Source organism: Flavobacterium lacisediminis (assembly GCF_025909975.1).
In the GTDB taxonomy this organism is placed as follows: Bacteria; Bacteroidota; Bacteroidia; order Flavobacteriales; family Flavobacteriaceae; genus Flavobacterium; species Flavobacterium lacisediminis.
This window is the reverse complement of the sequence record NZ_JAPCIO010000004.1, coordinates 115,343-230,685: the sequence shown is the minus strand read 5'-3', so window position 1 is coordinate 230,685 and position 115,343 is coordinate 115,343. Positions and strand designations below refer to the sequence as shown.

Below are 115,343 nucleotides of genomic sequence, written 5' to 3'. Positions count from 1 at the left end.
CCATGTGTTTTTCTGGATAACCTGCAACTCCGATGCAAAAATCAGTTTTTGTAGAATTTTGTAAATCTTCATCCAAATAAATTCCTTTATTCAAATTACTGATTTGTGTTACCAATTCGGAAGCATAGGCATGACCTTCTTTTTCAGGTTTGAAGTAAATTTCACTTTTTACGGCATCACCACGAAGCGCCACTACATTGTCAATACCTAAGAAATCCAGATCAATTAACAAGTTCTCCGTATCTTCTTTGGTAAAACCACCACATAAAATATGTGGAATAGCATCTACTTGATATTTATTCTGAATTCCGGCACAAATTCCAACCGTTCCCGGACGTTTTTTAACCACTTTTTTCTGAAGTAAGCCGTTTGCTAATTCTTTGAATTCATATTCCTCACGATGATAGGTTACATCAATAAAGGGCGGATTGAATTCCATCAATGGATCAATGCTATCAAAAATAGATTGAATATTTTGTCCTTTTAAAGGCGGTAAAATTTCGAAGGAGAACAAAGGTTTTCCGTTGGCGTTTTGTATATGTTCAGTTACTTTCATTTTAATCTGCTAAGTTTGGTGAGAGCCATTTTTCGGCTTGCTCAATACTAATATTTCTTCTTTTGGCGTAATCTTCTAATTGGTCTTTTTTAATTTTTCCTAAACCAAAATATTTACTTTCCGGATTCGCAAAATAATAACCTGAAACCGAAGCTGCTGGCCACATTGCCATACTTTCGGTTAACTTTACTCCTATTTCTTGTTCTACATTTAATAATTTCCAAATTGTTGGTTTTTCTAAATGGTCAGGACAAGCTGGATAACCTGGCGCAGGACGAATTCCTTTGTATTGTTCTTTGATTAATTCGTCATTTGATAACACCTCATCGGAAGCATAACCCCAAATTTCTTTTCGTACTTTCAAATGCAAATATTCTGCGAAAGCCTCTGCTAATCTGTCTCCCAAAGCTTTAACTAAAATCGAATTGTAATCATCTAATTGCTTTTCAAATTCCGAAGCTTTTTCATCTACTCCAAAACCGGTTGTGACGCAGAAACATCCAATATAATCTTGTTTACCAATTTCTTTTGGAGCAATAAAATCCGCCAATGCGATATTTGGAGCTCCAACCGTTTTTTGTGATTGTTGGCGAAGCGTCAAAAATTTCTCAACTTCGTTTGAAGCGACAACTTCAACATCGTCATCATTAATAGTATTGGCTGGAAAAATTCCTAAAATTCCTTTTGCGGTGAACCATTTTTCAGTAACAATTTGAGAAAGCATTTTTTGTGCATCTTCAAACAAATGAGTCGCTTGCTCGCCTACAATTCCATCAGTTAAAATCGCTGGATATTTTCCGTATAATTCCCAAGATTGAAAAAATGGTGTCCAATCGATGAAATCTACTAATTCTGAAAGTTCAACTTCAATTGTTTTTGTTCCTATGAAATTTGGCTTGACAGGCTCAAACGTATCCCAATCGATTTTGAATTTATTTTTACGTGCTTCTTGAATCGATAAGAAATTTTTCTCTCGACTTCTATTCAAATAGCCTTCGCGAAGTGAATCATATTCCTCACGAAGCGATTTTGCATAAGTAATTTTAGTATCGGGTTGCAATAAATTGGTTGCTACTGTTACCGCACGAGAAGCATCGTTCACATGAACAACGGTTTCTTTATATTCTGGAGCAATTTTCACAGCCGTATGCGCACGAGAAGTTGTAGCACCACCAATCATTACTGGAATTTTGATGTTCAATTTATCCATTTCTTTGGCCAAATACACCATTTCGTCCAGCGAAGGCGTAATCAAACCACTCAAACCGATAATATCTACATTTTCTTTAACCGCAACTTCAATGATTTTTTCTGGCGGAACCATCACACCTAAATCAATAATTTCGAAATTATTACACGCTAAAACTACTGAAACTATGTTTTTTCCAATATCATGCACATCGCCTTTTACAGTCGCCATCAATACTTTTCCAGCATTTGACGAAGTAGAACCATCTTTTGAAGCTTCGATATAAGGAAGCAAATAAGCCACTGCTTTTTTCATCACACGAGCGGATTTAACAACTTGTGGCAAGAACATTTTTCCGCTTCCAAACAAATCTCCCACCACGTTCATTCCGGCCATCAAATTGATTTCGATCACTTCGATAGGTTTTTTGGCCAACTGACGCGCTTCTTCGATATCAATTTCGATAAATTCGTCAATTCCTTTTACTAATGAATGCGTTAATCGCTCTTGAACCGAACCATTTCGCCATTCGGCAATCGCTTTTTCATTCGATTTTACATCACCTTTGAAACTTTCGGCTAAATCTAGTAAACGCTCTGTGGCATCTTCTCTTCTATTTAATAAAACGTCTTCAACGTGTTCTAACAAAATAGGATCAATTTCATCGTAAATTTCCAACATTTCAGGATTCACAATTCCCATCGTCATTCCGTTATGGATGGCATGATACAAGAACGCAGAATGCATCGCTTCACGAACTTTATCGTTTCCACGGAAAGAAAAAGACACGTTGCTCACACCACCAGAAATATTAGCATATGGAAGATTTTCGCGAATCCATTTGGTCGCTCGGAAGAAATCTAATGCATTTAATTTATGCTCTTCCATTCCGGTTGCAACTGGAAAAATATTGGGATCAAAAATGATATCTTCAGCAGGAAAACCAACTTGATTAACCAAAATATCATAACTTCTTTTACAGATTTCGATACGTCTTTCGTAAGTATCCGCTTGACCATTTTCGTCAAAAGCCATAACAATTACCGCAGCGCCGTATCGTTTGATTAATTTGGCATGATGAATAAAAGTAGCTTCTCCTTCTTTTAAAGAAATGGAGTTTACCACACCTTTTCCTTGAATTACTTTTAAACCTGCTTCGATAATTTCCCATTTGGAACTATCAATCATAACAGGAACTCTTGCAATATCTGGTTCGGCTGCGATTAGATTAAGGAATTTAGTCATAGCATAAACGCCATCCAACATTCCTTCATCCATGTTGACATCGATGATTTGTGCACCACCTTCTACTTGAGCGCGCGCGATATCTAAGGCTTCATCATATTTTTCTTCTTTGATTAAACGAAGAAATTTTCTAGAACCGGTTACATTTGTTCGTTCTCCAACGTTTACAAAATTCGTTTCTGGAGTTACAATCAAAGGTTCTAAACCTGATAATTTTAAATATTTATCGGAATTATAACTCATTACTTATTCTTTTATAATGTTTTGCAACAGACTTCCAAAAGACTTTACTATCACTAACATATTGGCAAACCCAACATCGTTGTGAATTTAAAAATGATTCGAAATTTATTTTTATTGTTCTGTTTTTCATTGTATTTCTTTGCTTAAACCAAAACGCTTTCTCTTGGTTTGAATTCTTTTGCTACCTCAGCAATTAATTTGATGTGTTCTGGTGTAGTTCCGCAACAGCCACCTATTATATTTACTAAATTTTCTTGTAAATATTCCCGAATTAATTGTTGCATTTCCTCAGGCGTTTGGTCGTATTGTCCAAAGGCATTGGGTAAACCAGCATTTGGATGTGCTGAAATATTTAACGAGGTATTATTTCCTAATGTTTTTAAATACGGTTTTAATTGGTCAGCACCTAAAGCGCAATTAAATCCAACGCTTAACAATGGAATATGTGAAATCGAAATCAAAAAAGCTTCTACCGTTTGACCAGAAAGTGTTCTTCCAGAAGCATCGGTAATTGTTCCGGAAACCATTACTGGAATATCGATATTGCGTTCTTCTTTTACTTCTTCAATAGCAAACAATGCGGCTTTTGCATTTAAGGTATCGAAAATTGTTTCTACCAAAAGTAAATCGCAACCACCATCAATTAAAGCTTCTACTTGTTGTTTGTAAGCGATTTTTAAATCATCAAAATTCACTGCTCTGAAACCTGGATCATTAACATCAGGTGACATTGATGCTGTTCTGTTCGTCGGACCGATGGAACCTGCTACAAATCTTGGCTTATCTGTAAATTCATCTGCCACTTCACGAGCGATTTTTGCTGATTGAAAATTCAGTTCGTAAACTAAATCTTCTAAATAATAATCCGCCATTCCGATAGTCGTTCCCGAAAAAGTATTAGTTTCTACAATATCAGCACCTGCTTCAAAATAAGCGCGATGTACTGATTTTACAGCTTCTGGTTGGGTAATGGAAAGCAAATCGTTGTTTCCTTTTAATGGATGTGGAAAATCTTTGAAGCGTTCGCCTCTGAAATCTTCTTCTTCAAATTTATAACGTTGCAACATCGTTCCCATAGCTCCATCGAGCACGAGAATTCGGTTTTTGATTTGTTCTTGAATTTTTGACATTGTATTCTCTCTCAAAGGCTAATTGCCTATTTTTCTTGATTAACTTAATTTGTTACCGTAGAAAGTTGGAGAGCAATTCTAACGTTATCTGCTTCCGATAAATATCGGAATAGAATGTAGCACCTTTCCACTAGCGCGGGAGGTTGCTAAGCTTTCGCAGGGTCTATTCCCTCCAGCTTTCGTGATAACAAACACTATAATTATGAACATTGCAAATGTAGTGACAAAATTGAAATTATGAAATATTTTCTAAAATTTCATTAAAAATATATTTTTTATAGATTTATATTCCTATTTTAATCTTAAATTAAGAATATAAATCTATAAAATAATTTAAAAAGTTTTATTCTAACGCTTGTTTTAAGTCATTAATTACATCTTGAACGGTTTCCAAACCAACAGAAACGCGGACCAAACCATCAGTAATACTTACTGCCAAACGTTCCTCTTCCGTCAATTTACTATGTGTAGTAGAAGCTGGATGTGTTACAATCGAACGCGTGTCACCTAAATTCGCAGACAACGAACATAATTTGATTTTGTCTAAAAATTTCCTTCCTGCTTCAATTCCTCCTTTAATTTCAAACGCTACAATATTTCCACCTAATTTCATTTGCTTTTTAGCGACTTCATATTGCGGATGCGATTTCAAAAATGGATATTTCACCGAAGCGACATTTGGATTATTTTCTAAAAATTCAGCGACTTTTAAAGCATTTTCGCAATGTTTTTCAATACGAACTGGCAAGGTTTCTAAACTTTTAGACAATACCCAAGCATTGAAAGGCGACAAAGCTGGTCCGGTATTACGAGAAAACAAATAAATCTCTCGAATTAAATCCGAACGACCAACGGTTACTCCGCCTAAAACACGGCCTTGCCCATCGATTAATTTGGTGGCAGAATGAATCACTAAATCGGCTCCAAATTGAATTGGATTTTGAATGTAAGGAGTCGCAAAACAGTTATCGATGATTAAAATCAGATTATGCTTTTTAGCAATTTTCCCCAACAATTCTAAATCTAAAATATCAACTGCTGGATTAGTTGGTGATTCTGCGTAAAGTATTTTTGTATTTGGTTGAATGAAATTTTCAATTGTTTCTGGTTTGTTGACATCGAAATAACTCGTCGTAATATTCCATTTTGGAAAATATTTAGTAAACAACGTATGCGTCGAACCAAAAACACTACTTGCCGAAACAATATGATCTCCCGAATTCAACAAAGCAGCAAAAGTAGAATATACCGCCGCCATTCCTGTTGCGAAAGCGTAGCCGTCTTCTGCTCCTTCCATCAAACAAATTTTTTCTACGAATTCTGATGTATTGGGATTGGAAAATCGACTGTAAATATTGCGTTCTTTTTCCTCCGCAAATGAAGCGCGCATGTCTTCAGCATCTTCAAAAATAAAACTTGATGTTAAATATAACGGAACAGAATGTTCTAAATATTGAGTGCGCTCTAATTGCGTTCTGATAGCTTGGGTTTCTAATCCTAAATTTTGGTTACTCATGGTTTTGTTTGTTGAATTGTTTAATCGTTGAACTTTTAAAGTTTAAAACCTACAAGACTTTTACATCTTGCAGGTTTTGAGTTTGGGTGGTTATAATTTTTTTTCGGATAAGCGTAAAATGTCACCAAAAACACCTCTTGCGGTTACGGATGCACCAGCTCCAGCGCCTTGAATTACGATAGGTTGCTCTCCATAAGATTCGGTATAAATTTCGAAAATAGAATCAGAACCTTTTAAAGAACCTAAAGCAGAATTGGCTGGAACGGATATTAATTTTACTTCTAATTTTCCTTTGTCTTGTTGCAAATCACCTGATAATTCTCCGATGTAACGCAAGACTTCATTTGGTCCTTGAGCATCTTTGATGTTTTGGTAAATTCCATCTAATTCTGATATACGATTTAGAAAATCGGTTGCACTTCCTTCACGCAAAGCTTCTGGAATTAAATTTTGAATTTGGATTTCTTCGAATTCGTTTTGTAAATCTAATTCGCGTGCTAAGATTAATAATTTTCGTCCAACGTCGTTTCCGTTTAAATCTTCTCTTGGATCAGGTTCTGTAAAACCTTTGTCGATGGCTTCTTGTAATACTTCGCTGAATTTCTTTTCTTCCACTGAAAAATTATTGAACAAATAACTTAAAGTTCCTGAAAAAACGCCTTTAATTTTCGTAATATTTTCACCTGATAAATGCAATAATTTTATTGTATCAATTAAAGGCAATCCGGCACCCACATTGGTTTCGTACAAATATTCTTTTTGATTGTCTTTTAATACTTTTCGCAGTTTTTTGTAGAAATCAAAACTTACTGTATTTGCGACTTTATTGGAAGAAATCAAATCAAAACTATTTTCAGCCAAGGAAATGTAATTTTCAATGAAAGTAGTACTTGCCGTGTTGTCAATGGCGATTAAATTTTCTAAATGATGTTCTTTGGCATAAGCGATTATGTCTTCTACTTTATAATCTTGCCCTTTATCTTCTAATGTAGCTTTCCAATTTTCGCTAATTCCGAATTTATTCAACAAGACTTTCTTTGAATTCGCGATAGCAAACACATTCAACTTGATTCCTTTTCTCTTTTCGATGTTTTTTGTTGATTCTAAAATTTGGGAAATCAAAGTTCCTCCAACTGTTCCGTGACCGAAAATGGCAATGTTGATTTTTTTTGCTACACCAAAAATTTCGCCGTGAATTACATTTAAAGCACGTTTGAATTCATCTTGACTGATCACCAAACTGATATTTCTTCCTGTAACGGTATTATTCAACAAAATTGGCGTGATTTTATTTCGGATTAAAGCAGTGTATGGTTTGTGGAAATTCGTTAAATCTTGCCCAATAATCGAAATCACCGCTATATTATCGTTTACCGAAATTTTATTGACATCTTTCGTATAAAAATCGGTTTCAAATTCTTTTTCTAAACCTACCAAAGCTTTGGAAGCTTTATCAGAACTCACCACCAAACCAATTCCTCTTTCCGAAGAACCTTGTGAAATGATACTCACACTAATATCATTTTCAGCCATCACACGGAAAATTCTTGCATCAACACCCGTTTTTCCTAACAAACCTCTTCCTTCTAAATTAATCAGCGAAACATTCGTTAAAACCGAAAGCGATTTAATACCTTCATTCGTTTGCTCGGCAGTGATTAAAGTTCCTTCATTTTCAGGATTGAAAGTATTTAAAATACGTAACGGAATATTTTTTTCCACCAAAGGAATAATGGTTTTGGCATGTAAAATTTGCGCTCCAAAATTTGCCAACTCATTCGCTTCATTGAAAGACAATCGCTCAATTTTTTTTGCATCAGCTACTAAATCGGGATTAGCGGTAAAAATTCCGTCAACGTGAGTATAATTTTGAAATTCTTCTGCATTCAGATAATTAGCTAATAAAGAAGCCGTGTAATTACTTCCGTTTCTTCCTAAAGTAGTGGTTTCGTTATGTAAAGTTGAACCAATAAAACCCGTAACAATATTCACTTTATCCGAATTTTTTTCGAAATAATCTAAGACATTTCGCTTTGAAACAGCGTCAATTGGTTGCGCATTTCCGAAATTAGTATCGGTTTTTATTAATTGACGAGAATCGGTGAATTGTGCTTTGATGCTATTTTCGTTTAAAACATAAGCGACATATTTTGCCGATAGAATTTCGCCATACGCAATGACTTGGTCTTTGATTTTTTCGCTGTAATCTCCTAAAAGCGAGACACCTTCTAGTAATTTCTGTAAAACCGAAAATTCTTCTTCGAAGATGTTTTCTTTCAAACCTTCCAATTGGTATTTTTTAAATTGCTCAAAATCCGCTTGAAAATTGATGTTGGCTTGCGCTTTTTTTAGTAAAATTACCAATTCGTCAGTGGCGTTACCTCTTGCCGAAACTACGACTGCGATGGGTTCGTTATTGAAATATTTTTGAGCAATTGTTTGAATTACTTTTTGTAATCCTTCTCCGTTTGCTAATGATTTTCCTCCAAATTTTAATATTTTCATTTGTTTTCTAATTAAATATAGGTTTAAGTATGTTGTTTAGTTGTTCAAATTCTATCAAGAAAGCATCATGCCCGTGAATGGATTTGATTTCGTGATAAAATGTATTGTTTTTGTAGTTTTTGACTTCCTGAAAAGCTATTTTGATTTCGTTTGCTGTAAAAAAATAATCGGTGTTCACACTGATTAAATGAATGTTCGATGTGATGCTTTTTATGACTTCCGATTTACTGTTATTTTTAAAAACATCGGTAGTTTTCAATAAATGATTCATGAGTTTGTAAGCCGAAAGCTGAAATCGATTTTGCAATTTTTCTCCGTGATGCAACAACCAACTTTCCACTTGAAACAATCTTTCTGAGTTTTGCAATTTAGTATTGAATTTTTCTTGGAGTGATTCAGGTGTTCGATACAATAACATGGCGTGAATTCTGGCATCGTGAATTGGATTGTTAGAATTATTCAAAATCAAATCTTGAATTAATACATTTCCAATCAACCAATCAGAAGCTTTCCAACTTGTTGCTACCGGAATTAAATTCGCAATCGCTTTTGGTCGAATTGCAGCCATTTCCCACGCAATTGCTCCGCCTAAACTTCCACCAATTACCGCAAAAACTTGATTCACTTTAAACGAATCGATTCCTTTCCAAAATAAATTAGCCACATCGTAAGTAGTGAAATCTTGATAGTTCTCAATTAAATTTTCTTCATCCTGGTAACCGTTTCCAGGAATATTGAAGGCTAAAACCGCATATTTTTTGGTGTCAATAATTTTATCATCACCAATTAACGATTGCCACCAACCGTTTTCACCAATTACTTGCGAATTTCCAGTTAAAGCATGATTCACCACTACCAAAGGCGCAGAACCAACTGGTTGCCCAAACAGTTGATAGGACAAAATCACTTTTGCTTGATCTACTCCATTTTGTAATGGTACATTTTGGAATACTATTTTTTGAATTTTACTCATCTTTCTTTTTAAAAAAAGGCTGCCATTAGGTAGGTCTATCGGCAGCCTTCAAACAAACAAAAACCTAAACTAAATTTTGAACTGGCAATTTTTCGAAAACACTTTGTAAATCGGCTTTCAAGTCTTCAATATCTTCTAAACCAACGGATAAACGAATTAAATCTTTCGTTACTCCGGTTGTGATTTGTTGTTCTTCTGACAATTGTTGGTGCGTTGTACTTGCTGGATGAATGATTAATGATTTCGTGTCACCAATATTCGCTAACAATGAGAAAAATTGAGTCTCATCTGCTACTTTTTTAGCTGATTCATAACCACCTTTTAATCCAAAAGTTACAATCCCGCTTTGTCCTTCTGGTAAATATTGTTGCGCTAAATCATAATATTTTGAAGAAATTAATCCAGGATAATTTACCCAAGCTACTTCTGGACGTTTTTGCAACCATTTCGCTAATTCCAAGGCATTTTCACTGTGTTTTTTGATTCGAATTGCTAAAGTTTCTAATCCTTGAATAATTTGAAATGCATTAAATGGGCTTAACGAAGCTCCTAAATCGCGTAAACCTTCGATTCTAACTTTTGCGATGAAAGAAACTGCACCTAATACTTCATAATATTTTAATCCGTGATAACCTGCTGAAGGTTCTGTGAATTCAGGGAATTTTCCGTTGCTCCAATCGAAATTTCCCGCATCAATGATAACCCCTCCAAGCGAAGTTCCATTCCCACCGATGTATTTGGTTAAGGAATGAATTACGATGTTTGCTCCGTGTTCGATTGGGTTCAGCAAAAATGGAGTTGCCACTGTGTTATCCACAATAAAAGGCACTTTGTAGGTTTGTGCGGCTTTTGAAATGGCTTTTAAATCGAGTACATCTAATTTTGGATTTCCTAAACTTTCGGCGAAAAACACTCGGGTGTTTTCTTGTGCTGCGTTTAAGAAATTTTCAGGATTTGATGGATCTACGAAGGTCGTTGTGATGCCTAATCTAGGCAAAGTCACGTTTAATAAATTGTACGTTCCACCGTATAAACTGTTAGAAGCCACGATGTGGTCGCCAGCTTTTAACAACGTTAATAAAGCAGTTGAGATGGCTGCAGTTCCTGATGCAGTTACGACAGCTCCAATTCCGCCTTCTAATTTAGCCAAACGTTGTTCTAAGATGTCGTTTGTCGGGTTGTTTAATCTTGTATAAATAAAACCAGCTTCGGCTAAACCAAAAAGATTGGCAGCGTGGTCTGAGTTATTGAAAACGTATGATGTGGTTTGGTAAATTGGCACGGCTCTTGTTCCTGCGTTTTTAGTGGTATCGTGTCCTGCGTGTAATGCGTTTGTTGCAAATTTATTTGTGCTCATGATATTTTTATTTTTGATGTTATTGAGTTTTTTAAATGTATTTTATTGATTTTACTGAGTTTGATTCAGCTACACATTCGACAACATCGTCTTGGATTGTAAATTGCTATTTTCATGTTCATTTTAATTTTAATTTTATAGAAATAAAAAACCTCTGCTTTCGACAGAGGTTATATTGAATTAATTTACTTTTAAAATTATGCAATAGGTTTCCTCTGCGGATTGTTCCACATCATCATACACATATTGCACATTGTAAAGTTCATTTTCTATTTCTTTAAGTTTTACAGGGCAAAATTAGATTTATTTTCTACAATAAAAAAATAAATAGATTATTTTTCTAAATTTTGTTATTTAAATCTATTATTATAGAAAAATTATCTTATTGAAAACAAAATAAAAGTTTATAAATCTAAATTATTTCAAAATCTCAAACAATTTTTAAAAACACCCTAACACTAAACACTATAACTAAGAAAGATACAAATAACAAAGCTGCTTTCTGAGGCAATTTTCCTGCTAATTTTGCCGCAATTGGCGAGGCAATAACCCCACCTAGAATAAGCCCTAAAACAATATACCAATGACTCACTCCTAAAGAGGTAAAAAACACTATGGAAGCAGCAAGTGTTACAAAAAACTCAGCCAAACTAACTGTTCCTACCACATATTTAGACTTTCTTCCTTTTGCTAATAATGTTGATGTGACTATTGGTCCCCAACCTCCTCCTCCAAAAGCATCCATAAATCCTCCTGTGAATCCTAACGCGCCTAAAAATTTAATTTTCTTTTTGAACTGAAACTTTTTAAAAGCAATCACGATTAATCGGATACCAATAACAAAAGTATATGCAGATAAAATCAAGTAGGCTAATTTTTCATATTCATTCCCTAAATACACTAAAAATAAAGCGCCTAAAACCGCACCAATTACTCCAAAAGAAGCCAACCAAAAAAGTAATTTCTTGTTTACATTTCCAAATTTGTAATGAGAGAAACCACTTATGGCACTAGAAAACATTTCTGCAGTATGGATACTTCCACTTATGGCGGGCAACTTAACACCTAAAATCATCATACTCGTAGCACAAGTAACCCCATAACCTAAACCCACTGCTCCATCGATCAATTGGGCAACAAAACCAATCAAAAGCATATAATAAAACTCATTTGGCACCTGACTTAGTCCATTTTGAATATCAGAAAGTGAAACTAAAGTAGAACAACCATACCCAATAAAAAACATCAGAAAAGAAGTCGCCAATGTAAAGGCCAAACGTTTATACTTCTTGGTTTCTCTGCTTTTTTGAAAACATTCTGTCAACTTATTTAAATCGGCTAATTTTTGACTAAAATCGCCTTTATGCTTGCTTCTAAAATCGTTTAAAATCGTTAAACTATCCTCAATATTATCGGGAATTACTTCTGTAAAATATTCTCGCATTCGCTTTGCAAGAACTGGCGATTTTCCGTTGGTTGAAATAGCTATTTTTAAACTTCCTTTATTTACAATCGAGCCCAAATAAAAATCACATAAAGCCGGTTGGTCGGCCGCATTTACTTTTATTCCTTTAGATTTGGCTAATCCACGTACTGCCAAATTCACCTCTGGTTTATCTGTTGTGATGATAACAAAATCTTTATTTAACAAATCGATTTCTTCAAACGGTCTTTCGTAAAAAGTAATATTTTGATGCTTGTTCCCAATTTCAACTAATTTTGGATGAAAATAGGTAGCAACAACTGTAATTCTAATTTCAGGATTTTGCCTGAGTAACGTTTCGGTTTTTTCCAAACCAACATTTCCACCACCAACAATTAGAAAATGAGCGGTTTCGGTTTTTAGAAAAACTGGAAAAAGTGTATTCGTCATAATTAGTTCTGTTTAAGAAATGAAGTGAAAAATTGAAAATCGAATTATGTTTCTATCATAATAATCCGTTCCACTTTTTTGTTGCTGAAACCAATTCATATAACCCACTTCAAAAGCTAAATTTGGAGTAACTACATAATTCAAACCCAAATAAATCCTGTTTTGATCAAAGGTGTTTTTTAATATTTGATTCCCAATGTTTAACATTACTTCATCTTTTATTTTTAGTATAATTTTATCTGATTCACCAACTCTTAGCAATGGATAATCGAAACCCAGTTGATATCGGAAACGGAAATTTGAAAAAGCATATCCCGAAGTCAATTCTCCATCTACTTGATTGTGAAAAAAGCGGGCTTCCAACTGATATTTGTGGTTCATTTTTAATAAACCAAAACCTTCAAAATTTACAAAACCAACACTTGGCCGAAGTTCTGGAACCATTAAATTTGATGCCGAATTTGGATCTTGTGGACTTTGTAAAAACAAAGTCATTCCTATTAATGTCGACCAATTATTTACTAGTCTCCTTTCGATATTAGCTCTAAAAACCAATTGATGTTGCGCAACTGGATTGATAAAATGACGCTCTTGTATTTCTGAATGGAGTCTCCAATTTGGATTCAATTGCAGCGTATTATAATAGCCATACCAAATCAATTTTTGATGTTGTATCTTTTTCTGACCATAACTATTTTGAAAAAGTAGCACTGATAAAACCAATGCTACTTTTAAATGGTTTTTAATCTTTAAAAAAGGTTCTAAAAGCAAAATCTCCAAATGTTTCATCAATTGTTTTGTTAGCTACATAATTTGAAAACAAACTATCTACTTCTTCTAAAATTTGACTTTCTGTTTGTTTTTCTTTGTACAGAAAATTCAATCTTTCACCATATCTATCGCCTCCCAACATAAAATTATATTGTCCAGCACCAGTTCCAATAAAACCAAGCTCTGCTACATAAGGGCGACCACAACCGTTTGGACAACCTGTCATTCGTATTGAAATTTCATCCTCAGTTAAACCATGTTTTTCTAATAAAGGTTCAATTTTAGTTACTAATTCTGGTAAATAGCGTTGCGCTTCTGCCAAGGCTAACGGACATGTTGGTAAAGCCACACAAGCCATGGAACTTTTCCGAAGTGCGCTTACTTGTTTTTCAATATCGTGAGCAACCAATAAAGCTTCAACTTTTGACTTATCGTCATCATTAATTTCTCCTAAAATTAAGTTTTGATTACCCGAAAAAATAAAGTTTGAAATCTTTAATTGTGCTAATTCATATAAAAATTGTTTTTGATAAGGCTTCACTACTCCATGCTCTACAAACAATGTATAAAACCATTTACCTTGATGATTTTGTTCCCAACCGAAACGATCGTTTCTTTCGGAAAATTTAAATGGTTGGGCTGGCAACAAATCAAATCCAATTCTACTTTCTAATTCTTTTTTAAATCCTTCTACCGTTAATTTATCAACTGTATATTTTAGTCGAGACAATTTTCTATCCACGCGATTTCCAAAATCTCGTTGTACAGTAAGAATTTCATAGACTGCTTTCAGTGTTTTTTCTTCCGTATCGGTAAACCCAATAATACTTCCCAAACGCGCATAGGTATTCGGATTTCCATGTGTTGTTGCTAATCCGCCACCAATTGCAATATTGAATCCTTTCAATACATCATTTTCAATTACAGCAATCAATCCAATATCATTTGCAAAAACATCTACATCATTGCTTGGCGGAATAGCAATAGCAATTTTAAATTTTCTTGGTAAATATCTATCTTCATACAAAGGATCGGCTTCTGCAGAACGTTCATAAATTTTTTCACCATCGATAAAAACCTCATAATAAGATTGGGTCTTTGGCAATAATAACGTCGAGATTTTATCCGCATATTCGTAAATCTGTTGATGTATTTGAGAAATTTGCGGATGCGAACTCACAATTACATTTCTGTTGACATCGCCACAAGCAGCAATTGAATCCAATTTTGCGGTATTGAAAGCTTGAATCGTTGGTCTTAATTGATGTTTTAACAATCCGTGTAATTGTACCGTTTGCCTTGTTGTAATTTTCAACGTTCCCGTTCCGAATTGTTCCGAAATTTCATGAGTGACTAACCATTGTTCTGCAGAAATTACTCCGCCTGGAATTCGTAACCGAATCATAAATGAATACAATTTATCTAGTTTTTTGGCGGCTCTTTCTGCTCTTCGGTCACGGTCATCTTGTACGTACATACCGTGAAATTTCACTAAAGTTTCGTCGTCTGGACGTACATTTCCTGTATGATTGTCTAAATCGATACTTTCTTTTAAAGTTCCTCTAAGACCATCGCTTTTGGTCTTGATATATTCTACTGCTGATAATTTTTCGCTCATTTTATTTTGCTTTAGGCATTACGCATTAAGCTTTAGGCATATTGCTTACAGCTTATAGCATATTGCTATTTAATACACGTCTTTTTGATATTTTCCTTGATTTTCTAAGTCTTCTAAAATTTGTTTGGCTTGTTCTTCTGAGATATTTCTCTCTTGAGCAATTACGTCAACAATGGCTTGTTCCACATCTTGACTCATTGGATTTTTTTGACCGCAGATATAAATACTTGCTCCATTTTCTAACCAAGAATTAAATTCAGTTGCTTTTTCACGAATTCTGTCTTGTACATAAATTTTGCGTTCTTGGTCACGAGAAAAAGCTGTATCTAATTTGGTCAGCACCCCTGTGGTTAGCCATTCTTGAATTTCGGTTTGATAATAAAAATCGAGTACAAAATGTTGTTCCCCAAAAAACAACCAGTTTTTACCTTCGGCGCCAGTAACATCTCTTTCTGCTAAGAAGCTTCTGAAAGGTGCGATTCCAGTTCCTGGTCCAATCATAATGATATCTGTTTCTTCACTTGGTAGTCGGAAATTTTGATTTTTATGAATGTAGAATTCTAGTGATTCATCTATAGGAAAATCGGCTAAAAACTCTGATGCTAAACCTGATTTTATTTCCTCATCTACTTTAAATTTATTCAGATTTACAGTCAAATGTACTTGTCCGTCATGCGCTTCCGAAGACGAAGAAATGGAATACAATCTTGGGGCAATTGGCAAAAGCAAAGCAATTACTTCTTCTAATTTTACTTTTTTAGGTTGGTATTTATGAATCACATCTAACAAATTAGCTTTCTCTTCATTGATTTCAATTTCAAACAACTTTGAAAAAGCTTCTAGTGATTTTTTAGACAGACCTCGAATATTTTTATCCGCAAGAATTGAATTATTTTCTTCATTAAAATACATTGCAATTGCTTTAATTTCTTCTTCTTTATTTTTCGGAACAATTCCCAAAGCATCGCCAGGTTCATAACTAATTTCGTCATCCGATTCAATTTCAATATGATAGGTTTCTTTGTTAGAACCTGTATCATTCAATACTATCTTATGACTGATTTTTCCTAAATAATTTTTCTTACCAGAAGAAACTATTGAACTTGTTGGTTTGACTTCATTCGTAACATTTGAACCAAAATTTTGAAGCACTTTTTGTAAATCTGATTCCCAAATTGAAACCGTTTCAGCAAAATCAACATCCGCTTTTACCAAGGGCAATAAACGATTTGCTCCTTTCTCTACCAGAACTTCATCTAACAAAACTCCTGCATTACAAAATAGCGGATAAGAAGAATCTCCAAGTCCTAAAACAGCAAAAGAAACTTTGCTTAAATTCGCATTTGTAGCTTTTAAATTCTCATAAAACGCAACGGCATTCTGAGGAAATTCGCCTTCACCTTGCGTACTCATCACAAACAACACTAGAGTTTCTTTCTCAAGTTTGTTAATGTCAAATTGGAACACATCAATCGCTTTAGCTTGAATTTTATTCTTTTTGAAATTCGCCAATAAACTAGAAGCTACTTTTTTAGAATTTCCTGTTTCAGTTCCGTAAATAATTAATGGTTTTACAGTAACTGCTATTGGGTTTTCAATAGTTGGAACCGCATTTTTAATCAGATTTTTATCTAAAAACCCAGCTAAATAGCCTTTTGTCCAAATAATTTCTTCTGTTGATGCACTTTGCACCAATTGTTGTAATAGTGATAGTTTAGTTTCAGATAGCATTTTGGTAAATATTTTTATGATTATCGAAATAGGATTCAGATGAATTTTTCTCGGCAAACCAAGCAAAATCATGATGCAAATTCACTACTTTACCGATGATTAATAAGGTGGGAACATATTCGAATTCTGGTAAAGATTTACTTTGTATTTCTTCAAAAGAAAACACACTTGTTTTTTGATTTGGAGTGGTCGCTTGTTGCACTACAGCAATTCCTTTGGATGTATCAATTCCGAAATTTAAAAGCTGTTTTGTCAGCACATCTAATCGTTGACCGCTCATATAAAAAACCAAAGTATCTTCAGTTGTTGCCCAATCTTGCCATTGATTTTGATTCACAGCGTTTAAATCATACAATGTTAAAAAACGCACCCCTCTTGAATATCCTCTAGCTGTTAAAGGAATTCCTGTGTAAGAAGCCGCACCAAAAGCAGCTGAAATTCCCGGGATAATTTCATACGGAATATTATTGCTTTTTACTGCATGTAATTCATCTAATACATTAGAAAAGAGAGTAGCATCACCTCCTTTTAACCTTAACACTAGTTTATCTTGCAATGCAAACTCAACAATAAGTTCGTTAATATCTTTTTGAGGTGTCCAAATTCCTTTCGAACATTGTTTGCCAACATAAATTACTTCAGCATCTTTACGCGCATACTCTTCAATTAATTCAGGCGAAACCAATCTATCGGTTAAAACTACATCTGCTGTTTGCAAATATTTTAGTGCTTTCAGACTTATTAAATCGGGATCCCCTGGACCTGCTCCTGCTAAAATCACCTTTCCTTTTTTTGCTATTTGTATCATTGTATTTTTTTGAAATTAGGCATAGAAATGGCTGCTCCGTATTTAAATCGGAGTGAAATCTCTACAATAAATTACTGATTTTTAGAACAATCCTTCTATGGAAAGATATCGTTCTCCGGTATCGTAATTAAAGGTTAACACTACAGCATCATCAGGTAATGAGGCTACTTTTTTTGCTACTGCTGCCAATGAAGCACCCGTTGAAATTCCTACTAAAATCCCTTCTTGTTTGGCAATATTTCTGGTATATTCAAAGGCTTCATCTTTTGAAACTTGAATCACCTCATCGATTAAATTTTCGTGATAATTTTCTGGAATAAAACCAGCACCAATTCCTTGAAGCGGATGTGGCGAAGGACTTCCTCCACTCAAAACCGGTGATAATTCTGGCTCCACTGCAATTACTTTTACATTTGGAAATTTAGTCTTAACAACTGCAGCTACTCCTGATATATGTCCACCTGTTCCTACACCTGTAATAATATAATCTAATCCATTTGGAAAATCAGTTAAAATTTCTTGAGCAGTTGTTTTTTGATGTACTTCAACATTTGCTGGGTTTTTAAACTGTGAAGGCGACCATGCATTTGGTGTTTGAGAAACTAATTCAGCAGCTCTTTCAATGGCACCTTTCATACCTTTTTCACGAGGTGTTAAATCGAATTCGGCACCGTAAATTTCCATTAATTTTCTACGTTCTACACTCATCGATTCTGGCATTACTAAAATTACTTTATAGCCTTTCACAGCTGCTACTAATGCCAATCCAATTCCGGTGTTTCCAGAAGTTGGTTCAATAATCACGCTATTTGAATTTAGTAATCCTTTTGATTCAGCATCTTCAATCATTGCTAAGGCAATTCTATCTTTTATACTGTTTCCTGGATTCGTGCGTTCTAATTTTATAAATACATTTTTATTAGCTCCGAAAAGCTTATTTATTTTTACAACTGGCGTATTTCCAATGGTTTCTAAGATATTATTTACTTTCATCTTACTAAGTTTTATTTTTTTAAATACTAAAATCGATAATGTTGTTGTACTCTATTTTTGTTTTCACGATGATTTCGCTTTTATGATACACTAGCGATTGTGCAGGAATGGATTCGGTTATCCATACATTTCCGCCAATTATAGCTCCTTTTCCAATAGTTGTATTTCCTCCTAAAATTGTGGCATTGGCATAAATTATTACATCATCTTCAATCGTAGGATGTCTTTTTTCTTTTGCTTTCTCTTTACTAACACTTAATGCTCCAAGCGTTACACCTTGATAAATTTTAACATTGCTTCCTATTTTTGCTGTCTCACCAATTACAATTCCAGTTCCATGATCGATAAAGAAACTCTTTCCAATATTGGCTCCAGGATGAATATCAATACCTGTTTTACTGTGTGCCAATTCTGAAAGTACTCTTGGCAAAATATTCACTTTATGCACCCATAAATAATTTGCAATTCGATAAACGAAAATGGCAAAAAAACCAGGATAAGCTAGAAGCACTTCGGCTCTTGATTTTGCAGCTGGATCAAAATCTAAAATAGCTTCTAAATCAGACAACAAATCGGAATGAATTGCAACTAAACTCTCGAAAAAACTGGTTGTAAAATCTATTTCCGAAACAACTTCTGATTGCTTTAACAATATTTGTAACTCATTTCTTAAAATCAATTCCTTTTCTTGAAACGAATCATAGTCCAAACATTCTTCTTGAGTGCAAAACAACCATGCAAATAGATTTTGCAACCAATTTTCTGCTTTGGTTTTATCAAGAAAGTTTCGCTTTTCTTTTAAATTTCTTTGGAATAACAGTTCGCTATTGAAATTGGATTGATTCATATTCTTTTTAATTTTCTAAAAACATTAAAGCGCCTACCGTATTAAATGTGGTTTCATCAATTAGAATAGCATTTCCAGATTTTGCATTTTTATCAAAAGGATCAAAAAACAAGGGTTGATTAGTTTTTAAAGTTATCTGAGCAATATCGTTTAATTTGATTTCTTCTGTTGGTGTAAATTGCCATTCATTAATATTCCATTTTTGATTAATCGATTGAATTTTTACTCTTACATTTTTAAATCGATGCTGTAGCAAATAGGTTTTCCCTAATTGAAGTTGGGCATTATCTAACCAAGAAATCCAAGTATTAATTTGATTGGATTCAGTTGGTAATTGATTTGATAATACAATTGTATCACCTCGGCTGACATCAATATTATTCTCAAAATGCAACACCACGTTATCTCCTGCTTTTGCTACATCGATTGTTTCTAAATTGTTTTCGATTTTTACAATTTTAGTTGTTATTCTTGCGGGTAAAATGGTTATCTCATCACCTACTTTGTAACTTCCGCTTAAAACTAAACCGGCATAACCTCGATAATCGTGATTTACTTCATCTTTTGGACGAATGACCCATTGCACCTGAAAACGAGATTCTAGATTCACTGTGGTTTCAACTTCTATATCTTCTAATGTTTCTAACAATGCTTTTCCTTGGTACCAAGGCGTATTTTCAGATTTTGTTACGATATTATCCCCAACCAAAGCACTAACTGGTATGTAACTAATTTCGTTATAATTTAACTCTGATTTAATGGCCTCAAAATCAGCTTTAATTTGATTGAAAACCGCTTCAGAGTAGTTTAGTAAATCAATTTTATTCACTGCAATAATTACTTTTTTAAGTCCCATTAACGAGCCAATACTTGCATGTCGCTTGGTTTGTTCTGTAATCCCTTTTCTGGCGTCGACAAGAATAATAATCAAATCAGAATTGGAAGCTCCCGTAATCATATTTCGTGTGTATTGTTCATGTCCTGGAGCATCCGCTATAATGAATTTTCTCTTTTTAGTAGAAAAGTATTTGTAAGCCACGTCAATTGTAATCCCTTGTTCACGTTCGGCACGAAGTCCATCGGTAATTAATGACAAATCGATATCAACACCTTCTTGTTTCGTTTGTTTTTGTAAAACCCCTAATTGATCCGTATGAATACTATCAGAATCATATAAAAGACGTCCGATTAAAGTACTTTTGCCATCGTCTACATTTCCTGCTGTTATAAATCTTAATGTGTTCATTTGCTTTTTGTTTCAAGTTTAAAAATATCCTTGTTTTTTTCTGTCTTCCATAGCTGCTTCTGAGAGTTGATCATCTAAACGAGTTTGTCCTCTTTCACTTATTCTGGTTTGAATGATATCATCAATAATGTCTTGAATAGTTGCTGCTTCAGAAGGTACTGCTGCCGTACAAGTCATATCACCAACGGTTCTATATCGTACTTTTTCAATCACCACCTCATCATCTTCTAAAGGTTGAATAAATTTGGATGTTGCTACCAATTTATCTTGATGAACAATACATTCTCTATCATGTGCAAAGTATAGACTTGGTAATTCAATGTTATATTTTTGAATGTAATTCCAAACATCTAATTCGGTCCAATTACTTATTGGAAAAACCCGAACATTATGCCCTTTTTGCACTTTTCCGTTTAAAATATCCCATAATTCGGGGCGCTGTAATTTTGGATCCCATTGTCCAAAATCATCCCTAACCGAAAAAATACGTTCTTTGGCTCTTGCTTTTTCTTCATCTCTTCTTGCTCCACCAATACATGCATCAAATTGATTTTCTTCAATGGCATCCAAAAGAGCATAGGTTTGTAATGCATTTCTCGATGGAAAACGACCTGCCGTTTCTTGCAAATTGTATTTTTTAATACTATCTTCTACCGAAGCAACAATTAGTTTTTCACCAATTTTATTTGCTAAGTAATCTCTAAATTCAATCGCTTCAGGAAAATTATGTCCGGTATCAATATGCACTAAAGGAAACGGAAATTTTCCTGGTCGAAATGCTTTTAATGCTAAGTGCACCAATACAATGGAATCTTTACCTCCAGAAAACAGTAATGCTGGTTTTTCAAATTGCGCCGCAGTTTCTCTAAGTATATAAATCGCTTCGTTTTCTAATTGTTCTAAATATTGATTTGTTATTGCCATTTTATTATTTTTCGGTTAGTAATTTATCTGTGTAAGCCGCATTCTTTTTTTGTTTTATCTTCCCACCACCAACGTCCTGCTCTAAAATCTTCCCCTGGTTTTAAAGCTCTGGTACATGGAGCACAACCAATACTTACAAAGTTTTCATCGTGAAGCGTGTTGTATGGAACTCCAAATTTTTTTAAATACGTTACCACATCTTCTGTTGACCAATTGAGTAATGGATTGTATTTGTACAACTGCCTTTCTTCATCCCATTCTATTTTTTTTAAAGTATTTCTATTTTCCGATTGTTCTGCTCGTAAACCTGTGATCCAAATCTTAGCGCCTTTTAAAGCTCTTCCCAACGGCGCTACTTTTCTAATAAAACAACACTCTTTTCTTAATTCTATAGTATTATAAAAGGCATTAATTCCATTTTCATTTACGTATTTTTCTACTTTTTCAGTATTGGGATAATAGGCTTTTATTTTTTTATTGTATTGAAGTAATGTTTTATCCCAAACCGCATAGGTTTCCGCAAAAAATCGTCCCGTGTCTAATGTAAATACTTCTATATTGTTTAAATTTTGAGAAAAAATTTCATGCGATATTACTTGATCTTCTATCCCAAAACTGGTCGAAAAAACTATCTTTTCATTAAAATTGTTAGCTAAAAAATCAAGTTCAAGCTCTAGATTATTAGTGGTTTCTAAAAACTGTATAAGCTTTGTATTCATAAATTTATTTTGAGATTAGACATAAAAAAACCTCTGCTTTCGACAGAGGTTATATTGAATTAATTTACTTTTAAAATTATGCAATAGGTTTCCTCTGCGGATTATTCCACATCATCATACACATATTGCACATTGTAAAGTTCATTTCTATTTCTTTTAATTTGACAGGGCAAAATTAGATTTATTTTCTACAATAAAAAAATAAATAGATTATTTTTCTAAATTTTGTGGTTTAAAATAAATAAAATAGATTTATTTTCATTAAAAATGAATTATTAATGGAAAAATAATCTATAAAAAAGACGGTTTCATAATTCTTCAATTAATAAACTATAAAAAAAAGTGAACAACTATTTGGAATTCAATTTCATTTCATACATTTGCAAACGAAAACAAAGAGGAAAAATTTGAACTGATTGCAACCTCATTAAAAAAATGCTAAAGCAGTATTACTACTCCTTTACGCAATCTCTGCAATTATTTTTCCTCGCTAAATTTTAAAAATAATTTATTATGGCTTATTTATTTACGTCAGAATCAGTGAGTGAAGGACATCCTGACAAAGTTGCGGATCAAATTTCAGACGCATTAATTGATAACTTTTTAGCATTTGACCCTGAGTCAAAAGTAGCTTGTGAAACATTAGTTACAACAGGTCAGGTAATTTTAGCTGGAGAAGTAAAATCAAACACTTATTTAGATGTACAAACTATCGCAAGAGATGTAATCAAGAAAATTGGTTACACGAAAAGCGAATATATGTTCGAAGCAAATTCTTGTGGAGTTTTATCTGCTATTCACGAACAATCTGCCGATATTAATCAAGGAGTTGACAGAGCAAGTAAAGAAGAGCAAGGCGCTGGTGACCAAGGAATGATGTTTGGTTATGCTACAAATGAAACTGCTGAGTTCATGCCGTTAGCTTTGAAATTATCTCATCAATTATTACAAGATTTAGCAGATTTAAGAAGAGAAAACAACGAAATCACTTATTTACGTCCAGACGCTAAATCTCAAGTTACTTTAGAATATTCTGATGATAACAAGCCTGTTCGTATTGATGCTATTGTAGTTTCAACTCAACACGATGATTTTGCTGATGAACCAACAATGTTAGCGAAAATCAAAAAAGACATTATTGAAATTTTGATTCCAAGAGTAATCGCTAAAAATCCTCAATACGCTCATTTATTTAATGATGCTATTAAATACCACATTAACCCAACAGGAAAATTCGTAATTGGAGGACCTCACGGAGATACTGGTTTAACTGGAAGAAAAATTATCGTAGATACTTATGGCGGAAAAGGTGCTCACGGTGGTGGTGCTTTCTCAGGAAAAGACCCATCTAAAGTAGACCGTTCTGCTGCTTATGCTACACGTCATATTGCTAAAAATTTAGTTGCTGCTGGTGTAGCTGATGAAATTTTAGTACAAGTTTCTTACGCAATTGGAGTTGCTGAACCAACATCTATCAACGTAAACACTTACGGAACTGCAAAAGTAAGCTTAACTGATGGAGAAATCAGCAAAGTAGTAGAAAGCATTTTTGATATGCGTCCTTACTTTATTGAACAACGTTTAAAATTAAGAAATCCAATTTATAGTGAAACTGCTGCTTACGGACACATGGGAAGAACTCCTGAAACCGTAACTAAAACATTTACCGCTCCAGGAGGAGAATCTAAAACGTTAACAGTTGAATTATTCACTTGGGAAAAATTAGATTTCGTAGACAAAGTAAAAGCAGCTTTTAATATCTAAGAATCTGCTGAATACAAAATAGTTAAACCCATTTATTTTCGAATAAATGGGTTTTTTAATTACGGATTTTATACTTTAGCAAAAAATTCATTTTTAATGAAAACCTTTATACAAATATTCTTTTTTGTGACTTTATTTAATAGTTTCAAAGTTTTTTCACAAATTGGAATTAACACTACAAATCCAAAATCCACATTAGATATTGTAGCAACTGATAGTAACTCACCATCAAATTCGGATGGAATTCTAATTCCAAGAGTTAATAATTTTCCAGTTATTAATCCAACAAGCGATCAAAATGGTTTATTAATTTATCTTACAACAACTGCAGGAAATAATGCACCTGGTTTTTATTATTGGGACAACAATACTACTTCATGGAATTCTGTAACAAACACAAAAAATGTTTGGCTGATAAATGGAAACACGAATACCAATCCAAACAACAATTACATTGGAACGAAAGATAATACGGACTTCGTTTTTAGAAGAAATAACAACCATTCTGGAATTATAGCTATCAACAATACTTCTTTTGGAAACAATTCGTATAAGCCAATCGGGAGTAGCTCTAACAATACTGCTTTTGGTAGTTTTTCATTAAGTAGTACCACTAATGGAAATTCAAATACAGCTATTGGATTTAACACCTTGAAAAACAATACTACGGGTTATTCTAACAGTGCAATGGGCGCTCAAGCCATGACGAATAATACAGTTGGAAACTCCAACACAGCATTAGGAATATATTCTTTAAACAATAATACTACGGGAAACTCCAACACTTCAATTGGATCAAATTCATTATTGATGAATATTTCAGGAAATGAAAATTCTACCCTAGGAACTAATAGCTTATATAATAACACTAATGGAAATTATAATGTAGCCATTGGAACTTACTCACTTTATAGTAACACTAGCGGAAACAATAATACTGGACTAGGTTCTTACACTTTAACAGCTAATTCAACCGGAAACAATAACGTTGGAATTGGTTTAGCTTCCTTAAGTTTCAACACTACAGGATCTCAAAACACTTCAATTGGTAATAATTCTTTAAATAACAACACCATAGGTTTTCAGAATACTGCTGTTGGTTCTTTTTCTTTGTATAAATCAAAAACAGGGAATCAGAATACTGGAATAGGAAGCTACACATTATATAACAACAATTCTGGCTCAAACAATACAGCTATTGGTTTCAATAGTTTGTATAATAATATATCAGGGAATAACAATAGTGCTTTTGGGAACAATGCTTTGTTCAGTTCAACCGCTGGAATAGGAAATTCAGCTTTTGGAAACCAATCTTTATTTGCAAATACTGGAAATAACAATAGTGCTTTTGGAGAATTCACTTTAAAATCAAACACTACTGGAAATAATAATGTAGCTGTTGGAGCAAATTCATTGGAAAATAATACAACTGGAAGTTTCAATACTAGCATAGGGAACAATGCTTCTAAAAACAACAATACAGGAGAAAACAATGTGAGTTTGGGCTACAATTCTTTGTTAAATACTACTTCAGGAAACCAAAATGTTTCTTTGGGAAACAATTCCTTATTTAACAACATTAATGGCTCTTTTAACACAAGCATTGGAAACAACGGATTAATTTCAAATAATACTGGAAATCACAATACCGCCATTGGCTACAATGCTTACAATTCTGGAGATTACAACAATTCAACTGCAATTGGATTTAACGCTTATATTTCGGGAGACAATCAAATTAGACTTGGTAATTTTGATATTACAAGTATTGGCGGGGCTGTTGGATGGTCTAATTTATCAGATGGACGCCTGAAAGAAAACATACAAAATAATGTTGTAGGATTAGATTTTATTTTAAATCTAAAACCTGTCACTTATAATTATAATTTCAAAGCTATTGATCCAAAAAGCCAAAACAACACTATAAGATATTCTGGATTTATTGCACAAGATGTTGAAGAAACAGCTAAAAAAGCAAACTACGATTTTAGTGGCGTAGATGTACCTAAAAACAAAAATGATTTTTACAGTTTACGTTATGCTGAATTTGTAGTTCCAATTGTAAAATCAATACAAGAACAGCAAAAAACAATTGAAGCATTAAAACTAGAATTAGAACTTCAAAAACAAAAAAACGAAGCTTTAGAAAAAAGGCTTAAAGCAATTGAAGAAAAACTTAATTAAATAAAAAGTCCCGAAATATTTCGGGACTTTTTATTTCAATTACAATCTATATTTTAAACTCAGAATTACAAATCTTGGTTGCACTCTATAACTAGAAAATGTACTAGTTCCACCAAGCTGACTAAAACTGTTCGTGTCTAATGATTTTGTATCTAACAAGTTAGTTCCTGAAAGTTTCCATTCCCACTTGCTATCTTTCTTTTGATACATCAAACTTGCCGTTAAGAAATCATACTCACTGTTAATTGTTTCAGATTTATTTCTATTGTGAAAATAAGAATATTCCGAAACAAATGAAAATGCCTCAAGAAAATAATATTCTAATGTAACCGTTGGACTATCTACATAAATCACATCTGAAAAGTTATCATTAATTGTAAAGTTATATCCTAATGTTAAGTTTGGTAATGTTTTGTAATTTGTAGAAAAACTTAAACCATAATTTTGCGAAACAGATTCAGTTGTTTGAATTTCTGTTGGATTGTTATTAGGATCAGAATCCGAATCAGGAAAAACACGAATGTTATTAAACTTAGACCAGTTTACTCCGGCTCTTGCATTAGCTTTATAATATTTTGCAAACGAACGACCATAATTTCCGTTTGCAGATAAAGTTTCATCTGCAAAAGCTGAGTTAATATTAACTGCTGACGAAATTTGATTTACTCCTACTAACAATGCTCTGTTCTTGATAGCTTCTAATTGTTTTGTATATGAAATGTTAGCAAAAATATTTTCGAAGTTAAACATGTTATACTTAAAATAACGCAAAGAATGCACTTGTGAAGTCGAATTCTCCAAGAATCTATTTCCACTAAACAAACTGTTGTAATTTGAAAACACATAGCCTTGAGCCAACTTATTAATATCCGTAAAATTATTAGAAAGCGAATAATTATAAGTTAAGGTCTCCGATTTTTTAATTTGCCATAACGCATATACATCTGGCAAAATTCGATTAAAAGATTGTTTGTTTGATGTTCCAAGTTGCACATCATTTGTGTTGTATTGATGCACACTAAATCCAGGATTAAAAGTAAATTTACCTGTCATAAATTTATAATGTAGTCCTAAAAACACATCATTAAATGCATAGTTAACATCATTAACAGTAGTTGGATCTGTTAGATTATTCTGAGTGCCATTATTCAAAATCTGGAAAATTGATGAATCAAAGTTTTGATACGAATAGGTATTCCCTAGAGTTAAGTTGATATTACTTTTTGGTGTTACCATATAATAATAATCAAACTTTGTATCTACTTTATTGGTTTGCACAAAACGTTTCTGAGTGACATCATCTCTTACTCCGGCTCCTTCATTTACATAACCTGTTAACAAAGGCGCAAAAGGCAAGGTTTCAAGGTTAGCATTGTAAAATGGGTCTTCATTTTGATACAAATGTTGCATTTCAAAACCAAAAACATGCTTATCATTCAAAGTGTAATAATAATTTATATTCTGATTTATCGAAAATGGATTTTGCTTTTTTGCAGAATAGATATCGGACAATAAACTAGAAAAAACGCTTGTGTTTTCTTTTTGGTCAGAAATCTTAATCAAGGCATCATAATCGAAATGTTTTTTTTCAGAAGGTACATAACTTGAACTCAACTTAAACAAAACTTGATTACTCTTTTGTCTTGTAAAATCCTCACGTGTTTCTGTGATGGTTTGAGAAGAACCATCTGGCAAATTATCTACACGATTAGAAACGGTACTGTTTTCAATTTCAGTTTTATTTCCTAACAAAATACCGAAACCACTTAATGTCCAAGCTTTTGAAGGATTAAAACTAAAGTTCGCTGCTCCAAAAGTTGATTCAATATTCGCTGCTTGATTGTTACGAAGTCCCATAATTCCTAAATCATTAGACACCACATTAAAAGAAGAACCTCCTTTTCTCATCATGTTTTTGAAACCACCAGTAAATTTGAAATAATCTTGAGCAGTTAAAGGTAATTCTCCAATATTATTAACATTACCTATCACATTCAAACTGTACTTAGGATTATAATAAAACAACTTAGGATTTACTATATACCTTGCATCTTCCATTCCTACACCTATTCCAGCCGTCATATCACCAAACCAAAAATTCTTTTTCCCTTCTTTCAATTTGATGTTCAAAGCGATGCTTTCTTCATTATTTTCTAATCCTTTCAAATTAGAAACTTCGTTATAATTTCGTAAAACTTGGATTTTATCTAAAGCGTCTGCTGGAATATTTTTGGTAGCCAATTTCGTATCACCATCAAAGAAATCCTTACCTTCAACCATTACTTTTTGGACTTTTTTCCCTTCAACTTCAATTTCTCCGTCTTTGTTTACTTCAACACCTGGAAGCTTTTTCAATACATCTTCCAACTTTCTTTCAGTACCATTAGTAAACGAATCCGAATTATAAATAATAGTATCTCCTGAAACACTTACTGGCATTTCATGAACAATTTCGACTTCGTTCAACTGAGTACCTTCTTTTAAAACAACAGGATAATTCATTGTTGTTGTTCCGGTTGTAACCGATTTTTCAAAAGTTTGAAAACCAATATAACTTACTTTAAGTGTGTAAGCCGTATTAGGTTTTAAATTTAAGATAAATTTACCAGCATCGTTAGTAATCGCATAAGCATCCATTGCCTTAGTTTGCTGATTTACAGCCATAATATTAGCCATTTCCAAACCAACACCGGTTGTATCTTTAACAGTACCTTCGAAACGTATATTTTGAGAAAAGGCACTTGAAGTAAGTGCCATTATTAGGATAAAAAATATTTTTTTCATAATTCTTTTATAGAAAATTAACGTGCTCCACCCATTCTAAATCCACCACCTTGGCCTCCACGACCTGAATTCATTTCACGCATTTCTTCCATTTTCTTTTTCACAATCTCATCAAATTCTTTTTGCGTTACCTCTTTACCTTTAGAAACAGGCTTAATTTCAACTTTTTCTTTAGAATTTAAAACTAATTTAGAACACAAAATCACTGTTTTTCCATCATTAACTTCTAAGATTAAACCTGGTAATCCCCAATAATTCTCTGGCCCTTGATTCACAGGGATTTCTGGACAATACCAAGCAGTAATTACATTTTCTTTTGGCATTTCCCAATCGTCAGTGAAGTTGGTTTTTTTAGCTTTAGTAGTATCTTTTACTGTTTCCGCTTTTTTCTCCTCTTCTTTTGCTTTGTTATTGTTTCTAAATCTGAAATTTCTAAAATCAGACTCACTTACTTTAACTACTGCAGTCGCTTTGAAACAAGTATAATTACCAATTTGTTTTGACTCTCCTTCTAATTTCCATTCGTATTTTGGCAACGAATCTTTAATTAAAAATTCTTTTCCAAAAAACTCTTTATCCACCACATATTGCTTGTCTTTTGCGTTTTTGTAGTGTGTTCCACCACCACCCATCATAGACATCATCATCCTTCCACCTTGTTGCTGACCTCCAGGAGCATCCAATTTTTCTTCTTCTTTATAAATAGAAGCTGTTTTGTCGAAATTTAAAACAAATGTTCTTTCAAACATTTTTTTCATACGTTCCTCTATTTGTTTTTGCATTTCAGGAGTCATATCTCTATTCCCACTCATGCCTTTCATAAAATCGGCAGTACTTGTTTTAGATTCATAAACGGCCATACCTTGGAAATTCTGAGCATTTAATAACCCAGAAATCATAAAAATCGAAGCAATAATAATTTTTTTCATTCTTTTCAGATGTTTTAGCTATATGTATAGACTACAAATAGTGCATTTTGTTACACAATTTAACTACTATTTTTGTGTTAAAGTAGTATATTAGACTTTTAATTCTTGAAATAGTTTAACGAATGCTATTAAAAAAATTACTTTTTATACTATTTTTTAATCTTTGTTGCTTTCAAATGAGCAGTCAAAATATAATTCCTGCAACAAAAATAGAATCCGGAAACCTAGAATGCGACATATTTTTAGGGATTGACAATCAGCAAAATAGTTACTTTTTAAAAGGAAATGTATTGATTAAAAATAGCGCTTCAAAAAATTACCAATACAATAATGTAAGCTTAGGAAAAATAGCAAAAGTTGACTTTCAAAATCCACTAGAGATTGTTGTTTTTTATAAAAACTTCAACACAGTTGTGCTTTTAGATAATCAATTGAATGAAATCAAAAAAATAGATTTCAATTTATTTCCAATTCCACTTAATTTAGAAGCTGTTGCATTATCTTCCCAAAACCAAATTTGGATTTACGACAGTATTTCTTCTAAAATTGGTTTAATCAATGTAAACACGGATTCTATCAAATGGATTTCTACGATGCTTGAAAATCCGATATTACACTATGAATCCGATTACACGCATTTTTATTGGACCGATATTAATTTGAGTTTATATCGCATTTCTATTTATGGAACTATTGAAAAATTAGGAATTCTTCCAAAATTTGAAGCTATTCAACTAACAAAAAGCAAAAATTTAATTTATCAAATAGAACATCAATTGTTTTATTATGACTTAACTTCTATGAGTAGCAGCAAAATAGCAATTGATGAAAAAATCATTTCAAAATTTTTCTTTAGAGATGGAATTTTGTCTATTTTTACCCAAAATGAAATTACTAATTACAAAATTTTTAATTAGTTTTTTTTCTTGTAGAAATAATAAAGAGAACCAATTATTGGAAAATACAGAATAAAAAAAACCCACCTTCTTTTTTCATTTGTATTTAAATTACGAGAAATATTAACATCTTTTATAGATGAGTATGATAATATCACTACTAAAGTAGCAATAATTGATAGAACAATCTGGAATAGTAAAGACATGTAATTAAATTTTTAAAACCCTAAAATTTCTATTTGTTTTTGATTAGCAATTACATCAAATTCCTTTTGAGTTACTCTTTTACCAGAATTTGGTTTTTTTATATTTTGCTTATCAAAAATAATGCTTTCACACTTATATGATAAATTTCCAGCATCTAATTCTAAAATAAGACCAGGCAAACCACAATAATTATCTGGCCCAAAGCCTAAACTAATCTCTTCAGAAAACCATGCTACAACTTTAAACTCTTTCCCATTAACTTTATTTGTACATGTAGCTTTATAAGTCTTTTTATCCAAAATAAATTTCTCTTGACTCCTGTCAATTACCCAAGACAATTGATTAATTTTGTCAGAAATTAAAAAATTCTTGCCATATAAATCTACTTGATTAATATATGTGAAATTTTTAATGTTAACATACAACTTATCGTTATTAGATTTCCCATATAAATTAGAATTACCAGAATCATACTTTAATTCAGATTTTTCAACAAATAGAGAAGTAGAATCATTATAAAATAATTCAAAATTTTTTTCTATTGATTTTTTTAAAATTGCTGTAAAAAAATTAGCGATTTCTTTTTTATCTTCACTTTGTATAGTATCACTTTTCGTAATATTTCCCTTATTAACAATAACTTTATAAGAAACAACACCAGAACTATTTTGAGAAAAAATAAAATTCATTGAAACTAAAAAAATAACTAAAACACTTTTATTCATCTTCTGAAAAATTAAATTTAGAACTCAAAATCTTACCTTTATTTACTTTTAATGAATATGGATAAACTAATTTATTATATTTCAAAGGTAATTTTCCATCTAAAAAATAAAATTTAGATTTAACAGAATCACCTTCTATTTTACAATTTTTATCATTTAAAATAAAATATGTTTTATACTTTACTTTATTAGATTTTGATTTTTTCGCAAACTTTTGAGAATAAATAAAAAAATCATCGTTGCAATCAACAAAACACAAAATTAAGGTGTCTTCATCTTTCAAATTAACTGAAATTTGTTGTTCACTTTTAATTTTTTTTAATTTAATTAACGAATCTGTTAATTGTTGTTTATTTTCCAAATTTTCTAAATCAACAAAAACTTTACCAATTTTAGGGGACAAATTTACATATGTAATAATAAAATTTGTCAAAATATAAATTACAAAACAAACAAACAAAAACACAAAAACAAATCTTATCTTTTTCATATTTTAAAAATAAGGGATTTATTTTATTAAAACAAATCCCTTTTTGATATTTAATAGTATCTTACAAATTACAACTTGCAGCACAAGCAGTAGCTATAGCAGCAGGACAATATGCCCCCGCAATCGCACAATAAAATGCGCATTCGCCATCTGATGCACATGCAGACATAGACAACTTAATACATCCAAAAGTTGAACCTCCAGGGCATTTTTTTAATGCAAAGCCATATTTTGAGTCATTTTTTTCAATATAGTTGTAACTAACAACTTTTCCATTATCAAGACCTACCGTTAATACTTCTTTCCTGTTATTTATATCTTTATATGTGAATCCATTACTATTACTTTGATAGAATGCAACTGGTGTTAATTCAGAACTATCCTTATCTTCATAAGCAATTAATAAATCATTTGAATTTTGCATTGTAAAAACATACATTTTCAAGCCTAACTCATGATTCCATATCTCTTCAACATTACTATCGTAATTAATTTCTGAAGAAAAATTAAAATCTTTTACTTTAACCTTACCTAGGTTGTTTGAAAAGGCACTAGATACTGTTAACAGCAACATCACAACAATTGTCAAAAATTTTGTTTTCATAAATATTTGTTTTAATTTGTTAATATTCCTACAATAATAAAATTCTTTTCATAAATAGATTATCACTTATAGTTATAATTTATTACTTTTGGTTATTATCAAACTAAATAATAATGAACAACATTAGCAATAAAATAAAATTAAGAAGAGAGCAATTAAATTTTTCTCAAGAATACATAGCCGAACACCTTGGTATTTCTCAACCTGCATATGTAAAAATCGAAAAAGGAGTAACAAAATTAGATTTTGAAAGATTATTAAAGATTTCTGAAATTTTAGAAATTGATATCAATGAATTATTAGAAAAACAATATATTGTTAATAATTTTAAAAATTCAGATTCATCTACTGCAATTGGTATGGTAGAAAACCTACATCAAGAAAATCAAAAAACAAATGAGCTTCTAATTCAGACTTTATTTTCACAAATTTCAGATTTAAAAGAAGAAAACAAAAGATTAATTTCAATTTTGGAAAAACTTTCATCAAATAAATAGTAATTTACTTTGTGCTATCTGATTAAAATATTTACTTTTGATTTATCATTAATGAAATAATTTTACCATAATGCACATAGCAGTAGCAGGAAATATTGGAGCAGGAAAAACAACGTTAACTCGATTATTAGCCAAACATTTTAAATGGGAACCGCACTTTGAAGACGTTGTGGATAATCCGTATTTGGATGATTTTTATCATCAAATGGAACGTTGGAGTTTTAACCTTCAAATTTATTTCTTAAACAGTCGTTTTCGTCAAGTATTGCAAATTCGCGAAAGTGGTAAAAACATTATTCAAGACAGAACCATTTATGAAGATGCGCATATTTTCGCACCTAATCTTCACGCAATGGGATTAATGTCGAACCGAGATTTTAATAATTACACTTCACTTTTCGAATTGATGGAAAGTTTAGTAGGTTCGCCAGACTTATTGATTTATTTGAGAAGTTCGATTCCAAATTTAGTAAGCCAAATTCACAAAAGAGGAAGAGATTACGAAAACTCGATTTCGATTGATTATTTAAGTCGTTTGAACGAAAGATACGAAGCTTGGATTCAAACGTATGATAAAGGTAAATTAGTAATTATTGATGTAGATAATTTTGATTTTGTAAACAATCCTGAAGATTTAGGGACCATCATTAATAGAATTGATGCCGAATTAAACGGATTATTTTAGATATATGAAACGCCTCAATTGAGGCGTTTTTTTTTATTTCATTGTGTCAAACAGCGATTTAACTTTTATATTTTGCACTGGTTTCGACAATTTGATGATTCGTTTTTCATTTGATAATAAATCAAAATAATTGTCTTCAAAAAAAGTATCATTTTCTGATGACAGAAAAACATCTTTTGCTAAAACATCTGAAGAAATTTCAATGGTTTCTTCATTAATAATTTTGATTTGGATGTTTGGTTTTGTGATTTGCAAGTCTTTAGGTTTAAAGAAATAATGACGCGTATAAATTTGTTCTAAAGGAGGAAATGAAACTGACAATACCGCTTGTTTTAAATTATAAGCTAAGAAATCCTTCTTTGGAATTTCAAAATGTATCTTACTTGAATTCTCCGAAGCAATGAAAATTATCTTTTTATTCCATAATTTAGTTCCGCTGAAATCAATTAAATCAATAACTAATTCACCCGAATACTGTTTTAAATCATCGTTGACAATGCAAATTCTATAACTATCATTTCCTTCTTCAATCGAAAATAACAAATTCTCAAAACTTCGTTTCGCTTGATAATGAACCGCTTTCCAATTTCCGTAATAATCTAACGAACTCCAAGACGTAACCGGCCAACAATCATTGAATTGCCAATATAACGTTCCCATGCAATAGGGTTTAGCTCTTCGATGGGCTTCTATTGCTGTTTTCATTCCACGAGCTTGTAATAATTGGGAAACATAAGCATAATCTTCAAAATCTTTTGGCACCACAAAATCGCGTTCCATATATTCGTTTATGGTTTCGTAACCTGTTGGGTGTTTTTGATGATTTTTAAAAGCTTCGGAAGTAAAATTCAAATCTTCTTTACGTATTACTTTTTGCAAGGTTTCTAAATTTGGCATGCCTTGAAAACCGTATTCGCTCATAAAACGACCTACTTTTTTCTCATAAATTTCAAACGGTTCTTTTCCCCACCAAACGCCCCAATAATGTGAATCGCCTTGCAGCAAACTTTCCTTTCTTCCCCAACCAATTGATGGCGAAGACGACCAATAAATATTTTTTTCTTTCGGAAGTAAACTATCTAAAGTTTTCGGAATCATTTCATGAAATACTTTTTTATAATCATTCCAAATTTGAGTCGAATCGGCTTTGGTATACTTAAACTGTTTTTGCCAACCCCAATTGTGCCAACCTTCGTCGTTTTCATTATTGCCACACCAAATCGCAATACTCGGATGATTTTGCAAACGATTTACGTTATCAATTACTTCTTGTTTTACATTTTGCACAAATTTTTCATCGCCAGGATACATCGAACAAGCAAACATAAAATCTTGCCACACTAATATTCCGTTAGCATCGCAAGCTTCATAAAACGCATCTTCAAAATAGACTCCTCCACCCCAAACACGTAGCATGTTCATGTTCGCTTTTTTAGCATTTTCAACTAAAGAAAAATAAGTAGAATCGGAAACTCGAGGTAAAAAACTGTCTGGCGGAACCATATTGGCTCCTTTCATAAAAACAGATTTTCCGTTTAATTTAAAGTAAAAACTTTTACCAGCTTGGTCTTTTTCCTGAATTAATTCGATAGTTCTCAAGCCAATATTTAATTTTTTTGCATCTAAAAGCTGATTTTTTTGTTGGATTTCGATAGTAAAAGGATATAAGTTAGCATCACCTAATCCGTTACACCACCACAATTTTGGATTCGCAATTTCATATTGCATTTTGATTTTGTTCTTTCCTTTTTTAAGATTGAATGTTTCCGATTTTTTATTGATTTTTAACTGAATTGTTTTTACTTCAGCAACATAAATTTCGGTTGTGAATTCTAAAATCGCTTTTTTGTCATTCAGTTCTATTTGACTGTATTTTATGCTTTCGATTTTAGCCGAATTCCAAAATTTCAATTGGACTTTTTTCCAAATTCCAGCCGTTACAAATCGTGGGCCCCAATCCCAACCAAATTGACATTGTGCTTTTCTAACAAAAACACGTTCTTTTTCGGGTAAGGTATAAGATATTTTTTTCGCTTCCTCTTTTCCTTTTTGAACCGCGGATTGAAAAACAACTTTTAAATGATTGGTTCCAATTTTCAAATGTGATTTGGCAGAAATTGTCCATTTTCGGAACATATTATCCGCTTCTAAAACTACTTTCCCGTTCAAAAAAATGGTTGCATACGTGTCCAAACCCTCAAATTCCAAATCGATATTTTGATTTTTAAGTTCGGATTCTGATAAAGTAAAATATGTTTCGTACTCCCAATTCTCATTTTCAATCCACTGCAATTTTTTCTCGTTGGCTCCAAAAAACGGATCAGGAATTAATTGGTTTTGAAATAAATCGGTGTGAACGGTTCCGGGAATAGTTGCTTTATGTTTTTTTGCTTCGTTTTGCTTGTTGAATGTCCAGTTTTCGGATGACAAATTGCGATAGAAAGTTTGTCCAAAAATGAAAAAACCATTTAGACATAATATAAAAACGAAGATTTTTTTAAACATATAAGGCATGTAAGTTCATTTAAGATTGCAACTTTTTCTTCAATTGAACAATTTCTTCTAGACTAGCAATTTCACTTCCATCGGTAATGGCAGAAGAATGATACCAATTCGCATTAACCATTTCGTCTAATTCTGAAATATTGGTCGAACGCAATCCGCCACCGGGCATGATTTCGATGCGATTATTGGCTTGAATTACTAATTGTTTCAAAACTTCTTTTCCTTCCATGACATTTGGAAAAGTTCCAGAAGTTAGAATGGTTGAAAATCCACAAGAAATAACATCTTCTAGAGCTTGTTTATAATTTGAAACTTCATCAAAAGCACGATGAAACGTACAAGAAAAAGGTTTTGCTAATTCCACTAAAGCTGAATTTTGTTCGATATTAATTGTTTTATCCTCATTTAAAATTCCAAAAACAAATCCGTTAACTCTAAGTTTTTTAATGGTCACGATTTCCGATTTCATTTGTTCAAATTCTGCTTCTGAGTAAACAAAATTTCCTCCTCTTGGGCGAATCATCACATATAAATCGATAGTCAAATGTTCGAGAGCTTTTTGAATCTTTTCGATTTTTGGAGTTGTTCCACCAACCGACATATCAGCGCATAATTCTACTCTATCAGCTCCAGCCTTTTGAGCTATTAGAGCAGATTCAAGGTTAAAACAAGCGATTTCGATTTTTTTCATTATTTCAAAAAGTAATTCGCATCGATTAATTTATTTCCAGTTGCATCATGAACGGCATAATTGAAACCACCTTGTACACAATACGAACCGTATTCTCCTTTTTTATTCAAAGCGATGAATCCAACTTGGATATCTTTTAGATTTTTCCCTCGATTTTGAGTCAGTTTTACAATTCGCATTACGGCTTCTTCACAAGCTTTTTGTGGTGATTTTCCTTGACGCATCAATTCTACTACTAAATGACAACCCGTAATTCGAATTACTTCTTCGCCATGACCTGTTGCGGTTGCGGCTCCAATTTCGTTATCCACATACAAACCTGCACCGATAATTGGGGAATCGCCCACTCTTCCATGCATTTTGAACGCCATACCGCTTGTAGTACACGCACCCGATAAATTGCCATGCGCATCTAACGCAATCATTCCGATGGTGTCGTGGTTCTCGATGTTTGCTTTTGGTAAATATTCACTTGTTTTTAGCCATTCTTTCCATTCTTTTTCGGAAGCTTCAACTAACAAATTTTCTTTTTTGAATCCTTGAGCGATGGCAAACTGCAAAGCACCTTCACCAACCAACATCACATGAGGCGTTTTTTCCATCACCATTCTTGCTACTGAAATAGGATGTTTGATATGTTCCAAACAAGCTACCGAACCTATATTTGAATATTCATCCATAATACAAGCGTCTAAGGTAACACGACCATCTCTATCTGGGCGACCGCCATAACCAACACTTCTCTCATTTGGATCGCCTTCTGGAATTTTCACTCCTGCTTCAACGGCATCTAGAGCGCGGCCCTTATTTTTAAGCACTTCCCAAGCGGCTTGATTGGCTTGTAAACCAAAATTCCAAGTAGAAAGTACAATTGGTTTATTCACTTTTCCTGAACTAACATCGATTTCAGCTTCTTCAGATTTTCCATTGAAAGCCTGAAATGCTACGCCAGCAGTTGCTAATGCGGTTGTTTTTAAAAAAATTCTTCTGTTTGTCATTATTCTACACTTATTTCGTCTACAAATAACCAACTATTGGAACCAGCGCCAGGTTTTCCATCTACAATGATTCCGTTGTTTTCTGCAATGACTTTTATAAATTGAACATTTTGTTTATCGAATTCAACTATGATTTTTCCTTTATTTTCATGAATTTCTTTGGAAGAAACAATCGCAATAGAATAGTAATTTTTACCATCTTTGGAAACAAAAATTCCGATGCTTTTTGGATAATAAATCCAACTTCCTTCTGATGAAAGTGTATTGATACTGATTTTCGAAATCGTTTCAGTTTTTCCTAAATCGATAGTAGCATTCATATCTTTTCCCCAGAAACCTAACCAATCTCTACCGAATTTAGAAGTATTTCCTTTCATTCCATCGACCAAAGTAAAACTTCCACCGATGCCATAATTTTCGTGAGGTTGATGTACCAATTCTATCTTTTTACCTGTTGATTTTGTAATGAAAAATGGTTGCTCGATGGTGGCACTTTTAGCTTTACCGTTTTCAAAATAAGCCGCTTTTATAGTTTGGTTCTTTGTAACTAGAATTGGTTTTTCATACAAAAACGAATTTGAATTTGGCTCTGAACCATCGATTGTGTATTTGATTCCGTTTGGATTGACAGATTTTAATTCGAAAGCTACTCCATTTTCTGCTGGATGCACTTTCGAAGTTACTTCAAAAATGGCTTTGCTGTAGTTGATTCCTTTTTTATCATAGATTTCAAAATGTGAAATCAATCTTTTTTCGAATTCTTTGTATTCTTTCGGATTGGATGTTCCCCAAACCACTTCGGAAAGCGCAGCTATTCTTGGAAAAACCATATATTCAACATGTTCTGGTGTATTGATATATTCCGTCCAAAGATTGGCTTGAGCGCCTAGAATATATTTCGATTCTTCTGGTGAAAGTTCCTTTGGAATTGGATTAAAAGAATACACTTTTTCCACATTTGTATAACCTCCAAAAGCAATCGGTTCGTTTTTGGGTTCGCCTTGGTAGTGGTCGAAATAACAATGTGAACCTGGTGACATGACTACGAAATGTTTTTGTTTAGCAGCTGCAATTCCGCCTTCGGTGCCACGCCAACTCATTACTGCTGCGTTTGGTGCTAATCCGCCTTCTAAAATTTCGTCCCAACCGATGATTTTTCGCCCTTTACTGTTGACAAATTTTTCGATTCGTTGAATGAAATAACTTTGTAATTTGTGTTCGTCTTTTAGATTTTCGTCTTTGATTCTTTTTTGACAATGTGGGCAACTTTTCCAGCGTACTTTTGGACATTCATCACCACCGATGTGAATGTATTCAGAAGGGAATAATGTCATAACTTCTGTCAAAATATTTTCTAAAAAAGTAAACGTTTCGTCTTTTGGACAAAAAACATCTTCTAAAACGCCCCAAGTTTTCCCTACTTCAAAAGGTCCGCCTGTACAAGAAAATTCAGGATACGAAGCTAAGGCTGCTAAAGCGTGACCAGGCATTTCAATTTCAGGAACAATGGTGATGTGACGTTCTTTGGCGTAAGCTACAATTTCTTTAATTTCTTCTTGTGTGTAAAATCCGCCATAGCGAATTTCGTCAAAAGTTTGATCGGTGTAATGTCCAATCATGGAACCGTTACGCCATGCGCCGACTTCGGTTAATTTTGGATATTTTTTGATTTCGATTCGCCAACCTTGATCATCAGTCAAATGCCAATGAAAGGTATTCATTTTGTACATCGCTAAATAATCAATGTATTTTTTGATGAAATCTTTTGGGAAGAAATGACGAGAAACGTCTAAATGCATACCGCGCCATTGAAATTTGGGTTGGTCGAAAATAGAAACTTCATTTAATCTAATCTCTCTTAATTTTGAATAAGGAATCATTTGTAATAAAGTTTGAATCCCATAAAATATACCTTTATTTGAAAAGGCAGAAATATGAATTTTGCTTTTCCAAATATTTAAATTGTAATATTCTCTATCAAAATTTGTTGTATCTGGAATTTTAATTCCAAATTGAATACAATTCTTAGACTTAAATTTTGATGAAATTTTTAAATCTAATCCTGTTTGATTTTTTATTTGTTCTTTTAAATATTTTGCTTCAAAAGAATTTTCATCAGCTAAGATTACAGTTTCTTTATTTAAAACAAAATGTCCTTTTTTTATTTCGACTGAATTCGGCTTCGGTATTAAATTAAGAGTTTGTTGTGCAGAGCTAATTACAGAAAAGAGCAACAACAAAGTCAGTATTTTGTATTTCATTGGAGTTGTGTTTGTTTGGCTAAAATTAAATAAAAAAACCGCACATTACTGTGCGGTTTTCATTATTTATGTCGAAAAAGATTATTTTCCTAGTTCAGCAATTTTTGCTTCTACTTCTAAATCGTCTCCTTCGAAAACTTTTTCTTCTGTAGTTTCTTTACCATCTACTTTTTTAGTGATGGTAACTGTTGCTTTTACTTTTCCGTTATCGTCTTTTACTTTTTTTACATCCATTTTGATGATTTCCTCATGCTTTCCATGGTTGCAATTTTCGTCATGAACATGTCCAGCATCGCCGATGAATTTTCCGTTTTCATCATACATTGCCATACATTTTTCTTTACATTCTTCAGAACAACCGTTCTCTTCACACATTTTAGCGCATTCCTCTTTTGTCATGTCAGCACATTTAGACATATCGCATTTTCCTGTATCGCAACACATCATTTCTGTTTTTGCACAACAAGCACCTTTTTCAGTTGTAGCACCATGACCTCCTAAGATTGGAGCGATTACTAAACCAATTAAACACGTTAATTTAATTAAGATATTCATTGATGGTCCAGAAGTATCTTTAAATGGATCTCCAACTGTATCTCCAGTTACCGCAGCTTTGTGAGCATCAGAACCTTTGTATGTCATTTCACCGTTAATCATAACTCCAGCTTCGAACGATTTTTTAGCGTTATCCCAAGCTCCACCAGCGTTATTTTGGAACACTGCCCAAAGCACACCTGAAACCGTAACTCCAGCCATATAACCACCTAACATTTCAGCGATTAATTGGTTGTTATCTGCATAAACTAATTTACCTAATAATACAATTGCAATTGGGAAACCGATTGTTAAGATTCCAGGCAACATCATTTCGCGTAAAGCGGCTTTTGTAGAAATTTCAACACATTTTCCGTATTCTGGTTTTCCAGTTCCTTCCATAATTCCTGGAATTTCTTTGAACTGACGACGTACTTCGTACACCATATCCATTGCTGCTTTTCCTACTGAATTCATTGCTAATGCAGAGAAAACTACAGGAATCATACCTCCAATGAATAACATTGCTAATACCGGCGCTTTGAAGATATTAATTCCGTCAATTCCAGTAAATGTTACATAAGCAGCAAATAAAGCTAACGAAGTCAATGCTGCAGAAGCGATTGCGAAACCTTTTCCAGTTGCAGCTGTTGTGTTACCAACTGAATCTAAAATATCTGTACGAGTACGAACTTCTTTTGGTAATTCACTCATTTCAGCGATTCCACCAGCATTATCAGAGATTGGTCCGAAAGCATCAATAGCTAACTGCATAGCTGTTGTAGCCATCATTGCAGAAGCTGCTAAAGCTACTCCATAAAATCCTGCTAAAGCATAAGTTGACCAGATTGCAGCAGCAAATAAAATTACTGTTGGGAAAGTTGAAATCATACCCGTTGCTAAACCAGCGATTACGTTTGTTCCTGCTCCAGTTGATGATTTTTGCACGATTGCCAATACTGGTTTTGTACCTAATCCAGTGTAATATTCCGTTACAGATGAAATTGCTCCACCTACAAATAATCCGATTAAAGTTGCGTAGAAAACACGCATTGCTGAAATTTCTTGCGCTCCTTCACCGTAGAATTCCATTGTCATTACTTCTGGCAACATAAATTGCACTAAGAAGAAACAAGAAACAGCAGTTAAAATGATAGAAACCCAGTTTCCTTTATTTAATGCCCCTTGAACTTGTGCTTCTTTAGCATCGTCGCTTGAAATTTTAACTAACATTGTTCCAATGATAGAAAATAAAATTCCAAAACCTGCGATTGCCATTGGTAATAAAATTGGTCCAATTCCGCCAAAAGCGTCATCGATTTTACCACCCATATCTTTAATTACATAATTTCCTAAAACCATTGCCGCTAATACGGTTGCTACATACGAACCGAATAAATCGGCACCCATTCCGGCAACGTCTCCAACGTTATCTCCAACGTTATCTGCAATTGTAGCAGGATTACGTGGATCGTCTTCTGGAATACCCGCTTCTACTTTTCCTACTAAGTCAGCACCTACATCGGCAGCTTTTGTATAAATACCTCCACCAACACGAGCAAACAAAGCGATAGATTCTGCTCCAAGAGAAAATCCTGCTAAAGTTTCAAGAACGATAGTCATGTCATCTGTTGATGTCCATTCTCCGTTCATAAAAAATCTAAAGAATATGATAAAGAATCCTGTTAATCCTAAAACAGCTAAACCAGCAACACCTAATCCCATTACTGTTCCACCACCAAAAGAAACTTTTAATGCTTGTGGTAAACTTGTACGAGCCGCTTGCGTAGTTCTAACATTAGTTTTAGTTGCGATTTTCATCCCAATATTACCTGCATAAGCTGAAAATATAGCTCCGAAAATAAATGCAATTACGATTAACCAATGTGTTGTTGGAACAATAAATGAAATTCCCGCAAGAACCACACTCGCTCCAAGAACGAAAAACGTTAATAATTTGTATTCTGCTTTTAAAAATGCTAAGGCTCCTTCGTAGATGTAATCTGAAATTTCTTTCATTTTTCCATCTCCAGCATCTTGCTTAAGAACCCAAGCGCGTTTGACAGCCATAAATGCTAATCCTAATAGTGCCATGACTATTGGCACGTAAATCATCATTGATTCCATAAAATATAATTTAGTTTTGGTGTTTGTTAATTTTATGGTAATATTAAGAAAATAAAACAAAAAAGGCAATATTTTTAGAAAAATACTGCCTTTTTATTTATTAAGAACCTATAAATTATTTAATACTAAACAATCCTTCTGGTTTATTTTCGATTTCGTTGAAACGATTCGTACATTTTGTCAAAATTTCTTTTGCTTCATTAACGTCTCCCCAACCTTCAACATCTACTTTTTTATTTTCTAAATCTTTATACACTTGGAAGAAGTGTTCGATTTCTTTGATTAAGTGAGGATTTACATCACTTAAATCGTTTAATTTATTCCAAATTGGGTCAGAAACCGGTACACAAATCACTTTCTCATCTGGTCCTTTGTCGTCTGCCATATGGAAAACACCGATTGGCTTTACTTCCATTACACAACCTGGAAAAGTTGGCTCGTTTACTAAAACCAAAACATCTAATGGATCACCATCTAATGCTAACGTTTCTGGAATAAATCCGTAATCTGCTGGATACATCATTGACGAAAATAACATTCTGTCAAAACGCATTCTTTTTAATTCAAAATCGTATTCGTATTTGTTTCTACTTCCTCTTGGAATCTCAATCAATACATCAAATGTAGTAATTTTATCTGCTGTCATTTTATCTTTTATTTTTAAAGCGGGTGCAAAGGTACCACTATAAAATATGAGAAACAAAAGAGTTTTGCAAAAAAAGTATAGATTTTACAAAGATTTAATACGTGATTTTTCTCCCTCTTTTTTCAAGATAATAATGCCAAAGAAAATAAGTAGCTACCGAGCGATAGGGTTTCCATTTTTGAGCATAGAGTTCCATTTCTTCTTTCGTATGAATATCTAAAAGTTCTTTCATGGTATTTACTACTGCAATATCTCCAAGCGGAATTATATCTAATGAATTCAGGCAAAACATTAAATAAATATCAATAGTCCAATTACCAATGCCTTTTATTTTGATAAGTTCTTCACGAACAACTTCAGAATCTTTGAAAGCCAAACTCTCTAAATCCAATTCTTTTGACAAAATAGCTTCAGCAAGTGCTTTTATGTATTTCGTTTTTTGACGACTTACCCCACAAGCTCGAAAATTTTCTTCTGAAAAACTAAATAGATTTTCAACTGAAAAATCAGGAATTGCTGATTTTAATTTGATAAAAGTAGCCTTTGCGGAATCCACCGAAACTTGCTGTTCCAAAATTAGCAACACTAAAGTTTGAAAACCTTGAGGTCTTTTAGGCTGAACAGGAACTCCGTATTGTTGTTTTATTTGTTCAAAAATATTGTCTTTTTTATATAAATATGCAATTGCCTCTTCCATTAGAAATAGAAACCAAATGAAGCTCTTATAGCAAATTTTCTAGCATCTGGCATTTCTAAGTAACTTCCTCTCCAAGCAAAATCGACACGCAATACTTTAAAAATATTTCCAACACCTGCATGATATTCCCAGTAAACATCTTCTGGTGCAATATACGTTAAACCTGACGCATTTAACATCACATTTTCATTAGAAACTCTTCCGTAAACACCTTTTATTCCGATGATTTCACGTAAATTTAATTTTCTTAAAAGCGGAACTCTTGAAAACAATCTTCCGTTAAAATGATGTTCAAAATGTAAAGAAGCGTATTCATCTGCTACAAAATCGTAGTAATCTAATAAGTTATAAGTGTTTTCAATTACAAACCAAGATTGATTTCCAGGAATAACCCCCATTAAACCAAGTGGCACTTCTCCGAAAATTTTTCCAGTTTCGAAAGTAGTAAACAAACGACCAAAACCTCCAATCAAAGCTGGTTGACGATAATAAAGTTGTAATTTTTGATAATTAAAATCACTATTTAACACTCCTTTTAAGCCGTTGCTATAGCTTAGGAAAACTCGAGCATAATTAAAATCCACATCCATACGATCAACGCCATAACCTACGGTTTTACGCTTTGGAGTATATTCTGCAACAAAGTTAATTTCCGATTGTTTTACTTCACTTTTAATTTCTGTTTGAGTCAAATCAGTGTAATAATCCAAACTAAATTCGCTTGATGCCGATTTTAATGTTCTGTAAGTTAAATTCGTTTGAAGAGTAAAATTCTTTGCTGGTTCTATTTCAAATCCTAAAGTTGTAAGATTCACAGACGTCAATTGGTTATTAACACCACTTGCAAAAAGTGCCGACGAAGCAAAACTTCTCCCTAAAACATCATTAGAAGTTGTTAAACTTACTCCCATTTGTTCTACATCACGTCGATTTCCTATGGATAAAATCAATCTTTTATTTGGATTCACCATCCATCTACCCGAAATTCCATATTTGAATTGGTTGTCTCTAAATCCGTAAGCCGTGTAACCTTGAATTCGCCACTTATCATTTGAACCAAAATAAGTTCTACCACCAGCTCTTAATCTTTGCCCTTCAACATCGTTATATCCAAAAGTTGAAAAAATAGGCCCGTAGTCCATTTTCCATTTTGGAATTTCAATATAACCACTTCCTAAAATTGAGGCAAGACTGTAAATTCGTTTAAAACGCGGCACTTCTTTTAAAGTATCTAGCATTTTATAAATTCCAGCTTCGTTTTTATTTAAAGCTTCAAATCGATTGGCTTCCCAATATTCGTCGGGTTTGTTGAAAACAGCATTATCATAGAAATTGACTTCTTGTTTATAGAATTTATCGTCTTTCTTAATGTTGAATTTATGATTTTTAGCAAGCGTTGTTCTTTTTCCGTAAACTCCTTTCGATTCTTCTTTTTTAGAAAAACTAAAATCAGACATCATGTAATCTCTTGTCAATAAAAAAACAGAATCATTTAAAACCTCATATTCTTGTTCAATGTAAATTTCTTTTACCCAGTTGATGTTAGCACTTTTACTGGCTTCTAAATTAATTTTCTTAATGGCAAAAGTGGTGTCGTTTACCCAAAAATCACCTTTAAACGTCAATTCATTTTTACGTCTTGGATAGTATACAATATTATAACACCATTTGTTATCGATATACATACTATCATTTAAAACGTAATTATAAACATTGATTCCTGTTCTTGACAATGGACTCACGAAATCTTTATCGAAAAACTTTAAGTAATTGTCATAGATATCAAAATCAGCATATAAATCTTTTATGAATGTATTTACTCCATCACCAGAACCAAATCCTGAATTTTTATTGGCTTTTGTAATTTCTTTTGTTTTTTTCGCTTCATTGTCACCATAAACTTCACTAAGTGTTTCATTGATGAAAATTGGCAAAAATGTTTTTCCGGAAATACTTGAAGTATCAATTTGATCAAAAACAAATTCCATTCCTTTAAACATTTTACTTTTCATAAAAGCGGAATCGATGGTATTTAAGTCAAATTCAACTTTTTCATACTTATCGTATTCGTATTGTTTAAACATTTTGAGTCCGTTCTTTCTTCTACGTTCCCAAATTTTTCGCAATATATCGATAGCTGGATTGTTCTTTTTTGACGTTTTTCCAGTGTAGATTACTACTTCTTTTAAAGTAGTACCTGACTGAAGTTGTATTTTTAATCCTGAGTTTAATCCAGGCTTTAAATTAATTTCTTTCTTTTCGAATCCCACATAAGAAACCACTAAAGTGGCATAGTTTTCTTTAGATTCAAAATAGAAATTTCCATTTTCGTCGGTAATTACTCCTTCTTTCGAGTTTTTAAATATAACATTTGCAAAAGCTACTGGATCACCAAACTCGTCAGTTACTTTTCCACCAACCTTGGTTTGCCCAATAACTATTGAGCTTAGAAATAAAAAGAATAATACAATTTTTGTCTTCATAGGAAAAAAAAACTTCATCAGAAAGTTACTGATGAAGTTCCAAATATAATAAGTTAATTATTATTTATACATAACTTTTTTCACAGCCTTAATTACATCTTGTGAATTAGGCAACCATTCTTTTAATAAAGTTGGTGAGTATGGCGCTGGAGTATCAGCAGTTGTAATTCTTTGAACTGGAGCATCTAAGTAATCAAATGCTTTTTCTTGTACCATATAAGTTATCTCAGAAGCAACTGAAGCAAATGGCCAAGCTTCTTCTAAAACTACTAATCTGTTTGTTTTTTTAACCGAATTCAAAATCGCATCGTAATCCATAGGACGAACCGTTCTTAAATCGATAATTTCACAAGAAATATTTTCTTTTGCTAATTCATCAGCTGCAGCGTAAGCTTCTTTAATGATTTTACCAAATGAAACAATTGTAACATCTGTACCCTCTCTTTTGATATCAGCAACTCCTAATGGAATAGTGTATTCTCCTTCTGGCACTTCACCTTTATCTCCATACATTTGTTCTGATTCCATGAAAATAACTGGATCATTATCACGAATAGCTGATTTTAATAAACCTTTAGCATCGTAAACTGAAGAAGGAACTACTACTTTTAAACCTGGAGTGTTTGCAAACCAGTTTTCAAAAGCTTGTGAATGTGTTGCACCTAACTGACCTGCAGAAGCTGTTGGACCTCTAAACACCATTGGCATCGGAAATTGTCCAGCAGACATTTGACGCATTTTTGCTGCGTTGTTGATAATTTGGTCAATTCCTACTAATGAGAAGTTGAACGTCATGAACTCTACAATAGGACGATTCCCATTCATAGCCGAACCTACAGCAATTCCTGCAAATCCTAACTCTGCGATAGGAGTATCAATTACACGTTTTGGTCCAAATTCATCTAGCATTCCTTTTGAAGCTTTGTAAGCTCCATTATATTCTGCTACTTCTTCACCCATTAAATATATTGATTCGTCGCGACGCATTTCTTCGCTCATCGCTTCACAAATAGCTTCTCTAAATTGTATCGTTCTCATGAAATTAATTTCTTTGAATTATGATTGGCAAAAGTAAGAAAAATATAATTATTCTAATTCGTTATTAAAAAAAATGGCAACACTTTCTACTAAAACGTTTTAGCGTTAAAAATATTCAATCAAAACACAAAACACAACTCTACAATTAAACTATTCCTAAAAAAAAGCTAATTTATCTAAGAAAAACACATTTATTATGCGCGCATAGTTTTTATTTAGAAATTAATTTGTATTTTTGGGACAGAAAATATTCACTAACAAAATACATAAAAATGAAAATATTAGTTTGCATCAGTCACGTACCTGATACTACTTCAAAGATTAATTTTGTCAATGGTGACAGTGAGTTTGACACTAACGGTGTTCAATTTGTAATTAATCCTAATGATGAATTTGGTTTAACTAGAGCCATTTGGTTTAAAGAGCAACAAGGAGCAAATGTTACCGTTGTAAATGTTGGTGGAGCTGACGCTGAAGCAACTTTAAGAAAAGCATTAGCAATTGGAGCAGACGAAGCAATTCGTATTAATGCAAACCCAACAGACGGAATGTTTGTTGCAAAACAATTAGCTGAAGTTGTTAAAAACGGAGGTTATGATTTAGTAATTGCTGGAAAAGAATCGTTAGACTATAATGGTGGAATGGTTCCAGGAATGGTTGCTGGATTATTAGGTTTCAATTTCGTAAACGCTTGTGTTGGTATCGACGTAAATGGAAACAAAGCAAAAGTAACTAGAGAAATTGACGGTGGAAAAGAAACTATTTCTGCAGGTTTACCATTAATTATTGGTGGTCAAAAAGGTTTAGTAGAAGAAAAAGATTTACGTATTCCAAACATGAGAGGAATCATGATGGCAAGAACTAAAGCTTTAACTTTGGTAGAACCAACAGGCGACGCAACTGCAACTAAAGCTGTTAAATTTGAAAAACCAGCTGCTAAATCAGCAGTTAAATTAGTAAATGCTGACAACTTAGATGAGTTAATTAACTTATTACACAACGAAGCGAAAGTTATCTAATTTCAAACCTAAAAATTAAAGAATCATGTCGATATTAATATATGCTGAATCAGCAGAAGGAAAAATTAAAAAAGTAGCATTCGAATTAGCTTCTTACGCAAAAAAAGTAGCTGCTTCAATGGGAACAACAGTTACCGCTGTAACTATTAACAACTCTGACAACAGTGCTTTAGCTGCTTACGGAGTAGACAAAGTTTTAAACGTTTCTAACGACAAATTAAACAACTTTAGCGCAAAAGCATATGCTGATGTAATTGCTCAAGCGGCTAAAAAAGAAGGAACTCAAATTGTATTGGTTTCTTCAACTACAGATAGTTTGTATTTAGCTCCACTAGTAGCGGTAGCTTTAGAAGCTGGTTATGCTTCAAATGTTGTAGCGTTACCAGAAAGCACTTCACCTTTCCAAGTAAAAAGAACTGCTTTCTCAAACAAAGCATTCAACATTACTGAAATTTCAACTCCAGTAAAAGTATTAGGAATTGCTAAAAATTCTTTCGGATTAGTAGAAAATGCTGCTGCTATGACTGAAGAAAGCTTCGCACCATCATTAAACGATGCTGATTTCGGAATCAAAGTTGAAAACGTAGAAAAAGTAACTGGAAAAGTAACTATCGCTGATGCTGAAATCGTAGTTTCTGCTGGTCGTGGAATGAAAGGTCCAGAAAACTGGGGAATGATTGAAGAATTAGCTTCTGTTTTAGGTGCAGCAACTGCATGTTCTAAACCAGTTTCTGACATCGGATGGAGACCTCACAGTGAGCACGTTGGACAAACTGGAAAACCAGTAGCTTCTAACTTGTACATTGCAGTTGGAATCTCTGGAGCAATTCAACATATTGCAGGTATTAACTCATCAAAAGTAAAAGTAGTTATCAACACAGATCCAGAAGCACCTTTCTTTAAAGTAGCTGATTATGGTGTTGTAGGTGATGCTTTCACTGTAGTGCCTCAATTAATTGAAAAATTAAAAGCATTTAAAGCAAGCAACTCGTAACAAAATAGTTGTTTAAAAAATATATTAAATTAAAATTAGAGTTATCTTTGTTTAGATAGCTCTTTTTTTTATTTTTGGAGCGAATGGCTAACCGTTTTTCTGTTAGCCATTTTCTGACTTTGTGATGGTGTTTAAAAATCCAAATCAGGCATCAAAGAAATGATAATTAACAATTTGAAATGAGTTTAGTAAAATTAACTATAAAAGGTATTTCCTATAGCCAAACGCAAAACGGAGCTTATGCCTTAATCTTAAATGAAGTGGATGGTGATCGAAAACTACCTATCGTTATCGGTGCTTTTGAAGCTCAATCTATTGCTATTGCTTTAGAAAAAGAAATCAAGCCACCTCGCCCACTTACACACGATTTATTTAAAAGTTTTGCCGACCGATTTGACATTGTGGTAAAGCAAGTTATTATTCATAAGTTAGTTGATGGTGTTTTCTATTCGAGTATTATTTGCGAAAGAGACAAAATCGAAGAAATTATCGATGCTAGAACTTCTGATGCGATTGCCTTAGCTTTACGCTTTAATGCTCCTATTTTTACTTACAAAAACATTTTAGACAAAGCCGGAATTTACCTTAGCATTAATCCTTCTGAAAATGCAGAAAACCAGGAAAACGATGACATTCTTTCTACTCCAGAAACTTTTGGACAAGAAGATGTAGTTGTTCCTGCTGATAGTTATTCAGGATATTCGCTAAAAGAATTATACGAAAAATTAGACGAAGCTGTTCAAAACGAAGACTACGAAAAAGCAGCAAAAATTAGAGATGAAATCTCAAAAAAAGAATCTTAATACTTTAACTATAACAGTATGAATGTAAAATTCAGATTAACGATAATGAACTTTTTCCAGTTCTTCGTTTGGGGAGCTTGGCTTATCACAGTAGCAAATTATTGGTTTGGAACTAAAAATTGGGATGGAGCACAATTTGGAGCTATTTTTTCTACTATGGGAATTGCTTCGATTTTTATGCCAACCCTTTGCGGAATTGTTGCCGACCGATGGATAAACGCTGAAAAATTATATGGAGCTCTTCATATTTTGGGAGGTTTAACACTTTTATATGTTCCACAAGTTAGCAATCCATCTGATTTCTTTTGGGTAATTTTAGTGGCGATGATTTTCTATATGCCAACTATTGCTCTTTCAAATTCAGTTGCTTACAATGCCTTGAAAAAAGGAGGTTTAGATGTAGTGAAAGATTTTCCACCTATTCGCGTTTGGGGAACTATTGGTTTTATTGTAGCCATGTGGATTACCAACTTAACCGGAAACAAAGCTTCTGAAAATCAATTTTACATTGCTGCAATTGCCGCTATTTTCTTAGGATTGTATTCCTTTACATTACCAAAATGTGAACCAGAAGGAAATACTACAGAAAACAAATCATTTATGGAACTTATGGGATTAAGTTCGTTTAAATTGTTTGCCGATTATAAATTAGCCTTATTCTTTGTATTCAGTATGTTCCTTGGAGCTGCTTTACAATTAACCAACGCTTACGGTGATGTATTTTTAGATGATTTCAAACACGATCCAACATATGCTAATTCATTAGTAGTAAAATATTCGACTTTAATTATGTCGATTTCTCAAATATCTGAAACCTTATTCATCTTAGCAATTCCGTTTTTCTTAAGACGTTTCGGAATCAAACAAGTAATGTTGTTTAGTATGATTGCATGGGTTTTACGTTTCGGATTATTCGCTTACGGAAATCCTGGTGAAGGATTATGGATGATTATTTTATCATGTGTGGTTTACGGAATGGCATTTGATTTCTTTAACATTTCAGGTTCATTATTCGTAGAAACCTCAACTGATTCTAAGATTCGTTCTTCGGCTCAAGGTTTATTTATGATGATGACTAACGGATTTGGAGCAGTTTTAGGAAGCGTTACAAGTGGATTTGTCATTGATAAATTTTTTACTGATAAATATTATAACTTAAATGAATTTTTAACCAAATTCAACTTAACTACAGATAACGAATGGGTTAAATCTTTATTAAAAGATAAAGTTGTTACTGATAACGTTCTTAACAAACCAATTGGAATAATTCAATGGGAACCAGTTTGGTTAACATTTGCAATATATGCCGCTATTATCGCAATCGCATTTGCAATTCTATTCAAACATAAACATAATCCAAAAGACGTTTCGAACATTTCACATTAATTTTATTAATGAAATAAGTTGTTGAAGATTTCAAAAACTTCTGACTTCTAACTTCTAACTTCTGACTTAAAATGCAACAATATCACGATTTAGTAAAACACGTATTAGAAAACGGCAACCAAAAAGGCGACCGTACAGGAACTGGAACCTTAAGTGTTTTTGGTTACCAAATGCGTTTTGATTTAAGCGAAGGTTTCCCAATGGTAACCACTAAGAAACTACACTTAAAATCGATTATTTACGAATTGTTGTGGTTTTTAAATGGCGATACCAATATCAAATATTTACAAGAAAACGGTGTGAAAATTTGGGACGAATGGGCCGATGAAAATGGCGATTTAGGTCCGGTTTACGGACACCAATGGCGTAATTGGAACAGCGAAGAAATCGACCAAATTACCGAATTAATCGAAACGCTAAAAACCAATCCAAACAGCAGAAGAATGTTAGTTTCTGCTTGGAATCCTAGTGTTTTACCAGATACTTCGGTTTCGTTTGCAGAAAACGTTGCCAATGGAAAAGCCGCTTTACCTCCATGTCATGCCTTTTTTCAGTTTTATGTTGCCGATGGAAAATTAAGTTGCCAGTTGTACCAACGTAGTGCTGATATTTTCTTAGGCGTTCCGTTTAATATTGCGTCTTATGCTTTGTTTACCATGATGATTGCGCAAGTTTGCGATTTACAAGTAGGTGAATTCATTCACACTTTTGGTGATGCGCACATTTACAACAACCACATGGAGCAGTTAGAGTTACAACTATCTCGCGAGTGTCGACCTTTACCAACGATGAAATTAAACCCAGAAATTAAAAATATTTTCGATTTCACGTTTGAAGATTTTACGTTAGAAGGGTATGACCCGCATCCGCATATTAAAGGTATTGTGGCGGTTTAAACTAACTTTTGTCAGACATATATATCCAAAATTGGGTAAGATAAACATGATTTCATCATGCTTATAAACGAGTTGTCTATAATTTTAAAAATATATTATGAAAATCAAACTTTTAATTTTTTTCTTCTTTGTAATTACATCAAAAACTTTTTCTCAAAACCCTCCTTCGATGGCTATGCCTTCTGGAGATAAAGAAGTTTTAATAGAAAAACTAATCGAAGTTTGCGACTATGAAGCTTTTCTAAAAACATATTGTTACAAAAAGATAGATAAAAATGCCCAGCAAAATAATTGGAGCGCGGAGTATGTAAAAAAATTAAAAGAATCTGTACAATTAAAATATTTCAAAAGCACAATTTTAAACACTTTGTCTTTCTATAGTACTGAAGAACTAAATGATTTAATAAAAGTTTACACCAAAATAAATAATAGCAAAAAAAATAATAAGCAATTAATCATTAATGATATAATTTTAAGCAACCTCGAAAATTTCTCGGGGTCAATAATGTTGGGAAAGTACATTTTATAAAAAACTATAAGTAACAGCGACTTTATGAAATGACGGAGTTTGGTGTGTAATTGGATACGTTTGGGATTTTTCCGATATATTTGTTTCCGTCCGTGAGTGTGATTTCAGCCACTTCATAAAGCTCCTAAACGGTAATATTAAACCAATGCCAGAACAATATCATTCAAAAGTTCATGAAAATGTAGCCAAGTTTGGTTTTCACATTACCTATGTAATGGAAGATGAAAATGGTCCGTCGTTTTGTTATTCAACTGGTTTGTATAAAAGTTATCAAATCCCAGAGGTTTTTTTATCAGGTTTACCACAAAGTCTTTCTTTTTCATTAGTTGCTGATTATGCTAAAAAATACAAGGAAAACATTTTAAAGGTTAACAAAAAAATAAATTCTTTTTCAGAAGATTTTGAATTTCCGGTTTACTTCATTGAAGTCGAAAAAGAAAAACTTAATGACTATGATTACGCGAGTCAGCATTTTTATGGAAATGAAAATTACAAATGCGTGCAATTAATTTATCCCGACACAACAGGTAAATTTCCAAATGAGACAGGATATTTATACAATCAAGAAATAATTGGAAAGTTAATTTCGTAATTTTATTTCATACTTTTTGACGTATTTTAAATGTTAGCATTAAAAATAATTCCTCACAAAATTACTACCTTAGCGTTTTGATTGGATTCCTAAACTTTCATCATGAAAACATTGATACAGAAAAAAAACTTTGTCACTCGAGAATTGCGTATTTCCGAGGCAAAATTGTTCTGTAAAGTTTCTAAGTTTGGCAACACGAATGAAATTGATATGCCGTTTGAGAATATTGATGGCGAGAAAGTTTCGTTTAAATCTTCCAATAATGTTTTGCTATTAGTTTCAATGGGTCTAAATCTATTGAGTATTATCAATTTGTTTTTAGATTTTGGTAAATGGATTTCACTTCTTGGCTTTGCAATTGCTACGATTTTGTTTGTGATTTATTGGCTAAGCATTGGCGATTTTTGGCAAGTAAAACTCATGGATGGTAACAGCATTTTAATACTAAAAGACATTCCAGATGCTAAAACCGTAGATGATTTTATCGATGAAATCATCAAAGCTCGAAATGTATATTTAAGAGAAAACTTTGCAAGTATCGATGAAAATCTAGATTACGAAAGTCAGTTGAATAATTTCAAATGGTTAAAAGCCATCAAAGCAATCACCAAAGAAGAATTTGAAACCAAACACGAAGAACTAAAAAAAATCTTTTTCCACTCCGATTTGAATATTGGATTTAATAAATAATAATTTTTAATGATGAAGAAAATACTTTTTACTTTATTTATAATTACTCAGTCATTCTTAGTATTCAGTCAGGAATCTGTAAAAGATTCAACAGAAATTGCATTTATTGATTTAGAAACTTATCCAGTTTACGAAGGTTGTAATGAAAACACTAATGATGCAAGTTGTTTTGATAAAAAGATTGCAAATCATGTCAAAAAAAATTTAAAATATCCTGAAAAAGCTCTTAATAAAGGAATACAAGGAACTGTAAAAGTGGATTTTGTAATTGACTTCGACGGCTCTATTACAAATATAACAACAAGTGGAGCTGACAAAATTTTACAAAAAGAAGCGGTTAGAATTGTAAACCTTTTGCCTAAATTTAAACCTGGCATGCAAAAAGGGAAACCTGTTAAAGTGCATTATTCTTTCCCTGTCACCTTCAAACTTCAATAACATGCTTACCATAATCGCAGCCGCATCCGAAAACAACGCTTTAGGAAAAGACAATCAATTGGTTTGGCATTTGCCAGATGATTTTAAGCGTTTTAAAACCATTACTTCCGGTCATTATATTGTGATGGGGAGAAAAACTTTCGAAAGTTTTCCGAAACCGTTACCAAACCGAACACACATTATCATTACGCGACAAAAAGATTACGAAGCTCCAGAAGGTTGTTTAGTAGCGAGTAGTTTGCAAAAAGCGATTGCTTTGTGTCCAAAAGAGGAAGAAGTTTTCATCATTGGTGGAGGCGAAATCTATAAGCAATCCATCGAAATTGCGGATAAAATCGATTTAACGCGTGTGCATACTACCATTGAAGCGGACACTTTTTTCCCAGAAATTGATACTGATAAATGGGAATTAGTTTTTGAAGAATTCCACACTAAAGACGAAAAACACGATTACGATTTTACTTTTTTAACGTATGTTAAAAGGTAATTTTTTTAAGTTCTTGATTATTAATCGTACTTTTGTGTTCCAAAATTAATAAAATGTCAAAAAATATAACGCCATACAAAGATTCAGAATTAGGTAAAAAAGAACAAGTTGCTCAAATGTTTGACAACATTTCTGGCAACTATGATGGTCTTAATAAAGTAATTTCTTTTGGCACCGATGCAAAATGGAAGCAAAAAATCTTGAAAATGGTAGCGGCAAGTCAGCCAAAATCTATTTTAGATATTGCAACTGGCACGGGTGATTTGGCTATTTTATTTGCAACAACTTCTGCTACTGAAATCATTGGTTTAGACATCTCACAAGGGATGTTAGACATTGGAAAGAAAAAAATTGAAGCGCAAAAATTAGACTCAAAAATTCAAATGGTTTTAGGTGATGGCGAAAACATTCCTTATCCTGATAATTATTTTGATGTTATTACCGTGGCTTATGGCGTTCGTAATTTTGAAAATCTTGAAAAAGGCTTGTCTGAAATCTTAAGAACATTAAAACCTAACGGACAATTTATCATTTTAGAAACTTCGGTTCCTACTAAATTTCCATTCAAACAAGGTTATGCTTTTCATTCAAAAGTAATTCTTCCGTTAGTAGGAAAATTGTTTTCAAAAGATCAATCCGCTTACACTTACTTATCAAATTCTGCTAACGAATTTCCGTTTGGAGAAGTATTGAACAATATTTTGAGAAAAATTGGGTTTATAGATGTAAAGCATCTACCTCAGACTTTTGGAGTAGCGACTATTTACCAAGCATCTAAAAAATAATATGAAAAAGTTTCTGTTTTTATTACTTTTTTCACCTATCCTTTTTGCTCAGGAAGGCATGTTTAGCAAAGACCCAATTATCAATAAAGAAAATTGGAACAAACAACGTGTTCATTGGGGATATTACCTTGGATTTAATAGCTTAGATTTTAAATTCGATTATTTATCGGTTACCCAAGATATTGAAGTGCAATCTACAACAGGTTTTAATGTAGGACTTATTGGTAATTTAAGGTTAACTGAATATTTAGATTTCCGATTTGAACCGGGATTATTTATTACACAAAGAAACCTTATTTATCCTAACATAACGGATCCAGTTAACCGATTACGTGAAGTAAAATCAACCTATATTTTCTTTCCTTTCTTGTTGAAATACTCAGCATTGCGTACAGGAAATGTTCGTCCTTATCTTGTAGGAGGTATATCTACTGCCTTAAATTTAGGAAGTAACGCAGAAGCTCCAGACGACAACTACAATAATAGATTCCGTATGACTAAATGGTCTAATTTCTATGAAGTAGGATTTGGGATTGATTTGTATTTTGAATATTTCGTTTTCTCTCCATCAATTAGAGGAGTTTTCAGTATGAAAGATGAATTAATTCGAGACAACAACCCAGCTAGTCCTTGGACAGGAAACGTGCAAGAAATGAAAACACGTGGTTTTTTCGTGAACTTTACATTCCACTAAAATTTATTTTCGCTTAAATTCGCTTAGAATAATTGCTGTTGCAGTAGCCACATTAAGGCTTTCTGTAACTTGTAAATTCCCAAATCTTGGAATTGCAATGCGTTCTGAAACTAATTTTTCAACTTCATTAGAAATACCATTGGCTTCATTTCCCATAATAATGATTCCTTCTTTTGGTAAATCTTCTTGGTAAATATTTTTTCCATCCATAAAAGTTCCAAAAACTGGCAATTTAGTTTTCGCTAAAAACGTTACTAAATTTCCATACACCACGTTGACTCTACTTATAGAACCCATCGTAGCTTGCACTACTTTTGGATTATAAATATCTACTGATTCTTCGGAGCAAAACAAAGTTTCAATTCCAAACCAATCACACAAACGAATAATAGTTCCAAGATTTCCCGGGTCGCGAACATCATCCAAAGCTACAATTATTCCTTTTTCAGCCCATTCTTTTACTTTTGGAATTTTAAAAACCGCTAAACAAGTATTTGGAGTGGTTAAAGCACTGATTTTTTTTAATTCGGCATCCGAAATGGCATGAACTTTGTCTTTTGGAACTGTAAGAAAATCTCGCTTTGTTGTGAACAAATCTTGCAACTCAAAGTTAGAATTCAACAATTCTTGAACTACCTTTACGCCTTCGGCAAAGAAAAGTTGTTCTTGTTTTCTATATTTTTTTTGTTGTAAACTCGTTATTAGTTTAATTTGGTTTTTACTAACCATAAAAATTGTATTTTTGACTAACTTTTAAAAAGTGCTTTGAGAAATAATTTATCAAAAATAACATTATTATTTGTAATCGGAACAATAATTTATTCGTGTTCGTTAGTGAAGCGAGTACCCGAAAGTGAAAAGTTATTGACCAAAAACGAAATCTTCGTTAATGACGAATTGAACAAGGAAGACCGTATTAATAATTTAGTGGTACAACAACCTAATACTAAATTTTTAAATTACCCATTTGGACTAACCTTATATAATGCTGCAAAACCAAATCCGGATTCTTCTTACCAAGCTTGGCTCAACAAAAAACCCAATAGAATTAAAAGACTTAATCGATTTTTATCGGCTAAACAAGTAAGTCGATTAGGCAATTCTTTTTTTGTTAGTGGAATTCATAATTTCATGAAAGAAACAGGAGAAGCTCCTGTAATAATTGAAGAAAGAAAAACAATTAAATCCAAAGATCGTCTTAGCGGCTATTACTACAACGATGGTTATATTCGAAATAAAGTCACCATGGAAGTTGATTCGGTTGGAAATAAAAAAGGAAAAGTTGTTTACAAAATATCAACTGGAAAACCTTATTTCATTGACTCCATTTCAAAAAACATAGAAACACCTATTATTGATAGTTTGTATTCGCTTCAAGAAAAAAAGACTTTTATAAAAAAAGGAGACCGATATAGTTTTAATAATTTTGACAGTGAAAGAAAAAGAATCACCCAATATTTAAGAAATAATGGGGTATATCATTTTCAGGAAAGTAATATAAAATATGATGCTATTATTGATGATTCTGTTCAAAAAATGGATATCAATTTAAAAATTGAAGATCGTTATGTAAAAGATGGCGACACTTTGGTAAAACGTCCTTTTTCGGTATATAAAATTAGTCAGGTTAATATTTTTACCAACAATACTTCTAAAAAAGAACGCAATCAATTTAATGATAGTGTTACGTATAAAAATTTCAATATTTATAGTGCTGGAAAATTAAAATACAAACCTAAAGCCATCACAAATGCTATTTTTATTGAAAAAGGAAAATTATTTAGTGACAATGATAGAACGCTAACCTCTAAATCATTAAGTAATTTAAAAGTATTCAACTATCCAAATATTGAGTACATTGAAGACCCTAACGATAGTACAAGAACTTCACTTATAGCTAACATTTATTTAATGAGTAAACCAAAATATATTTGGCAACCCTCATTAGATGTTACCACTTCTGATGTTCAAGAATTTGGAATTAGCGGAAGGATGTCTTTTACATGGAGAAACTTATTTAAAAGAGCCGAAACATTTGAATTATCAGCAAAAGGAAACATTGGTTCTTCTAAAGACTTAGCCAATCCAAATAATGTATTTTTCAATATTTCTGAATATGGTGTAGAAGGAAAATTAAGTTTTCCAAGAATTGTATTTCCTGTAAATACTAGAAATATTATCAAAAAAGAAATGTTGCCTACAACCAATGCTAATATTGGTTTAACAAGTCAACGAAATATTGGTTTGGATAAGGAAAATTTAACCGGTGTTTTTAATTATAATTGGATTCCAAAACAAAAGCACACGATTCGATTCGACTTACTTAACATTCAGTTTATTAAAAATCTAAATCCAGAAAATTATTTTAACGTTTACTCTTCTTCGTATAACACTTTAAATGATTTGGCTCAACTTTACAATGTTGACCCAGACAATATTGTAAATGATAATTTAACGACACAAGGCGCTATAAATTTCATTCAAGATGTTCAAAACGGAATAACTTCTTTAATTCCTAGTGATGACGAATACAAAACCATTCGCAGTATTGGAGAAAGAAGAGAACGTTTAATTGAAAACAACTTAATTGTTTCATCAGGAATTACATTTTTCAGAAATACTAAAGCCAGTTTATTAGACAATAGCTTCTATTCGATTAGAACAAAAGTTGAATCAGCTGGAAATCTAATTTCATTATTAGCGAATTCTAAAAACGAACCATTAAGCGCAAACGGTAACAAAACCATGTTTGGAATTGAATATTCACAATACATAAAAGGAGAAATAGATTTCATCAAACACTGGGATTTTGGTAAGAAAAATACTTTAGCTATGCGAGCATTTGCAGGCTTAGCTGTACCGTATGGTAATGCGCAATCTATTCCATTTTCGCGAAGTTATTTTTCGGGGGGATCTAACGACAACAGAGGCTGGCAAGCCTATAGTTTAGGACCCGGAAGAAGTGGTGGTATTAACGATTTTAACGAAGCTAACTTTAAATTAGCTTATAGTTTAGAATATCGTTTTAGAGTAGGAGGAAATTTCTACAGTGCTTTCTTTGCAGATATTGGAAACATTTGGAATGTATTCGATAACGTTACAGATAAAAATTACACGTTCAACGGATTTAGTTCTTTTGAAGACTTGGCTTTTGGCTCGGGAATTGGTTTAAGATACGATTTTGACTTCTTTGTTTTCCGTTTCGATTTAGGCTACAAAGCTTACGACCCAGGAAGAGAAGTCGGCGACCGATGGCTAAAAGGTGTGAACTTTAGCAAAACAGTGCTAAATTTTGGTATTAATTATCCGTTCTAATTTTTTAAATTATTATTTTTGCACAACTATACTAAAAACAATCAACTATGAGTCACAATATTAAACCTGGTGTTGCTACCGGAGATCAAGTACAAGAAATCTTTAATTACGCAAAACAAAAAGGATTTGCATTACCTGCAGTTAATGTTGTAGGATCTAGTACAATTAATGGTGTTTTAGAAACAGCTGCAAAATTAAATGCGCCAGTTATCATTCAGTTTTCTAATGGTGGGGCACAATTTAATGCTGGAAAAGGATTATCAAATGAAAATCAAAAAGCTGCCATTTTAGGAGCTGTTGCTGGTGCAAAACACATTCATACTTTAGCAGAAGCTTATGGTGCAACGGTAATTTTACATACTGACCACTGCGCTAAAAATCTATTACCTTGGATTGATGGTTTATTAGATGCTTCAGAAAAACATTTTGCCGAAACTGGAAAATCACTTTTCAGTTCTCACATGATTGATTTATCAGAAGAGCCTATCGAAGAAAACCTAGAAATTTCTAAAAAATATTTAGAAAGAATGAGCAAAATGGGCATGACATTAGAAATCGAATTAGGAATTACAGGTGGTGAAGAAGACGGTGTAGATAATTCGGATGTAGATAGTTCAAAATTATACACACAACCTGATGAAGTAGCATACGCATACGAAGAATTAATGAAAGTAAGTCCAAGATTTACTATCGCAGCTTCTTTCGGAAATGTGCATGGTGTTTACAAACCAGGAAATGTAAAATTGACTCCAAAAATTCTTAAAAATTCGCAAGAATACGTTCAAAATAAATTCAACACAGGAAACAACCCGGTTGATTTTGTATTCCACGGAGGTTCAGGTTCTACTTTAGAAGAAATTAGAGAAGCTATTTCTTACGGAGTAATCAAAATGAATATCGATACCGATTTACAATTTGCTTTCACAGAAGGAATTCGTGATTATATGGTAAATAAAATTGATTATTTAAGAACTCAAATCGGAAGTCCAGATGGTGCCGATAGTCCAAATAAAAAACACTACGATCCAAGAAAATGGGTTCGTGAAGGAGAAGTTACGTTCAACACAAGATTAGAACAAGCTTTTGCTGATTTAAATAACGTAAATACTTTATAATTAACAATTGATAATTGATAATTATGTAATTGTCAATTATTCATTATCCATTAAAATTATGGCTTGGTTTAAAAGAAAAGAAAAAGGAATTACAACAGCTACTGAGGACAAAAAAGATGTTCCTAAAGGCTTATGGTATAAATCACCAACAGGAAAAATTGTTGATACTGATGAATTAGCAAGAAACTTATGGGTTAGTCCAGAAGATGATTTTCATGTTAGAATTGGTAGTAAAGAATATTTCGAAATTTTATTCGATAATAACGAATTCAAAGAGTTAGATGCTAATTTAACTTCTAAAGACCCATTAAAATTTGAAGACACTAAAAAATATAGTGATCGTTTAAAAGATGTAATGGACAAAACCAAATTGAAAGATGCCATCCGTACGGGTGTAGGAAAATCAAAAGGAAAAGAATTAGTTGTTTCTTGTATGGATTTCGCTTTTATTGGTGGTTCTATGGGAGCTGTAGTAGGTGAAAAAATTGCAAGAGCTATCGATTATTCTATCAAAAACAAAGTGCCATTTGTATTGATTTCTAAATCAGGTGGAGCACGTATGATGGAAGCCGCTTACTCGTTAATGCAGTTAGCTAAAACATCAGCTAAATTAGCACAATTAGCAGAAGAAAAAATTCCATACATTTCATTGTGTACTGACCCAACAACGGGTGGAACAACAGCTTCTTACGCAATGCTTGGAGATATCAATATTGGAGAACCTGGAGCTTTAATTGGATTCGCAGGACCACGTATTGTAAGAGATACAACAGGTAAAGATTTACCAGAAGGGTTTCAAACTTCAGAATTCTTATTAGAGCATGGATTTTTAGATTTCATCGCTCACAGAAAAGAGTTGAAAAACAAAATTAACTTGTATTTAGATTTAATTCAAAATCAAGAAATCAGATAAAACAAAAAATCCCGATAGTGATATCGGGATTTTTTTATGCTTAAAACTTAGCTCGCAAAGCCAAAACAAAATTCTTTCCTGGCGCTACAATTCCGGAACTGTAAGGACGATAACGTTGGTCCGTTATATTTTCTAAACCTGCCGTAACGGTAAATGATTCATTAAGCTTATACATCGATTTTAAATTTAAGGTATACCAACTTGGAGAATACGGATTTCCATTACCATCAATGGCATAAATTTCAGGTTTTCCTTTTTCTTCTTCGGCTAAATTATCATATGAAACTTCATCGCTAAATTGCGCATTCAATTGTAAATCTAATTTTGAATTAGCATATCCCAAACGACCTACACCAAAAAATGGCGCAGCATGACGAGACGGACTTTTATCGCCATTATCCAATTCCTCTTCTCCTTTTTGATAATTCAAATCGCCATGGAAATAAAACCCTGTTGCTGATTTTACTTCAATTCCGGCTTGAATTCCGTATACTTTTGCATTGGCTGCGTTTTGAATGGCTTGTACATTACTCAATTCGCCTTCGTAGATAATTTCGGTAGCGCCATTCAAAGTAAAATCTCTTCTTACCATAGCATTTTCTAGTAAAGTATAATAAGTAGAAACATCTACTTTTACATTTTTACCAAATAATTTAGCTACATTCAAATCTACGTTATATGCATATTCTGCCTTTAAATCTGGATTAGGAACAACTACCGAACCTGGTTCTGAATCAAACACTTTTCCTAAATCATCCACATTAGGAGAACGGAAAGCAGTTGCTACATTCGAACTAATCACCCATTTCGCTGTTGGACGATATACCAAACCTAAACTTCCAGTTAAAGCACCATCATTAATTTTTGCTTCGGTAAAAGGAAACGGATAAAAAGTAGTATCAAAATCAGCATCTAATACAAACTGATTGTATCTCAATCCCGCTTGAAGCAACGTTTTTTCAGAAAATTTATATTGATCATTTACATAAACACCATACGAATTCCACTTTGATTGTGGATATCGAGCAGGTCCTGTTTGACTTGTTCCTGCAACAATATTCTCATCAATCCCCTCTGAATTTACGTCGTTCATTACATATTCCAATCCATAAAAAAGGGAGTTTTTATCACTCGTTTTCTTAGTAAAATCAGCATTTACAGAAACTGCATTTACTTTTTCGGTACGAATGGCACGATTTGGATTATTAAAATTGCGGCTGATTCTACTTTCCTCAAAAAACTGATGCGCCACACGAATAGAAAGTTCATCATACGCTTTCGTAGCTTGCATATTCGAAATTGACAAATTATTCATAATCCATTTTTGCGGACCGTAATCAAATTCGCCATAACGTGGCATTCCTGAATTGGTATAACGAATATGCCTATCGTATCTTGAATAACTAGATGTTTCCGAAAAATGAAAACCATATTGAAAATCCCATTTTTCATTAGGTTGAAAACGCACTTTTTGCATCAAATTAATTTGAGAATAAGCCGTTGGTTTTTGCACTAATGGATCATCATTAGTCACTACCACATCAACTCCATTTATTCGCTTTACATAAAATTGTCGTAAATATTCATCTGGACCATGACTTCCCATTTTTAAATCGCCAAAATCATTAGAACTGATACTCGTAACCGAAGCCCATTTTTTCCAACCTACATTAGCATCAAAATGTCCGGTTTTTTCGTTGTTAGCAGAAGAGTATCTTGTAAAAGCACTTCCTGAAACAAACGGTTTTTCTTCCGTTGTAAATTGTGGTGTTAAGGTTTGAAAACTCATTACACCACCAATAGCATCACTTCCGTAAATAACAGAACTTGGTCCAAATAAAACCTCTGATTTTTCAATAGCAAATGGATCTAACGAAATGACATTTTGAATATTTCCACCTCTAAAAATTGCGGTATTCATTCGCACACCATCAATAGCATAGAGCAAACGATTAGTAGCAAAACCACGAATCATAGGACTTCCACCACCCTGCTGACTTTTTTGCATAAACACTTTACCAGAAACCGTTAATAAATCGGCAGCCGTTTGCGGATTTTGCAATTGGATATCTTTCTTAGAAATAGAGGTGATTTTTACTGGAATATCTCGAGTATTTTGTTTCCAACGATTTGCAGAAACAATTATTTCATCCATTGCCAATAAGGAAGCTGTTAAATTCAACTGAAAAGAAGCTAATTCCAATTGATTATAACTCACAATTTGAGTTTCATATCCAAAAGATTGGATGATAATTTTATTAAACCCAACAAAATCAGAAACATCAGCCTGACCTTTGTTATTTGTAACAACGTAGACTTTCTTATCCTCGGAAGCAAGCGTAACCGATTCTAATGGCTCACCTGATTCTTTGTCTTTTATGGTTATTGTTTGAGAAAAAAACGTAGTTGTGTATCCAAAAAATATAATGAGTAATAATTGCTTAAGCATTTTTTCCGAAATGTTTTAATAATTAGTGTGTACAAATTTACAAAATGATTGTCACTTATTGCCACAAATTACATTCCGCTTCTAATGGCTTCTACAGGATCTAATTTTGAAGCCGAAATAGCAGGAATAATTCCGGAAATTAATCCGATAAAAGCTGCTAATCCTGAACCTAATAACATGTTTGAAGCGCTTAAAACAAATTCGAAATCAAGGGCTGCCGAAAGTCCGATAGCAATAATCCAAACTAAAAACATACCTACCATTCCACCAATTAATGATAAAATAATAGCTTCAAATAAGAATTGAAACAAAATGAATTTATTTTTAGCTCCTAATGCTTTTTGAATTCCGATTAAGTTCGTTCTCTCTTTAACCGATACGAACATAATATTGGCGATACCAAATCCTCCCACTAAAAGCGAAAACGCGCTGATAATCCAACCTATCATATTCATTTGACCTATGATGTTATCAATAAAATCGGTGAATCCAGACAATACATTTAGGAAGAAATTATCAATTTCACCTGTTTTCACACCTCTAAAAGCTCTTAGTTTTTGAGACAACTCGGCTTTAAATTCATCAATATCAATTCCTTTTTCAGGTTTTATTAAAATAGCTGGCGTTAACATATCACTATTATCACCATACATTTTTCTTAAGAAATTCACTGGAAAAAACACCGCAATATCTGAACTATCACCAAACATTCCTTGACCTTGTTTTTTCAATACACCAATAACAGTAAACTTTTGACCATACAAACGCACTTTTTTTCCGATAGGGTCACTATTTTCAAACAAACCTGTAGCCACTTCACTTCCAATTACGATAACTGGACTTCCTGAATTGGATTCCGATTCGTTGAACAAACGTCCTTTATCGATTTTAACTGGTTCAATATCAAAAAACTCAGAAGTTGACGGTTTTACACGAATTGAATTCACCGTTTTAGAATCGTATTTTATGTTTTCGTTACGCGTAAAAAGATTAAACGACATTTTATCAATTCCGTTTACTGATCGTCTTAAATGCTCGTATTCTTCATAGGTAACATCTGGAAATTGTTGTCTTTTCCAACGAGGCACTTCAGAAGGCCCGAATGAAAAACGGATTAAATACACGGTATTCATATCCATATCACTCAAATCTTCTTTGATTTTTTTATCCATAGAATCTACCGCAGCCAACACCGCAATAATGGAAAAAATACCAATGGTAACACCTAACAACGACAAAAGCGTACGCAATTTATTGTTGCGCAACGCGTTAATGGCAAAACTGAAACTTTCTGAAAGTAATCGTAAATATAAAAGCATAATATTGAGCTATAACTATAAGTAGAGCAATGAGTGAAAATGTTACAATTGAGGGGAATTTATTTATATTTGATAAATATGTTTTAATTTTCAATTTTACGGAAATACGTATTTATTTTATTCAAAAAATAATTAACTTTGGTTTCAAACAATAAGAAAATTACTAAAAAATTCTACTATGCCTACCAACAAACAAATTGCAACTGCTATTAAAAAATCACTAACAAAAATTGATTTTTCAAAGCTTGAAGAGAAATGTACAAATGAAGCGCAAACCAGACAATATTTGATAGAACCTATAATAGAAACATTAGGTTATAGCAGATTTGATGATATGTTGACAGAAATTAATGCAGGTTGGGGACAAAAAAATGACAAAGCTGATATTGGTTTAATTATAAAAGGAAAAAATCCTGAGATTTTAGTTGAGTGTAAAAAATATGGTAAAAATCTAACAGATAAAGAGGCGTCACAATTAAACGGATACTTTATCAATACACCAAGTTCTAAACTGGGTATTTTGACAAACGGTATTGAATGGCGATTTTATTGTCCTGATGAATCAAACAAAGAAACAAATCTAAATGTAACACCTTTTCTAGTGTTAGATTTTTCAGAATTAAACGATTCTCTTTTCGAAAATCTTTCAAAATTTCACAGAAACAATATTGATATTAAGGAATTATTAGAAGAAGCATCTGAATTTTATTTTTTACAGGGCTTTACTGATGCTTTTGCTTCAGAACTAGCTGACCCATCTGACGATTTTATTAAAGCAATTTTTAATAGAATGCAAGGCAAAAGAATGACTGACACAGTAAAGAGTAAATTGCGAACTTTAATAAATTCAAATTCAATTCAAAATGCACTTCCAAAAGTAATTGAAGAGGAATCAAAGAACGGTAATATTGTTATAACTACTGCTGAAGAACTTAAAATATATCATGCAATAAAAACTATCTTAATTCATAAAAAAGAAATTGATTCTGATAGAATTTCATATAGAGACCAAAAAAATAGCTTTAATATCTTAGTTGATGACAACAACAAAAAAATTATTTGTAAAATAACTAGCTCAAAAAATAAATACTTCATTGAGCTTAATGGTTTAAAATATGAGGTTAACGGAATTGATAGTATTGTTGCAATAAAGAAACAACTGCTTGATTTTACAATGCAATATTTTCAAAAATAAATTAATAAACCACTTTTTAAGTGGTTTTCTTTTTAAAAAATTGCTAGCATGAGCGTCACACTCGCGTACACAATCAAAAAAATATAAAACAATAAAGTTTGACTATTTTAAGAAGTATACCTACTTTTGCACCACGAAAACAACAACATTTATCTGAGACCTATTCAGATACAACAACACAACACCATGAACACAACAAAAAAAATTGCTTCGGCATTGATTTCTGTATTTGACAAAAACGGTTTAGAACCTATTGTTAAAGCCCTTCACCAAAACAATGTAACCATTTATTCTACCGGCGGAACTGAAACTTTTATCAAAGATTTAGGCATTCCAGTAGTTGCTGTAGAAGATATTACGGCTTTTCCTGAAATTTTAGGCGGAAGAGTAAAAACGTTGCATCCAAAAATCTTCGGTGGTATTTTAAACCGTCAAGACCACGCAGGTGATGTGGAACAAATGAAAGAATTCAACATTCCGCAAATCGATTTAGTAATTGTGGATTTGTATCCGTTTGAAAAAACCGTTGCTTCTGGCGCTAGCGAACAAGATATTATCGAGAAAATCGATATCGGTGGTATTTCGTTAATTAGAGCAGCAGCTAAAAATTTCAAAGACACGGTAATTGTTCCTTCTGTTGAACAATATGCACCATTTTTAAATTTCTATACCGAAAATAATGGCGCTACTACTTTAGAAAACAGAAAATTATTAGCTTCAAGAGCTTTTAATGTTTCTTCACATTATGATTCGGCTATTTTTAACTACTTCAATCAAGTTTTTGAAGAACCGGTTTTAAAAATCAGCGAACAAAACGGAAATGTATTGCGTTATGGTGAAAATCCACATCAAAAAGGATTTTTCTATGGCGATTTCGATAAAATGTTTACCAAAGTTCACGGAAAAGAATTGTCATACAACAACTTATTAGACGTTGATGCGGCTGTGAATTTAATGAACGAATTCAAAAACGACAATCCAACTTTCGCGATTTTAAAACACAATAACGCTTGTGGTTTAGCTACAAGAAACACCATGAAAGAAGCGTATTTAGATGCTTTAGCAGGCGACCCAACTTCAGCTTTTGGAGGAGTTTTAATTGCGAATGGAAAAATTGATGTTGCTACAGCGAATGAAATCAACCAATTGTTCTGCGAAGTAGTAATTGCTCCAGCATATGATCAAGAAGCAATTGACATTTTAGAAGAAAAGAAAAACAGAATTATCTTAATCCAAAACGAAGTAGAATTACCACAAACAACCGTTCGTACTTGTTTAAACGGTGTTTTAGTTCAAGATAAAGACAATGTTACCGATTCTAAAGACCATTTAAAAACGGTTACAACGGCTGTTCCAACAGCAGAAGAAATTGAAGATTTATTATTTGCTTCGAAAATTTGCAAACACACGAAATCAAACACGATTGTATTTGCAAAAAACAAACAATTGTGTGCTTCTGGAACCGGACAAACTTCAAGAGTAGATGCTTTACGTCATGCAATTGAAAAAGCAACTTCATTTGAGTTTGATTTAACAGGAGCTGTAATGGCAAGTGATGCTTTCTTCCCTTTCCCAGACTGTGTAGAAATCGCAAACAAAGCCGGAATTACAGCTGTGATTCAACCAGGAGGTTCTATAAAAGACGAATTAAGTATTAATTATTGCAACGCCAATAACATGGCAATGGTATTCACAGGAATCCGTCATTTTAAGCACTAAAATTTACTTAAAATCACATAATTTAAAAACGCATTAAAATATTATTTTTTAATGCGTTTTTATTTGAAAATATATCAGATAATTTTCATAGTTTTGCTAGTTGAATACTATTATACAAAAAACGCTAAACCCTTCTCTTACTTATGGGATTTTTTGATTTCATGACCGAGGATATCGCTATCGACCTTGGTACCGCAAATACACTAATCATTCACAACGATAAAGTTGTGATTGACAGTCCATCTATTGTTGCCAGAGACCGAATTACGGGCAAAATTATTGCCGTTGGTAAGGAAGCCAACATGATGCAAGGTAAAACTCATGAAAACATCAAAACCATTCGTCCGTTAAAAGATGGAGTTATCGCTGACTTTGATGCTTCAGAGCAGATGATTAAAATGTTTATCAAAAGTATTCCCGCTTTAAAGAAAAAATTATTCACACCAGCACTTCGTATGGTAATCTGTATTCCTTCTGGAATTACAGAAGTGGAAATGCGTGCGGTAAAAGAATCAGCAGAGCGTGTTAATGGTAAAGAAGTATACTTAATTCATGAACCTATGGCGGCTGCAATTGGTATCGGTTTAGATATCATGCAACCAAAAGGAAACATGATTGTGGATATAGGTGGAGGAACAACAGAAATTGCGGTTATTGCATTAGGCGGAATTGTTTGTGATAAATCGGTTAAAATTGCCGGAGACGTTTTCACAAATGATATCATTTACTACATGAGAACGCAACACAATTTATTTGTTGGAGAAACTACCGCTGAAAAAGTAAAAATTCAAATTGGTGCTGCTACTGAAGATTTAGATAGTCCACCAGAAGATATGGCAGTTGACGGAAGAGATTTATTAACCGGAAAACCAAAACGTGTTGATGTATCGTACCGAGAAATTGCAAAAGCATTAGACAAATCGATTCAACGTATTGAAGATGCGGTTATGGAAACCTTATCACAAACACCACCCGAATTATCTGCCGATATTTACAACACCGGTATTTACCTAGCAGGTGGAGGTTCGATGTTAAGAGGTTTAGACAAACGAATTTCAATGAAAACAGATTTACCTGTTTACATCGCAGAAGATCCTTTAAGAGCCGTTGTAAGAGGAACGGGAATGACCTTAAAGAACATCAACAAATACAAAGGAATCCTGATTAAATAAGAAATAATCCATGCAGCAAATAATTAATTTTATCATAAAAAACAGCTATCGATTGCTGTTTTTGCTGCTTTTGGGCATCTCATTTTCGCTTATCATTAAATCGCATTCGTATCATAGAAGTGAATATGTAAATTCAGCTAATTCAGTGGTAGGAGCTTACTATGAAAAAGTAAATGAGGTGAATGAATATTTTAGTTTAAAACAAAAAAACAAAGACTTAGCATCTGAAAATGCTTTATTGAAAGAATTGCTTTTCAATAAAAAGGACACCATTTTAGTTTCTAAAACTCTTTTTAGAAACGACCTTAACAATTACAATGTTGTAGTAGCAAAAGTGGTAAAAAACACATTCAATACAAGAGAAAACTACATCACCATCAATTCAGGTAAAAATTCAGGAATTGAAGTAGACATGGGAGTAGTTAACGATAAAGGAATTGTTGGTTTAATTGAAAAAACATCAACAAACTTTTCTACGATTCAAAGTGTATTAAATACCAAATCTAAGATTAATGCTAAGATTAAGAACTCGAATCACTTTGGTTCTTTAATTTGGGATGGCCGAAATGTTGGTTTTGCCCAACTTATAGATGTTCCAAGATTGGCTTCCTTGAAACATGGAGATTCAATCGTAACAGGTGGAAATTCAGATATTTTTCCTGAAAATATACCAATTGGGAAAATTGATAAGATTTTTATTGATAAGAAAACAAATTATTATACTATCAATATTCGTTTGTTTAATGACATGACATCGCTAGGCTATGTTTACGTTATTGAAAACAAAAGAAAAAAAGAGAAACAACAATTAGAAACAGCAACCACAGCACCAAAACAATAAGTGAATAATAGTATTTTAAATAGCATACGATTTGTCGTTTTCTTAGCTCTTCAAGTTTTAATATTCAACAATATTAACTTGTTTGGCTACTTAAACCCGTATCCATATATTTTATTTATTCTACTATATCCTGTAAATAGCAACAAAAGTGTTTTGTTATTAGGGAGTTTTGCTATGGGAATTTTATTAGACATGTTTTGCAATTCAGGTGGAATTCACACAATGTCATCCTTGATTTTAGCTTATGTTCGTCCAACTCTTTTTAAATTTTCTTTTGGATTGAGTTATGAATACCAAACCGTAAAAATTGCTGATAAAATCTCACCTGAGCGAATTACTTTATTGTTATTAGCTATTTTTATTCATCATTTTGTTTTGTTCTTTTTTGAATATTACCGTATTGATTTGATTTTTACTGTACTTACTCGCACACTATTCAGTACACTATTTACGTTTATTATTTGTTTGCTAACACTTTACATAATCAAGCCGAGTAAACGATGAGAAAAGCTGTATTGCCCGCCGTAATCATTATCAGTTCAATTATTCTGATTGCTCGAATTTTCTATCTTCAGGTAATTGATGAAAACTTAAAACTACAATCGGAAAATAATGCCATCAAAAAGGTATTCGATTTTCCAGAGCGAGGTTATATCTATGATAGAAATGGTAAACTTTTAGTTGCCAATCAACCTTCATATGATATCATGGTGGTACCAAGAGAAATTAAAAACATTGACACCACTGAGTTTTGCAACTTACTTCATATTACCAAAGATTTTTTTATCAAAAAAATTGAAAAAGCTAGAGTATATAGCCCAATGCTACCTTCTGTTTTCTTATCGCAATTAAACAAAGCAGAATATGCTGCTTTTCAAGAAAAAGAAAGAAAATTTGAAGGTTTTTATACACAAAAGCGTTCACTACGTGATTATCAGGTAAATGTTGGTGCTAATGTTTTTGGTTTTATTACACAGGTTAATGAGGCTATCTTAAAGAAAAACAAATACTACAATAGTGGTGATTTGATAGGAAAACAAGGAGTTGAACAACAATACGAAGAAACATTAAGAGGCATTAAAGGGGTAAAATATTTACTTCGCGACAAGCATAACAAAATTATTGGTCCCTATAAAAATGGGCAATTTGATACCATTGCACAACAAGGAAAAGACTTAACTTTAACTATCGATTACGAACTTCAAAAGTATGGAACCGAGTTAATGATTAACAAAAGAGGAGGAATTGTGGCGCTTGAACCTAAAACAGGGGAAATCTTAGCACTAGTTTCGGCACCTACATATGACCCAGCGCTATTAGTAGGAAGACAGCGATCAAAAAATTATACCGCTTTGTATAACGATTCGATTGCCAAGCCACTATACGATAGAGGTTTACAAGCTACTTACCCACCTGGTTCGCCCTTTAAAATCGTAACAGGGTTAATTGGACTACACGAAGAAGTAATTGACGAACAATCCACATTCTATTGTAACCATGGAGCTAATTTTGGACGCTTCATGAAATGTCACTGTGGCTTACACACTTTACAATTAAACAATGGTACTTATAAATCGTGTAACAGTTATTTTGGAAATACTTACAAAAGAACTATTGAAAAATATAAAGATTCGTATTACAGCGTAGATAATTGGGCCAACCATGTTAGAAGTTTTGGATTAGGGCAATTTTTGGGGACCGATATGCCTATTGGATCAAAAGGCTTAGTTCCAGATTCTAAAATGTACAAAAGAATGTACAATGGTGCTAAGATTAGAAGTTCCTATATTATTTCAAACTCTATTGGTCAAGGAGAAGTTTCTACTTCCACTATACAATTGGCCAACATGATGGCAGTAGTTGCCAATAAAGGATATTACTATACACCTCATATCGTAAAAAAGATTAAAGGAGAAGTTTTAGATAAAAAGTTCACAACAAAACACTATTCTACAATAGATAAGCAGTATTTTACACCTATGATTCAAGGTTTGGCAGATGTATATAACGTGGGTACAGCTTGGAATTTAAAAGTTGAAGGATTAGAACTTTGTGGAAAAACCGGAACGGCTGAAAACAAAATTAGAGTTGCAGGAAAAACATATCAATTAAAAGACCACTCAATATTTGTTGCTTTCGCTCCAAAAGAAAATCCTACTATTGCTATTGCAGTAGTTGTTGAAAACGGATATTGGGGTAACCGATGGGCTGGACCAATTGCAACATTAATGGCTGAAAAATACATAACTGGAAAAATTACCAGAAAAGATTTAGAAACCACCATGCTAAATGGGAGTTTATTAGAAGAATATAAAAAAATTGAAAACATCATCTTTCAAAGAAAAGTTGATCCTACAAAAGTTAAAGATTCTTTAAACAAAGTAGAAGTAGAAATTAGCGATGCCAAAAAAGAAGAGGAAGAAAACTAAATGAAAAATCAAAGCGTAGGAAATAGAATCGATTATATCTCCATATTACTTTATATTGTATTGGTAATTATGGGCTGGATGACTATTTATTCTGCTTCATTACCATTAGAAGAAACTTCCATATTTGATCTTTCTCAAATATATGGACGTCAAATGCTTTTCATTGGCTTAACCATTCCTTTAATTCTTATCATTTTATTTGCGGATGCCAAGATTTTCGAACGCCTTTCTTTTGTGTTTTATGGTTTAGGAATTATATTATTACTTGGTTTATTTGTATTTGGAGTTACCAAAAAAGGACAAACCAACTGGTATCAATTTGGAGGGTTTGGATTTCAACCTTCAGAATTTGTTAAAACCGCGACAGCCTTGTTATTGGCAAAATATTTGAGTTATTCCCAAATCAATTTAAAATATACAAAGCATCAAATCATAGGTTTGGCAATCGTAGGCTTACCAGTATTACTGATATTAATGCAACCCGATGCAGGTAGTGCCATGATTTTCATTTCACTAATCTTTGTTTTAAACCGTGAAGGATTGCCAAGCTGGTACTTTTTCTCGGGCATAATTGCTATTGCATTATTCTTTCTTTCATTAGTAATTGAACCTATTTATTTAATTGGGATTGTATTTGTAATAATGGTAATTCATTACATATTTAATCGGAAAATTTCTAGGAATCCAATTGTTTACGGACTACTTTATTTAGTTATGGCAGGATTTGCTTTCTCAGTAAGTTATGTATATGATAGTGTTTTAGAACCACATCAAAAAGACCGAATCAATGTATTAATTGGTGATGATGTAGACATGAAACGAGAAGGTTACAACCTGAATCAGTCGATGATTGCAATTGGTTCTGGAGGTTTAATTGGAAAAGGTTATTTAGAAGGAACACAAACAAAAGGAGGTTTCGTTCCCGAACAACACACCGATTACATCTTTACTACTGTAGGCGAAGAATGGGGATTCATTGGAAGTATAACCGTAATTCTATTATTTGTTGCCTTATTCTTAAGAATTATCTACCTAGCCGAAAATCAAAAAACAAAATTCAGTAGAGTTTATGGCTACTGTGTGGCTACCTATTTATTTACGCATTTCTTTGTAAATATTGCCATGTTGATTAAGTTGTTCCCTACAATTGGGGTACCACTACCCTTTTTCTCTTATGGAGGATCGAGTTTATGGGCGTTCACCATTTTGTTATTTATCTTTATTAAGCTTGATGCTAATAAAGTAAATGAGTGGTAATTAAAAACTCCAATCTTTATAATCAGATTTCGATTCCAATCTATTTTCTATTTCGTCTGGCAAATTAGGATAAAAGTCAATACCTGTCATTTTTTCAATTTCGTCCACCGAAACCACAAACTCATATAAAGGTTGATTTGAATTTTCATGAGGTACTAAAAAACCAATCATTTTAGAACCATCTTTAGAAAGCAGCACTTTGTAAAAATAATTAGGCACCGAAACATCTTCTTTACCTATAGTTTTTAGATTATTGCTCAAAACACCACCAGTTACCACAAATAATCCATCACTTTTTACTGCCCAATATCTAACCTTTTCCTCTAAACGATTCCAAACACCCGAATTAAAGTCATGTTCTTGCGGACTAATATTAGAAGTGAAAAAAGTTTCGTTATACTCGTCATATGAACCTTTTCTATCGCCAGCTGGACACAAATGACCTTTATCGTAACCTGAATTCTTATAATTTCTCCAATCGGCTGACACAGATTCCACTAAAGGATCTTGCTCAAAAAAAGGTCTATCAAAATTAGTAGATTTTACATCATTATTATCCAAATAGTACGCCACCCATTCGCTTTGTTCATGATCTTCTGAATATGAAAAAACATAAGTATTACGTTTATAAACATCACTTGTAGTTGATGTTGGTAGAAAATCAAAATCATTAGAAATTACATTTTCATCAATTAAAACTTCTTTTTCTTCAATTGAATTCCTTTCATCGAAATTAAATTCTTTACAAGAAAACATAGAGAAAACAATAAGGATATAAATGATTCTTTTCATGATTTGGCGCAGTTTTTGTTACCTTTGTAAAGGTAATTTTTAAAATCCATAACATGAAAATAAAATTTTTAATTTTAGTAGGTTTATTTAGTCTACAAGCCTCTCTAGCGCAAGAAACAGTAATTGACAGCGTAAAAGTAAAACAAGAAAAACTAATTCTTGAACAACAAAAAGCGGAAAAAGAAAGAATAAAAGCAGAAGAGAAAATAATAAAAGAAAAACAAAAGGAAGAAAAAGAGCGTCAAAAAGCTTTAAAAGAATCAGAAAAAGCAAAAAAAGAAGCTGAAAGAGCTCAGAAAAAAGCTGAAAAAGAACTAAAACAAGCTGAAAAAGCGGTAGCTCAAAGAGAAAAAGCTAAAAAGAATGTAGAAAAAGCTAAATCAAAAATTGAAGACAACAAAAAAGATTTAGAAAAAGAAAAAGTAAAATTTGAAAAGCTTAGAAGAAAAGGGAAGCTAACAAATGAAGAAGAATTAGAATGGAGAGAGAAAATTCTTAAAAAAGAAAACAAAGCTTTAGAACTACAATTAGATTTAGAAAAAGCAGAAAACAAACTTAACAAACTAGATTAAAAAAAATCCCGATTCAATGAATCGGGATTTTTTTTATTTTATTATTTTAATTCATGCTTAATTTCTGAGGTAATCCTTTACCTCTAGTTAACAATTTCATATCAGAAATAACGTTTAAAGTTTCTTCCATATAAACATCTTTCTGCATTTCTTCATGCCAACGTTCTCTTTTTTGTTTTAACAAAGTATCTTTTTCAAACAAAGCAACTTCGTCAGGCAAAGAAGTAAAGACATATTTATTGTTGTAATCTGAAATAGCTTTGAACTTTTTAATTTTAACATCTGCTACTGCAATTTCTTTTTTAAAGTCATTTAAATTAAGACTAAAATCATTCTCATCTTTGCGTTCAAAAATCCATTTTGCGTTTTCATCAATTAAATTAAACGTAGGATTAGCAGCTATTCTTTTTTTACTATTAGTAATTACATTATCGTAGTTAGCATTTAAAGGTTGGTATTTAGCTGGCTCAATTTTATCCCAAGGTAATGCACTTTCTTCATCACGTTCACCCATATCAAGATAAGAAAAACGATCTGGAAAAACAATATCACTCTTTACTCCTTCACGTTGAGTTGATCCACCATTAATTCTATAAAATTTTTGAATAGTAGTTTTTAATGCTCCTAAATCACCATAAGAATTTCCTCTAATGAACTGATTTAAATCAATAACATTCTGAACTGTTCCTTTACCATAAGAATGTTTACTTCCTACAACAATTCCTCGCTTATAATCTTGAATTGCTGCCGCAAAAATTTCTGAAGCTGATGCCGAGAAATTATTAATCATTACTACAAGTGGACCATCATATTGTACTTTTTTATCAGGGTCAGGCAAAATCTCTGGATTTCTTCCAGGCGCTTTAACTTGTACAATTGGTCCGTCTGGAATGAACAATCCTACCATTTTAACTACCGTTTCTAAAGAACCTCCACCATTATCGCGCAAGTCCATAACAAGACCATCGATGTTTTGTGCTTTTAATTTTTCGATTTCAGCGGCTACATCTTTAAACGCATCACGGTTTTCTTTGTTTTCAAAACTAATATAAAATTTAGGTAAGTAAATAATTCCGTATTTTTTTCCATCCTTTTCAACTATACTTGATTTAGCAAACGTTTCTTCTGTTTCAACTTCATCTCTTATAATTGAAATAACTTTTATAGTCCCATCAACTTTTTTGACTGTTAAACGAACTTCTGTTCCTTTAGGTCCCTTGATTTTTTTTACTACATCATCCAAACGCATTCCTGCAATATCAAGTGGTTCCTCTTTTCCTTGAGCTACTTTAAGGATTAAATCACCCGCTTCTAACTCTTTTCCTCTCCAAGCTGGGCCGCCAGAAATTAATTCTGAAACTTCAACACCAGATTCTTTCTTTTGTAAACGCGCACCAATCCCTTGGAATGTTCCGCTCATACTTACATCAAATTTCTCTTTATCATCAGGTGAAAAATAGAATGTATGTGGATCAAAACGTTCTACAATAGAATTTAAGAATATGGCAAACCAATCATCTCTTTCTAACTCTTTTTCAATAAAATCAAAATATTCATTTAAAGATTTTAAGGAATTTTCTCTAACTTCTTTTTCAAGTGTTTCAAATGATTTTACTTCATATTTAGCATCATTTTTCTTTTTATCTTCCTCAAGTTGTTCTTTATCAGTAATAGAAGAAAGAGCAGACAACTTCAATTGCTTTCTCCATCTGTCAATTAATTCCGATTTATTTTTACTAAATGGCAGTTTTTCATAATCTACATTTATGCTTTCCTTAATGGTAAAATCAAAAGGTTTACTTAAAACATCTTCATATATTTCTCTAGACTCGCTCATTCTTTTCAACAAACGAGCATTTGTTAAATTGAAAAAAGTTAAATCTTTATCCTTAATCATGTCGTCAATTGAAGTTTCATATTTACTAAACTCATCAATATCACTTTGAAGGAAAAATCTTTTCGTAGGGTCAATATTATCTAAATATTTTTTATATACTTTTCGAGAGAAATCATCATTTATCTCAACTGGACTGTAATGACCTTTTTCTAATACAAAAGCCAATAACTCCAATAAAAGTTTGTCTTTTTCTGGGTCTTCTTTTTTCTCTCTAGGAATAAAACTCCACAGTATTGCTGATAAAGCAGTTACCAACAATATAACCTTATAATTTCTTTTCATAAATTCAACTATTCGTTTCATTGAAAAATTTTCAACTAAATTACACAAAAAATCATGCCACAAGTACGCAAAATACTATAAATTTTTGTTAAACCAACAAAAATAGGCACACAAAAAAAAGGTTTCGGTTTAAATTATTTAATTTAGCAAAAAATGTACGAAGAATGTCAAAACCACTTATACTAATAACTAACGACGATAGTATTGTTGCACCAGGAATTCGCGCTTTAATTGAAGTGATGAAAGAACTTGGCGACGTTGTAGTTGTAGCTCCTGATAGTCCACAAAGTGCAATGGGACACGCGATTACCATTAACAACACTTTAAAACTAGAAAAAGTACATTTAGACAAAGAACTTGAACAAGAATACAGTTGCAGTGGAACTCCAGTAGATTGCGTGAAAATTGCAGTAAACGAAATACTAAAAAGAAAACCTGATTTATGTGTTTCTGGGATCAATCATGGCTCTAATTCTTCAATCAATGTAATTTACTCAGGAACCATGAGTGCCGCTGTTGAGGCTGGAATCGAAGGCATTCCTGCTATCGGATTTTCTTTGTTAGATTATAGTTGGGATGCCGATTTTGAACCCATCAAAAGTCATATCAAACAAATTGCTTCTGAAGTTTTGAAAAATGGTTTACCTGAAGGTGTAATTTTGAACGTTAATTTCCCGAAATTAAGCAAAGAAGAAATAAAAGGAGTGAAAATTTGCCGACAAGCGAAAGCTATGTGGCAAGAAGAATTTGATAAAAGAACAAATCCACAAGGAAAAGAATATTATTGGTTAACTGGTAAATTTGTCAATTTAGACAAAGGAACCGATACAGATGAATGGGCTTTAGAAAATGGTTACATTTCGATTGTACCGGTACAATTTGATTTAACTGCACATCATGCGATGCAACAATTGAATTCTTGGGAATTATAAAGAAAAAATAAATGAAATATTACATCATAGCAGGAGAAGCTTCGGGCGATTTACATGGTTCAAACTTAATGAAGGCTTTGTATGAAAAAGATCCATCAGCCGAAATTCGTTTTTGGGGTGGCGATTTGATGCAAAATGTTGGCGGAACTTTAGTAAAACACTATCGTGAATTGGCTTTCATGGGATTTATTGAAGTTATCATGAACCTAAAAACGATTTTGAACAACATCAAAATTTGTAAAAAAGACATTGAAGCGTTTCAACCTGATGCGATTATTTTTATCGATTATCCTGGATTTAATATGCGCATTGCGACTTGGGCAAAAGAGCGCAACATTCCAACACATTATTACATTTCACCTCAAATTTGGGCTTGGAAAGAAAACCGTATCAAAGCCATTAAACGCGATGTGGATTTTATGTATGTAATTCTTCCGTTTGAGAAAGATTTTTACGAGAAAAAACACAATTTTCCAGTTCATTTTGTAGGTCATCCGTTAATAGATGCCATTGCAAGTAGAACAGAAGTTTCGGATGAAAGTTTCAGAAAAGAAAATCAGTTATCTGAAAAACCAATTATAGCTTTATTACCAGGAAGTCGCAAGCAAGAAATTTCCAAAATGCTTTCGATTATGCTTTCGGTAACCAACGATTTTCCAGATTATCAATTTGTGATTGCGGGTGCTCCAAGTCAGGAATATGAATTTTACAAAACATTTTTAACGAATGAAAACGTGAAATTTATTTCGAATAAAACTTATGATTTATTGAGTCATTCTCATGCTGCTTTGGTAACTTCTGGAACGGCAACTTTAGAAACCGCTTTATTTAATGTTCCTGAAGTGGTTTGTTATAAAGGAAGCTACATTTCGTATCAAATTGCAAAACGTATCATCACTCTAAAATACATTTCATTGGTGAATTTAATCATGGACAAAGAAGTGGTTAAAGAGTTAATTCAAGAAGAATTGAATACGAAAAACTTAAAATTAGAATTGAATAAAATTCTAAATTCCGAAAGTCGTGCTGTGTTATTGAACAATTACACTGAATTGAAACAAAAATTAGGAGGAGAAGGCGCTAGCAAAAAAACAGCCGAATTGATTGTAAATTCTTTTAAAAAATAAAGAAGATTCTTATCATTTTATTAGAAACTTAACTGATTTTTTATATTTTTGGGATGAGAAGTCCCAACTCCTTAAAACTAAATACTACTTCAAAAACAACAGTGATTGAAAGTATTTAAGTTTCCTTTACTTACCATTACCATTAGTTTTGCGATAGGTATTATTGCAGAATATAACTTGCAATGGAGTTTATCAACTCTTATTGTTTCATTGTTTTTGTGTTTAGGGATTTTTTGTTTTCTATTTTGGAAAAGTAAAAAAGCTTTGCTTCAAAATACTCTTTTTGGAATTGCCACTTACCTACTCGCCTTTACTTTAGGAATGATGAGTTTTTATATTCATTCCGATTTAAATTCGAAAAATCATTACTCTAAAAAGTCATTTGAAGAAACGAATTCAATTCGAGCAATCGTTTCAACTACATTAAAACCAAATGAAAAATACAACAAATATTTTATTACACTTTCACATTTTAATGATACAATAGCTTCAGGGCAACTATTACTTTATGTTCCAAAAACAAACAATGAAACCTTACATTCAGGTGATGAAATTTGGTTAAATAATGCCGTTTATCCTATCCAAAAAACTTTTAATCCGTACCAATTTGATTATTCTAAATACCTTGAAAAGCAGAACGTATTTCATCAAATTTACACGCGTGAAAATCAAATTAAAATCATTCAAACGCATAAAACGATTGATTTTTATATTGAAACATTAAGAAATAATCTTAGTAAAAGTTTCGACATTCATCATTTTGAACCCAAAACCAAAGCCATCATTGACGCTTTAATTTTAGGACAACGATTGGAATTAGACAAAGAAACCATTGCCGATTATTCCAATGCTGGTGTAATTCACATTTTAGCGATTTCAGGATTGCATATTTCCATCATTTACTTCTTTATTGTGTTCTTGTTGAAACCTTTAAAAAGAGTAAAATTTGGAGCGGAAATTCAATTGTTGATTGTCTTGGGGATTTTATGGTTGTTTGCTTTGCTTACCGGCTTGCCGGCTTCGGTAACCAGAGCGGTGACTTTATTTAGTTTTATTAGTATTGGAAACTATTTCAATCAACCGAAAGCGATTTATAATGCATTAGCGATTTCCGCATTTTTAATTTTATTGGTAAAACCAAATGCTATTTTCGATATTGGTTTTCAATTGAGTTATGCAGCCGTTTTATCGATTGTATTATTTCAACCTTTTTATAAGAAGTTTTATTTTTCCGAAAACAAAATTGCGATTTACTTTACTGATACCGTTTTAGTTTCCTTGGCAGCACAAATTGGGGTTTTACCTTTGAGTTTGTATTATTTTAACCAATTGCCTTTGTTATTTTTATTAGCTAATTTGGTTATTATTCCACTTTCGAGTTTGGTTTTAATTGCTGGAATTATCATTTTACCTCTTAATTATGTACTTCCATCTGTTGCGGTTTTCTTAGGTAAAATTTTAGAATTCAGCATTCAATTTATGAATAATTACATTCATTGGATTGCCCAATTCAAAAGCGGAATTATTACGAATATTTCGTTTTCTGGTTGGCTGACTTTTTCGTTGTATTTAGTCATAATTGCTTTTGCATATTGGCTTTATCATATAAAAGATAAAAACATAAAATATATTTTGGGAACACTTTTACTCTTTCAACTGAGTTACATCAGTATAAAATGGAGCGAAAATAACAGCAGTGAATTGGTGGTATTTAACGAAAAAACAACGCTAATTGGCATCAAAAATAAAAATAATGTAATTGCTTTTAGCGACATTCCTGAAAATCATAACGTTACTTTAAATCATTACACACGAGGAACATTTTCAGATTCGTTACGCATTTTTCCGATGCAAAACGCGATTTCATTTCAAGAAAAAAGAATTTTAGTTATAGATAGTTTAGGGATTTACAAAACCTCAATTCGTCCTGAAATTATTTTGCTTACCCAAAATCCAAAAATCAATTTATCACGTTTGATTTTAGAAATGAAACCTAAAGAAATTATTGCGGATAAAAGCAACTACAAAAACACCATTAAAGCTTGGGAAGCTACTTGCAGAAAAGAAAAAATCCCTTTTCATGCAATTGCCGAAAAGGGATTCTATAGATTGAAATAATTCTTATTTTTTCTGAATAATCTGATTAGCGCCGTCAATCCAAACTTTTGGACCACCAGCTACATAACCAGAACTTCCTAAAGCATTTAAATTTATTTTAGCTTCTGCCGTTTTTGTAGCACTTACAAACCAAACAGTTGGATAACCTCTAACTTGAAGTTGTTGTTGTAATTGTACGTTTTGCATTTTCACTTCTTCGCTTTGATTGTTTTTTCTTGGAAAATCCAATTCCACTAAAACCACATTTTCTTTTGCCCATTTGATAAATTCTGGGGTTTTGAAAACTTCTTTTTGCAAACGAATACACCATCCGCACCAATCAGAACCTGTAAAAAACAAGAACATTGGTTTATTCTCTTTAATTGAAATATCCGTTGCTTTTGACATATCTGTATGCCAAGTTAATTCTTCTTGCGCCTGAATTGACATACTAGTCAAAGTTAAAAACGCTATTACTAAAATCTTCTTCATATTTTAAATTTTATAAAACAAAATTAAGCAAATTAGATGCCAAAAAAAGCTGTTACTTAACTTCTTGCATTAATTTTTTAACTAATGGTGAAATAACAATAAGTACAACACCTAAAATAAGCGCATAAATCGCTAGCTGTTTGTAACCGTCTGCATACAAAACAAGCTTCTCCATATTGGTTGCATTTTCAGAAGCTTCTGCAATATTGGCACCTAAAATTCCCGCAAAATATTGACCATATGCACTTGCTAAAAACCACATTCCCATCATAACGGCTTGTGTTTTTTGTGGTGATAATTTAGTCATAGCACTCATCCCAATTGGAGATAAACACAATTCACCAAATGTAATCACTAACCAACCTAAAGTGAAAACTCCTAAAGATGTTTTTCCATTTAAATCAGCGAAAAATTGTGTGTAGTAGAACACCCAAAAACCACCCGCTAAAAATAAGAAGGCTAAACCAAATTTAATAATAGTGTTAGGCTCCATTTTTTTCTTTGCCATCCACAACCAAACTAAACCAACCAAAGCTGCAAAACCAATTACAAATAAAGAGTTCGCTGAATTATTAACTCCGTTTGGACTTAACTCAACTCCAGCAATCGTATTATTCAAATTGTTGGCCGCAAATAAACTTAGAGATCCTCCACTTTGTTCGAAAAAAGCCCAAAAGAAAATAGAGAAAATGATGAAAACTAAAGCAGCCAAAAGTTTCTTGTTTTCTGAAACTGAAAAATTCTTCATTTCGTAAAACAAATATAGAATAGAAGCTGGTCCGATAAACATCATAAAATAATCAGTATACTTTGTATTGGCCACCATAATAATAATCACTGGAATTACTAATAAAGAACCTAAATACGTTGCAATTTCTAATCCTTTACGTTTTGAGGTTTCAACTTCTTGTAATGGAGAAAGTCCGATAGTACTTAATGTTTTTTGTGTTTGCGTAAACGTCAACAAACTAATAATCATTACAATTGCTGCAAAACCAAAACCAACATTCCATCTTAAATGTTCTGGAACTATTGATTGCCACATTGAGCCTTCTGCAACAGCAATACAAACGTAACCTCCTAATAAGGCTCCTAAATTAACTCCCATGTAGAAAAATGAGAATCCAGCATCACGTCTTGGATCACCATCTTTGTATAATTGTCCAACCATTGATGAAATATTAGGTTTGAAAAAACCTGTTCCTACAATGGTAAAACTGATTCCAATAAAAAAGAAGTTTTTAGGATCGATTGCTAAAATAATACTTCCTAAAATCATTAGAATTCCACCCCAAAAAAGTGACTTTCTTAATCCTAAAATTTTATCTGCAAATAAACCTCCAATAAATGTAAAAGCATACACCCAAGCTTGAGTTGCTCCATACTGTAAATTAGCGGTTTTTTCATCCATAGCTAAATGATTCACCATGAAAACCACCAACATTCCGCGCATTCCGTAGAAACAGAAACGTTCCCACATTTCGCTAAAGAATAAATACCAAAGTTGTTTTGGATATTTTCCTTTAAAATCCTGAATTTGTTCTATTGTTTGCATCTTAGTGAATTCCTTTTTCTTGCATTACTTTGTTAAGTTGTTTCAATAAAATAAACATCAACATAGTAGCAAACATTAATAATCCGAAGTTAATCCAAAAGAAATCTTGTTTGTTGTCATAAGTATCCCAAAGACTTGCTAATACACCACTTAATTTATTTCCGATTGAAGTTGATAAAAACCAACCACCCATCATTAATGAAGTAATGTTCGTTGGACTCAATTTAGAAACTACCGATAATCCCATCGGGCTTAAGAATAACTCTCCAATTGTGATAACTCCGTAATTGGCTACTAACCACCAAACGCTTACTTTTTCAGAACCGTTTGCTCCCATATTTACAGCAGCAATCATTACCAAAACAGATAAAGCTGAAATTAATAATCCGAATGCGATTTTAGTTGGTGTTGAAGGTTCTTTCTTTCTGCTTCTTAGGAATGTGAAGAAAGCTACTACTAAAGGCGTTAAAATAATAACCCAACCTGGATTAATCGACTGACTTAAATTGGTTGCCCAAAGCGAAACTGTTGCTCCTTCTTCAGGTAATTTATCTTTCGCTACGTTTCTAAAATAAACGGGATAATCTACAGTTTTTTGAACTTCTCCATCTACTTTTTGTATACGGAAACTCGCATCATATAATTCAACTGTGTCTTTTTTGTATTCTACTTCTTTGGCTAATTTCAATCCGTTGAAAACGGTTTGAGTCGTTCCTGTGATTTCTCTATCCGTATAACGGTCTGCCCAAGTATTAAGTGCAGAACCATTCAATTTGAAAACACCCCAAAATAAAATTACCACCGCGAAAATGGTTAACAAAGCTCCGATTGGTCTTTTGTCTTCCACTTTGGCTTTAAAATATAAACTTCCGTAAAAGAAAATCACTGGAATACAAGCAAAAATAAAGGCATCCGTACTATCCGAACCAAAAATATACCCACCAGGATTTGCTTCTGAAGTTACTCCTTTTAATAACCATCCAATTACTCCAAAAACTGCTGATGGCACTAAAATAAACATCACAATTTTCCAAAAAGGCATATCTCCTGGTTGCACTCCTTTTTTCTCAGTTTGATTTCCGTAGTGTTTTGTTCCTAATAAGAAAACAATTACACCGATAAACATTCCAACTCCAGCTGCCATGAAGGCATATTGCCAACCTAATAGAATTTGTAAAGCAGCTCCAAAGAAGTTACAAATGAAAGCACCCACGTTAATTCCCATATAGAAAATGTTGTAACCTTCGTCTTTTTTATCTTTATATTGATCTTCGGTATAGAAATTACCTAAAAGTGTTGAGATATTGGGTTTGAAAAAACCGTTACCCACGATAACTAATGTCATGGCGATATAAAGCATGGTAATATCATGAATTCCCATCATAAAATAACCTGCTCCCATCATAATACCACCAATTACGATAGATTTTTTGTAGCCCCAATATCTATCGGCAACTAAACCACCAATGAAAGGGGTTAAAAATACCAAAGCGATAAAAGTTCCGTATAAATCGGATGCTTCTTTCTCGGTCATAGCGAATCCGGCTTCAACATCTTTAAGATATAAGGTAAAAATACCAATCATTAAATAGTAACCGAAACGCTCCCACATTTCAGATAAAAACAAGTAAGGCAGTGCTTTAGGATGACTTTTCCACATAATTTATTGTATTAAAAAAACAAACCTACAAGGGTTTCTTGTAGGTTTGAAAGATATAAAAAATATTTTTAAATGCAATTAGGTCATTCCATTCATCATTTTTTTCAATTTTGGGGACAAAACCGCTAGAATAACAGCTGCAATTCCACATAAAACAACGAATACCATGAAGAATTCATATAAGTTATGGATTTCAAAACCAGCAAAAGATGTGTATTCCATTGGTAATTGTTCTTTTTCAAATAAAGCTACTTGCTCTGCTGTTAACGTAACTTTTTTATCTAATACCTCTTGAAGATTAACTCCTAAAGTTTCTGCTTTTTGGAATTTATCACCCGTTGCAGGAATAATTGCTCCTAACGACCCCGCCAATGCATAACCCGCAGCATTTGAGATAAAGAAAACGCCATACAATAAAGAGGCAAAACGTTTTGGTGCTAATTTACCAACCAATGACAATCCGATTGGTGATAAACATAATTCACCCATTGTTTGGATTAAGTACAATAACATTAACCATTTGATAGCTAATAATCCTGAATTCCCTAAATCTTTTACATTGTGAGCAATGATAAAATAACTCAATGCAATTAAAGCTAATCCCATTGCTTGTTTTAATGGAGAAACTGGCTCCTTACCTTTAGCTCTTAATTTATCCCAAAGTAAACTGAATGGTAACGCCAACATTACTACGAAAATTCCATTGAAAATTTGCACCATTGACGGAGGCATGTTCCATCCAAAAATACTTCTATCTGTTTGATTATCTGCAATGAAAGTTAATGACGAACCAGCCTGCTCAAAAGCAGCCCAGAAAAAGATAATAAAGAAGGAAACAATGTAAATTACCCAAATTCTTTGTCTTTCTACTTTATTTTCAGCTGAACTCATAATTAAGTAAGCTAAAGCAATACCCGCAGAATAAATAAATGGATAAATAATTCCTTTAATTAATTGACCCATGGCAACATCCGAAAATCCGAATTCACCTACTAACAAATATCTAAACACAAAGAATAAAGCTGCAAAAATGGCAACTGAAGTTCCAATAGCTGTGCTTGTAAATTTTGCCGTTTGAGTTTCTCCTTCTTCAAAATCATCACTTACATTATTTTTTGGCAAACCACCAATTGGTCTTCCTTCTGGAGTAACTACATATTTATTTTTTAAAACATAGAAAGTTATTGTTCCAATTATCATTGCAATTGAAGCTGCTAAAAACCCCCATTTGAAAGCAAAAATATCTCTAACTCCAGTTTCTGCATCTTTAACATCACCTACCCATGGACAAATAAATTGACCCAAGAAAGCTCCGATATTAATTCCCATGTAGAAAATAGTAAAGGCTGAATCTAATTTATTCTTTTCTTGTTTTGGGTATAAACTTCCCACCATTGAAGAGATGTTTGGTTTGAAAAATCCATTACCAAAAATGATAATAAACAAGGCAATCCACATGAATAACTTTGCACTTCCTAAGCTCGAATCAAAAGTTGATGCACTAATGAACAATAAGAATTGACCAATTGCCATTAATGTTCCTCCTAACATAATACTGTATCTATTTCCAATATATTTATCCGAAATAAATCCTCCTAAAAGTGGTGTTAAATAACATAATGCTAAAAATCCACCATAAATAATGGCTGCATCTGCTTCTTTAATCATCAATGAATTTACCATGAACAAGGTAAGAATTGCTCGCATTCCGTAGAAATTGAAACGCTCCCACATTTCGGTTCCAAATAAGACCCAAAGTCCTTTTGGATGGCTTTGTTTAGCTGCTACTTCACTCATATAATTTGTTTTAGTTTATTGGTTTATTATAATTTTTCTTTGATGTAATTCGTCATTTTTGTGTACAATTGTAAGCGTGTTTTACCGCCGTAAATTCCATGATTTTTATCTGGATAAATTGCCCAATCAAATTGCTTGTTAGCTTGAACTAATGCTTCCACCATTTTCATTGTATTTTGCACATGTACATTATCATCAGCTGTTCCGTGGATTAAAAAGAAGTTTCCTTTTAATTTACTTACGTGATTAATTGGAGAGTTGTTATCGTAACCACTTGCGTTTTCTTGAGGAGTTTGCATGTAACGCTCTGTGTAAATACTATCGTAATATCTCCAAGAAGTTACTGGAGCTACTGCGATTGCCATTTTGAATACATCAGCACCTTGGAACAAACAGTTAGACGACATAAATCCGCCATAACTCCATCCAAAAATCCCGATTCTTGAAGCGTCAACGTAGTTGTATTTTCCAATTACTTTAGCTGCATCGATTTGATCTTCAACTTCGTATTTTCCTAATTCTTTTTGTGTACATTTTTTGAAAGCAGCTCCTTTGAAACCTGTTCCTCTTCCGTCAACACAAGCTACAATATAACCTTGTTGTGCTAACATCATAAACCAATAATCATTACTTCCGTTCCAAGTGTTTGCAACTTGTTGTGAACCTGGACCTGAATATTGAAACATGAAAACCGGGTATTTCTTAGTCGCATCAAAGTTTTTCGGTTTAATCATCCAAGCGTTTAATTGGTGACCTTTTTCTGTAGTTAATACGAAAAACTCTTTTGGAGTTACATCATATTTTGCTAATTTAGTTTCAACCGCTTCATTAGAAACAATTGTTTTAACTACTGCTCCTGTTTTTGAATCGTTTAAAGTATACATTGGTGCAGAAGTCGCACTTGAATGTGTATTGATGAAGAATTGAAAATTCGGGCTGAATGTTGCTGAATTAGTTCCTTTTTTAGAAGACAATCTCACTTTTGATTTTCCGTCTACTTTAATAGCATAAACGTCTCTGTTGATAGAACCATTTTCTACCGATTGATAATAAACCATTCCAGATTTTTCATCAAATCCGTAATAATTAGTTACTTCCCACTTTCCAGAAGTAATTTGTTTTTTCAATTTACCAGCTCTGTCGTAGTGATAAATATGATTGAAACCATCTTTTTCTGATGTCCAAATGAAACTATTGTCTTTTAAGAAAGTTAAGTTATCGGTAACATCAACATAAGCTGCGTCTTTTTCGTTTAAAACAATTTTTGTAGTTCCTGCGTTAGCATCTACAAAATGTAAGTCTAAATTGTTTTGGTGACGATTCATTACTTGAACGCTTAAAGTAGCCGCGTCATTCGTCCATTTGATTCTTGGAATATAAAAATCTTTGTAATCTCCCAAGTTGATTTTCTTAGTAGTTCCCGATTTTAAATCAAAAATATGCAAAGAAACGATTGCATTTTTCTCACCCGCTTTTGGATATTTGAAAACCGTTTGTGTTGGATATAATCCTTCGTTGTACATATCCATTGAAAATTCTGGCACTTCGGTTTCATCAAATTTGATGTACGCAATTTTAGTTCCTGTTACATTCCAATCATATGCTTTTACGAATGCAAATTCTTCTTCATAAACCCAATCCGTAATACCATTAATGATTTTGTTCTTTTTACCATCATTAGTAATTTGAATTTTAGCTCCCGAAACCATATCATGTACATATAAATTGTTTTCAAAAGCATATGCAATTTTGGTTCCGTCTGCGCTAAATGTTGGCTCTTGAATCGCATTAGCTGTAAAACTACTTACCGTTTTTGAAGGAATATCGTAAATAAAGTATTCGGCAGTGAAAGAATGACGGAAAATAGGATTTGAATTCGTTGCAATCAAAATCTTTTTCTCATTTTTATCAAAAGAATAACTGTCAATTGACTTTACTTCTGCATGATTTTTGGTATCAAAAAGTGTACTTACTTTTTCTAAAGTTGCAAAATCATACAAGTCAATTTGATAGCTTTTAGTGCTTCTATCAAAATTTAAGACTGTGTATTGGTTGGTGTTCTTCATGGCACTTAAAGCGTCCATTCCTTTAGTTCTGAAGGCACCGCCCCAAATTTCTTCTAAAGTAATTTTTTGTTGAGCTACTACTGATAATGAGCTCACTACAAAAAGCAATACTGCTAAACTGTATTTTTTCATAATATTATGTTCTTAAAAAACCCCCAATTTTAGTGAAAATATATGAATTAACCATAATTTTAACTTCATTTAATAAAGATTTTGATTTTTTAAAAATATTTAATTACATTTATGATTGAAACCGTAACACAAATAAATGGCAATACCCCTACAAAATGGATTCTTTTTTTTATCCAACAACATAGCTGTTGCCAATTTGTATGTTTTAATTTATTTATGTGTGTTGCTATCGATTTTTGGACTTTTCTTTAATTTTCAATTAAAGTCCTCAAATATTGATTTTCGTACTTTACGTAGTACATTAAATCACCATTCGAATGCTCAATATCGTTATTATTTTTTATATCTCGGATTGATTTTTCCTGTTGCAGAATTATTCTATTTGATTTTTAATGAATCGAAAAGCGTTAACTCTTATTTTGAATTTCTTATTGGCACTTTTTGTGTTTTCGTTTTTATAATAACATCTAAAAAAGAAATAGCAAAATATAGCTATAGTATTTTCAGAGTTTGCTTTTACTTACTACTTTCTTCTGTCATTTATGGTTTTTTTACAGAAAGCATTAGCTTCTTGTTGTTTTCAAAATATTTATTGTTGCTGTTTTTTGCTTTTGCAATTTTTAATAGGTTTACAACATATTTGATATTTATAGGAGTAAATTTTATTTTATTATTTCTCTTAACCTTATTTAAACAAAATGAAATTTCAAGTATTGTAACTCTTATCAATGCTCTTTTTATCATTTTAGTAATTCATCTAGGCCAAATAATTAGAAACATAAAAGCCAATGAAAGATTAATTTTCACTCAAGATATAATTAACAATACTAACTCTATCATTATTGCTGCAGACAACTTAGGCAATGTTCAATATTGTAATGATTCTATAACTAAAATCTTAGGATATACCCCCGAAGAAGTTTTAGGAAAGGGGTTTTGGTCATTAACCGAAGACTCAGAATTTGAATCTGGAGATTATTCAAATAAATTCAAACCAAATTCAGTATACTTTAGAAAATTAAAATGTAAAAATGGAGAATACAAGTTTATTCAATGGACTGATTTCAAACATACTAACAACACCTATGTTGCTACAGGTCAGGATGTAACTTCAAAAATTAGTTTAGAAACAAAATATGCTAGTTTGATTCAAAATGCTAAAGACATTATTTATGAAAGTGATCGATATGGTAATATTATTTATGCTAACAAATTTTCAATTCAAACATTAGGCTATCGATTAGAAGAACTTTTAGGCAGACACTTTAGCGATTTTATTAGAGAGGACTTTAAAAATACTGTTTCGAAATTTTATGTGGATTCTATTTCTGAAACAGATGAATTTGACATATTAGAATTTCCAGTAATTAAAAAAAATGGTGAAGAAATTTGGGTATCACAAAAAGTAACTATAAAAAGAGATGAAAACGATACAGTTTCTGGCTTTTCTTGTATTATTAGAGACATAACTTCTACAAAGCTTATTGAACTAGAAGAGCATAAACGAATTGAAGAAATTAGTAGATTAAACTCTATTTCCAATAAACTATCTACATTAAACTTCTTAACTTTTCCAGACTTAGAGGCTTTAATCAGACATATTTGTAAAGAAACAGCAATAGGATTAAAAATTGATCGTGTTGCATTATGGGACTTCAAAGATGACAGTATCGATTTAAAAAATATTTACGTTCATAGCGAAGATAAACACTATGCAGACTTATCAATTCCTAAAACAAACATTAGTACTTACATTTCTAATATTGAATCTCAACCTATTATTATTGCTTCAAATGTTTATAAAGAAGACTCTTTAAAGGAATTTACAACAGAATATTTTCCTAAATACGATATCAAATCATTGTTAGACATTCCAATATATATAGGTGGAGATTTAAATAACATTTTATGTTTAGAAGCAACTCACGAGAATAGATATTGGACAAATGAAGACATCAATTTTTGTAAAACAGTTGCCGAAATCATAGCGCTTGCAATTGAAACAACAAAAAGGAAAAACGCAGAAAATCAAATCATTTATAAAAATGAAATTTTAACTGCAATTGCAAACGTAACCAGTAACCTTTTAATTCACAAAGATAAAGACCAGATTTTTGATGCTTCAATTGAACAAATAGGTAAAGTATTAAAAGTAGATCGTCTATATTATTTTGAAAATGACATCAAAACAAATTTAATGAGCCAACGTTTTGAATGGGTTTCAGAAACTGATTTAGCAGAAATAGACAATCCAGAACTTCAAAATATACCGCACGAGGCATTTTCAGATTTTATGCAAATTATTTTAAGTAAAAAACCTTATATAAATTTAACAAAGAATATTACTGAAAGCAACTTTAAAGATTTATTAATAGACCAAAACATTGTTTCTATTTTAATAATTCCTCTTTTCGATAAGGAAACTTTCATTGGTTTCATTGGCTTTGATGATTGTAAAAATGAACGCATTTGGACAGATGAAGAAATCAATATTCTTCTTACGCTTTCAAACAATATTTCTTCAACGATTATAAGAATTAACAATGAAAAAGCAATTGCTGAAAGTGAAGAAAAATTTAGACTATTAGCCAATAATATTCCTGCTTCTGTTTTTTTAGTTAAATACGATGAAGCAAGAACAAAAGTCTATTTAAATGACGAAATTGAAAAACTTACCGGATATCATCGTGATGATTTTATGAGTAATAAAATTTCATTACTTGATCTTTATCACCCTGAAGAAGAAGAAAAATTAAGACTCATTATTGACGAAGCTTTACAAAAGAGAAAACCTTACAAAGTAACCTGTCGAATTAGAAAAAAAGACGGATCATATGTATGGGTTGAAGAATACGGAGAAGGAATCATCATAAACAACGAAGTAGCCTATATTGAAGGTGTGTTAATTGACATTACCGAAAGAAAAGTAGCTGAAGAAGCAGTAATTGCAAAAGAATTAGCCGAATCTTCCAACAAAGCAAAATCAGAATTCTTGGCTAATATGAGTCATGAAATACGAACCCCATTAAACGGAATTATCGGATTTAGTAATTTGTTATTAGGTTCTAATTTAACCGAAATTCAAAAGCAACATTTAGAAACCGTTAATCAATCCGCTTCTACCTTATTAGATGTAGTAAATGATATTTTGGATATTTCTAAAATTGAAGCTGGAAAATTAATTATTGATAACGAAAAAACAAGTTTGCATGCCGTCATTAATCAATGTGTGGATATGATGAAATTCATGGCGCATCAGAAAAATTTAGAACTCATTGTTAATATTCACAAAGAAGTACATTGCGCTATTTGGGTAGATGAAATTAGATTGAAACAAATTTTACAAAATTTACTTAACAACGCTATTAAATTTACTCAAAATGGACAAATCGAATTAGAAGTTTCGTCTACCAATATTAACGACACCTCATCAAAAATCAAATTTAGTGTTAAAGATACGGGTATTGGAATCAAAAAAGGAAACAAGAAAAAAATTCTAGAAGCTTTTACACAAGAAGACAATTCTACAACACGAAATTATGGAGGAACTGGACTTGGATTAACCATTACGAACAGTCTTCTTAAATTAATGAACAGTAAATTAGAGATTGATAGTGAACCTAATATTGGTTCTACTTTTAGTTTTGAATTAGACTTAAAATCAGAATTTTGTAACAACCATTTAAATACTAATAAGCACAACTTTAAAAAAGCTTTAATTATTGAGGACAATCAATTGGTAGCGTCATTAATCCAAAATATGTTGCAAAGCTTCACTATCGATGCTGATGTTTATCAAAATGACTTAGAAAACATTGCTGCTTTTATTTCCAAAAATAATTACGATTTATTGCTTTTAGATTTAGAATATTTATCTGAAAAAACAACAATTAACATCCTAAAGGAGTTAAATGAATTGACTTCCATATCCATAATTGTAATGCAAAATTCTAATTCGAAATTTAATGAAATTGGAACCAATAAAAACGTACAAAGCATTATAAAACCAATAAAACATGATGCTTTACAGAATTATTTAAACCGAAATAATTCAGAAAAAAAACAACCAATTCCTTCTAACAAGCAAGAGGTTTTATATAACACTGCTAAAATTTTAATTGTAGATGACAACAAAATAAATATGTTGTTGACCAAAACTCTAATATTAAACAGAGTGCCAAATTGCATCATTTATGAAGCAAGAAATGGTCAAGAAGCAGTTGATTTAGCATTAGAAAACAAACCTGATATTATTTTTATGGACATTCAAATGCCAATAATGAATGGCTACGAAGCATCAACTGAGATAAGAAAAACAAATCCAAACACTATTATTATCGCCATTACCGCAGGAATTATAACGGGTGAAAAAGAAAAATGTTTAGAAGTTGGGATGAATGATTTTATTATTAAACCAATTGATAAAATTTTATTTGAAACCACTTTATTTAAATGGATAAATAGTCTTCCTAATTAATCCAATTAGTATCTTTGCCTTCTATTTGAAACAAATTCACTGCTATGAATCAAAATGTTAAAGGCTTTTCAAAATTATCTAAAGAAGAAAAAATAAATTGGATTACCAATACCTACTTCGTAAACCCAGAAGAAGCAAAACAAAGCATTGTAAAATATTGGAATTCCGATGAAAGTTTACAAAAATTACATGATGAATTCATCGAAAACACCTTAACCAACTTTTATCTTCCTTATGGAGTAGCTCCAAATTTCATAATTAATGGAAAAAGCTACACTATTCCTATGGCTATCGAAGAAAGTTCGGTGGTAGCGGCTGCTTCAAAAGCGGCGAAATTTTGGGGAGAACGTGGTGGTTTTAAAGCTACTATTATCAATACCGAAAAAATTGGTCAAGTACACTTTCTTTTCAATGGAAATACTGAAAAACTAACCTCTTTTTTCAATAAAATAAAACCAACATTTTTTGACGATACTCAAGAAATCACCAAAAACATGCAAAAGCGTGGTGGCGGAATTTTAGACATCGAACTTAGAGATAAAACCAACGAAATTCCAAATTATTATCAGCTACATGCTACTTTCAACACTAAAGACAGCATGGGTGCGAATTTCATCAATACGTGTTTAGAGCAATTTGCTAAAACATTAGAAAATCAAGCTCATGAATTTGCTGATTTTACTTCAGATGAAAAAAATATTCAAATCGTAATGAGTATTCTGAGCAATTTTGTTCCAAATTGTACCGTTCGTGTTGAAGTTTCTTGTCCGATAGATCAACTTTCAGAGGATAAAAACATCGATTCAGCAGAATTTGCTCAAAAATTCGCAACAGCAGTTCGCATTGCCGAAGTAGAACCTTACAGAGCAGTAACGCACAACAAAGGCATCATGAACGGAATCGACGCCGTAGTTTTAGCCACAGGAAACGACTTCAGAGCCGTTGAAGCTGGAATTCATGCTTACGCAAGTAAATCTGGGCAATATGCTAGTTTATCACATGTGAAAATTGAAAACGATATTTTTACTTTTTGGATGGAAATTCCCTTAGCACTAGGAACTGTAGGAGGTTTAACTTCATTACATCCATTAGTAAAATTCTCAATGGAATTATTAGGAAAACCTTCTGCCGAAGAATTAATGCAAATTGTTGCCGCTGCTGGTTTAGCACAAAACTTTGCTGCTTTACGTTCGCTTACTACAACCGGAATTCAGCAAGGCCACATGAAAATGCACTTAATGAATATTTTAAACCAACACAAAGCTACCAAAGAAGAAAAACAACAAGTGTTAGATTATTTCAAAAACACTACAATTTCTCATAGTTTGGTGGTTGATTATTTGGAAAAAATTAGAAGTTAATGGAAACCCAAACTTTTTACAGTAACGGAAAATTACTCATAACTGGCGAATATGTTGTTTTAGATGGCGCAAAAGCATTAGCATTGCCTACAAAGTTCGGACAAAGTTTAATAGTAAAACAAGGAACAAACAACCAAATTAAATGGACAAGTTTTGATTCGGATAAAAGTATTTGGTTTAAAGACATAATTTCGTTTGAAGAAATAAAAACTAAAATCACAGACGAAAACAATTCCGCTGTAAAAAATACTTTAATTGAAATTTTACATCAGGCTTTTGTTCAAAATCCAACTTTTTTAGAGGAAGAAGGATACGAAATTGAAACACATTTAACTTTTCCTCGTCTTTGGGGTTTAGGAACATCATCAACATTAATAAACAGCATTGGTGATTGGCTAAACATTGATGCATTTGAATTATTACAAAAAAGTTTTGGAGGTAGCGGTTATGATATAGCTTGTGCGAAATCCAATTCACCGATAGTTTATCATTTAGAAAATGAAAAACCACATTTCAAGGCTATTCATTTTAATCCATCATTCAAAGAAAACATTCATTTTGTGTATTTGAATCAGAAACAAAGCAGCAAACTGGCAATTGCGAATTATATGTCGAAACACCATCATGTAAATGCTGTGATTTCAAAAATCAACACCATTACTTATGATGCCATAGATTGTAAAGAAGGAAAAGAATTTGCCAAACAAATGGAGAAACATGAAATTATAATGAGTGATGTTCTAGAAATTGAAACCATTCAAGAAAAACTTTTCCCAGATTTTAAAGGCATTATAAAAAGCTTAGGAGCTTGGGGCGGCGATTTTGTAATGGCGATTTCTAAAGAAAATCCTACAGCATATTTCAAAGAAAAAGGTTATCCAGTGGTACTTTCCTATGAAGAAATGATTTTGTAATTTCATTTACAAACCAATACAAAACAAAAAAACCACTCATTTGAGTGGTTTTTGTGGTACCTCCAGGGATCGAACCAGGGACACATGGATTTTCAGTCCATTGCTCTACCATCTGAGCTAAGGTACCTTTACAATTTAGAGCATTACTGCTTGTTGATTGCGGGTGCAAATATAGAACGATTTTTATATTTTCCAAAACAAATAATAAAAAAAATCAATTTGTATATTTGCACCTCATAAAACAAAACCATGCTTTTAACAATCGATGTTGGGAATTCAAGAATTAAAGTTGCTGTCTTTGAACACAATAAGCAGCTCGACTTTTTTATTTTTGAAACAAATGAAGCGCTGAAAAATTTTGAAAATATTTTTAAAAATTATTCCAATCTTCAAAAAATTATCCTTTCTTCAGTAGGAAAATTAGAAAAAGAAGTGGTAGATTTTATTCAAAATCGATTCCCGACAGAAATTATTGACCATAAATCAAAATTTCCTTTCACTAATTTATATGCCACACCAGAAACCTTAGGAATAGATCGAATGGTTTTAGCTGCAGGTGCAACTTTAATGTACCCAAATCAAAACAGATTGATAATTGACGCAGGAACTTGCATTACCTATGATTTCGTGAATGATGAAAATCAATATTTAGGTGGTGCAATTTCACCAGGAATTAAAATTAGATACAAAAGTTTAAACAATTACACTTCAAAATTGCCGTTATTAGATTTAAGTGAGGACTTCGATATTATAGGAAATAGCACAAAAAGTGCCATTCATAGTGGTGTAATCAATGGTGTAATCTTTGAAATCGAAGGGTTTATTTCACAATATTCTCTTAAAAATCAAGATTTAACAATAATTTTAACAGGAGGAGACGCAGAATTTTTGGCTAAAAGATTAAAAAGCACCATATTTGCCAATTCAAATTTCTTATTAGAAAGTTTGAACTTATTATCACTATACACACAAAAAAATGATTAAAAAACTTATAGTATTTGCTAGTATATTATTTTCAATAGTTTCATGGAGCCAGGAAAACACATCCTCGCCTTATTCATACTACGGACTAGGAGAAATTAGATTTAAAGGAACTGAAGACGTAAGAGCAATGGGAGGTTTAGGAATTGTTTCAGATAGTATTCATTTAAATTTATTAAATCCTGCCTCATATTCAAAAATTAAATTTAGCACATTTGCTGTTGGAGCCACTTCCTCTTTCTCAACATTAGAAGCAAATGAAACAAGCGAAAAAACGCAACGAACAAGCTTAAATTACATTGCTGTTGCGATCCCAATTAAAAAATTTGGTTTTACTTTTGGATTAATGCCTTATTCGTCTGTTGGCTACAAAATCGAAAACAATGTAACAAACACAATAGACAACACAGAAAGAAATAAAAGAAATACTGGAAACGGAAACATAAATAGTTTCTTTCTAGGATCTGCTTATTCAATAAACAAAAAATTTAGCGTAGGTTTAGATGTAAGTTATAATTTTGGTGAAATTGAAACTGAGTATGTTGAAAGTATTTATTCTCCTATTATATTACAATTAAGAAGTAGAGAAAAAAATCTTTCAAACATAACAGGCCTTTCATTAAGAACTGGTCTTTTTTACAATACTAAACTAAATGAAAAACACAACATTTTTACTAGTTTTACATTTAGTCCTGAAGCAAAATTAACTTCGAAAAACGAGAGAAATATTGCAACTATTATCTATAATGTTAATGGAACAGAATTAATAAGTACACCTTCACAAGACATTCCAGTAGATGACCAAACACTAATAATACCAACAAAATTTAGTTTTGGAGCTGGTATGGGTAGAAACAACAAATGGTTACTAGGAACAGAAATCACATTTACAGAAAACAGCAAAATGAAAAATCGTTTTGGAGAAATTGCTGGTGTAAATTATGAAAACTCAACAAGAATTGCATTTGGAGGATATTATATTCCTAAATATGATTCCTTCTCAAATTACTTTAGCAGAGTTACTTACCGCGCAGGTTTTAGATATGAAAACTCGGGTCTTGTCCTAAGAAATGAAAGCATAAACGATTATGGCATGACTTTTGGATTAGGATTACCAGTTGGATTATCAAAAATCAATTTAGGATTTGAATTTGGTAAAAAAGGAACTACAGCACAAGGCTTAGTTCAAGAAAATTATTTTAACCTTAACATTGGTTTATCGTTAAATGATTTATGGTTCAGAAAAAGAGAAATTAATTAACAATTATAGTACCCAAAAAATGAAAACAAAATTAACTTTACTATTAATAGCTACAGCTAGTTTTTTTGTTCAAGCACAAAACACAGAAGCTTGCACAGAAGCCATAAGTTTAATGACTACTTCTGTTAAAGCTAAAGATGTAGCTGGATACGACTATTTAACTACTTTAAGAAAAGATTGCCCTACTTTCCACAAGAGTATCTACACTTTTGGAGAATTAGCAGTAAAATTAAAAATCGAAAAAGCCACAACTCCACAAGAGAAAGAAAAATACGTTCGTGATTTATTAAAACTTTATGACGAACACGACCAATATTTTCCAAACAATGGCGCTGGAAATAAAATGAAAAAAGGGTTAGCTCTATTTGAAAATAAAACAGGAACAACTGAAGAAGTATACAATCTTTTAGACACAGCGTTTAAAACTGATTATGCTAACTTCAAATACGCTAAAGCAATGTATGTTTACTTTGAAATTATAGTAAATAACCACAAAGCAAACAAAGGTGTTGAATTACAACAAGTTTTTGACAAATACGATGACATCACAAATAAACTAGATGAAGAAGAAAAAGAATTATCAGACGAAAAAGACGGTTTATTAACAAAAGAAGAAGCGGGTCAAGTATTGAGCGAAAAAGAAGCTAAAAGAAAAGCAAGAATTGAAGAAAATTTAGAAATTTTTGGAAATGTTAGAAATGACATGGACAATATCGTTTTAGAATTATCTACTTGTGACAAGCTTATACCTTTTTACCAAAAAGGTTTTGAACAAAACAAAACAAACGAAGAATGGCTTAAAAGAGCAGCTAATCGTTTAGACCTTAAAGGTTGTGATTCTGATCCAATTTTTTCTAAAATATCAGAAGCGCTTTACAAATTAAACCCAAGTGCTGATGCTGCATATCAGTTAGGAGTAGTAGAAATTCAAAGAAAAAACACTACTAAAGCATTAGATTATTTCAACCAAGCGGCAAACTTATATACTGACAACACTAAGAAAGCAAATGTATATTATAGAATTGCTTCTATGTTTAGTAAATCAAATAAAGTTCAAGCTCGTAGTTATGCAAGAAAAGCATTATCTGTGAAACCATCTTTTGGGAAAGCATATTTGTTAATTGCTCAATTATACGGAAGTAGTATTAATGATTGTGGAAACGATCAGTTTGAAAAAAGAGCGATGTACTGGTTAGCAGCACAATATTGCGACAAAGCAGGAGCTGTAGACTCTTCAATTAAAGGAACTGCTAGCAAAACTGCTGCAAGTTACAGAGCCGCTGCACCTTCAAAAACAGAAATTTTCCAATCAGGAAAAGCAGGTCAAAGAATTGCTTTTAACTGTTGGGTAGGAGAAAGCATTGTAGTTCCAAGCTTGTAAAATGAAGTTTTTCATTAAAAATAATATTCTAAACATGGTCACGATTTTTATCGTGACTATGTTTTTTTCATGTGAAAGCGACATCAAAAAGGTACAACAACTTAGTGAGACTAGTTTTATGCCTACAGGTGAAGCCGACACCATAAATTTAAAATACACCGATTCAGGCAGAATCAAATCAATATTAAAAAGTCCAAAAATGCTGGACTATGGTAACATCACAAATCCTTTTACCGAATTCCCAAAAGGCATACATGTTACTTTAATTGACAATAAAGGAAACATCACCACCGTAGTTTCAAATTATGCCATTTCTTACAAGAATACAGATATAATTGACCTTCAAGGTAAAGTAACCATAAGTTCTCAAAATGGAAAAAAACTTGAAACATCCCAATTGTATTTTGATCAAAAAAACGAGTGGTTTTTTACTGAAAAACATTTTAAATACACGGATGAAGCTGGAGGTTATTTAGAAGGACCTGGAGTTGATTTCAGCAAAGACTTTAAAATTTTCAACATGCAACAAAGTAGCGGTGAAGTAAACACCTCTGACAAATAATTGTTTTGCATTTTCCTTTTTATTACATTTGATAAAATTAATTTACCATGACTTACTTAAAATTCATACAATATATCTATTTAATTTTTGCAGTTTTCTTTCTATACGATGCTTTTAGAAAATATCAAGAAGGAAAAGAATTAAGTGACATCGGCTTAAGCCTAATTATTGCTGGAGTTTCTGTAGGAATGTTTTTCTTTAGAAGACATTTTCACAACAAATACCAAAAAAAGTAAATCTTAAATGGAGATAGCCATTATTGTAATTTGTTTATTGCTTTCGGCTTTCTTTTCTGGAATGGAAATCGCTTATGTTTCTTCAAACAAGGTGTATTTATCTATCGAGAAAAGACAACAAAACTTTAATGCCTCTATTTTAAACAAACTTACCGAAAAACCTTCTCAGTTTATCACTTCAATGCTCGTTGGAAACAATGTAGTACTTGTAATTTATGGTATATATTCTGGAGATTTAATAATTACTTGGTTAGAAAGTTATTTCGAACTTACATCATTTGTTGGATTATTGCTGCAAACACTAATTTCAACCGCAATAATATTGTTAACTGCAGAATTTCTTCCAAAAGTATTTTTTCAGATTTACGCCAATTCCTTTATTAAATTTTTTGCTGTTCCTACCTATTTTTTTTATCAATTATTCTTCTGGCCAACAAAATTCATCATTTGGATTTCAGATATAATTCTAAGAAAATTCTTTAAAACACCAGGTGATCAAGTACAAGAATATTTCAGTAAAGTAGAACTCGGAAATTACATAACAGAGCAAATGAACAATGTGTCTCACGAAAACGAAATTGACTCTGAAATTCAAATATTTCAAAATGCCTTAGAATTTTCAGATTTAAAAGCACGAGACATTATGACACCTCGAACAGAAATTAGTGGTGTTGAAATTTTGGATAGCGTATCTGAATTAAAAGACGTTTTTATTAAAACTGGATATTCAAAATTACTTATTTATCAAAATTCTATTGACGATATTTTAGGTTATGTACATTCTTTTGAATTGTTCAAAAAACCAAAAACGATTAAGAGTGTAATGATTCCTGTGGAATATATACCTGAAACGATTTACATAAAAGATGCTTTAGATCTACTGACCAAAAAAAGAAAAAGTATTGCGGTTGTATTGGATGAATATGGCGGAACATCAGGAATTATTACAGTGGAAGATATTATTGAGCAACTTTTTGGAGAAATTGAAGACGAACACGATTTGGACGAAGAATTAATCGATGAAATTTTAGAAGAAAACACTTATTTATTCTCCGCTAGATTAGAAGTTGAATACTTAAACGAAAAATACAACTTACAAATTCCAGAATCTGATTCGTACACTACTTTAGGTGGTTACATAGTAAATCACACAAAAGAAATTCCAACAAACGAAGAAAAAATAAGCATCGAAAATTTCGAAATTATCATCCATTCGGCTAGCAATAAAAAAATCGAGTTGGTTCGTTTTTCGATAAAAGAAGAAAAAAGATAAAAATCTTTAAAAATTTGAATTAAAATATGACTTTACTATTTTATTATTAAATAGATAATTGTATTTTCGCCCTCTGAAAAAAATTAAACACAAATAAAAATGGCAGTTTTATCTAAAATTAGACAACGTTCATTCTTCCTAATTATTATCATTGCTTTAGCATTGTTTTCATTTGTATTAGCAGATGTTATTCAAAGCGGCACATTTAGCGCAGGAGCTAATAATGTAGGTTCGGTTAATGGTACAGACATTGAAGCACAAGAGTTTATGCAAAATGTTTCTAACATTGAAAAGCAAGGACAAGGCACTAGCACAACTCAAGCAATGAATAGCGCATGGGAACAAGAAGTTAGAAGAATTATCCTTACAGAAGAATTTGACAAATTAGGTTTAAAAATTGGTAGTGAACAATTAATCAACGTTATCAAACAAAATCCTAACTTAGCTCAAAATCCTCAATTTTTGAATGCTGCTGGTCAATTTGACGAAAACAAATTCAAAGAATCTTTAAAAGGCATCAAAAATGCTCCTGACCAAACTCAATGGTTACAATGGAAAGAATTTGAAAAAAATATCGAAAGATATGCTTTAGAGCAAATGTATAACACTATGATAAAATCTGGTGTTTATACAACAAAAGCGGAAGGTAAATTCCAATATAAATTAGAAAACGATAAAGCAGATTTCGAATATGTAACTGTTGCTTTTTCAACTGTAAATGATGATCAAGTTAAAGTTACTGATGCTGAGATTATCGATTTTATGAAAAAATCTCCTAAAAAATACAAATCAGATAATACAACTAGTATTGATTTTGTTTTGGTAGAAAACAAACCATCTAAAGAAGACGAACAATCAATGTTATCTTCAATTGGTGAAGTAAAAGTAAAATTTGATTCAGTAGTAAATGTTGGTGAATTTGTTAACGCAAATTCTGATATTAAATTTGACTCAACTTATTTAGCTAAGAAAGATTTACCACTTGAATATCAAGAACAATTATTCACTTTACCAGTTGGTGGTGTTTTTGGACCTTACGTATTTAACGGACACCAATGCATTTCTAGAATGATTGGAAGAAAAGGTAATGCAAGTGCAAAAGCTAGTCATATCTTATTAGCTTATAAAGGAGCTCCTCAATCAGCTGCTACAAGAACTAAAGAAGAAGCTCAAGCTTTAGCAAATGATTTATTAGCACAAGCAAAAGCTAACCCAGGAAACTTTGCAATGTTAGCAATGACAAATTCTGACGACCCAGGATCTAAAAATAATGGTGGAGAATATGACAACATTACACCTGGTCAAATGGTTCCACAATTTAATGATTATGTATTCAACAATGCAGTTGGTTCTATCGGTGTAGTTGAAACAGATTTTGGTTTCCACGTAATAAAAGTTACTGACAAATATGATGCTGTTTTAATGGGAACTGTTGCTCAAAAAATTCAACCATCTGAAGCTACGATTGATGCTATTTATACAAAAGCAAGTCAATTAGAAGCAGATGCTAATGAAAATTCAGATTTTGCAGCTTTAGCTAAGAAAGCAGGATTAGAAGTAATTCCAGCTACTAACTTAAAAGGATTTGACGAATACGTTCAAGGAGTAGGTTCTCAAAGAGAAATCATCAGATGGTCATTTAACAAAGATACTGAAATAGGTGACGTTAGACGTTTTGAAGTTCCTCAAGGTTTTGTTATTGCAAAATTAAAAGACAGAAACGAAAGTGGTTTATTACCTATAGATATTGCTAAACAAACTGTTGAGCCTATCATCAAAAATCAGAAAAAAGCTGAAATTATCAAGAAAAAAATGAGCGGTGCTTCTTTAGAGGCAGTAGCAAAAGCTTCTGGAGCTTCTGTTCAACCTGCGGTTGGAGTTTCTCTAAAAGCACCAGTTATTCCAAACATTGGTAGCGAACCTAAAGTTGTAGGTAAAGCATTTGGATTAGCTGCAGGTAAAACTTCTGAAATCATCGAAGGAAACTCAGGAATGTTCATGGTAAGAGCTAAAGCGGTAACCAAAGCTCCAGAAGTTGCAAGTTACGCTACTTATATTACTCAAGATAGATCACAAAATCAATCATATGGTGTTTCTAAAGCGTTTATAGCTTTAAAAGACAAAGCAGATATTAAAGATAATAGAGCTAACTTCTAATATCTATTGATTACCCATAAAAAAAGAGGCTGATATTCATCAGCCTCTTTTTTTATTTCATTTGTTTGATAGCATAGGTTACTATCCCCCAAATTATCAACTCATTTTCTTCTTCAATTTTTATGGGTTGGTATTGCGAATTCTCAGGCATTAAATACACCTCATCATTATCTTTCTTGATTCTTTTTACGGTAAACTCACCATCAATAAGGCAAACTGCAATAGCATTATGCCTTGGTTCCAAACTTCTGTCGATTACTAAAATATCACCATCATCAATCCCTGCTCCTATCATGGAATTTCCACTAGCTTTAGCATAAAACGTAGCTTCTCTATTTTTGACTAATAGATGATCTAAACTTAATTTCAACTCCTCAAAATCAGCCGCAGGTGATGGAAAGCCTGCCTTTATTCCACCTGATATAAAAGAAGTTGGAATAGGATTTTCCAAATCGGGAATAAAGAATGTTATTTTAGGATTTACTTGCATTGCACTTCTATTAATTCGTTAAAATTGGTAGTATATCGTTTCGACAAGTGATTTTGTTTCATTTTCCAAGTACGTTTCAAATCTTGAGTCGCCAATCGAATTTTACGCTCCCCTATTTTTTCGTGATAAGCGTCCATGACTTCCATTAGTTTTTGAAACTTTGGATTTTCATCATCAAACAAGTGAAACTGTTTTTGATTGGCTGGAATAATTTCGGTAACAATTACACCTGCTTTTTTGTAAATAGCGCCTTCTTCATATAATTCACTCAGCATTTTTATTGCTAAACCACTAATTGAAAATGCCGTATTGCTAGGAAAAGACAATGTTTGCAAACGATAAAAACTATATTTTGCTCCGTCTGCTTTAAATCTATCTTTGCTCAAATATAAAATCACACCATAACAGCATGAATTTTGTTTTCGCAACTTCTCGGAACAAACACTAGCAAAAGTTACTACACGTTCTTTAAGCTCATTGAAGTCGGATATGTCTTTTTCAAAACTACGAGTCACGGCGATATTTTTCTTAGCTTTTGGTTCTTCCATCTCCAATACAGATTTACCTTCTAATTCGTATTTTAAACGCATTCCTACCACTCCCATTTCTTTTCGAATAAACCACTCGTTGTGTGGCAAAGTAAAGTCGTAGGCGGTTAAAATTCCTTTCGTTTGCATTTTCTTAGTCAAACGATAACCAATTCCCCAAACATCTTCAATTTTAGTCCATTTTAAAGCTTTGATACGTTTTTCATCGGAATCGATTACATAAACACCTTGTGTTCGTTCGTGAAATTTCTTCGCAATTTTATTCGCAATTTTAGACAATGCTTTAGTAGGTGCAAAACCAATTCCTGTTGGAATACTCAACCATTTTATAATACGCTGACGAATTTGCAAACCATACTGATGATAATCCACTATGTCGTGACCTGAAAAGTTTAAAAAAGCTTCATCAATACTATACACCTCAACATTTGGAGTAAAATGTTCTAGTGTTTTCATAACACGATGACTCAAATCGCCATACAATGCGTAATTAGAAGAGAAAACTTGAATATTGTGCTGTTTGATTACATCTCGAACTTTAAATTCGGGCGCACCCATAGGAATACCTAGTACTTTAGCCTCATTACTACGCGAAATAATACAACCATCATTATTAGACAAAACCACGACAGGTTTATCATTCAAATGAGGTTGAAAAACACGTTCGCAAGAAACGTAAAAATTATTACAATCAACTAAAGCATACATCTTGTAAAGTTACTTTAACTTTTACAAAAAGAAAATGAGTCAATTGTTAATGTTAATAAATTATCGTTTCAAAGAAAAGTGCGCTTTAAAAATTTGTTTTGTAGTACCACCCTGAGGCAGATATTCTACTGTGAACCAATAATCGGTAGATGGTAATGCTTCACCATTGTAAGTTCCATCCCAACCTGAACTCGCAGGCGACATTTGTTTTAAGAATTTACCGTAACGATCAAAAATATTAATCACTGCATCTGGCTGATGACTCAAATCCCAAATATTCCAATTATCGTTAACACCATCTCCATTTGGAGTGAAATAATTTGGATAATTGATGATGTAAATTGGACCTACAATTGTTGGATTACATCCTCCTAAAATATCGTAAATATTTACGTAGTATTCTCCTGTTGGTAAATTAGTAAACACATTACTCGATTGATATTCGGTTACGCTTCCATCCGGATAGACCAATTGATACAGATAATCTCCAAATCCACCCGTTAAATTTACAGTAATAAACGTATTATTTTCAAATGGAGTACTCACCGTAAAATCAGCAACAGCTGGACCTGATTGAGTAATAGTTACAGTAGTTGTATTGTAATTACAATTTGCACCCACATCCGGTATAAGTTTGATAAATTCAACCGTATAAACACCTGCTTGTGAAGCTTCATAGCTAGGACCTGTCCCCATTAATGTTCCATTCAAATACCAATTCACGGTAAAAAATGCAGGATTCAAACCTGAATTCATGGTAAACGTTCTTAAAACATCACCCGTTTGAGAATCTACACAAATAATTCCACCTTGAATGGTTATATCTAAAAGAGGATGCACTGTAAATGTGAACGAAATCTCATCATTACAATTTGGATTACCAATAGCCGAAGCATACACATAATATGTATAGGTTCCTGGAGCTGAAATATTCAAATTCGTAATCAAATCAGTAGCATTTCCACCTGGTTGTGAATAATAACCAATATTATAAGTTGTAGTTGGTAAAGTTGGTAATACGTAAGTTCCGCATTCTTCATTATCGAAAACCAAGCCCAAAGTAGCTAAGTTAGGTGTTTCGGAAACTACAATATCAAAACTATCTTCTTGCGTACAAATAATTCGGTCTCCATTTACTGCATACACATAAATTGTTGTAGTTGTATTTGGCGTATTAAAAATAGTTCCTGGTGGAACAGGATTTACTCCATTTGGATCATAAAAATATCCAATCGTATAATTAAATGGTGTTGGTGCCACATGTGTTAATGCTGGTAATTGGAAATTTTCAAATTCACACACATTTACATTTTGATAATCAGGCAAATTAATACCATTATAAGTAATTGTAAATGGTAAATTAATTTCACAACTTGTTGTAGCATCAATATTGTATAGATAAAAAGTTTCTGTCGTTGTAAAAACTTGCGTTGAAGAAACCACTGTTCCTCCGCCACTTGGCCCACCTGAAGCCGTATAAATCGTTCCGTTTACTGGTGTAGGTATAGAATAAGGTAAACATTCTGTTCTACTGAAAACATTATCCGCAGGAGGAAATGGATTTAAAGTAATAGTGAAAGAATTTTCATTTGTACATAATGTTATTGTTCCATCAGGATTATTAAACGATTGTTCATTATAAATGTAATATGTCCCTGGATTTAAATGAGTTCCTGATAAATCTATAATGTCACCAGCAAATAATTGTTGTTGCCCTAATACAGAAGGACCGCCTGATAATGTATAATATGTCCCATTCGTTAAAACAGGTAATCTAAATTCTCCACAACGTGGGCCATCCGCAATATCATCAACCAATGGAGTCGGATGAATTACAATGTTATAATTTAAATTACTTGTACAATTAGGCAAAACTGAAGTATTTGTAAAATAATATACAACTTGATTTGATGTAATTGGAATACTAGGATCTATAGAGACACCAGTTCCATTTGGACCCGTAAAATAACCTCCAAAAGTTACAGGAGGCAAAACATATCCCTCTCTTGAACACCCATATACTGTTGAAAACAGTGTTGTATCTACTAAATTTATTACAATATCATTAAAATCTGGACAAGTACCAGGTAGACCTTGACTTGTAGTATGTGATAAAGAATTAACAACATAATAAGTTCCTGGAAAATTTGGACCAGTTACACTAATTATATCTCCCGCACTTAATGCAACACCACTACCATCAGAAGCGGTGTTATAAGTTCCATTTGTCAATGGAGGTAATACATATGAATCACAAGTAGTAACATCAGCTGGATCATCGACTAGTGGTAAAGGATGAATAAAGAAAATAAATTGTTCATCTCTACACAACACGCTATTAACCTCAGCATAATAATATAAAGTTTCTGTAAAAGTTGCGGCTGTTATGTTTATATATTCTGTTCCTGCTGGAACAATAACTCCAGTACCTGATGGTCCTCCTGGTTGTGTGTAAAAATTACCTATGTTTTGAGGAGGTGTTGGCACAACAAATCTCCCACAATGGTCTAATTGTGGTACATATTCATCAATTAAAGTTAGATTAAAGCTAGATTCATTTGTACATCCATTTGCATCGGGGCCTGCAAAAATATAGTAAGTTCCACCATCAACTAAAATATCACCTGCATTTAATTGCACTTGTCCTGGCGTTGTTGGACCACCTGGTAACAGATAATATGTCCCATTAACAATAACTGGCAAAGTAAATTGACTACATTCCGTTGGATCAGGAATATCATCAACTACTGGCAGTGGATTAATTGTGATTGTCACAGAAGTAACATCAAAACAACTAGGATTTGAGTTGTCTTGAATTCGGATACCAACAGTAACTGTAGTTGTTCCGTTTGGAATTGTAACAGAAGCTACTGGATTTGTTCCTGAAGAAGCCTCCCCAACCGAATTATAATAAGTAACCGTATAATTTGCTGGCGATTGTCCATTCAAAACCTCGTTTGTAGTGGCATTTGTAAAAGTATAAGTCGTGCTTCCTTGGCCTTCACAAACTGAAATTGGACTAGGTGATGTTGCGACAGCTGCGTTAGTTACAATCAAATTGAAAGTATACTCAGCGTCACAAAAATTACCCGTTACAGTATTGAATATTTTAATATAAATCGTTTGACCACCAGCACTTGGATAAGATGCTAAATTTCCGTTTGGAATAGGGTTGTTTGCCGCAATATCCGCTGGAGACTCATAATAAAAAACATCATAAGTTGCATTGTCAATCCCTAAAGCCGCTTCATTATTTGTTGTAAGATTAAAATTATAACTAGCTGCACCTGTATTACAGGTTAATAAATCAGATGGGTTTATAACTGCTAAATCTGTAAAAACAATAGTATCAGTAATCGTACATGTTCCTCTTACTGCTTCAACAGAATAAGTACCTGCATGAGTAACAATATATGATGAATTAGTTTCTCCAGGAATTGGATTACCATTCTCGTACCAAGTGTAGGTAAATGTATTATCTAAATTCGTATCCAATTGAACCGTATCACCTGTACAAATAATTTGATCATTCCCTAAATCTAAAGTAGTTGTAAAACTTCCTGCAGCTATAAAAACCGCCGAATCAAAACCTGAATTAGCATAATCACCAATTACCAAACGTATTCTATAAGGTGTATTTGGAATTACCCCCGAGGAAGCATTCATAACCACAGTTTGTCCTCTCATATTTAATGCTGAAGTAGGGTTTCCAACATTATATGTCCCAAAAAAACTAGGATTTATAGAAGCGCAACTATTGTTTGGACTTGAAGGGTCATTATAAATACTATTTCTAATTGTCGTTACTGATACTGGTGTACTTGTACCAGGAATAACGGCTAAGTTATTTGAAACTCCAGAAGATAAATCGGTTAGTACAAAAGCAAAAACATCACTGAACTCGCATTGATAAAAACCATATTCATTTGAAGCAAACAAAAAATTAAAACTAAAACTATTCGAAAGCGGAATAAAATCAAACTCTAAATATTCTGCATTAACTATTGGGCTTGTACCTCCATTTGCATCGCTTAATGCTTGTAAAAAAGCATCTCCAGGCGCATTAACCGCGCTGCTTAAATTAGCACCCGTATAAGGCCCTTGTGTAAAAGTTGCCACTCCATTTCTTATAATTATTCCTTCAGAAATTGGAAAAGACGAACCATTTTGATTAAAATAAGCAACTGATTGAGTTGATGAAACCGAAATATTAGAAACTTCTACACATGAATTTCCTAATAACAAATCAACTAACTGCGCAGGTGAATTTGTAGTATTATCTACTGTTATTGCTTGTGAAAACAAACAACTCGAATATAGAAAGGCGAATATAAAAAGTATTTTTTTCAAGATTTTTTTGGGGTTTAAAATCATTGAGATAAATATAACAAAAAAAGATAAATTGAATTTAATTAAATCAAAAAAAGTTTGAATATTATTAAATATTCAAACTTTTTGTTAATTATGTAAATTATTTCTAATCGTTTAATTTCAGGACAGCCATAAACGCTTCTTGAGGAATTTCAACATTTCCTACTTGACGCATACGTTTTTTACCTTTTTTCTGTTTTTCAAGAAGTTTACGCTTACGAGAAATATCTCCACCATAACATTTTGCAGTAACGTCTTTTCTTAATGCTTTAATGGTTTCACGAGCAATTACTTTTGCACCAATGGCAGCCTGAATAGGAATATCAAACTGTTGTCTTGGAATTAATTCCTTAAGTTTTTCACACATTTTTTTACCAATATTGTATGCATTACTTTCGTGAATTAAAGCCGAAAGCGCATCAACCGGTTGCGCATTTAATAACACGTCTAAACGAACTAATTTTGATTCACGCATTCCTATTGGATGGTAATCAAAAGAGGCATATCCTTTAGAAACCGTTTTTAATCTATCGTAAAAATCAAATACGATTTCCGCTAACGGCATATCGAAGTTTAATTCAACACGTTCCGTTGTTAAATATGTTTGATTTGTAATTAAACCACGTTTTTCAATACACAAACTCATTACGTTTCCTACGAAATCAGATTTTGTAATGATCGTTGCTTTGATATAAGGTTCTTCTACTCTATCTAATTTTGAAGGTTCTGGTAAATCGGATGGATTGTTTACTATTAAAATCGTATCTGGCTCTTTTTTAGTAAATGCGTGATACGAAACGTTAGGAACCGTAGTAATAACCGTCATATCGAACTCACGCTCTAAACGTTCTTGGATAATTTCCATATGAAGCATTCCTAAGAATCCACATCGGAAACCAAATCCTAAAGCCGCCGAACTCTCCGCTTGGAAAACTAACGAAGCATCGTTCAACTGTAATTTTTCCATCGAAGCACGTAAATCTTCGTAATCTTCTGTATCTACGGGATAAATTCCAGCGAAAACCATTGGCTTTACATCTTCAAATCCTTGAATAGCGTTTGTTGTAGGCTCTTTTGCATCTGTAATCGTATCTCCAACTTTTACTTCTTTCGCTTCTTTAATTCCAGAAACTAAGTACCCAACATCACCAGTAGAAATTACACTTTTTGGAACTTGATTTAATTTCAATGTCCCCACTTCGTCTGCATAATATTCGTTTCCGGTGGCCATGAATTTAATCTTCTGACCTTTTTTGATTTCTCCATTAAGAACACGGAAAATAACTTCAATTCCTCTAAACGGATTGTAATGTGAATCAAAAATTAGAGCCTGAAGCGGTTCATTTGGATCTCCCTTTGGAGCCGGAATTTTATCAATAATGGCTGCCAAAATATTTTCAACACCAAAACCTGTTTTTCCAGAAGCATGAATAATATCTTCTAATTTACAACCTAGTAAGTCAATAATATCATCACTAACTTCTTCAGGATTAGCACTTGGCAAATCTACTTTATTTAAAACTGGAATAATTTCCAAGTCATTTTCTAAAGCCAAATATAAATTCGAAATCGTTTGTGCCTGAATACTTTGTGCTGCATCTACAATCAACAAAGCGCCTTCACAAGCAGCAATAGAACGAGAAACCTCATACGAGAAATCCACGTGACCTGGCGTGTCAATCAAATTCAAAATATATTGTTCCCCTTTGTAGGTATATTCCATTTGAATGGCGTGACTTTTTATTGTAATACCACGTTCGCGTTCTAAGTCCATGTTATCTAATAACTGAGCCTTTTCTTCACGAGCTGTAACAGTTTGTGTAGCACCTAATAAACGGTCTGCCAACGTACTTTTTCCGTGGTCAATGTGTGCAATAATGCAGAAATTTCTAATGTTTTTCATCTTTCAATGTAAAGTTCATGTACAAGAGGCATTTTCATCTTCCAAACTCTTGTTCGTTTAATCTGCAAATATAAGCTAAAGTTTTGGATTTTAAAGCCGATAAACTTTGGAAACCCATTCGATTTAAAAAATTCCTATCTTTGCAAAAAATTGAAGCACCATGCCTAAAATTGGTAACATCATACTACCCGATTTTCCTTTATTATTAGCCCCAATGGAAGACGTGAGCGACCCACCATTTCGTCGTTTATGTAAATTACATGGAGCTGATTTAATGTACTCTGAATTTATTTCTTCGGAAGGATTGATTCGTGATGCAGTAAAAAGTAAGCAAAAGCTAGATATTTTTGATTACGAACGCCCTGTGGGAATTCAGATTTTTGGTGGTGATGAAGAAGCAATGGAAATGTCTTCAAGAATTGTGGATGCGGTACAACCTGATTTGGTAGACATTAATTTTGGTTGTCCAGTAAAAAAAGTCGTTTGTAAAGGTGCTGGTGCTGGTGTTTTAAAAGATGTAGATTTGATGGTGCGGTTAACCAAAGCAGTAATCAAAGGAACCAATCTTCCTGTTACTGTTAAAACACGTTTAGGCTGGGATGAAAGTTCCATAAATATTGATGAAGTTGCCGAACGTTTGCAAGATATTGGCGTGCAAGCCTTAACGGTTCATGCCAGAACACGTGCGCAGATGTATAAAGGACATTCAGATTGGAGTCATATTGAACGTGTGAAAAATAATCCAAGAATTACAATGCCTATTTTTGGAAATGGCGATATTGATTCTCCTGAAAAAGCATTAGAATACAAAAATAAATACGGTTTAGACGGCATGATGATTGGTCGCGCTGCGATTGGATATCCTTGGATTTTTAATGAAATTAAACATTATTTTGCCACAGGAGAAAAATTAGCACCACCAAGCATGAATGACCGAATTGAAGCCGCAAGAAATCACTTAATTTGGAGTATCGAATGGAAAGGCGAACGTTTAGGCATCAACGAAATGCGTCGTCATTACACCAATTACTTCAAAGGCATTCACGGTTTTAAAGAATACAAACAAAAATTGGTTACCACAGATGGAATCAATCAATTATTGGATGTATTTACCGAAATTGAGCAGGTTTATGCGGATTATCAACATCAATTTTAATTCAATCCAAAATTCAGAAGCGGTATTTGCAATGAAAAATTTAGACTTTTAAAGTCAAACAATTTTTCATAATACAAATTGGAGTACATTCTTATTGGCTTTTCATGAATATTAAATTTGATTGTTTTTGAAACACCTACAACATAATTGGTTAAATGATTTTCATATAAGTTAATTTCGTAATAAGGTTTCAATTCTATAGATTCTATATTTTTACTTATTGATAAATCCAGACCATTGAATCTTGAATCGATCACGAGTTGATTGTAAGAAATTCCAAAATTGAAATATTTATCAATTGAAAGAGCATAGTTTATTTTATAATTTTCAAACTGCTCAACCGATTTTATATAATCTAAATCGTGTTTCTCATAAGAAAATCTAATTAAATCAGAATAAGATCTATTATCTGAAAATAAATTGTATTTATTAACAGAGGTCTTAACACTTGAATTCCCATTAAAACCAACTTGATAATTAATTGAAGCACCTAAATTAAACCTTTTCTTAGCAATTTTATTGACATAATAATAACTAATAAAACCAAATGACAATCTATAATCTCCAAGGTAATCAAGAATTACAAAAGAATTATGAAGTTTATAAAACAAATATCCTAATTCATTTGAATAAGAATAACCACCAGGTAAATCTTCACGAAATTCTTTTTTTAATTTTTCAATTTCTATTTTTTCAAACAAGTCATTAATAAGATCTTTTAAAGAATAATTTTCAGAAATTGTATCTAAATCCGAAAAAGGAAATGACTTTATAACGTATTTTTTTTTATTAGAAAATTCTAAATAATAATCATCACTCATAAAAACCCCAGCTTTGCCAAAATTGCTCTTTTTGGAAGGAATCATGTCTTCTAATTTTGAATTCGACACATAAGTGTGTAACCAAATTGCAATCTTTGAATCATGTAACTTAGTAAAAACTATTGTATCTGTAATGATGCTGTTCTTTATTTTTGTGTAATACTGTGTAGACTTCAAGATCAATTTTCCGTAATCATCTTTATACAAATCAATTTTTAGACCTGCATAATTTAATCTAAAATAAAAATCTGACAAAGTATCATTTCTTAAATCAGGAAGCCTTGAAATTTCAATCGCCTTATAAACAAGATCTTTT

Annotated in this window: 88 protein-coding genes, 1 tRNA gene and 1 riboswitch (2 of these 90 running past the window's edge); of the genes, 42 read left to right on the top strand and 47 right to left on the bottom strand. The window is 32.5% G+C overall.

Annotated features, from left to right (window positions below; translation table 11 throughout):
- The 17 genes from metF to OJ995_RS07905 form a co-directional block, all read right to left on the bottom strand.
- Nucleotides 1–556: the 5' portion of a methylenetetrahydrofolate reductase [NAD(P)H] gene (metF, locus tag OJ995_RS07985; RefSeq protein WP_264368934.1), read on the bottom strand. Its footprint begins 401 nt before the window's first position; the window shows 556 of its 957 coding nt (coding positions 1–556); it begins with the start codon at nucleotides 554–556; the stop codon falls past the left edge of the window.
- Nucleotide 557: 1 nt separating this feature from the next.
- Nucleotides 558–3,233, bottom strand: coding sequence for a methionine synthase (metH, locus tag OJ995_RS07980; RefSeq protein WP_264368933.1), 2,676 nt, complete (start codon nucleotides 3,231–3,233; stop codon nucleotides 558–560).
- A 143-nt stretch (nucleotides 3,234–3,376) separates the two neighbouring features.
- Nucleotides 3,377–4,363 carry a homocysteine S-methyltransferase family protein gene (locus tag OJ995_RS07975; protein WP_264368932.1) on the bottom strand — a complete coding sequence of 329 codons (987 nt, stop codon included), beginning with the start codon at nucleotides 4,361–4,363 and terminating at the stop codon, nucleotides 3,377–3,379.
- A gap of 81 nt (nucleotides 4,364–4,444) precedes the next feature.
- Nucleotides 4,445–4,554: riboswitch (SAM riboswitch) on the bottom strand.
- A gap of 152 nt (nucleotides 4,555–4,706) precedes the next feature.
- Nucleotides 4,707–5,879, bottom strand: coding sequence for a trans-sulfuration enzyme family protein (locus OJ995_RS07970; protein ID WP_264368931.1), 1,173 nt, complete (start codon nucleotides 5,877–5,879; stop codon nucleotides 4,707–4,709).
- 90 nt (nucleotides 5,880–5,969) lie between these two features.
- Entirely contained in the window at nucleotides 5,970–8,384 is a 2,415-nt protein-coding gene (gene thrA / locus OJ995_RS07965; RefSeq protein ID WP_264368930.1) for a bifunctional aspartate kinase/homoserine dehydrogenase I, read from the bottom strand.
- Between the two features lie 7 nt (nucleotides 8,385–8,391).
- The gene (locus OJ995_RS07960) at nucleotides 8,392–9,357 is read right to left on the bottom strand and encodes an alpha/beta fold hydrolase (protein ID WP_264368929.1); all 966 of its coding nucleotides are present in this window, start codon (nucleotides 9,355–9,357) and stop codon (nucleotides 8,392–8,394) included.
- Nucleotides 9,358–9,421: 64 nt separating this feature from the next.
- Nucleotides 9,422–10,714 carry an O-acetylhomoserine aminocarboxypropyltransferase/cysteine synthase family protein gene (locus tag OJ995_RS07955; protein ID WP_264368928.1) on the bottom strand — a complete coding sequence of 431 codons (1,293 nt, stop codon included), beginning with the start codon at nucleotides 10,712–10,714 and terminating at the stop codon, nucleotides 9,422–9,424.
- Between the two features lie 430 nt (nucleotides 10,715–11,144).
- Nucleotides 11,145–12,587, bottom strand: a complete 1,443-nt coding sequence (locus OJ995_RS07950; protein WP_264368927.1) for a TSUP family transporter — start codon at nucleotides 12,585–12,587, stop codon at nucleotides 11,145–11,147.
- Between the two features lie 12 nt (nucleotides 12,588–12,599).
- Nucleotides 12,600–13,376, bottom strand: coding sequence for a DUF2490 domain-containing protein (locus OJ995_RS07945; RefSeq protein WP_264368926.1), 777 nt, complete (start codon nucleotides 13,374–13,376; stop codon nucleotides 12,600–12,602).
- A complete protein-coding gene (locus tag OJ995_RS07940; RefSeq protein WP_264368925.1) occupies nucleotides 13,330–14,976 on the bottom strand; it encodes an NADPH-dependent assimilatory sulfite reductase hemoprotein subunit in 1,647 nt (548 codons plus the stop codon). Before OJ995_RS07940 ends, OJ995_RS07945 begins: the two co-directional genes overlap by 47 nt.
- 69 nt (nucleotides 14,977–15,045) lie before the next feature.
- Nucleotides 15,046–16,707 carry a diflavin oxidoreductase gene (locus tag OJ995_RS07935; protein WP_264368924.1) on the bottom strand — a complete coding sequence of 554 codons (1,662 nt, stop codon included), beginning with the start codon at nucleotides 16,705–16,707 and terminating at the stop codon, nucleotides 15,046–15,048.
- Nucleotides 16,697–17,515: a uroporphyrinogen-III C-methyltransferase gene (gene cobA / locus OJ995_RS07930; RefSeq protein ID WP_264368923.1), complete on the bottom strand. Its 819-nt coding sequence runs from the start codon at nucleotides 17,513–17,515 to the stop codon at nucleotides 16,697–16,699. Before cobA ends, OJ995_RS07935 begins: the two co-directional genes overlap by 11 nt.
- Nucleotides 17,516–17,596: 81 nt before the next feature.
- Complete coding sequence (gene cysK / locus OJ995_RS07925) at nucleotides 17,597–18,508, bottom strand: cysteine synthase A (protein ID WP_264368922.1); 912 nt, start codon at nucleotides 18,506–18,508, stop codon at nucleotides 17,597–17,599.
- A gap of 19 nt (nucleotides 18,509–18,527) precedes the next feature.
- Nucleotides 18,528–19,355 (bottom strand): serine O-acetyltransferase EpsC, encoded by an 828-nt coding sequence (epsC, locus tag OJ995_RS07920; RefSeq protein ID WP_264368921.1) that lies wholly within the window; start codon nucleotides 19,353–19,355, stop codon nucleotides 18,528–18,530.
- A 7-nt stretch (nucleotides 19,356–19,362) separates the two neighbouring features.
- Nucleotides 19,363–20,601: a sulfate adenylyltransferase subunit 1 gene (locus OJ995_RS07915; RefSeq protein WP_264368920.1), complete on the bottom strand. Its 1,239-nt coding sequence runs from the start codon at nucleotides 20,599–20,601 to the stop codon at nucleotides 19,363–19,365.
- 18 nt (nucleotides 20,602–20,619) lie between these two features.
- Nucleotides 20,620–21,525 carry a sulfate adenylyltransferase subunit CysD gene (gene cysD / locus OJ995_RS07910; protein ID WP_264368919.1) on the bottom strand — a complete coding sequence of 302 codons (906 nt, stop codon included), beginning with the start codon at nucleotides 21,523–21,525 and terminating at the stop codon, nucleotides 20,620–20,622.
- Nucleotides 21,526–21,548: 23 nt separating this feature from the next.
- The gene (locus OJ995_RS07905; RefSeq protein ID WP_264368918.1) at nucleotides 21,549–22,244 is read right to left on the bottom strand and encodes a phosphoadenylyl-sulfate reductase; all 696 of its coding nucleotides are present in this window, start codon (nucleotides 22,242–22,244) and stop codon (nucleotides 21,549–21,551) included.
- A 513-nt stretch (nucleotides 22,245–22,757) separates the two neighbouring features.
- Between OJ995_RS07905 and metK the strand changes: the two genes are divergently transcribed.
- Together metK and OJ995_RS07895 are read left to right on the top strand one after the other, a co-directional pair.
- The gene (gene metK / locus OJ995_RS07900; protein ID WP_264368917.1) at nucleotides 22,758–24,008 is read left to right on the top strand and encodes a methionine adenosyltransferase; all 1,251 of its coding nucleotides are present in this window, start codon (nucleotides 22,758–22,760) and stop codon (nucleotides 24,006–24,008) included.
- Nucleotides 24,009–24,104: 96 nt separating this feature from the next.
- Nucleotides 24,105–26,192 carry a phage tail-like protein gene (locus OJ995_RS07895; RefSeq protein ID WP_264368916.1) on the top strand — a complete coding sequence of 696 codons (2,088 nt, stop codon included), beginning with the start codon at nucleotides 24,105–24,107 and terminating at the stop codon, nucleotides 26,190–26,192.
- A 39-nt stretch (nucleotides 26,193–26,231) separates the two neighbouring features.
- Here OJ995_RS07895 and OJ995_RS07890 read toward each other — a convergent pair whose 3' ends face one another.
- Both OJ995_RS07890 and OJ995_RS07885 read right to left on the bottom strand, forming a co-directional pair.
- Nucleotides 26,232–28,976: a carboxypeptidase-like regulatory domain-containing protein gene (locus OJ995_RS07890; protein WP_264368915.1), complete on the bottom strand. Its 2,745-nt coding sequence runs from the start codon at nucleotides 28,974–28,976 to the stop codon at nucleotides 26,232–26,234.
- A 17-nt stretch (nucleotides 28,977–28,993) separates the two neighbouring features.
- Nucleotides 28,994–29,905: a GLPGLI family protein gene (locus OJ995_RS07885; RefSeq protein WP_264368914.1), complete on the bottom strand. Its 912-nt coding sequence runs from the start codon at nucleotides 29,903–29,905 to the stop codon at nucleotides 28,994–28,996.
- Nucleotides 29,906–30,081: 176 nt separating this feature from the next.
- Between OJ995_RS07885 and OJ995_RS07880 the strand changes: the two genes are divergently transcribed.
- A complete protein-coding gene (locus OJ995_RS07880; RefSeq protein ID WP_264368913.1) occupies nucleotides 30,082–30,822 on the top strand; it encodes a hypothetical protein in 741 nt (246 codons plus the stop codon).
- A gap of 197 nt (nucleotides 30,823–31,019) precedes the next feature.
- Here the strand turns inward: OJ995_RS07880 and OJ995_RS07875 are convergent, their stop codons facing one another.
- The 3 genes from OJ995_RS07875 to OJ995_RS07865 all read right to left on the bottom strand — a co-directional run bounded on the left by OJ995_RS07875 (nucleotide 31,020) and on the right by OJ995_RS07865 (nucleotide 32,827).
- Entirely contained in the window at nucleotides 31,020–31,733 is a 714-nt protein-coding gene (locus OJ995_RS07875) for a GLPGLI family protein (protein ID WP_264368912.1), read from the bottom strand.
- Nucleotides 31,726–32,166: a hypothetical protein gene (locus tag OJ995_RS07870; protein WP_264368911.1), complete on the bottom strand. Its 441-nt coding sequence runs from the start codon at nucleotides 32,164–32,166 to the stop codon at nucleotides 31,726–31,728. The genes OJ995_RS07875 and OJ995_RS07870 overlap by 8 nt, the downstream gene beginning before the upstream one ends.
- Before the next feature lie 118 nt (nucleotides 32,167–32,284).
- Nucleotides 32,285–32,827 (bottom strand): hypothetical protein, encoded by a 543-nt coding sequence (locus tag OJ995_RS07865; protein ID WP_264368910.1) that lies wholly within the window; start codon nucleotides 32,825–32,827, stop codon nucleotides 32,285–32,287.
- A gap of 113 nt (nucleotides 32,828–32,940) precedes the next feature.
- Here OJ995_RS07865 and OJ995_RS07860 point away from each other — a divergent pair, with 113 nt between their 5' ends.
- Nucleotides 32,941–33,324 (top strand): helix-turn-helix domain-containing protein, encoded by a 384-nt coding sequence (locus tag OJ995_RS07860; RefSeq protein ID WP_264368909.1) that lies wholly within the window; start codon nucleotides 32,941–32,943, stop codon nucleotides 33,322–33,324.
- Between the two features lie 70 nt (nucleotides 33,325–33,394).
- Nucleotides 33,395–34,009, top strand: a complete 615-nt coding sequence (locus OJ995_RS07855; protein ID WP_133610374.1) for a deoxynucleoside kinase — start codon at nucleotides 33,395–33,397, stop codon at nucleotides 34,007–34,009.
- A 33-nt stretch (nucleotides 34,010–34,042) separates the two neighbouring features.
- Here OJ995_RS07855 and OJ995_RS07850 read toward each other — a convergent pair whose 3' ends face one another.
- From OJ995_RS07850 to OJ995_RS07810, 9 genes are all read right to left on the bottom strand, one after another.
- Nucleotides 34,043–36,514, bottom strand: coding sequence for a beta-mannosidase (locus OJ995_RS07850; protein ID WP_264368908.1), 2,472 nt, complete (start codon nucleotides 36,512–36,514; stop codon nucleotides 34,043–34,045).
- A 19-nt stretch (nucleotides 36,515–36,533) separates the two neighbouring features.
- Entirely contained in the window at nucleotides 36,534–37,205 is a 672-nt protein-coding gene (locus OJ995_RS07845) for a copper homeostasis protein CutC (protein WP_264368907.1), read from the bottom strand.
- Nucleotides 37,205–38,203, bottom strand: a complete 999-nt coding sequence (locus OJ995_RS07840; RefSeq protein ID WP_264368906.1) for an isoaspartyl peptidase/L-asparaginase family protein — start codon at nucleotides 38,201–38,203, stop codon at nucleotides 37,205–37,207. The genes OJ995_RS07845 and OJ995_RS07840 overlap by 1 nt, the downstream gene beginning before the upstream one ends.
- On the bottom strand, nucleotides 38,203–40,464 hold the full coding sequence (locus tag OJ995_RS07835; RefSeq protein ID WP_264368905.1) for a glycoside hydrolase family 20 protein: 2,262 nt from the start codon (nucleotides 40,462–40,464) through the stop codon (nucleotides 38,203–38,205). Before OJ995_RS07835 ends, OJ995_RS07840 begins: the two co-directional genes overlap by 1 nt.
- Before the next feature lie 81 nt (nucleotides 40,465–40,545).
- Nucleotides 40,546–43,125 carry a sodium-translocating pyrophosphatase gene (locus tag OJ995_RS07830; RefSeq protein ID WP_264368904.1) on the bottom strand — a complete coding sequence of 860 codons (2,580 nt, stop codon included), beginning with the start codon at nucleotides 43,123–43,125 and terminating at the stop codon, nucleotides 40,546–40,548.
- Nucleotides 43,126–43,240: 115 nt separating this feature from the next.
- On the bottom strand, nucleotides 43,241–43,771 hold the full coding sequence (locus tag OJ995_RS07825; protein ID WP_133610364.1) for an inorganic diphosphatase: 531 nt from the start codon (nucleotides 43,769–43,771) through the stop codon (nucleotides 43,241–43,243).
- Nucleotides 43,772–43,865: 94 nt separating this feature from the next.
- Nucleotides 43,866–44,468, bottom strand: a complete 603-nt coding sequence (locus OJ995_RS07820) for a DNA-3-methyladenine glycosylase family protein (RefSeq protein WP_264368903.1) — start codon at nucleotides 44,466–44,468, stop codon at nucleotides 43,866–43,868.
- Nucleotides 44,468–46,951 (bottom strand): DUF5686 and carboxypeptidase-like regulatory domain-containing protein, encoded by a 2,484-nt coding sequence (locus OJ995_RS07815; RefSeq protein ID WP_264368902.1) that lies wholly within the window; start codon nucleotides 46,949–46,951, stop codon nucleotides 44,468–44,470. The genes OJ995_RS07820 and OJ995_RS07815 overlap by 1 nt, the downstream gene beginning before the upstream one ends.
- Before the next feature lie 60 nt (nucleotides 46,952–47,011).
- Complete coding sequence (locus OJ995_RS07810) at nucleotides 47,012–47,989, bottom strand: pyruvate dehydrogenase complex E1 component subunit beta (protein WP_133610360.1); 978 nt, start codon at nucleotides 47,987–47,989, stop codon at nucleotides 47,012–47,014.
- A gap of 272 nt (nucleotides 47,990–48,261) precedes the next feature.
- Between OJ995_RS07810 and OJ995_RS07805 the strand changes: the two genes are divergently transcribed.
- The 12 genes from OJ995_RS07805 (at nucleotide 48,262) to porT (ending at nucleotide 57,302) form a co-directional block, all read left to right on the top strand.
- On the top strand, nucleotides 48,262–49,008 hold the full coding sequence (locus tag OJ995_RS07805) for an electron transfer flavoprotein subunit beta/FixA family protein (RefSeq protein ID WP_264368901.1): 747 nt from the start codon (nucleotides 48,262–48,264) through the stop codon (nucleotides 49,006–49,008).
- 25 nt (nucleotides 49,009–49,033) lie between these two features.
- The gene (locus tag OJ995_RS07800) at nucleotides 49,034–50,002 is read left to right on the top strand and encodes an electron transfer flavoprotein subunit alpha/FixB family protein (protein WP_111567341.1); all 969 of its coding nucleotides are present in this window, start codon (nucleotides 49,034–49,036) and stop codon (nucleotides 50,000–50,002) included.
- A gap of 179 nt (nucleotides 50,003–50,181) precedes the next feature.
- Nucleotides 50,182–50,805, top strand: coding sequence for a bifunctional nuclease family protein (locus tag OJ995_RS07795; protein WP_111567342.1), 624 nt, complete (start codon nucleotides 50,182–50,184; stop codon nucleotides 50,803–50,805).
- 18 nt (nucleotides 50,806–50,823) lie between these two features.
- Nucleotides 50,824–52,191, top strand: coding sequence for a nucleoside permease (locus tag OJ995_RS07790; RefSeq protein WP_264368899.1), 1,368 nt, complete (start codon nucleotides 50,824–50,826; stop codon nucleotides 52,189–52,191).
- Between the two features lie 71 nt (nucleotides 52,192–52,262).
- Entirely contained in the window at nucleotides 52,263–53,087 is an 825-nt protein-coding gene (locus OJ995_RS07785; RefSeq protein ID WP_264368898.1) for a thymidylate synthase, read from the top strand.
- Nucleotides 53,088–53,184: 97 nt separating this feature from the next.
- Entirely contained in the window at nucleotides 53,185–53,616 is a 432-nt protein-coding gene (locus tag OJ995_RS07780) for a hypothetical protein (RefSeq protein WP_264368897.1), read from the top strand.
- A 145-nt stretch (nucleotides 53,617–53,761) separates the two neighbouring features.
- Complete coding sequence (locus OJ995_RS07775; RefSeq protein ID WP_264368896.1) at nucleotides 53,762–54,208, top strand: DUF4262 domain-containing protein; 447 nt, start codon at nucleotides 53,762–53,764, stop codon at nucleotides 54,206–54,208.
- Nucleotides 54,209–54,310: 102 nt separating this feature from the next.
- The gene (locus OJ995_RS07770; RefSeq protein WP_264368895.1) at nucleotides 54,311–54,898 is read left to right on the top strand and encodes a hypothetical protein; all 588 of its coding nucleotides are present in this window, start codon (nucleotides 54,311–54,313) and stop codon (nucleotides 54,896–54,898) included.
- Nucleotides 54,899–54,907: 9 nt separating this feature from the next.
- On the top strand, nucleotides 54,908–55,336 hold the full coding sequence (locus OJ995_RS07765; RefSeq protein ID WP_264368894.1) for an energy transducer TonB: 429 nt from the start codon (nucleotides 54,908–54,910) through the stop codon (nucleotides 55,334–55,336).
- Nucleotide 55,337: 1 nt separating this feature from the next.
- Nucleotides 55,338–55,823 (top strand): dihydrofolate reductase, encoded by a 486-nt coding sequence (locus OJ995_RS07760; RefSeq protein ID WP_264368893.1) that lies wholly within the window; start codon nucleotides 55,338–55,340, stop codon nucleotides 55,821–55,823.
- 53 nt (nucleotides 55,824–55,876) lie between these two features.
- Entirely contained in the window at nucleotides 55,877–56,608 is a 732-nt protein-coding gene (gene ubiE / locus OJ995_RS07755; protein ID WP_264368892.1) for a bifunctional demethylmenaquinone methyltransferase/2-methoxy-6-polyprenyl-1,4-benzoquinol methylase UbiE, read from the top strand.
- A 1-nt stretch (nucleotide 56,609) separates the two neighbouring features.
- A complete protein-coding gene (gene porT, locus OJ995_RS07750; RefSeq protein ID WP_264368891.1) occupies nucleotides 56,610–57,302 on the top strand; it encodes a type IX secretion/gliding motility protein PorT/SprT in 693 nt (230 codons plus the stop codon).
- Nucleotides 57,303–57,305: 3 nt separating this feature from the next.
- On the opposite strand, the gene OJ995_RS07745 is transcribed toward porT, so the two are convergent.
- Nucleotides 57,306–58,031, bottom strand: coding sequence for a TrmH family RNA methyltransferase (locus OJ995_RS07745; protein ID WP_264368890.1), 726 nt, complete (start codon nucleotides 58,029–58,031; stop codon nucleotides 57,306–57,308).
- 36 nt (nucleotides 58,032–58,067) lie between these two features.
- Between OJ995_RS07745 and tamL the strand changes: the two genes are divergently transcribed.
- The 3 genes from tamL to accD are packed head-to-tail and all read left to right on the top strand — an operon-like array spanning nucleotide 58,068 to nucleotide 62,645.
- Nucleotides 58,068–60,617, top strand: a complete 2,550-nt coding sequence (gene tamL / locus OJ995_RS07740) for a translocation and assembly module lipoprotein TamL (protein ID WP_264368889.1) — start codon at nucleotides 58,068–58,070, stop codon at nucleotides 60,615–60,617.
- A 47-nt stretch (nucleotides 60,618–60,664) separates the two neighbouring features.
- On the top strand, nucleotides 60,665–61,732 hold the full coding sequence (gene fbaA / locus OJ995_RS07735; protein WP_264368888.1) for a class II fructose-bisphosphate aldolase: 1,068 nt from the start codon (nucleotides 60,665–60,667) through the stop codon (nucleotides 61,730–61,732).
- A 58-nt stretch (nucleotides 61,733–61,790) separates the two neighbouring features.
- Nucleotides 61,791–62,645 carry an acetyl-CoA carboxylase, carboxyltransferase subunit beta gene (gene accD / locus OJ995_RS07730; RefSeq protein WP_264368887.1) on the top strand — a complete coding sequence of 285 codons (855 nt, stop codon included), beginning with the start codon at nucleotides 61,791–61,793 and terminating at the stop codon, nucleotides 62,643–62,645.
- 40 nt (nucleotides 62,646–62,685) lie between these two features.
- Here accD and OJ995_RS07725 read toward each other — a convergent pair whose 3' ends face one another.
- Nucleotides 62,686–65,094, bottom strand: a complete 2,409-nt coding sequence (locus OJ995_RS07725; RefSeq protein WP_264368886.1) for a TonB-dependent receptor plug domain-containing protein — start codon at nucleotides 65,092–65,094, stop codon at nucleotides 62,686–62,688.
- Nucleotides 65,095–65,162: 68 nt separating this feature from the next.
- On the bottom strand, nucleotides 65,163–66,413 hold the full coding sequence (locus OJ995_RS07720; protein WP_264368885.1) for an ABC transporter permease: 1,251 nt from the start codon (nucleotides 66,411–66,413) through the stop codon (nucleotides 65,163–65,165).
- 178 nt (nucleotides 66,414–66,591) lie between these two features.
- Here OJ995_RS07720 and OJ995_RS07715 point away from each other — a divergent pair, with 178 nt between their 5' ends.
- The 7 genes from OJ995_RS07715 (at nucleotide 66,592) to rodA (ending at nucleotide 75,026) form a co-directional block, all read left to right on the top strand.
- Nucleotides 66,592–67,608: a type I restriction enzyme HsdR N-terminal domain-containing protein gene (locus OJ995_RS07715; protein ID WP_264368884.1), complete on the top strand. Its 1,017-nt coding sequence runs from the start codon at nucleotides 66,592–66,594 to the stop codon at nucleotides 67,606–67,608.
- 186 nt (nucleotides 67,609–67,794) lie between these two features.
- Nucleotides 67,795–69,327, top strand: coding sequence for a bifunctional phosphoribosylaminoimidazolecarboxamide formyltransferase/IMP cyclohydrolase (gene purH, locus OJ995_RS07710; protein WP_264368883.1), 1,533 nt, complete (start codon nucleotides 67,795–67,797; stop codon nucleotides 69,325–69,327).
- 143 nt (nucleotides 69,328–69,470) lie between these two features.
- A complete protein-coding gene (locus OJ995_RS07705; protein WP_026725280.1) occupies nucleotides 69,471–70,499 on the top strand; it encodes a rod shape-determining protein in 1,029 nt (342 codons plus the stop codon).
- Nucleotides 70,500–70,509: 10 nt separating this feature from the next.
- On the top strand, nucleotides 70,510–71,340 hold the full coding sequence (mreC, locus tag OJ995_RS07700) for a rod shape-determining protein MreC (RefSeq protein ID WP_264368882.1): 831 nt from the start codon (nucleotides 70,510–70,512) through the stop codon (nucleotides 71,338–71,340).
- A complete protein-coding gene (locus tag OJ995_RS07695; RefSeq protein WP_264368881.1) occupies nucleotides 71,341–71,844 on the top strand; it encodes a rod shape-determining protein MreD in 504 nt (167 codons plus the stop codon). It abuts the gene before it with no gap.
- Nucleotides 71,841–73,769 carry a peptidoglycan D,D-transpeptidase FtsI family protein gene (locus OJ995_RS07690; protein WP_264368880.1) on the top strand — a complete coding sequence of 643 codons (1,929 nt, stop codon included), beginning with the start codon at nucleotides 71,841–71,843 and terminating at the stop codon, nucleotides 73,767–73,769. The genes OJ995_RS07695 and OJ995_RS07690 overlap by 4 nt, the downstream gene beginning before the upstream one ends.
- On the top strand, nucleotides 73,770–75,026 hold the full coding sequence (gene rodA, locus OJ995_RS07685) for a rod shape-determining protein RodA (protein WP_264368879.1): 1,257 nt from the start codon (nucleotides 73,770–73,772) through the stop codon (nucleotides 75,024–75,026).
- Here rodA and OJ995_RS07680 read toward each other — a convergent pair whose 3' ends face one another.
- A complete protein-coding gene (locus OJ995_RS07680) occupies nucleotides 75,027–75,818 on the bottom strand; it encodes a DNA/RNA non-specific endonuclease (protein ID WP_264368878.1) in 792 nt (263 codons plus the stop codon).
- Between the two features lie 53 nt (nucleotides 75,819–75,871).
- On the opposite strand from OJ995_RS07680, the gene OJ995_RS07675 reads away from it, so the two are divergent.
- A complete protein-coding gene (locus OJ995_RS07675; protein ID WP_264368877.1) occupies nucleotides 75,872–76,390 on the top strand; it encodes a hypothetical protein in 519 nt (172 codons plus the stop codon).
- A gap of 46 nt (nucleotides 76,391–76,436) precedes the next feature.
- Here the strand turns inward: OJ995_RS07675 and OJ995_RS07670 are convergent, their stop codons facing one another.
- Nucleotides 76,437–78,590 carry a carboxy terminal-processing peptidase gene (locus tag OJ995_RS07670; RefSeq protein WP_264368876.1) on the bottom strand — a complete coding sequence of 718 codons (2,154 nt, stop codon included), beginning with the start codon at nucleotides 78,588–78,590 and terminating at the stop codon, nucleotides 76,437–76,439.
- A 143-nt stretch (nucleotides 78,591–78,733) separates the two neighbouring features.
- On the opposite strand from OJ995_RS07670, the gene surE reads away from it, so the two are divergent.
- The 3 genes from surE (at nucleotide 78,734) to OJ995_RS07655 (ending at nucleotide 82,746) form a co-directional block, all read left to right on the top strand.
- Nucleotides 78,734–79,501, top strand: coding sequence for a 5'/3'-nucleotidase SurE (gene surE / locus OJ995_RS07665; RefSeq protein WP_264368875.1), 768 nt, complete (start codon nucleotides 78,734–78,736; stop codon nucleotides 79,499–79,501).
- An 11-nt stretch (nucleotides 79,502–79,512) separates the two neighbouring features.
- Nucleotides 79,513–80,628, top strand: coding sequence for a lipid-A-disaccharide synthase (gene lpxB / locus OJ995_RS07660; protein WP_264368874.1), 1,116 nt, complete (start codon nucleotides 79,513–79,515; stop codon nucleotides 80,626–80,628).
- 105 nt (nucleotides 80,629–80,733) lie between these two features.
- Entirely contained in the window at nucleotides 80,734–82,746 is a 2,013-nt protein-coding gene (locus tag OJ995_RS07655) for a ComEC/Rec2 family competence protein (RefSeq protein WP_264368873.1), read from the top strand.
- 3 nt (nucleotides 82,747–82,749) lie between these two features.
- Here OJ995_RS07655 and OJ995_RS07650 read toward each other — a convergent pair whose 3' ends face one another.
- The 5 genes from OJ995_RS07650 to OJ995_RS07630 all read right to left on the bottom strand — a co-directional run bounded on the left by OJ995_RS07650 (nucleotide 82,750) and on the right by OJ995_RS07630 (nucleotide 90,427).
- Nucleotides 82,750–83,217 carry a thioredoxin family protein gene (locus OJ995_RS07650; protein WP_264368872.1) on the bottom strand — a complete coding sequence of 156 codons (468 nt, stop codon included), beginning with the start codon at nucleotides 83,215–83,217 and terminating at the stop codon, nucleotides 82,750–82,752.
- A gap of 52 nt (nucleotides 83,218–83,269) precedes the next feature.
- Nucleotides 83,270–84,772, bottom strand: a complete 1,503-nt coding sequence (locus OJ995_RS07645; protein ID WP_264368871.1) for a peptide MFS transporter — start codon at nucleotides 84,770–84,772, stop codon at nucleotides 83,270–83,272.
- Between the two features lies 1 nt (nucleotide 84,773).
- Nucleotides 84,774–86,432 carry a peptide MFS transporter gene (locus OJ995_RS07640; RefSeq protein WP_264368870.1) on the bottom strand — a complete coding sequence of 553 codons (1,659 nt, stop codon included), beginning with the start codon at nucleotides 86,430–86,432 and terminating at the stop codon, nucleotides 84,774–84,776.
- A 78-nt stretch (nucleotides 86,433–86,510) separates the two neighbouring features.
- Nucleotides 86,511–88,229, bottom strand: coding sequence for a peptide MFS transporter (locus tag OJ995_RS07635; RefSeq protein WP_264368869.1), 1,719 nt, complete (start codon nucleotides 88,227–88,229; stop codon nucleotides 86,511–86,513).
- A gap of 26 nt (nucleotides 88,230–88,255) precedes the next feature.
- A complete protein-coding gene (locus tag OJ995_RS07630; protein ID WP_264368868.1) occupies nucleotides 88,256–90,427 on the bottom strand; it encodes a S9 family peptidase in 2,172 nt (723 codons plus the stop codon).
- Between the two features lie 136 nt (nucleotides 90,428–90,563).
- Between OJ995_RS07630 and OJ995_RS07625 the strand changes: the two genes are divergently transcribed.
- The 3 genes from OJ995_RS07625 to OJ995_RS07615 are packed head-to-tail and all read left to right on the top strand — an operon-like array spanning nucleotide 90,564 to nucleotide 97,179.
- Nucleotides 90,564–94,904 carry a PAS domain S-box protein gene (locus OJ995_RS07625; protein ID WP_264368867.1) on the top strand — a complete coding sequence of 1,447 codons (4,341 nt, stop codon included), beginning with the start codon at nucleotides 90,564–90,566 and terminating at the stop codon, nucleotides 94,902–94,904.
- A gap of 44 nt (nucleotides 94,905–94,948) precedes the next feature.
- Entirely contained in the window at nucleotides 94,949–96,265 is a 1,317-nt protein-coding gene (locus tag OJ995_RS07620) for a hydroxymethylglutaryl-CoA reductase, degradative (RefSeq protein ID WP_264368866.1), read from the top strand.
- On the top strand, nucleotides 96,265–97,179 hold the full coding sequence (locus OJ995_RS07615; protein ID WP_264368865.1) for a GYDIA family GHMP kinase: 915 nt from the start codon (nucleotides 96,265–96,267) through the stop codon (nucleotides 97,177–97,179). The genes OJ995_RS07620 and OJ995_RS07615 overlap by 1 nt, the downstream gene beginning before the upstream one ends.
- Nucleotides 97,180–97,233: 54 nt before the next feature.
- Here the strand turns inward: OJ995_RS07615 and OJ995_RS07610 are convergent.
- Nucleotides 97,234–97,306: transfer RNA gene (locus OJ995_RS07610), tRNA-Phe, on the bottom strand.
- 122 nt (nucleotides 97,307–97,428) lie between these two features.
- On the opposite strand from OJ995_RS07610, the gene OJ995_RS07605 reads away from it, so the two are divergent.
- The 7 genes from OJ995_RS07605 (at nucleotide 97,429) to OJ995_RS07575 (ending at nucleotide 105,030) form a co-directional block, all read left to right on the top strand.
- A complete protein-coding gene (locus OJ995_RS07605) occupies nucleotides 97,429–98,163 on the top strand; it encodes a type III pantothenate kinase (RefSeq protein ID WP_264368864.1) in 735 nt (244 codons plus the stop codon).
- The gene (gene bamG, locus OJ995_RS07600) at nucleotides 98,156–99,421 is read left to right on the top strand and encodes a BamG family beta-barrel-assembly machinery protein (RefSeq protein WP_264368863.1); all 1,266 of its coding nucleotides are present in this window, start codon (nucleotides 98,156–98,158) and stop codon (nucleotides 99,419–99,421) included. Before OJ995_RS07605 ends, bamG begins: the two co-directional genes overlap by 8 nt.
- A gap of 19 nt (nucleotides 99,422–99,440) precedes the next feature.
- Nucleotides 99,441–100,802 (top strand): tetratricopeptide repeat protein, encoded by a 1,362-nt coding sequence (locus OJ995_RS07595; protein ID WP_264368862.1) that lies wholly within the window; start codon nucleotides 99,441–99,443, stop codon nucleotides 100,800–100,802.
- 1 nt (nucleotide 100,803) lies between these two features.
- A complete protein-coding gene (gene lptC / locus OJ995_RS07590; protein ID WP_264368861.1) occupies nucleotides 100,804–101,364 on the top strand; it encodes an LPS export ABC transporter periplasmic protein LptC in 561 nt (186 codons plus the stop codon).
- A 47-nt stretch (nucleotides 101,365–101,411) separates the two neighbouring features.
- Nucleotides 101,412–101,600, top strand: a complete 189-nt coding sequence (locus tag OJ995_RS07585; protein WP_026725315.1) for a hypothetical protein — start codon at nucleotides 101,412–101,414, stop codon at nucleotides 101,598–101,600.
- Between the two features lie 7 nt (nucleotides 101,601–101,607).
- Nucleotides 101,608–102,873: a hemolysin family protein gene (locus tag OJ995_RS07580; RefSeq protein WP_264368860.1), complete on the top strand. Its 1,266-nt coding sequence runs from the start codon at nucleotides 101,608–101,610 to the stop codon at nucleotides 102,871–102,873.
- Nucleotides 102,874–102,972: 99 nt separating this feature from the next.
- Complete coding sequence (locus OJ995_RS07575) at nucleotides 102,973–105,030, top strand: peptidylprolyl isomerase (RefSeq protein ID WP_264368859.1); 2,058 nt, start codon at nucleotides 102,973–102,975, stop codon at nucleotides 105,028–105,030.
- A 52-nt stretch (nucleotides 105,031–105,082) separates the two neighbouring features.
- Here the strand turns inward: OJ995_RS07575 and OJ995_RS07570 are convergent, their stop codons facing one another.
- The 4 genes from OJ995_RS07570 to lepA all read right to left on the bottom strand — a co-directional run bounded on the left by OJ995_RS07570 (nucleotide 105,083) and on the right by lepA (nucleotide 113,050).
- Nucleotides 105,083–105,520 (bottom strand): LexA family protein, encoded by a 438-nt coding sequence (locus OJ995_RS07570; RefSeq protein WP_264368858.1) that lies wholly within the window; start codon nucleotides 105,518–105,520, stop codon nucleotides 105,083–105,085.
- Complete coding sequence (locus OJ995_RS07565; RefSeq protein ID WP_264368857.1) at nucleotides 105,511–106,776, bottom strand: Y-family DNA polymerase; 1,266 nt, start codon at nucleotides 106,774–106,776, stop codon at nucleotides 105,511–105,513. The genes OJ995_RS07570 and OJ995_RS07565 overlap by 10 nt, the downstream gene beginning before the upstream one ends.
- A gap of 60 nt (nucleotides 106,777–106,836) precedes the next feature.
- On the bottom strand, nucleotides 106,837–111,126 hold the full coding sequence (locus OJ995_RS07560) for a choice-of-anchor L domain-containing protein (protein ID WP_264368856.1): 4,290 nt from the start codon (nucleotides 111,124–111,126) through the stop codon (nucleotides 106,837–106,839).
- Between the two features lie 127 nt (nucleotides 111,127–111,253).
- Complete coding sequence (gene lepA, locus OJ995_RS07555) at nucleotides 111,254–113,050, bottom strand: translation elongation factor 4 (RefSeq protein WP_264368855.1); 1,797 nt, start codon at nucleotides 113,048–113,050, stop codon at nucleotides 111,254–111,256.
- 160 nt (nucleotides 113,051–113,210) lie between these two features.
- Here lepA and dusB point away from each other — a divergent pair, with 160 nt between their 5' ends.
- On the top strand, nucleotides 113,211–114,206 hold the full coding sequence (gene dusB / locus OJ995_RS07550) for a tRNA dihydrouridine synthase DusB (RefSeq protein ID WP_264368854.1): 996 nt from the start codon (nucleotides 113,211–113,213) through the stop codon (nucleotides 114,204–114,206).
- On the opposite strand, the gene OJ995_RS07545 is transcribed toward dusB, so the two are convergent.
- Nucleotides 114,203–115,343 carry the 3' portion of a hypothetical protein gene (locus OJ995_RS07545; RefSeq protein WP_264368853.1) on the bottom strand. It continues 89 nt past the right edge of the window, so 1,141 of the gene's 1,230 nt are visible here — the last part of the coding sequence; its start codon lies off the right edge, out of view — the gene reads right to left on this strand; its stop codon occupies nucleotides 114,203–114,205. The genes dusB and OJ995_RS07545 overlap by 4 nt on opposite strands.

Bases quoted from the DNA above. Each gene is read 5' to 3' on its own strand.
- OJ995_RS07955 (WP_264368928.1), bottom strand. From the start codon at position 10,714: ATGAGCACAAATAAATTTGCAACAAACGCATTACACGCAGGACACGAT.
- OJ995_RS07800 (WP_111567341.1), top strand. From the start codon at position 49,034: ATGTCGATATTAATATATGCTGAATCAGCAGAAGGAAAAATTAAAAAA.
- epsC (WP_264368921.1), bottom strand. From the start codon at position 19,355: ATGAATCAATCCAATTTCAATAGCGAACTGTTATTCCAAAGAAATTTA.
- OJ995_RS07890 (WP_264368915.1), bottom strand. From the start codon at position 28,976: ATGAAAAAAATATTTTTTATCCTAATAATGGCACTTACTTCAAGTGCC.
- OJ995_RS07950 (WP_264368927.1), bottom strand. From the start codon at position 12,587: ATGACGAATACACTTTTTCCAGTTTTTCTAAAAACCGAAACCGCTCAT.
- OJ995_RS07875 (WP_264368912.1), bottom strand. From the start codon at position 31,733: ATGAATAAAAGTGTTTTAGTTATTTTTTTAGTTTCAATGAATTTTATT.
- OJ995_RS07645 (WP_264368871.1), bottom strand. From the start codon at position 84,772: ATGCAAACAATAGAACAAATTCAGGATTTTAAAGGAAAATATCCAAAA.
- OJ995_RS07775 (WP_264368896.1), top strand. From the start codon at position 53,762: ATGCCAGAACAATATCATTCAAAAGTTCATGAAAATGTAGCCAAGTTT.
- metH (WP_264368933.1), bottom strand. From the start codon at position 3,233: ATGAGTTATAATTCCGATAAATATTTAAAATTATCAGGTTTAGAACCT.
- OJ995_RS07855 (WP_133610374.1), top strand. From the start codon at position 33,395: ATGCACATAGCAGTAGCAGGAAATATTGGAGCAGGAAAAACAACGTTA.
- OJ995_RS07940 (WP_264368925.1), bottom strand. From the start codon at position 14,976: ATGAGCGAAAAATTATCAGCAGTAGAATATATCAAGACCAAAAGCGAT.
- OJ995_RS07760 (WP_264368893.1), top strand. From the start codon at position 55,338: ATGCTTACCATAATCGCAGCCGCATCCGAAAACAACGCTTTAGGAAAA.
- OJ995_RS07570 (WP_264368858.1), bottom strand. From the start codon at position 105,520: ATGCAAGTAAATCCTAAAATAACATTCTTTATTCCCGATTTGGAAAAT.
- lptC (WP_264368861.1), top strand. From the start codon at position 100,804: ATGAAGTTTTTCATTAAAAATAATATTCTAAACATGGTCACGATTTTT.
- OJ995_RS07630 (WP_264368868.1), bottom strand. From the start codon at position 90,427: ATGAAAAAATACAGTTTAGCAGTATTGCTTTTTGTAGTGAGCTCATTA.
- OJ995_RS07790 (WP_264368899.1), top strand. From the start codon at position 50,824: ATGAATGTAAAATTCAGATTAACGATAATGAACTTTTTCCAGTTCTTC.
- cobA (WP_264368923.1), bottom strand. From the start codon at position 17,515: ATGATACAAATAGCAAAAAAAGGAAAGGTGATTTTAGCAGGAGCAGGT.
- porT (WP_264368891.1), top strand. From the start codon at position 56,610: ATGAAAAAGTTTCTGTTTTTATTACTTTTTTCACCTATCCTTTTTGCT.
- OJ995_RS07690 (WP_264368880.1), top strand. From the start codon at position 71,841: ATGAGAAAAGCTGTATTGCCCGCCGTAATCATTATCAGTTCAATTATT.
- OJ995_RS07895 (WP_264368916.1), top strand. From the start codon at position 24,105: ATGAAAACCTTTATACAAATATTCTTTTTTGTGACTTTATTTAATAGT.
- OJ995_RS07915 (WP_264368920.1), bottom strand. From the start codon at position 20,601: ATGAACACATTAAGATTTATAACAGCAGGAAATGTAGACGATGGCAAA.
- OJ995_RS07840 (WP_264368906.1), bottom strand. From the start codon at position 38,203: ATGACAAACAGAAGAATTTTTTTAAAAACAACCGCATTAGCAACTGCT.
- OJ995_RS07670 (WP_264368876.1), bottom strand. From the start codon at position 78,590: ATGAAACGAATAGTTGAATTTATGAAAAGAAATTATAAGGTTATATTG.
- rodA (WP_264368879.1), top strand. From the start codon at position 73,770: ATGAAAAATCAAAGCGTAGGAAATAGAATCGATTATATCTCCATATTA.
- OJ995_RS07905 (WP_264368918.1), bottom strand. From the start codon at position 22,244: ATGAATACAAAGCTTATACAGTTTTTAGAAACCACTAATAATCTAGAG.
- OJ995_RS07805 (WP_264368901.1), top strand. From the start codon at position 48,262: ATGAAAATATTAGTTTGCATCAGTCACGTACCTGATACTACTTCAAAG.
- OJ995_RS07580 (WP_264368860.1), top strand. From the start codon at position 101,608: ATGGAGATAGCCATTATTGTAATTTGTTTATTGCTTTCGGCTTTCTTT.
- OJ995_RS07935 (WP_264368924.1), bottom strand. From the start codon at position 16,707: ATGCTATCTGAAACTAAACTATCACTATTACAACAATTGGTGCAAAGT.
- OJ995_RS07595 (WP_264368862.1), top strand. From the start codon at position 99,441: ATGAAAACAAAATTAACTTTACTATTAATAGCTACAGCTAGTTTTTTT.
- OJ995_RS07615 (WP_264368865.1), top strand. From the start codon at position 96,265: ATGGAAACCCAAACTTTTTACAGTAACGGAAAATTACTCATAACTGGC.
- OJ995_RS07575 (WP_264368859.1), top strand. From the start codon at position 102,973: ATGGCAGTTTTATCTAAAATTAGACAACGTTCATTCTTCCTAATTATT.
- OJ995_RS07620 (WP_264368866.1), top strand. From the start codon at position 94,949: ATGAATCAAAATGTTAAAGGCTTTTCAAAATTATCTAAAGAAGAAAAA.
- OJ995_RS07880 (WP_264368913.1), top strand. From the start codon at position 30,082: ATGAGCAGTCAAAATATAATTCCTGCAACAAAAATAGAATCCGGAAAC.
- OJ995_RS07635 (WP_264368869.1), bottom strand. From the start codon at position 88,229: ATGAGTGAAGTAGCAGCTAAACAAAGCCATCCAAAAGGACTTTGGGTC.
- bamG (WP_264368863.1), top strand. From the start codon at position 98,156: ATGATTAAAAAACTTATAGTATTTGCTAGTATATTATTTTCAATAGTT.
- ubiE (WP_264368892.1), top strand. From the start codon at position 55,877: ATGTCAAAAAATATAACGCCATACAAAGATTCAGAATTAGGTAAAAAA.
- cysK (WP_264368922.1), bottom strand. From the start codon at position 18,508: ATGAAAGTAAATAATATCTTAGAAACCATTGGAAATACGCCAGTTGTA.
- OJ995_RS07865 (WP_264368910.1), bottom strand. From the start codon at position 32,827: ATGAAAACAAAATTTTTGACAATTGTTGTGATGTTGCTGTTAACAGTA.
- OJ995_RS07565 (WP_264368857.1), bottom strand. From the start codon at position 106,776: ATGTATGCTTTAGTTGATTGTAATAATTTTTACGTTTCTTGCGAACGT.
- mreC (WP_264368882.1), top strand. From the start codon at position 70,510: ATGCAGCAAATAATTAATTTTATCATAAAAAACAGCTATCGATTGCTG.
- OJ995_RS07860 (WP_264368909.1), top strand. From the start codon at position 32,941: ATGAACAACATTAGCAATAAAATAAAATTAAGAAGAGAGCAATTAAAT.
- OJ995_RS07675 (WP_264368877.1), top strand. From the start codon at position 75,872: ATGAAAATAAAATTTTTAATTTTAGTAGGTTTATTTAGTCTACAAGCC.
- OJ995_RS07625 (WP_264368867.1), top strand. From the start codon at position 90,564: ATGGCAATACCCCTACAAAATGGATTCTTTTTTTTATCCAACAACATA.
- fbaA (WP_264368888.1), top strand. From the start codon at position 60,665: ATGAGTCACAATATTAAACCTGGTGTTGCTACCGGAGATCAAGTACAA.
- OJ995_RS07815 (WP_264368902.1), bottom strand. From the start codon at position 46,951: ATGAAGACAAAAATTGTATTATTCTTTTTATTTCTAAGCTCAATAGTT.
- OJ995_RS07785 (WP_264368898.1), top strand. From the start codon at position 52,263: ATGCAACAATATCACGATTTAGTAAAACACGTATTAGAAAACGGCAAC.
- OJ995_RS07970 (WP_264368931.1), bottom strand. From the start codon at position 5,879: ATGAGTAACCAAAATTTAGGATTAGAAACCCAAGCTATCAGAACGCAA.
- OJ995_RS07830 (WP_264368904.1), bottom strand. From the start codon at position 43,125: ATGGAATCAATGATGATTTACGTGCCAATAGTCATGGCACTATTAGGA.
- OJ995_RS07745 (WP_264368890.1), bottom strand. From the start codon at position 58,031: ATGGTTAGTAAAAACCAAATTAAACTAATAACGAGTTTACAACAAAAA.
- OJ995_RS07825 (WP_133610364.1), bottom strand. From the start codon at position 43,771: ATGACAGCAGATAAAATTACTACATTTGATGTATTGATTGAGATTCCA.
- thrA (WP_264368930.1), bottom strand. From the start codon at position 8,384: ATGAAAATATTAAAATTTGGAGGAAAATCATTAGCAAACGGAGAAGGA.
- OJ995_RS07605 (WP_264368864.1), top strand. From the start codon at position 97,429: ATGCTTTTAACAATCGATGTTGGGAATTCAAGAATTAAAGTTGCTGTC.
- OJ995_RS07945 (WP_264368926.1), bottom strand. From the start codon at position 13,376: ATGAAACATTTGGAGATTTTGCTTTTAGAACCTTTTTTAAAGATTAAA.
- surE (WP_264368875.1), top strand. From the start codon at position 78,734: ATGTCAAAACCACTTATACTAATAACTAACGACGATAGTATTGTTGCA.
- OJ995_RS07705 (WP_026725280.1), top strand. From the start codon at position 69,471: ATGGGATTTTTTGATTTCATGACCGAGGATATCGCTATCGACCTTGGT.
- OJ995_RS07765 (WP_264368894.1), top strand. From the start codon at position 54,908: ATGATGAAGAAAATACTTTTTACTTTATTTATAATTACTCAGTCATTC.
- OJ995_RS07835 (WP_264368905.1), bottom strand. From the start codon at position 40,464: ATGAAATACAAAATACTGACTTTGTTGTTGCTCTTTTCTGTAATTAGC.
- OJ995_RS07810 (WP_133610360.1), bottom strand. From the start codon at position 47,989: ATGAGAACGATACAATTTAGAGAAGCTATTTGTGAAGCGATGAGCGAA.
- OJ995_RS07650 (WP_264368872.1), bottom strand. From the start codon at position 83,217: ATGAAGAAGATTTTAGTAATAGCGTTTTTAACTTTGACTAGTATGTCA.
- lpxB (WP_264368874.1), top strand. From the start codon at position 79,513: ATGAAATATTACATCATAGCAGGAGAAGCTTCGGGCGATTTACATGGT.
- OJ995_RS07960 (WP_264368929.1), bottom strand. From the start codon at position 9,357: ATGAGTAAAATTCAAAAAATAGTATTCCAAAATGTACCATTACAAAAT.
- OJ995_RS07780 (WP_264368897.1), top strand. From the start codon at position 53,185: ATGAAAATCAAACTTTTAATTTTTTTCTTCTTTGTAATTACATCAAAA.
- metK (WP_264368917.1), top strand. From the start codon at position 22,758: ATGGCTTATTTATTTACGTCAGAATCAGTGAGTGAAGGACATCCTGAC.
- OJ995_RS07795 (WP_111567342.1), top strand. From the start codon at position 50,182: ATGAGTTTAGTAAAATTAACTATAAAAGGTATTTCCTATAGCCAAACG.
- OJ995_RS07720 (WP_264368885.1), bottom strand. From the start codon at position 66,413: ATGCTTTTATATTTACGATTACTTTCAGAAAGTTTCAGTTTTGCCATT.
- purH (WP_264368883.1), top strand. From the start codon at position 67,795: ATGAACACAACAAAAAAAATTGCTTCGGCATTGATTTCTGTATTTGAC.
- OJ995_RS07885 (WP_264368914.1), bottom strand. From the start codon at position 29,905: ATGAAAAAAATTATTATTGCTTCGATTTTTATGATTTCTGGGTTATTA.
- OJ995_RS07725 (WP_264368886.1), bottom strand. From the start codon at position 65,094: ATGCTTAAGCAATTATTACTCATTATATTTTTTGGATACACAACTACG.
- OJ995_RS07845 (WP_264368907.1), bottom strand. From the start codon at position 37,205: ATGAAAAAAATCGAAATCGCTTGTTTTAACCTTGAATCTGCTCTAATA.
- OJ995_RS07770 (WP_264368895.1), top strand. From the start codon at position 54,311: ATGAAAACATTGATACAGAAAAAAAACTTTGTCACTCGAGAATTGCGT.
- OJ995_RS07975 (WP_264368932.1), bottom strand. From the start codon at position 4,363: ATGTCAAAAATTCAAGAACAAATCAAAAACCGAATTCTCGTGCTCGAT.
- lepA (WP_264368855.1), bottom strand. From the start codon at position 113,050: ATGAAAAACATTAGAAATTTCTGCATTATTGCACACATTGACCACGGA.
- accD (WP_264368887.1), top strand. From the start codon at position 61,791: ATGGCTTGGTTTAAAAGAAAAGAAAAAGGAATTACAACAGCTACTGAG.
- OJ995_RS07680 (WP_264368878.1), bottom strand. From the start codon at position 75,818: ATGAAAAGAATCATTTATATCCTTATTGTTTTCTCTATGTTTTCTTGT.
- OJ995_RS07585 (WP_026725315.1), top strand. From the start codon at position 101,412: ATGACTTACTTAAAATTCATACAATATATCTATTTAATTTTTGCAGTT.
- OJ995_RS07820 (WP_264368903.1), bottom strand. From the start codon at position 44,468: ATGGAAGAGGCAATTGCATATTTATATAAAAAAGACAATATTTTTGAA.
- OJ995_RS07640 (WP_264368870.1), bottom strand. From the start codon at position 86,432: ATGTGGAAAAGTCATCCTAAAGCACTGCCTTACTTGTTTTTATCTGAA.
- OJ995_RS07850 (WP_264368908.1), bottom strand. From the start codon at position 36,514: ATGTTTAAAAAAATCTTCGTTTTTATATTATGTCTAAATGGTTTTTTC.
- dusB (WP_264368854.1), top strand. From the start codon at position 113,211: ATGCCTAAAATTGGTAACATCATACTACCCGATTTTCCTTTATTATTA.
- OJ995_RS07715 (WP_264368884.1), top strand. From the start codon at position 66,592: ATGCCTACCAACAAACAAATTGCAACTGCTATTAAAAAATCACTAACA.
- cysD (WP_264368919.1), bottom strand. From the start codon at position 21,525: ATGGCAATAACAAATCAATATTTAGAACAATTAGAAAACGAAGCGATT.